Here is a 115,343-nt window from a genome sequence, read left to right on the forward strand (position 1 = left end):
GTGGTGCAGGTGACTCCCCGACGAGTACCTGGGCGAGGTAACGCCCCGGCCAGCCCAGCGCCTCGGACACAGCGGTCAGCGTCTGCGGACGACGGCGGCGCGGATTCAGGTTGTGCTGCAGCTCGCGGACCGTCGTGATCGACACCTGAGCGCGAGAGGCCAGCTCCATCTGGGTCATGCGCAGGGCGGCGAGCCGATCGTGGATCGCCGTGGCAACAGCGTCCCAGTCCTCATCGGTCACAGCAGTCTCCACCACGACGCCAGCGTACGGCTCGTAAGTACCAATATCGAGCCCGATCGCCGACAACTGTGCCACCAGTGTCGGCACCGATCGTTGCTAGCATCAATATTGATGGTTATTGGCACCAGTTTGGAGGGAACCATGGAGCAGCAGCTCGCGGCCGAGAGGCCGCGCTTCTACAGCGTCGCCGAGGTCGCCCGGATGTTCGGGATGTCCTCGATGACGCTCTACCGGGCGATCGCCGACGGCAGCTTCCCGGCGATCAGAGTCCGCGGGCGTCTGATCGTCCCGGCCCGCGCGGTCGAGGGGATGGCGGAGGCCGCGGTCGTGGAGGGCACCGTCGTCGACGCCGCACGGTGGGTACAGGGGGCCTCCCGATGAGTACCCAGATCCCGGGCTCCGACGCCCAACTCGACGCCCTTCTGCGACGGCGCGACACCGCACTCGCCGACGTGTTGGCCGCGGATCGCGACCGGCGGCTCGCTCTCGTCTTCGCCGAAGAAGCGGAGTTCTGGTCGTCGCTCTACCGGCGCAGCCGCTCGCGCGTGGCATGGCGAGGTGCGCTCGCCGCGGAGGCGTGGGCACGCCACAACGCCGCGATCTGGCGGGAGCGGGCTGATGCCTCCGCTCGCGGACTCGACGGCACCGATCCGGGTGGACGGCTGGAGGTGGCGACATGGGCAGCGTCGGGCTCCTGATCCTCTTCGCCGTCGTCGGTGCCTTGATCTGTGCCAAGGCGCACTCGGCCGCTGGAGCCATCACCTTCGCCGTACTCGCCGTGGTCCTGCTCGTGACCACCCCGGTCGGGGACGGGCTCCCCGACGCGGTCAGCAGCTTCATGTCGGCGTTCGACGACGCCGCCACCCCCGCTCTCAACCGTGAACCAGACACCGGCCGCTGAGCCGCGGCCGGACAGTTATCAGAGGAAGGACCATGTCGTGACCCGGACGGACACGAACCACGACGGCGGGGGAGAACGACGGCAGCGAACCCGTGACTGGCGAGCGAGGGCCGCCTGCACGCATGTCGATCCCGAGATCTTCTTCCCGACCGCCGGACGCGGCCCCCATCAGGACCGGCAGATCGCACGAGCGCGCGCCGTCTGCACCCGATGCCCGGTACGCGAGGACTGTTTGCGGTTCGCCCGGGCCTGGCTCCCGTACGGCATCGCGGCCGGGATGACGGCAGGTGAGCGACAGCGCGTACTACGGAAGGAGAGTCACCGGGACGAGCCACGACGACCAGCTCACGCGCGGAGCGCGGTCATCGCGGCAGGGCGAGACGCGCTCCGGTCGGGCGCGAGCGTCCGGGAGGTCGCCGACCGGTTCAACGTGTCCGAGAGAACCGTCGAGCGATGGTCATCGCGCAACCGTGCCGATGACCGAGCCCAGTGCCCGCGGGGTGTCCGATGAGATCCGGCGACCAGGTGGCGGCGCGGCGGGAGGCCCGGTCCCGAATCCGTCAGCTGACCGAGCACGTGGCCGAGACGATATTCGGTGGGGCGGTCGTCGAGGTCCCGATTCCGGGGTTCACGGTGTTCGCCGACCGTCGCCTCGCCGACCCCATGACCGGCTTGCGCGCCGCGGAGCTGTTGCGTCGTGTCCTTGCTGCGGAAGTGGACGAGTACGCGCGCGCCTGTCGAGGGGTCGGCCGGACCTGGGATGAGGTCGGCGAGGCGTTGGGCGTGCCCGCTGGGCAGGATCGCCCGGTCGTGACATTCGAGTGGATCGTCGATGGGCGCCCGCCCGGCCCCGACGAGGACATCCTGCTCGCCGCGCCACCGTCGGCGTCCTGGTGGCGGTGCACGTCCTGTCATCAGCCCGTCCGGGATTCCGGGCCCTACGACGCCGACCCGGACGACAGCGAGGACGGTCACGCCGAGGACTGTGCACGCCACCGGTCCGACATCGCCGCCTTCCGCGCCCGTGTCGGGTGGGAGTCGAGATGACCGCGACGGCCCTCGGCATGGTTGTCCTCGTCGGCCTCGCCGCCGGGTTCTGGCATGCTGGCCGGCGGGCGCCCGCGGCGATGTTCGGCGGGGTCGCCCTGTTTCCTGGCACGACCGTCGCGCAGGAGATGTCTACGATCCTGCCCTGGCCGGCCACGGCCGCAGGCGGGTGCGTTGTGGCCGTACTCGTCTGGCACCGGTGGGTGAGAACGTCCGCGACCGTGACCCGCTGGTCGGCGCGTTCCCGCCGCAAGGCCGGTGTGGCCTCGACGTTCGACATTGCTCGGCTCGCATCCGGCCCGGCGATGCGGCGTCGAGCCAGGTCGGTTCGGCCCTCCACGTACGGCGAGACCTCGCGGTGGACACGCTGGTCGCTGCCCGTGGCCGAGGTGGCGGTCCGGCTGTGCCGCACCGGCCTGGTTCAGGTGTGGTCCTCGGTCGAGGATGTCGTGATCGTCTTCGGCGGCCCACGCGCGGGCAAGACCGGCTGGCTGGCCGGCCGCGTCATCGACGCACCCGGTGCCGTCCTGGTGACGAGCACCCGCACCGACCTGTACGAGCTCACCCGCGGGCTCCGGACCGGGCGCGGCCCGGTCTACGTGTTCAACGCGGTCGGCCTCGGCGGCCTCGAGTCGACCATCACGTTCGACCCGTTGACCGGATGCGCAGACCCGACGACCGCGGTGGAGCGCGCGGCGGACCTGCTTGCCGCCGCGAACCGGCGGGCCGTGGGCGATCGGGAGTTCTGGGAGGCCCAGGCCCGGCGCGTTCTCGCGGCATTGCTGCACGCGGCCGCACTGGGAAACCGGAGCATGGTCGAGGTCCAGGGATGGGTCGCGAACCCGGCCGAGGCCGAACGGGACGTCCTGATGCTGCTCCGCCGCAGCCGCGACCCGGCGTTCTCCCAGGACGCCGCCCAGTTCGTGTCCACCAACGACCGGACCCGGTCGTCGATCACGAGCTCGATCATGCCGGCGCTCGGCTGGCTCGCCTCCCCGGCGGCAGCCGCTGCGGCGGCTCCTGGCTCTGGCTTCGACGTCGCGCGGCTGCTGGACGACCAGGCGACGGTCTACCTGCTCGGTGGCGAGGAATCCCAGGCCGCGCCGCTCGTGTGCGCGCTGACCGGGCATGTCGCCCGCGAGGCCCGGCGGCTCGCTGCCGACAGGCCCGGGGGACGCCTGGATCCGCCGATGCGCCTCGCCCTGGACGAGGCGGCGTTGATCTGCCCGGTACCGCTGGAGAAGTGGACCGCCGACATGGGCGGGCGCGGCGTGACGATCGTGTGCGCGTTCCAATCCCGGGCCCAGCTGCTCGCACGCTACGGCGAGCACGACGCGGCTACGATCCTCAACAACACCGGAGCGGTGATGCTCTTCGGCGGCACCCGGGACCGCGACGACCTGCAGTTCTGGTCCACACTCACCGGCGACCGCGATGAACGCATCACCACCACGGACCTGCACGGCCGCGTCGCCTCGAAGACCGTCCGCCGAGTGCCGGTCCTGCCCCCGGCACAGATCGCGAACCTCCCGGTGGGGAAGGTCGTCGTAATCCGCCGCGGGATGGCCCCGGTGATCGGGCGCGCCCAGATGGCGTGGCACCGCCGTGACGTCCGCCGCCAGGCCCGGGCCCGGTGCCGGATCGAGCACCGGGCCGCCCGTCCCCGCTGGTGGTCCGTCCTCGCACTGCGCCGCGACGAGCGCCTCGAATGGCTCCTGACCCGGCTCGCGCGGCGCTGGCCCGGTCGCTTCGGCCGGGCTACCGGCCGGGTCCGGGATGCGAATGCGATGTTCCGGCAGCTCCGCGATATCCAGCACGGCCTGCCGACAACCGGCGACGGCATCGCGCCCGGGGGCGACGATCGGCCGGACCGGTGGGGCCGATGAAGAACCCCAATGACCACGGACGCTTCGCGACGGCCGCTGAGCTCGCGAACCTGGCGGCCGAGCTGAACCAGTGCACGCGCCGCGTCGATGAGGCCGCCGGCCAGGTGGCCGAGCTCGCCCGGCGTTTCGCCGGGCTCAGCACCACGGTCGCCGGACTTCTGGCACGGCCCGGCGAGCTGCCGCCGCCGTCGTGGCTGATGGCGCCGATGGATCGCGAGTGGGTGGCCGACTGCCTCGACGAGCTCGGCGGCTGGATGCGGGCGGTCTACCTCCGCTACACCGACGCTGCCCAGTCATTGCCGGACTGCTGGTGCTTCCACGCCGATGTCGTCGAGGAACTGCTCTGGCTGATGCACGCCTGGGCCAACGCCTACCAGGGCGGGCGGGCATCGGTGCAGCTGGTCGGGGACTGGCACGAACGTCTCCGCCCGGGGGTCGTGCGCCGCATCCGCACCTACGCCGGCACCTGCTCGTCGGAGGCACACCTCGTCCGGGAAGGGTGGCGTCAGGTCGCCACGGGCGCCCCAACGCTCCCCGCCGAGTGTGACCTTGGTGCGGTCGCCGCCTGGTGGGCGGGCGACCGGGCGCACTCGGCTCCGGAACCCACCGCAGCGCGCGCGGGCGGGATGGGCGATGTGCTCGACGGCCGGGGCGAGGTGCGGTGAGCCGAGATACCAGACTGTCTCCGCGCGGTCGGTGTGCGACAGCCGCGGGCATCTGGATCCCTGGGCTGGCGGTCGCGACGGGTGCGGCCGTCGCGACGGCCCACGGGCTGTTCGAGGTCGCCGTCGCAGCGCGAGTTCCGGCAGGCCTCGCGTGGATCTATCCGCTTATCACCGACGGGCTCGCCATGGTCGCCTACACCGCCACAGCGCGACTTCGTGGATCCGCCGCCCGGTACGCATGGGGCGTCGTGATCGGCGCCGCCGGACTGTCGGGCCTGGCGCAGGCCGCCTACCTCGCCTCCGATGCGGCGCTGACCGAGGGCGGGGCGATCGCGATCAGCCCGGCCTTGCGGTTCGGTGTCGGCGCCTGGCCGGCAATCGCGGCGGCCGTCGTCGCACACCTGCTCTACTTGCTCGCCGGATCCCGCCCGGTTGTCGACCGGCGCCCGCTGAACGGCAGGAGCCCAACTCCGAGCCACTTGTCCGGCACTGTTCAACCCCCGCTGACCGCTGGTGATGGAGGAACCGGCGACTCGAACACCGATCTGAACACCTCGCGGACGGCTGTACCCGCACGGACGACGCCGGCGTCCGCCGCAGCGAGGGTTGTGCCCGACGCGTCACCTCGGGACCGAGCCTGGGTGGCAGCTCTCCGCTACGCCGGTCGGCACGGCCGCTGGCCGACCGTCTCCAGCCTGGAAGCGGCCGCAAAGGTCTCCCGCGGCACTGCCGCGACCGTCCTGAAGACCCTGCGCGAGCAGCCACCGCAGGTACTCGACGCGACCCACGCCGCCGAGGACGAGCCCCGCGATGACGTCTGATCACCGCATCCCGAGCCACGATGACGCCGGCACCGCCCCGACTGCGAAGCAGACACCATCCGCGATCGACTACTCCGAACGACGGACACGGACGTCAAGATCAAGAGCTGCACACCTTGGCATCACGATCAGACGGCACGGCCCGGCCTCCGGCCGGCTCCGGCGTGGCCACACGGTTTCGGCCAGCGATGCCGGATGTCAAGCAGTGGTGCGGAGGCGGTCTTGGTGCTGAAGGTTGTCAACGGCTACAGCCCGGAGTACCTGCTCAAGGAGGTCGCGGCCGGGCGGGAGAACTACTACACGGGCGCGGTCGCCGAGGGTGAGCCCCCGGGACGCTGGTGGGGCGCCGGCGCGGAGAAGCTCGGTCTGACTGGGCTCGTCGACGCTCAGGACATGCGCGCCCTGTACGGGCGGTTCCTCGATCCCCGCGCCGACGGGTTCCGGGACCCGCAGCGGTGGGACGAGGTCGCGACGCTGGGTCCGGTGGGGCGGCGGTACGTATCCGAGGACGAGTTGTACGCCTCCGCGCTAGAGCAGGAGCCGTACGCCTCGGCTGAACGCCGCGCTGAACTCCGTACGGCGGCGGGTAAGCGGGCTCGGCACAACGTGGCGTTCCTGGATGCGACGTTCAGCGTCCAGAAGTCGGTGACCCTGTTGCACACCGCGTTCGAGGCCGAGGAGGTCGCGGCCCGCCGGCGGGGCGACGAGGAGACCGCGGCGGCGTGGGGCGAGTTCCGGGTGGCGGTCGAGGACGCGATCTGGGCGGGCAACAACGCCGCGCTGGCCTACCTGGCCGACAAGGCGGGGTACTCGCGGGTCGGGCACCACGGCGGGGCGGCCGGGCGGTGGGTCGATGCCCACGACTGGGTCGTCGGCTCGTTCTTCCAGCACGACTCCCGCGACCGGGACCCGCAGCTGCACGTGCACAACACGATCCTCAACCGGGTCGAAGGCCCGGACGGGCAGTGGCGCACGCTCGATTCGCGGGCGGTGCACCGGTGGCGGACCGGGGCCGGGGCGGTCGGGGAGCGGACGTGTGAGGAGCGGATCGTGGCCACGATCGGCACGCTGTTCGCGACCCGCCCCGACGGGAAAGCCCGCGAGATCGTCGGCGTGCCGGCGGAGGCGATGGCGTTGATCTCGAACCGGCGCCGCGCGGTCACCGCGAAGGCCCAGCAGCTGGTCGAGGCGTTCGAGCAGCGCTATGGCCGGGCTCCGAACGGCTACGAGCACGAGCGTCTGTGCCAGCAGGCCACGCTGGTCACCCGCAAACCCAAGTCACAGGTGGGGGAGACCCGCGAGGACCTGATGGAGCGGATCGGGGCCCGGATGCGGGCTGACATCGACGGTGGCCTGGCCGCCATCGCCGATGCCGCGCTGCGCGCCCGCCAGGAACATCGGGCGCCCGCGGCGTTCGACCCGCAGGCCGTCATCGAGCTGGCACTCGAGGAGGTCAAGACGCGAAAGCCGGTCTGGACGCGCTCGGACCTCACCCGAGCGGTCAACAACGCGTTGCCGGACTACCTTGGTGTCCCGGACGGCCGGGACGTCGCCGTGCTGCTGGACCAGCTCACCGACGCCGCCCTGGAGTACGCGGTCCCGGTGGAGGCCGAACGACCGGGCCATGAGCTGCTACCCGACGACCTACGCCTCGCTGATGGCCGATCCGCGTACCTGGCTCCGGGCGGGAAGCTGTATGCGACACCGGACCAGCTGCACACCGAGCGGATCCTGCTCGCTTCGACCACGGCCCGGGACGGCGCCGCCCGCACTCCGCGTCAGGCCGACCGCTTCCTTGCGGACCTGCGGGCGTCCGGAATCGAACTCGGGGTGGATCAGGCCGCGGCAGTGCGCGGGATTCTCACCTCCGGGGCCCGGGTGGAGACCCTGGTCGGCCCGGCCGGCACCGGGAAGTCCTTCGTCGTCGGCGTGCTCGCCCGCGGGTGGACCGCCCCGGCTGGCGTGGACACCTCGCCCGGCCGGGCGCCGCGGGTGTTCGGACTCGCGACCAGCCAGATCGCCACCGAGGTGCTCGCAGGGGAAGGCCTCACCGCCCGCAACGTCGCCTCGTGGTTGGGTGTGCAAGACCGCCTGCACCCCGGCGCGGCCGAGCAAACCAACCACCCGAGCGACGAGCGGTGGCGGCTGCGCGAGGGCGACCTCGTCGTCGTCGACGAGTCGGCCATGACCAACACCGATGACCTCGCCGCCATTCACGCCCGCGTCGAGGCGGCCGGGGCCAAGCTGCTGCTCGTGGGTGATCACCGCCAGCTCGCCGCGATCGGCGCCGGCGGCGGGATGGACCTGCTCGCCGCGTCCGGGAACCGCTACGAGCTCGCCGAGGCACGCCGGTTCACCGCACCGTGGGAGCGGGCGGCCAGCCTGCGGCTGCGCGACTGCGACGAGTCGGTGCTGCGCGACTATCACCGGCAGGGCCGGATCCTCGACGCCGGGACCGTCGAGGAGGCCGAGGCCTCCGCGGCACGCGCGTGGCTGGCCGACACCCTCGACGGGCACCGCAGCCTGCTGCTGGTCGGCACCAACGAGCAGGCCGACCGGCTGTCCGCCCAGCTGCGGGGCGAGCTGGTCCGGCTCGGGCTCGTCGCTGAGCACGGGGTCTGGCTGGGCCGCCAGGGCGTCCCGGCCGGGGTCGGCGACCTCCTCCAGGCCCGCCGCAACGACTGGGACCTCGCCGGGCTCGCGGGGAACCGCCGCGGCCCGATGAACCGCGAGACCTTCCGCATCACCGCTGTTTCCGACGACGGCTCGGTCGAGGTCACCACCGACACCCGCCGGGATGGCCCGGGGGAGCGACTGGTCTTGCCCGCCGCCTACGTCGAACGCGACCTGGCCCTGGGCTACGCCGGCACCGTGCACGCCGCCCAGGGCGCGACCGTCGACACCACTCACGCGGTGATCAGCCCGACCACCGGTCCTGCCGCGCTCTACGTGGCCATGTCGCGGGGGCGACACGCCAACACCGCCCACGTCACCACCCGCACCGCCCCCGACGACCCTGCCGACGGCTCACCCCACCGCCACGAGCTGCGCCGCGACCCGGTCGCCGTGCTCGCGACCATCCTCGACACCGCCGACCACACCACACCACGCGCGGCGACACAGGTCGCCGAGGACTCCGCCGCGGCCGCCGCCAGCACACGGACCGCGGCCGAGCTGCTCGCCGACGCCGCCACCTTCGCCGCGACCGAACGCACCGCGGCCACCCTGGACCGCCTGGCCACCGACGGTGCCCTGACCGGCGAGCAGCGCGACCGGCTCGCGGCCGAAGACGGGGCCGCCACCCTGACCCGGGTGCTGCGCCGGGCCGAGCTCGCCGGCCTGAACCCCGACACCGTCCTCACCGACGCCGTGCAGCGAGGCCCGCTGACCGGCTCCCGGAACCTGACCAACGTGCTCTACAGCCGCATCCGCGACGCCCACCGGTTCGACCCGGTCGGCGAAACCTGGGCCGACTACGTGCCCCGCACCGACAATTCCCAGTGGCGCGCCTACCTCAACAGCCTGGCCCTCGCCGCCGACGCCCGCACCGTCGAACTCGGCGAGCAGACAGCCCTCAACCCGCCCGGGTGGGCCACCGCGGCACTGGGGCCCGTTCCCGACGATCTGCTCGCCCGTGCGGAATGGTGCCGCGACGCCGGGCGGGTCGCTGCCTACCGCGAGCTGCGCGGGCACGACGACCCGACCGAAGCCCTCGGACCGGCACCGAAGCCGGGGCAGGTCGAGCAGTTCGCCGCCTACCGCGCGGCCTGGCGGACCCTCGGCCGGCCGGAGATCGAGCGCGAGCAACTCGAACTGTCGACCGGGCAGCTGCGCATGCGGGTCCGCGCCTACGAGCGCGAGCTGGCCGCCGCACCCCGCTACGTCGCCAACGAGCTCGCCGGCACCCGCCAGGCCGCGGCCGACCACACCCGCACCGCCGCGCTACGGCGCGCACAGGCCGACGCCGCCACTGACCCCGACGAACGGGCCCAGCTCCTCGACGACGCCACCCGTGCGACATCACTCGCTGCATTGCTGGCAGCCCGCGCCGAGCAGCTCCAAGAGATCGACGACGCCCGCGGCCACTGGCTCGTCCACACCGCTCAGACCCGAGTTCAGGCCGACCTGTCGCGGGCTGAACTGTCTGCACGTGGCGCCGAGGGCGAGCCTGATGATCGTGTCACCGCAGCCGAGTGGCTGGCCGCACACGACGCGGCCATCACCGAAGAAGAACGGCACCGCGAGATCACCGAGGACGACATCCTATCCGAAACGCCTGCTCAACGATGCGCGCTCGACGATGAGGTGACCGCCGACGAGCAGACGGCCACGAATCGCACGGACATCCGGGAGATGGCCGACTCCCGCGGCCCACAGGTGCGAGAGGACGCCGTCCGGGTCCCGGACACCGACGAGACGGCCGACCACCTCGACTACGCCGGCCGGGTACTGGAGGAGATCCGCTATCGGGAATCGGCCGAGAAACTAGACGCGGAACGGGCCATAGAGCTCGCTCGGTGGCACGACGAGCGCCGCGGGGACAACGCAGTCAGGGACGACCACGTCGACGAGGCTGCAGGACTGCGCGGATGACCCGGCTCGGGCCGCGGCCCGTGGACGATCAGAGCGGACGCGGACCGGAGTTCCGCCACGCCCAGCGCAAAGTTGCCTGTATGCCCTCGCACCAACCGGGACGCGATGTGAGAAGCAGTGGCTGCCGTTCCGGCAACAACTCCGCGGCCAGGAACTCGGCCTCGATCAACTCCTCGTACGCCCGAGTCCGCTTGCCCGACACAGGAGCCGCGGCGGGGCGACGTCGCCCATCCGGCGCCGTGTAGTCAGCGGTCGCGAGCCATTGACAGGTGGCCAGCACCCCGGCGGCGTACCAGCCATCGGTCTGGCGTGAAGTCGGTCCACCAGCCCGATCGCGCGCGGCCCGCCACACCTCGAGGAACTCCTCGGGCGGCACGCGCAGATTCGCACGCGGAATGCGCGTACTCCTCTCGGCGGTCGAGTCCATGTCAGCAGAGTCCCACACTGGAGCCGTCTCCAGACCAGCGATGCAGAGATCCCGAGTGCTCAACGGAAGGCCAGGGGCGCCACTCTCAGTCGCGGGGTCCATATTCGCGATGCCGTGGGATCGGCATCGGCCGTCGCCGAGGGGTAGCTGGACTCGATCCGCTGGAGCACGGACGGGCAGCCGGATCCGCCCCAGTCCGCAGCCTGACGGGCCCGCAAGCACGCCCTGCTTCCGCAGGCCAGGGCATGGCGTCTTGTCCGGCAATCAAGGGGTCCGCGTTGATGTCGGCGGCTCGGTGAGCCGTTCCGGTGGGTCGTTGTCCGGGCGGAGCCATCGCAGCCCGGCGGCGTCGGTGAAGGTGAAGGTGATGCGGTCGATCCCCGGGACGATCACGGCCTTGTTGTTCTCGTCGATGTAGGCCAGCGGCACCTTGAAGGTGTCCCCGGGTGTGACGACGCGCCCGATTCTCGGCCCATCGTCGTACGGCCCGAAGTCGACTCGCCAGCGCTGTTGCCCCTCGCGCCCGACGATGTGGAGGTCGACCACTTCGACATCGAACACCGGCGCAGGGCTGCTGTTGTGGATCTTGACGAGGACGAGCGTGTCTTCCCATGCGGCGTCCGAGTAATCCGCCTCGACGGTGATCAGCCGGGCTTGTGCGGCGTCGCGGTCGGTCTGTTCCTCGCGCCGCCACTTGCGGTCGCGCCAGCCGAGCCAGACCGCCACACCCACCGCAGCGGCGGTGAACAGCGCGCCCGCGGCCTGGCCGATGGCGGCGATCCAGTCGGCGACGTGGGGGGCGTCGGCGGCAGAGACCATGTGATCAGTGAACCAGGGACGGCCAGGGTCACTAGATCGGTACGCTCCCGACCATGGACCCCGACTCGTGGGCCGCGACCGCCGCAGTCGCCGCGTGGGCCGGGTTCGTTGCGACCGCTGGTGCCGGGTTCTTTACCTTCCGACAGGCGAGGACAGCGCGCGAGGCGCTGAGGGAGACCAAGCAGGCCCGCCAGATCGCCAGCGACCAGGCGCGGAGCGCCCGCGAGTCCGCGACTTCAGCGAGCAAGGCCGCCGAGGCGGCGCTCTGGCAGGCGAGGAACGCCGAGATGCAGACGCAGCTCGCGCGGGCGGAGTACGACCGTGCCGACCGGCCTCGGTTCGAGATCACGGCGGAGCCGGTGCGCGACGACTGGGATGTCGTCCGCGCGCGGGTCGTCGAGTCCCCGGGGATGCTGTCGGTGACCGTGTACTGGATCGCCGAAGCAGTCATCCCGGACGGCGAGATCGCCGCGGACAGCAAGCTGAGCGTCGCGCCGCGGGCCGAGACGCATCGGCACGTGGCGAGGAACGGCGACGTCGCATTCGGCCTCGCCGTGCCGCCCGCGGCCGTCCGCGGCAAGATCCAGTTGACCGTGGCCTGCGCGGAGCAGGACGGCGGTCGCTCGTGGCCGCCTATCCCGGAGGTCGTGCGATGGGAGCGTCCGCCGGAGCCGTTCGCCTACTACACCGGTTGGCGCGGCCAGCGGCGCCGCCCGGGCCGAGCCCGGTGCAGCTCACCTTCCGGGTCCGCCTCGACTTCCCGCTCGGCCCGCTGTGCCTCGTCGTACGCCTGCTCCGCGGTGACCCGGTCCGGCCGGTCTCCGTCGAGCAGCTCGGCCTCGTTGCCGTCCTGCGAGACGAGCGCTTCGAACTCGTCCTCCGTGCGGTCCACGGTCGACAGGCACTCGGGGCACAGGATCGACGCGGACGGAGGGAGTGGTTGGCTGGCCAGCGCGACGTACCCGTCGCAGACCGCGCAGCGCAGCGCCCACCGCTTGCGTCCGCCCCGCGGCACGGACGCCGCGGTCGGCACGGCCTTGATCTCCAGCTCGCCGGGGCCGCCCGGTCTTGCCGGTGTAGAGCCGGGCGTCGGGATGGGCCCCGAAGAGGGCGGGCGACACCTCGTAGAGGTCGACTTCGAGCAGCTCACGGACGCCATCGCGCATGCGGTGCCGGGCGGCCTTGTAGCCGATGCTGAACGCCGCCTCCTCGCCGAAGAACTCGATGGTGGACAGCGCCTCCTTGCCTTCCTTCACCGCCGTGTTCAGCCGCACCGTGGCGATCAGCGCCCCGGCCTCACGGGGCCAGGGCCGCCCGGACCCGGTCCGCCGCGGCAGCCGGTGGTCACCGGGCATGAGTTCTTTGATCTCGACGACGCGCCCGATGGGGCAGTCCCACCGGTGCGGGTTGCGCACCCTCGAGACCGCACGACCCAGACCGTGAGACTGGCTGTCTCAGTCGGGCTTCGGACCGGTCTCGTCATCGGGTGGCGGGCCGGACGGGCGCCGATCGCCGAGCCGCGTGACATTCCCGGCCTGCTCGACGCCTCCGCTTCGCGTGCGGGACGGTTCGCGACCTGCTCACGTCGCCTCGCGGCGGCCCGGGCTCCGGGCTCGTCGAGCCGTTCGAGACGGGCGATCTCACCCCGGTAAGCCGCGAGCACGCTGTCGAGTAGTGCGGGGGCTCGGCTCGACGTCGGTGCCGCCGCCGTCGGCGACCTCCAGAGCGGCGAGGATCGCCGCGATCGCCCGCCCCTGGGCCGCGGTGATCGCGGCGTCGTACGCGGCCTCGCGGAGGCGCTGGCCCGGTGTCGGGCCGACCACCGTCGGCAGGTGGAGGGCGCGCCGTAGGGCGGCGAGCAGGCGGGCCAGGGGTCCACGTCGCCGCCGGGTGGTGGCCACGTCTGGGGGTCGTGCGGGGCCGTCGGCGACCGCCTCGGCGGCCGGCGCGGTCGAGGGTGTTCATGATCGGAATCGGCTCCAGAGATCTCGGATGCACCGCCCGCCCGGGGTGTGGTCACCGGGTCGCGGGCGGCGGTTGTGTGGTGGGGGAGTCGGGCCCGATCCGGTCGGGCCCGGAGCCGGTGTTGTGTGTGCGAATGTGTGTGCGCGACGCACACGAATCGACATCAACCGGCATCGATTGCTATTCGGTCGAACCGCCATTGTCGTGCAGGAATGTCAACGGCTTGCAATCGGTGGTGTCCCCGTGAGATCTCTGGGGGTCAAGGGGTCGCAGGTTCAAATCCTGTCGTCCCGGCAGGCAGAAGGGCCGGTATCCGTGAGCGTCGGATACCGGCCCTTCGTCATGTGACCTGCAGGTTTGTGGGTGTCCCGTGGTTCCCGGACGTCCCCCGCCCTCTCGCGTTCTCGATCTCGTATGGCTGTCCGGACCGGCGTGAGTGACTAACTGAGTGTCTACGGTTCAGCGACCGGGAAGATGTCGTCCATCGCGGTGGCACCGTGCTCCAGGACCGGCCGGATCTGCTGACGGTAGACGGCCTCGGTGATCGCGGTCCCGCTGTGGCCGACGAGCCGGGAGATGTGCTCCAGCGGAACGCCCGAGTCGGAGCGCAGCGAAGCCGTCCTCCTCTCCTGGGGCGCCCTTCACCGGACGCCGATAACGCGGTGGCTCATGAGGTCAGCCATCTACTACGTCGATTGCTTGGGCAGGGTGTTGCGGAGCCCGGGTGCACGAGGCTGTGTCGTGGCCGGCCACCGGGTCCGTGGCCATAGACAACGCCTTGCGGACTCGCGGAGCGTGCGTACGGCATAGGTATCGGGCCCTTGACCACAGCGGCGATCTTCACGAGGTCCTTGCCGTCGTGGCCTGCTGCGGGAGCCTGATCAGCATCAGGGCGACCAGGCTGAGTGCTGCGGCGACGGCGACGTACACCGAGGTGGACAGGCTCGTGCCGGTCGCGGCGTACAGCGCGACCATTGTGAACGGCGCCAGGCCGCCGCCGATGATGTTCGAGAACTGCGTGCCGAGTGACACTCCGGCGTACCGGATGTCGGGCGGGAACATGGCTGCCCAGATTGCCGTGCCGGGACCGAACATCAAGCCGACCGCGAGCTGCCCGACCGACGCGGCGAGGACGATCAACGCGAAGCTCCGCGTCTCGACGAGCGGGAACAACGCGAACATCCATACGCCGGCCAGCGCGGCACCGCCGCCGTAGACCTTCCGGTGGCCCACGAGGTCGGCCAGCCACGCACCGGCGACCGTCCCGACGCCAAAGGCGATCATGGACAGCATCACGGCGGTGAGCATGGTGCTCTTCGGCATGTCGAGCTCGCGCGTCCCGTAGTCGATCACGCCCGTCGCGATCACGTAGAACGTGATCGTCGCCGGCAGGTACCCGAACACGACGAGCAGCATCTGCTTCGGTGCGCGGAGCGTTCGGATCACCGAGGACTGCGCGCGACGCTCCTCGATCGCGGTCTCGGCCCGGTGGAACTCCTGGGAGTCCTCCACGTAGCGGTGCAGGAAGAACGCGACCGGGAACATCAGGACGGTCAGCAGGAACGGGATCCGCCACCCCCACGCGGCGAACTGCTCGGGGGTGGTCACGCTGCTGATGAACAGGAAGGCCAGCGTTCCGCCCACCATGCCGACCACGACACCGAGCTGGGGGATCGCCCCGTACAGCGCCCGCCGGTTCGGCGGGGCGTTCTCCAGGGCCAGGAGCGTCGCCCCGCCCCACTGGCCGCCGACCGAGATTCCCTGGAGCACCCGCATGAGCGTCAGCAGGACCGGCGCGGCCACCCCGATGACGGCGTAGGTGGGCAGCAGGCCGATCAGCAACGTGGAGACGGCCATCAGCATGATCGCCCCCAGCAGGGCGGGCTTGCGGCCGTGCTTGTCACCGAGGTGTCCGAAGATCGCGGCACCCAGTGGCCGGCCGGCGAACCCGACCGCGAACGTGGCGAACGCGGCGAGCACGCCGACGACCGGATCGACCGACGGGAAGAACTGGCTGTTGAGCGCCAGCGTCGCAGCCGTGCCGTAGATCAGGAAGTCGTAATACTCGATCGACTGCGCGGCGATGGTCGCGACCAGGACACGTCGGCCCCTGGTGCGTTGACGTCCTTGCGGTTCGGTCGCCGTAGTCGGCTCGGAGGATGTCGGCGTCGCCATTGAACGCCCCTTTCCGTGTCGGAGACGTGCCGCGATCCGCAGCAGGGCACGAGGGAAGGAAAAATCGGTCGCACTCGGAAGCCGGGAGCCAAAACGGTGGGGGCTCCCGGCACGCGGACCGAGGCTATGTCCGATGCCGGCGACATTCAATTCGGAGTTCCCGAATCGGCACTTCGCGACGCGTGAGTTGGAGATGACCGCGGACTGATCTAGCGTCGGTGGACGTGAATGAATCGACGTCGGCCCGCGACCTCCGTGGCCCTCTGGCCGGAATCCGGGTGGTCGAGCTCGGAGGCGTCGGTCCGACGCCGTTCTGCAGCATGCTGCTCGCCGATCTCGGAGCGGACGTCGTACGGATCGAGCGTCCTCCCGGCTACGACGGCGGCGCGCCGGTCGACCCGCGCTTCGACCTGCTCCACCGCAGCCGCCGTGCCGCGAGACTGGACCTCAAGAACCCGGACGCGGTCCAGGCCGTGCTGCGTCTCGTCGAGCAGGCCGACGCGCTCGTCGAGGGCTTCCGTCCCGGCGTCGCCGAGAAGCTCGGGCTGGGGCCCGACGAGTGCCGGGCGCTCAACCCGCGCCTGGTGTACGGCCGGATGACCGGGTGGGGGCAGGAGGGCCCGTTGGCGCAGGCGCCCGGGCACGACCTCAACTACATCTCACTGACCGGGGTCGTCCACTCGATCGGTGAGCGCGGCGGCCCGCCCGTCATCCCGTTGAACCTGGTCGGCGACTTCGGCGGCGGCGCGCTCTACCTGGCACTCGGCGTGGTCTCCGCGGTCCTCGAGGCCCGGCAGTCGGGCGAGGGCCAGGTCGTCGACGCCGCCATGGTCGACGGGTCCGCCTCGCTGATGACCGCGATGTACGGGTTCCGGGCCGCCGGGTACTGGACCGACCGGCGGGGCACGAATCGCCTCGACTCCGGGGCGCCCTGGTACCACGTCTACGAGACGCGCGACGGTGGCTGGATCGGCATCGGGGCCAACGAGGCCCGGTTCTGGCGGAACACCCTGAGATTCCTCGGACTCGCCGAGGACGAGATGCCCGACCAGCACGACCAGCGGCATTGGCCCGAGGTCACCGAACGGCTGGCAGCGGTGTTCCGCACCCGCGACCGCGACGAGTGGTGCGCGCTCGCCGAGCGGCAGGACCTGTGCCTGGCCCCGGTGCTGTCCATGGCCGAGGCGCCCCAGCACCCGCACCTGCGTGCCCGCGAGACGTTCGTCGAGGTCCACGGCGTCGTCCAGCCGGCTCCGGCGCCCCGGTTCAGCCGGACTCCCGGTGCGATCGGCGACCCGCCGGCCGAGCCGGGCAGGCACACCGACGAGGTGCTCGGCGACTGGGGCTTCTCGCCGGAGGACCTCGCGTCGTTGCGTGCCGCGGGCGCAACCGTATGAGACGCACTTCGAGGCGGGCGAACCCCCGTTTCGAGAACGGTCAATTGTTTGTCCGGATCAACGAGATTAGGGTCGAAGTCACTCGCGGCACCGACGGGCCGGCGTCGATCGATATGAGCACAGGAGCGCGAATTCATGTCCGAGAACTTCCTCGACGATTCCCAGTCCGACTGGCTCGCCACCGTGAACGACTTCATGGACAAGGAGGTCACGGTCGAGTACGTCCGTAACTGTGACTTCCATCGTGAGTACCCCTACGAGGCGTACGAGAAGATCGCCAAGCAGGGCTGGCTCGGCATCATGATCCCGGAGGAGAACGGCGGATCCGGGGGTGACATCTTCGACTACTCGCTGATGGCCGAGGGTCTCGGCAAGTTCGGGTTCGACTTCGCGTGCTCGGTGCTCGTGCCGACGTTCACCGCGATGAACATCGTCAAGTTCGGCTCGCCCGCCCAGCAGGAGCGTTACGTCAAGCCGTTCATCGACGGACGGATCCGCTTCTCGGTGTCGATCTCCGAGCCGGACGCCGGGTCGGACGCGGCGGCGACGAAGACGCACGCCCGCCGCGACGCGGGCGGCGACTGGATCGTCTCCGGCTCGAAGCTGTGGTGCAGTGGCGCCGCGGCCGACGACACGATCATCGCGATGCTCGTCCGTACCTCGGAGAACAAGCACAACGGCCTGTCCGTCCTGCTGATCCCGAACGACACCCCCGGGCTGGACATCCGCAAGCTGCCGACGCTGTCCCGGCACGCCACGGGCACGACCGAGATCTTCCTCGACGAGGTGCGGGTCCCGGCGGACGCGCTGCTCGGCGAGGAGGGGGACGGTTGGAAGATCATCACCGACCACCTGGAGCTGGAGCGCTGCGCCGTCGCAGCGGCGTACGTCGGGAACGCCCAGACCGCTGTCGACACCGCCAACCGCTACGCCCAGCAGCGGACCCAGTTCGGCAAGCCGATCTTCGACTTCCAGGTCCTGAAACACACGCTCGCCGACTGCCAGACGCAGGTGGACGCCGCCCGCCTGCTCTGCTATCGGGCGGCCCAGATCAAGGCCAGCGGCCGGCCGGCCGCGCGCGAGACGTCGATGGCGAAGCTCTACGGATCCGAGACGCTCAAGCGCTGCGCGCTGGAGGGCATGCAGATCCTGGGCGGCTACGCGAACCTGCCCGAGGCGGACATGGAGCGCTACCTGCGGGAGAGCGTCCAGTCCACGATCGGCGGCGGCACCTCACAGATCCAGCGCACGATCATCGCCAAGTCGATGCGTCTGCCGGCGTAGAACGACCACGAGGAGAAGGATCGATGGAGATCAACAACCGGGTCGACATGCCCTACGACGAGCTCGAGGTGGGGCAGGTCTTCCGCTCCGGCGGACGGACGATCACCGAGGCCGACGTGGTCAACTTCTGCGCGCTGACCGGAAACTGGATCGAGATCCACTCGAACAGGCACTACGCCGAGCAGACCCGCTTCGGCGAGCGTCTGGTACAGGGCTCGCTGACGTACTCCATCGTCACCGGCCTGATCCAGTTCGGGCCTGCCGTCCAGGCGAACTACGGTCTGGACAGGATGCGCTACACGAAGCCGGTGCACATCGACGACACGATCTACGCCACGGCTGAGGTGGTAGCGAAGAATGAGAAGGACGACAGCTACGGGGTCACGACGTTCCTGGTCAAGGCGCTCAACCAGGACGGGCACGTCGTGCAGCGTGGCGAGTGGAGCCTGCTCATGTTGCGCCGCCGCGAGGACCTGGCCGCCCTGCTCGGCGCGTCGCTGCCCACGGAGAAGCAGCCGGAGAAGGTGTGACCGCCGGGCGGCGCGCAGGCGGGGCGAGAATGGGCACCGAGCCGGTTGCGGCGATCGTCGGGATGGGCGACGCGTACGCGACGCGCGACGACCGCAAGGACCCGATGCAGCTGGCCGTCGAGGCCACGACGGCGGCGCTGGCCGACGCGGGCATCGGCAAGGACCGGATCGATGCGGTGTTCACCGGACGATCGCCGTGGGCGGACAAGCGCTCCCAGTGGAGCAACGTGTTCGTCTCGCACATGCAGATGCCGGTGACGCTGAGCAGCGAGATCACGCTGCACGGCGCCGGGCTGACGTCGACGATCGCCGTCGCCTCCCAGATGATCGCGGCCGGTCGCGCCGACTACGTGCTCTGCCTGCAGAGCGACGCGACCGAACTGTTCGTCGACGCGGTGGCGATGGGTGCCGAGGCCGACTCGGACCCGCAGTTCGAGGTGCCGTACGGGCCGACGATCCCGTCGCTCTACGCCCAGGCGGCGCACCGCTACTTCCACGAGTACGGCGTGAGCGAGCAGGACCTCGCCGACGTCGCCGTGGCCAACCAGCGATGGGGCGCGCACCACCCGCATGCCGCCAAGGCGCGCCATGGCGAGATCGACCGGGAGAAGGTCCTCTGCTCGCCGTACGTCGCGACCCCGCTGCGCCGGTGGATGTGCTCCACCTGGGGCGGCGGCACCGGTGGCGCGCTGATCGTGACCTCACCGGAGCGGGCCCGCGAAGCGCGTGACCCGATCCACGTGCTCGGCTACGGCTCGGCGTCCACACACGAGTACCTGACCGACCGGATGAACATGTCCCACGGCCGCTTCGCCGGCCTGGGCGAGTTCCCGAACCTGACCCACACCGCGTCCGTCGAGGCCGCCCGGCAGGCCTACGCGTCCTCCGGGCTGACTCCCGGCGACATCGACATGCTGCAGCTCTCGGTCAACTTCGCCCACATGGGACCGATCCTCATGGAGGACCTCGGCTTCGCGAAGAAGGGCCACGGCATCGACCCGTACCGGGAGGGTCGCACCGGAGTCGACGGCGACCTGCCGACCGACACGAACGGCGGCTGGCTCTCCTTCGGTCAGCCCGGCATCTCCTGCAACATGGACAGCCTCGTCGAGGCCGTCCGCCAGCTCCGCGGGACGGCGCTCGGGCTCACCCCGGCGCGACGTCCGCGCACCGTCCTGGTGCAGGGCGCCGGCGGCATGCTGGCGGCGGCCGGCGTGATGGTGCTGTCCGGCAGTGGAAACGAGCGGGGAGACGAGCGATGAGCGACTGGCCGCAGCCCTACCGGCTGCTCGACGCCGAACCCTACTGGACGGCGTGCAACGAGGAGCGGCTGACGTTCCAGCGGTGCGACCGGTGCTCCGACGCGATCTGGCCCGCACACTCGGTCTGCCCGCACTGCTCGTCGGGCGCGCTGACCTGGGAGGAGTCGATGGGCCGCGGCGTCGTCTGGTCGTTCAGCACGATCATGCGCGCGCCGACGCCGGTGTTCGCCGGGATCGCGCCGTACACCGTCGGCTTCGTCCGGCTCGACGAGGGCTACCACCTGTTCACCCAGATCGAGGCCGAGCCCGATGCGGTCGCGATCGACATGCCGGTCGAGGTCCGCTTCGTGCCGCGCGGCGAGCAGGTGCTTCCGGTGTTCGCGCCGAGAGGGAGCTGACATGGCCGGTCCGCTGGACGGAATCCGGGTCCTGGACCTGACGTCGAACTTCATGGGCCCGTACGCGTCCCTGCTGCTCGCGGACATGGGCGCGGACGTCGCGAAGGTGGAGTCCCCCGCCGGGGACACCACCCGCGGCGTCGGCCCCGCGCGGAACCCGGGCATGTCCGCGATCTTCCTGCACCTCAACCGGAACAAGCGCAGCCTGGTCCTCGACCTGAAGACGCCGGACGGCCGGGACGCGCTGCGTCGCATGGCCCGGGACGCGGACGTCCTGCTGCACAGCCTGCGTCCGGCCGCGATGTCCCGCCTCGGTGTGTCCTATGCCGACCTCGCCGGCGACAACCCGCGCCTCGTCTACTGCGGCTGCTTCGGGTTCGGCCAGGACGGCCCGTACGCCGGCAAGCCCGCCTACGACGACCTGATCCAGGCTGCCGTCGGGATGCCCGTCCTGCAGAGCCGGCGCTCCGGCGAGCCGGAGTACGTGGCCACCGCCGTCGCGGACCGGGTGGTCGGGATGGCGGCGTCGTCGGCGGTCGCCATGGCGCTGTTCCACCGCGAGCGCACCGGGCGGGGCCAGGAGGTCGAGGTCCCGATGTTCGAGACATTCGCGCACTTCACGATGGGCGACCACCTCTACGGGCACACGTTCGTCCCGCCGATCGGGACCTGGGGCTATGCGCGGATGATGAACGCCGACCGCCGTCCCTACCGAACGCTCGACGGCTACCTCGGGGTGAACGTCTACACCGACCGGCACTGGCGGCGCTTCTTCGACGCCGTCGGCCGGCCGGATCTCGCCGCCGACCCGCGGTTCGCCGACATCGCAGGCCGCACCGATCACATCGGGGAGCTCTACGCGTTCCTGGCCGAGGTGTTCACCACCCGATCGACGGCCGACTGGGTGACGCTCCTGACGGATGCGGACATTCCGGCCGTCGCCATGAACACGCCCGAGACGCTCCTCGAGGACCCGCACATGACCGAGGTCGGGTTCTTCGACGAGGTCGAGCACCCCACGGAGGGGCGGCTGCGGACGATCGGGATCCCGCAGCGGTGGAGCGAGACCGCTCCCGAGCTGCGCCACCCGGCCCCCCGGCTGGGCGAGCACTCGGCGGAGCTGTTGCGTGAGTACGGGTTCGCATCGAACGAGATCGAGACCCTGACACGGCACTGACCCGGCACCGACGCCGGATCGGACGGAGGAGAAGACCATGCAGGACCTGCCTCTCTCGGGAGTCGTGGTGGTGGAGCTGAGCGACAGCGCCTCGGCCCCGTTCGCCGGGAAGATCCTCGCCGAGCTCGGCGCCGAGGTCTGGAAGGTCGAGCGGCCCACCGGCGACTCTGCCCGCGGCTGGGGACCGAGCCAGTGGCGGGGGAGCAGCGCCGCGTTCCACGCACTCAACCGTGGACGTCACTACCTCGACCTCGACATCAAGGACCGCGACCAGCTCGCCATGCTGCACCGGCTGATCGCCGAGCGCGCCGACGTGTTCCTGCACAACCTGCGCCCGGGCTCGGCAGCCCGCTACGGGCTGGACGCCGACAGCCTGCGGGTGACCAAATCCGACCTCGTGCACTGCGAGATCGGCGCGTTCGGCGCCACGGGCCCGCTGAGCTCGCTGCCCGGCTACGACCCGCTGATGCAGGCCTTCTCCGGGATCATGGACATCACCGGGGAGGCCGACGGCGGTCCGGTGCGGGCCGGTGTCTCCATCGTGGACTTCGGCGCCGGGATGTGGGCGGTGATCGGAGTCCTCGCGGCGCTGCACCGCCGGCACGTCAAGCACGCGGGAGCCTCGGTGGACGCGTCGCTGCTCGAGACCGCGATCGCGTGGATGTCGGTCGGGATCGCGGGCTACCAGGCGGACGGGAACCCGGGCCGGCGGCACGGCTCCGGGGTCGCGTTCATCGTGCCGCACCGCGCGTACCCGACTGCCGATGGCGACCTGATCGTCAGCTGCGCCAACGACGCGCTGTTCGCCAAGCTCGCCGCGGCCCTGGACCGGCACGAGTGGGCGACCGATCCGCGGTTCGCGACGAACTCGGGGCGCCTGGACAATCGGGACGAGATCGACCGCCTGATCGGCGAGCGCCTGGCCACAGGCACCCGGGCGCAGTGGCAGGAACGCCTGCAGGCCGCCGGCATCCCGGTCGCGCCGGTGCAGACCACGGCCGAGCTCGTCGCGCACGAGCAGACCCGCGCCCTCGGCATCATCGGCGCGCCGCCCGACGACGACCTCGGCGTCGTCGGGCTGCCGCTCTCGTTCGACGGAACTCGTCCGCCGCCGCTGCACGGGGTGCGCGAGGTCGGGGCGGACAACGACCTGCTCGACGACGTCCTGCCTGCCCGCACCTGACGGTCGGAGCCTTGTCGCACGACGGTCGCTGGGCTTGAATTGCCGCACGACGTCGTGGGAGCCGTGAGTGGGTTCGTTCAACAGACTGCACCTGATCCGTCAGGTCGACCTCTTCACGCTGCAGCTGTTCCTGTCCGCGGTCGAGGAGCGCCAGATCGGCCTGGCCGCGATCCGGGAGAACGTCGCCGCCTCCACCGCCACGAAGCGGATCCACGACCTCGAGGGCATCGCCGGCATCGAGTTGCTCGAACGCACGCCGAAGGGGGTGGTGCCGACGCCGGCGGGGGAGGTGCTCGCCCGCCACGTCCGGACGATCTTCGGGAGTATCGAGGACATCCGGACCGAGATCGCGGCGTTCACCGAGGGGGTCCGGGGCGACCTGACCATCTCGTCGGCACGGTCGATCATCGCCCCGTTCCTCGCGCACGAGCTCGGTGAGTTCAACCGGCAGTTCCCGCTCGTCCGGCTCGTCGTGCACGAGATCGAGAACGCGGAGATCGTCCACCAGGTGGCCCGCGGGGAGGCCGATGTCGGCGTCTTCGCGTCCGCGCACGAGCTCGACCTGTCCGGCGTCGACGTCCGCCCGTACCGGCGGGACCGGATCGTCGCCGTCCTGCCGATCGGCCATCGCATGGCCGGTCGGGACCACGTCACGTTCGCCGATCTCCTCCCGGAGAACCTCATCGCGGTGGGCCCGATGGCGGGTGCCTTCCGGGCCGCCGCGCGCCGACTCGGTGAGGACTTCGAGCCGACGTTCAGCGTCCGCAGCGGGAGCGTCGCGCTCAGCCTGGTCCAGGCGGGGCTCGGAGTGACGGCACAGCCGGAGTGCCTGGTCAGTCGCGACTTCGCCGAACGGGTCCGGGTGCTCGAGCTCGCGGAGCCGTGGGCCGAACGCAAGATCTGCATCGCGACGGCCCGTGGACGCGGTCCGAGCCCGGCCGGCCAGGCGCTGATCGAGCAGCTTCTCGACCACCCCGCCGAGGACGACGCGACGTGACGTTTTCCTTCCCTCGAACTGCCGGTTCGTGGATGGTCAATTGATTCCGAGCAGTGTCGGGCGATAAATTCGCAACGGACCGCGTGCACATTTCTGGGTCCGAAACCCGGGATCTTTCCCGTGTCTGATTCGTGCCGGCAACAGCGAGAAAGGACTCGATTCGGCCGGCTTCGACGACATGTGCTCCGGCCGCAAACCTGCGCGGCGTGATTGCGCACGGCGCCTGATCCGGGACGACGACAGGACATGGAGACGACAACGATGTCAGCCACTTCTGCTCCCCGCGAGTCCGTCGACGTCGGGGACATCCGCGTCACCTACCTGCCCGACGGCGAGGCAGCGGTCGCCGCGACCGCGCTGTTCCCGACGAGCACCCCGGAGCTGTGGGACCTGCACCGGGACCTGTTCGACGCGGACGGGAAGCTGTTGCTGACCCTCGGCGCCTTCCTGATCCGTACGGGTGACCGCACCGTGCTCGTCGACCTCGGATTCGGCCCGGATTCCATGAGCTTCCCGGCCGCCGACGGCGAGTTCCGGTCCGGGCGGCTCCTGACCTCGCTGCGCGAGGAGGGGCTGGAGCCATCCGACGTCGACACCGTGTTCTACACCCACATGCACGTCGACCACGTCGGCTGGACCGGGACGAACGGGGCGTTGACGTTCCCGAACGCGCGCCACCTCGCCGGTGAGGGCGAGGTCGAGTTCTGGCGCACGCCGGACAACCCGCTGGCCGCGGTCGGTCCGCACCCGGAGGCGGTGCTCGGTCCGCTCGACGGGCGGATCGAGTCGATCGCCGACGGCGCCACCCTCGCGCCGGGCGTGTCGGTGGTCGCGACGCCGGGCCACACGCCGGGTCACTGCTCGCTCGTGGTGTCGTCCGGTTCCGCGCGGGCGATGATCCTCGGCGACGTGCTGCACTGCCCGGCGCAGCTCACCGACAACGACGTCTCCCTGGCTTTCGACCTCGACCCGGTCCTCGCGGCGAAGACCCGCGACCGGATCGCCGCCGAGCTCGAGGGCCGGCCCGAGACCCTGGCCGCGCAGGGGCATCTCACGGGATCCGTGTTCGGCCGGATCATGCGCGGCGAGTCGCGCCGCACGTGGTCGACGGCGGTGGCGACGTCGTGAAGACGACCGCGGCGCTGCTCTGGGACACGCCCGGCACCTGGGACGTGCGCGAGGTCGATCTCGACCCGCCCCGGGCGGGCGAGGTGCTGGTCAGGATCATGGCGACCGGGTTGTGCCATTCCGACGACCACTTCGCGCAGGGCGACATCCCGTTTCATTCCTACCCAGCCTGTGGCGGGCACGAGGGAGCGGGAATCGTCGAGGCCGTCGGCCCGGGCGTGACCCGGGTGGCGCCCGGCGACCACGTCGTCACGTCGTTCATCCCCGCCTGCGGCCGGTGCCGCAACTGCGTGACCGGGCGGCAGAACATCTGCGTCAACGGCGCACTGATCACCGTCGGGACGCAGCTGGACGGGACGTTCCGGATGCATGCCGACGGTCGGGGCGTCGCCCAGAACGCGTGCATCTCCACGTTCTCCGAGTGGACGGTGATGCCGGAGGTGTCGGCGACACCGATCCGCCGCGACGTGCCGTTCGAGGTCGCCGCGATCGTCGGCTGCGCGGTGCCGACCGGTTGGGGCTCGGCCGTGCGTGCCGCGGGCATCGACGCCGGGGACGTCGTCATCGTCATGGGCGTCGGCGGGATCGGGATCAACGCCGTCCAGGGAGCCCGCCACATCGGCAGCGGGCGCGTGATCGCCGTGGACCCGGTCGAGATGAAGCGGGAGCTCGCGCTCGAGCTCGGGGCCACGGACGCGGTCGCACACATCGGCGAGGCGGACGAGCTGGCGCGGAGTCTGACGAACGGGCAGGGCGCCGATTCGGCGATCGTCTGCGTCGGCGTCGTGACCGGCGAGCACGTCGCCGAGGCGTACGCGACGATCAAGGTCGGCGGCACGGTCGTCGTGACCAGTGCCGCGAACCACGCGCTCACCGGCATCCCGGTGCCGCTGCTCGACCTCGCCCTGCACGAGAAGCGCATCCAGGGAGCCCTCTACGGGATGGGTGGCCCGGCGCGGGAGATCCCGCTCATGCTCGACCTGTACAAGGCCGGGTCGCTCAAGCTCGATGAGCTGGTCACCCGGACCTACGACATCGAGCAGATCAACGAGGCCTATGCGGACATGCACAAGGGCCTGAACGTGCGCGGGGTCGTGAGCTTCGCCGAACGGCACGCGCGAGCATGATCGTCGAGTCCGAGACGCACGTCGTCGTCGGCACCTTCCGCCCGCATCCCGGATCCCCGCCGGGGAGGAGCCCGTGTGCATCGGCGGCCAAGGTCTGGCCGCGCTGTTCACCACTGCCTGAGCAGGCACGACAGGAGGGAGAGGACGACCATGCTCGTCCAGCCGGCGACGCCGCACTCCGCGGCGCACTGGAACGAGATCGAGGCGGCCGCACCGGCCGACGCCCGGCGGGTACAGGACGAGCGACTGCGTGAGCAGGTCGCGTACCTCGCCGAGCACAGCGCGTTCTACCGCGGCAAGATCGGCGCGGAGGCGCTGTCCGCGGTGCGTGACGTCGACGACCTGGCCAGTCTGCCGTTCACCGAGAAGCAGGAGCTGCGCGACAGCCTCGCGGCCGCGCCGCCGCTCGGGTACCACGTCGCCGCCGACCCGGCGGAGATCGTGCAGATCCAGGCCTCGTCCGGCACGACCGGCAGCCCGTCCTACGTCGGGCTCACGGTGGGCGACATCCGCACGTGGTGCGAGCTGGGGGCCCGGGCGTTGTACGCCAACGGGTTCCGGCCCGGTGATCGGATGCTGCACGGGTTCGGGATGAGCAAGGGGTTCGTCGGCGGCATCCCGGTCGTGCAGATCGCGCAGTACATGGGGATCGTGGACATCCCGGTCGGCGCCGAAGCCGGTGTGGAGCGGCTGCTGCGGGTGCAGGCCGACCAGCGTCCCGAGCTGCTGATCGGCACCCCGCATTTCCTGGCCTACCTGGCCGAGCAGGCGCCATCGGTGGTCGGCGTCCCTGCCCGCGAGCTGGGTGTGCGCGCGATGAGCGTCGGGGGAGAGCCCGGAGGCGGGCAGCCCGCGGTCCGGGAGAACCTGCAGTCGCTGTGGGGCGCGACGTCACGGGAGATGCTGGGCGGCACCGACATCGCGTGCACCTACTGGGGCGAGTGCGAGGCCGCGGACGGCATGCACTTCCTCTCGCCCGACCTCATGGTCGCCGAGCTGATCGACCCGGAGTCGGGAGAGCGGGTGGAACCGGTCGAGGGCGCCACCGGCGAGCTCGTCTACACCGCCCTGGCACGCCGGGCGTCGCCGCTGCTGCGCTTCCGCACCCGTGACCACGTCGTGGTCACGGGGACGGAATGCCCGTGCGGGCGCACCGGGTACAAGGTCCGGTGCGTCGGACGCACCGACGACATGCTGATCGTTCGCGGCATCAACGTGTTTCCGTCCGCGGTGAAGGACATCGTGCTCGGGCTGCGTCCGGAGGCGACGGGTGAGATGCGGATCCGGGCCGACTTCGAGGGGCACTCGACGCAGAAGCCGCTGCCGGTCGTCGTCGAGCACGCTGCGGGTCTGGCCCCGGACCGGCACGACGAGCTGCGGTGCACCATGGAGGACCGGGTGCGGTCCGCGCTCAACGTCAAGATCGCGGTCGAGCTCGTGCCCGAGGGCACGCTGAAGCGTCCGGACCACGTGAAGGTCGCGCTCGTCGAGCGGGTGTGAGGATCAGGTGATGACCGCGCGCGCTGCCGGGGGACGCCGCATCCTGGGAAGGAACTGTCCCTGCCACACGGGGCCGAGCCCTCCCACAGTTGAGGGCGTACGGCAGCGAACCCGCTGGTCGACGAGACCGGTGCGGCAACCACGAGGAGAGTGGACATGCCTTCCGACAACGCCGAGCGCGTGAACATCAAGGCGCTGGCCTGGGACATCGCGGCGGACACCTACTTCCCGCCGGACTTCGATCGCAACCGGACCTACGCCACGGTGATCTGCGCGCACCCGACCGGCAGCTGCAAGGAGCAGACTGCGGGCAACATCTACGCGGTGGAGCTGGCCCGGCAGGGATTCGTCGCGATCGCCTTCGATGCGAGCTTCCAGGGCGAGAGCGGTGGCCTGCCGCGGTTCACCGAGGACCCGGCCTTCCGGGTGCAGGACTTCAGCTACGTCATCGACTACCTGGTCACCCAGCCCTACGTCGACGAGAACCGGATCGGCGTGCTGGGTGTCTGCGGTGGAGGCGGATATGCGATCAACGCGACGATGACCGAGCGACGGATCAAGGCGCTCGGCGCCGTGACCCCCGGCAACGTCGGCCGGATGATGCGTGAGGGTTTCGTGAACTACGACCCGGTGGGTGCGCTGGAGGCGATCGCCGCGCAGCGCACCGCCGAGGCGCGCGGGCAGGACCCGGTGGTCAACGATCTGCTTCCGCCGTCGCCGCAGGCTGCCGAGGAGGCAGGGGTGACGGACATCGACGTGCGCGAGGCCACCGAGTACTACAAGACCGATCGCGGCCGTGCGGAGAACGGTGCGACCAGCTTCCTGTTCTCCCGCCAGGCGGCGCTGGCCGGCTGGGACGCCTTCGACCGGGCCGAGGTGCTGCTCACCCAACCGATGTGCGTCGTGGTCGGTGACCGGCCGGGCAGCTTCGGCGCCTACCGCAGCGGCTTCGAGATCTACGGGCGCGCGGCCTCGAAGGACAAGGAACTCGTGGTCGTCGACGGCGCGTCGCACTACGACCTCTACGACCGGCCCGAGGCCACGGGCACGGCGTTGGAACACCTGATCCCGTTCTACCGCAAGCACCTCTGACACCGATCCGCTGCATCCCGGTCCGGACGTCACCGGCCGGACGGGATGCGGCGGACGCGGGCCGGGGAGGATCGCGCTCGCCTCGACGACCAGCCTCGAATGTCATATATTGTGTGTCGTTCGCGGGCAGTGTCGTCGTGGCGAACCGGAACGCTGCGTTCCGGGACAGGAGGTGCCCATGGTTCGCGGCTCCACGGTGGCCCGACGAGCCCGAACCCCGGACGCGGTGCTTCCCCTCGGCGCCGACGTCGTCGCCCTGCTCCAGGAGCTCGCCCACGATGCGCGGGCCGCGCTCGACATCGACCCGGAACCGTTACCGGCGACCGTCACGTCGCGGACGGCGCTCCGGCTGCTGGACGAGCTGTGGGACGCGGCCTTCGCGGCGAGCGGGCGGACCACCGGCGCCGGCCCGGGGCGACGGGATCCCGCGCTGGAACTCCTCCACCGGATCCGGCAGGCCGAGTCGGCGGTGACCGACGCCCGGATGGCCGGCGGGCTCGACAGCCTCGACCGGATCTCGGTCGTGCTGGCGTCCGTGCGGGACGCGGCGTCGACGGACGACTTCTTCGACCGCGTGCCCGAGGCGGTGTGCGGGCTCGGCTACGACCGGGTCCTCGTCTCGCGGGTCGAGGATGCGACCTGGAAGCTGCACCGGATGTGCGTCACCCGGGATCCCCGGTGGGCGGAGGACATCGTCGAGGCCGGGCGGTCGCGGCCGCCCCGGCTGGACGGCCGGCTCGTCGAGACCGACGCCGCCCGCCACGTCCGCCCGTGCCTCGTGCTCGACGCGCAGAACAACCGCCGGGTGGACCGCAACATCGTGCGGGTCGGGCGATCCCGGTCGTACACCATCGCCCCGTTGCTCCGGCACGGTGATGTGGTCGGGCTCCTGCACGCCGATCGTTACTACCAGGGAACGGACGTCAGCTCGCTCGACCAGGCCCTGCTCGGGGTGACGGCCCAGGGCCTGAGCCAGATCCTCGGCCGGGTCGCGACCCTGGACGGGCTGGCGGCACTACAGGCCGGCGTCGAGCGGTTGATGGCGCCGCCCGGCCTTCCCCCGGGCCGCCCGGTCGTGCCGGCAGCCACCGCTGCGCCCGGCCGGCCGCCTGTGGTGCCGGGATCCCTGACCGACCGGGAGGCCGACGTGATGGAGCTGCTCGTGGCCGGGTACTCCAACCGGATCATCGCCCAGGCCCTGTCGATCGGTGAGGGCACCGTCAAGACGCACGTCACGCACATCCTGCGCAAGCTCGGCGTGGCGAGCCGAGCCGAGGCGATCGCGCTCCACCTGCGGCCACCGCACTGAGCCCTGCCTCCGACCAAGGTCGGAGAACACCTCTCACCGTTGGCAGACGCGTGCGGCGATGTCGGGCGACAGGGTGTGACCCACGCCAACGACGTCGCACACGAAGGAGCTGACGATGAGTGAACTCACACCGCTCGCGACCGGGCTGACGCACACCGAGGGAGTGCGCTGGCACGAGGGACGGGTCTGGTTCAGCGACATCTACACGCACGGGGTCTACTCGGTGGGGGAGGACGGCTCCGGCCTGCGGACCGAGGCCGAGGTGAAGGGCGAGCCGTCCGGCCTGGGCTGGCTCCCCGACGGACGCCTGCTCGCGTCCTCGATGCGGGACCGCCTGCTGGTCCGCCGGGAGCACGACGGCTCGCTGGTCACCCACGCCGACCTGACCGGGCTGACCGAGTTCCCGCTCAACGACATGACCGTCGGCGCCGACGGCACCGCGTGGGTGGGTACGTGGGGATTCGACGTGCTCTCGCTTGCACCCCGCAAGCCGGGCACCCTGATCCGGGTCGACCCGGACGGGACCGCGACCGTCGTCGCGGAGGCGATGGAGTTCCCGAACGGGGCGACGATCGTCGACGGGCGCACGCTGGTGATCGCGGAGTCGTTCGGCAACCGGCTCACCGCGTTCGACATCCAGACCAACGGGTCGCTCGCGAACCGTCGCGAGTGGGCGAGGTTCGGGCCCGCCCCGACCGAGACCGACACGGTGAAGGCCATGGGCCAGCTGACCGTCGGCGCGGACGGCATCTCGCACGTCGACGCCGAGGGTGCCATCTGGGTCGCCGACTTCGTCGACCGCCGGGCGGTCCGGGTCAAGGACGGCGCGATCGTCGACCAGGTCTCCACCGGCGACCTCAACTGCTACAGCTGCGCCCTCGGCGGCGCGGACGGCCGGAGCCTGTTCCTCGCCGCCACCCCCGCCGACTTCGACCCCGAGAAGCGTGCGGGCAACCCGGAGAGCGCCGTGTTCGCGGCCCGGGTCGACGTCCCGCTCGGCTGAACCGGACACCGGAACCGACACGAACCAACCAGGAGGACGACCGTGCTGACACGGGCTGCAGTGCTGCAGGAGGTCCCCGGCAGCTACCAGGCGACCGAGGTCGAGCTCGAGGACCCGAGGCCCGGGGAGATCCGGGTCAAGATGAAGGCCGCCGGGATGTGCCACTCCGACGACCACTTCGCCGTCGGGACCCAGCAGGTGCCGATCCTGCCGATCGTCGGTGGGCACGAGGGCGCCGGCATCGTCGACGCCCTGGGACCCGGCACGACCGGGTTCACCGAGGGCGACCACGTCGTGTTCTCGTTCCTGCCGGTGTGTGGCCGGTGCTGGTTCTGCTCCAAGGGGATGCAGAACCTGTGCCGGCTCGGCGCCTCGATCGGGACCGGGGCCCGGTTCACCGACCCGACGTCGTTCCGCATGTCGATGGACGGCAAGCCGGTCGGCCAGCTCGCCGGGCTCGGCGTGTTCAGCGAGTACGTCACGGTGCACGTCGAGTCCGCGATCAGGATCGACGAGTCGATCCCGTTCGACGTCGCCTGCCTGACCGGCTGCGGTGTCGGGACCGGCTGGGGCGCAGCGGTGAACTCCGCCGAGGTCCGCCCCGGGCAGGTCGTCATCGTCATGGGCATCGGCGGGATCGGGATCAACGCGGTGCAGGGCGCCGCCCACGCCGGCGCCGACGTCGTGATCGCCGTCGACCCGGTCCCGTTCAAGCGCGAGTCGGCGCTCAAGCTCGGTGCCACCCACGCGTTCGCCGACATCGCCGAGGCCGCGGACTTCGCCCGCTCGCTGACCGACGGCCAGGGAGCCGACTCGACGATCGTCACCGTCGGCATCCTGCGCAGCAAGCACGTCGGTCAGGCCCTGGAATCGGTCCGCAAGGCCGGCACCGTCGTCGTCACCGGTCTCGGGGACAGCGTGATCGCCGAGGGCGACATCAACCTGCACCAGCTCACGCTGTACCAGAAGCGACTGCAGGGGTCGCTCTTCGGCGCGAGCGCACCGCTCGCCGACATCCCGGCCCAGCTGGAGATGTACCGCAGGGGGACGCTCAAGCTGGAGGAGCTGATCACCACCCGGTACACGCTCGACCAGGTCCCGCAGGGATACGACGACATGAACGCCGGCAGGAACCTGCGCGGCGTCGTCGTCTTCGACTGACCCGTCCGCACCCCCCGCTGCCGGCGCCGTCGTGCACGGCGCCGGCAGCGCCGTACGCCCCCTCCGGAGAGAACCGTGGAGACCGCACCGACCTTCTTCATCAATGGCAGCTGGGTCCCGCCGAGCACCGACGCCACGATCGACCTCGTCTCGCCCGCGACCGAGGAGGTCTACGGGACCGCCGCGCTGGCGGCGGAGGCCGACGTGGACGCGGCGGTGACCGCCGCCCGGGCGGCGTTCGACCGCGGGCCGTGGCCGCGGATGCCGCTCGCCGACCGGATCGCGGCCCTCCAGGGGTTCCTCGAGGTCTACCGGCCGCGGCACGAGGAGCTCGCGGCGCTGGTGACCCGGGAGATGGGGTCTCCCATCAGCCTGTCCAGGGTCATGCACGCGACGGTCCCGCAGCTGATCGTCGAGGCCTTCCTGGACATGGCCCCGTCGTACCCGTTCCGGCAGGTCCGCCGGTCGGCGGTCGGCAACGCCCTGGTCACCCGGGAACCGGTCGGTGTGGTCGCCGCGGTCATCCCGTGGAACACGCCGCACTCGGTCGCGATGCTCAAGCTGATGCCGGCCCTGCTGGCCGGCTGCACGGTGGTCCTGAAGCCGGCCCAGGAGACCCCGCTCGACGCGGTCCTGCTCGCCGAGTGCGTCGAGGCCGCGGGGCTGCCGCCCGGGGTGGTCAACGTGCTCACCGCGGACCGGCAGGTGTCCGAACGGCTGGTGACCCACCCGGGCGTCGACAAGGTCAGCTTCACCGGATCGACCGCGGCTGGTCGGCGGATCGCGGCGCTGTGCGGGCACGACGTCCGCCGGGTGACCCTGGAGCTGGGCGGCAAGTCCGCGGCCGTCGTGCTCGACGACGCCGACATGGACACCGTCGTGCGGGCGGTCGGGGCGACCTCGATCCGCAACACCGGCCAGGCCTGCAGCAACAAGACCCGCCTGCTGGTGTCCCGGCGTCGGGCGGACGAGCTCGTCGAACGGGTGGCCGACCTGCTGTCGTCGCTGAGGGTCGGCGACCCGGCCGATCCGGCGACCGAGGTCGGGCCGCTGGTGTCGGCCCGCCAGCGGGAACGGGTGGAGGGCTACATCGAGACGGCCCGGGCCGAGGGGGCGAAACTGGTCGTCGGCGGCGGCCGGCCGGCCGGGTGCGACCGCGGATGGTTCGTCGAGCCCACGCTGTTCGCCGAGGTCACGCCCGCGATGACGATCGCCCGCGAGGAGATCTTCGGCCCTGTCCTGTCCGTGCTGGTCTACGACGACGAGGACCACGCCGTCGCTCTCGCCAACGACTCGTCCTACGGGCTGAACGGCTCGGTGTTCAGCACCGACACCGAGCGCGGGCTGGCGGTCGCGAGCCGCATCCGCACCGGCACCGTCGAGCTCAACGGACACCTGGTCGGCTTCCACGCGCCGATCGGCGGGTTCAAGTGCAGCGGTCTGGGGCGTGAGGCGGGGTGGGAGGGGTTCGATCCCTACACCGAGATCCGGTCGATCGGGGTACCACCCGACGTCGCCGACGTGCTGGAACGCGGCTGAGTCCGCGCCCCGGGTCGGGTCTGGACACGCCGCCCCTGAAAACTTAATATATTCCGTGTTCAACGCCGAGCAAGGATGCACGCGGTGCAGCGTGCGAGAGGGGACACCTGGATGTCGCAACCGGATTCGCCGGGGACGGGTACGTCGTTGCCGCCCATGAAGGCCAGGCGTGTGGGTCCCGCGGTGGTGATCGGCACGACCCTGGAGTGGTTCGACTTCTACCTGTACGCCTCCATGGCCGCCCTGGTCTTCGGGAAGGTCTTCTTCCCCTCGGACGACTCGGCGATCAGCACCCTGGCGGCGTTCGCGACCTTCGCCGTCGGGTTCCTGGCCCGCCCGCTCGGTGGCGTGCTCTTCGGCATCCTGGGTGACAAGATCGGGCGGAAGGCCGTCCTGTCGCTCAGCCTGCTCCTGATGGGTGTCGCGTCCGGGCTGATCGGCCTCCTGCCGTCGTACGCGTCGATCGGCGTGGCCGCCCCGGTCCTGCTCGTCGTCCTGCGGATCCTGCAGGGCTTCGGGGCGAGCGCGGAACTGGGCAGCGCCATCACCGTCGCCTACGAGCACGCGGACGAGAAGACCCGGGGACGCTACGCTGCGCTGCCCGCGCTCGGCGCCCAGATCGGGCTGCTGGCCGCCTCGCTGACAGTCACGGCCGTGACCAGTTTCGGGGACGAGTTCCTCTACACCTGGGGCTGGCGGATCCCGTTCGTCGCCAGCTTCGGGCTGGTCGCGATCGGGTACTGGATCCGTCGCTCGATGCCGGAGACGCCGGAGTTCGAACGGGTCGCCACCGAGGAGCGCACGCGCAAGAGCGCGCGGCTGTTCGCCGACCTGCTGCGGTCGGACTGGCGCGGGCTGGCGGTCGTGGCGGCGATCTACGGTGGCTACGCCGCGATCTCCTACACCTTTAAGACCTTCTCGCTGTCCTACCTCAGCGAATTCCAGGACGTCCCGGCGAACGTCGGGTCGTTCGGCATCACGCTGGCGAGCGCGGTGGCGATCGTGGTGGTCCCGATCCTCGGCCGGCTGTGCGACCGGTTCGACCTCCGCCGGATCATGCTGATCGGTGCGGTGGGCGTGCTCCTGCTGGCGTTCCCGATGTTCTGGATCCTCGACACCGGCCGGCCGGTCCTGATCTGGGGCCTGCTGATCGTCGGCACCGGCGTCCTCGCCCCGCTCATGATCGTCGCGGCGAGCCCGTACATGGCACAGCAGTTCCCGACCGACGTCCGGTCCTCGGGGCTCGGTGCCGGTCGCGAGATCAGCGGTGCCGCCGCGGGCGGGCTCGCCCCGCTGGCCGCGCTGACCATGGTCACCGTGTCGCCCGGGAACGCGACCTGGGGCGTGTCCCTGCTGCTCATGGGCTGCGCCGCTCTCGTCATCGTCGGGTTGTTCTTCGACCAGAAGCCACGCGTCGAGCAGCGGACGCGCGCGGCGGCCGACCCCGATGTCAACGTCGAGCCCCAGGCCTCCCGATAGCGGCGCCCGCATCCATCCACTCGAAGGAGTCGTCATGCCGGAACCCCTCGTCGACCAGCTCGCCGGGTTCGCGACGGCGGCGGACACCGCCGCGCTGCCCGCCGCCGTCGTCTCGGAGTCCAAGCGCATCCTGCTGGACTCGCTCGGGTGCGCCGTCGCCTCGCACGGTGAGCGCGGCGCGGACATCGCCGTGCGCTACGCGCAGGTCCTGGGTGGCCACGCCGACGAGGCGTCGATCATCGGGACGGACCTGCGCACCACGCAGCTCGGGGCCGCCTTCGCGAACGCGGAGCTGATCAACGCGCTCGACCAGGACGCCGTGCTGCCGCCCGGCCACGTCACCCCCTACGTGCTCCCCGGTGCGCTGGCGGCCGCCGAGGCCGGTGGGGTGCCGGGTGCGCGCCTGCTCGCCGCGATCGCGGTGTCCCACGAGATCTCCTACCGGATCGGGAAGGCCACCGACTACCTGCGCGACATGAAGGACGGCGTCGTCACGATCCCGCCGGTGATCGGCTACAGCAGCACGATCTTCGGCGCGGCGGCCGCGATCGGTGTCACCCGCGGGTACGAGCGGGAGACGGTGGCCGACGCGCTGGGCATCGCCGGCAGCACGGTGCCGGTCAACGCGCAGCGGGCGTGGATGATGCACGCCCCCGCCACGACGATCAAGTACCAGCTCGCCGGCGGGATGGCCTGGACCGCGTTGACCGCGGCGTCCCTGGCCGAGTTCGGCCACCGCGGGGACCGGCGGATCCTCGACGACGCCGAGTACGGCTTCCCGCGGTTCATCGGGACCAAGCGGTGGGTGCCCGAGCCGATCACCGACGGCCTCGGGAGCGACTGGCGGTTCACCGCCGAGCAGGCGTTCAAGCCCTACCCGCACTGCCGGGTCATGCACGGGATCTTCGACGCCCTGACCGAGATCGTGGACACCCACGACCTGAAGCCCGACGAGATCGAGTCGATCACCGCGTACGGGGAGAGCTTCGTCCAGCAGCCGACCTGGGTGAACACCGACGTCACCGAGGCGCGGGACGCCGAGTTCAGCATGACCCACGGTCTGGCCGTCGCCGCCCACCGGGTACCGCCGGGCAAGGACTGGCTCGCCCCCGAGCTGGTGCGCAGCGAGTCGGTGCTGGCGCTGATGAACCGGTCGCGGTTCGAGCCGCACCCGGACTTCACGGACGCGCTGTCCGGACACGTGTCCGCCCGGCCATCGCGGGTCGAGGTCACCGCGCACGGCGAGACCCACGTCGGCGAGCGGAACTTCCCGAAGGGGGTCTCCTCGCCCGACCCGTCGACGTACATGACCGACGACGAGCTGGCCGCGAAGTTCCGGCACAACGTCGCCGGGGTCCTGTCCGACGCGGACGCCGAGGCCGTGGTCGCCGCGGTCACCGACCTCGAGAACGTCGACGACGTGCGGGTGATCATGGAGCGGCTCCGGCCGGCGTAGCCGCCGGGTTGCCCCACCGCGACGGGCATCCATATATTGTGCGTCACATCGGCGGGTCGTGGACGTCCCGGACGGACGGCTCCCGGTGCGGGAGATCGTCGAGGTGGACACCATGCAGCGCACGCCGGCCGTCCAGGGCGGGGGTGAGGACACGGTCCTCACCCCCGCCCTGGGGTACGAACTGCTCGGCCTGCGCGCCGATGTGGGTGCCGCCCTCGGGCTCGACCTGGATCGGCTGCCGGTGGACCGCCTCTCCGGGGGCGTCGCCAAGCGCGAGCTCGGCCGGTTGTGGGGTGTGGTCCTGGACGAGTCGTTCCGGGCGGCCGACTCGGGCACGGTGAGCGGTCCGCGCCACGCCGAGCTGCTCCAGCTCCTCGGGCGGATCCGGAACCTCGAGACCGAGGTGAGCGAGTTCCGCGCCGGTCGCGCGCACCCGTCCTACGGCCGCATCGCCGCGGCACTGGCGTCGGTCCGTGAGGCGCGCACGGTCGACGACTTCCTGAGCCGCGTCCCGGAGGCGGGCTGCCGGCTGGGCTTCGACCGCGTCCTCGTCTCCCGAGTGACGGACTCGACGTGGAACCTCCACACCATGTGCGTGGTGCGTGATCCCCGCTGGGCCGAGGAGATCGTGGCCACCGGCCGGGCTGCCCCACCGGACCTGCACGGTGGGATCGTCGAGGGCGAGGTCGCCGAGCACGCCGAGGCGCGCCTGCTGCTGGACGCGCAGCGCAGCCACCGGGTGGACCGGGCGCTGATCGAGATCACGCGTTCGACGTCGTACGGGGTCGCGCCGCTGATCGTGCACGGTGAGGTCGCAGGCCTCCTGCACGGTGACCGCTACCACCAGGGCCGCGACGTCAACGCCACCGACCGGGCACTGCTGTCGCTGATGGCGGAGGGACTGGGTCACACGCTCGGCAGGCTCGCCATGGTCGAGGGCCTGGAGGCGCTGCGCGGGTGCGCCGACCGGCTCCTCACCCACGTCCCGCCCGGTCCCGCACCGGCCGGTCCCGCACCGACCGGCCCCGCGTCGCAGGGCAACCGGGTCCCGCTGCTCACCACCCGGGAGGCCGAGGTGATGGACCTGCTGGCGCACGGGCGGTCGAACCGCGTCATCGGCCGCGAGCTGCTCATCTCGGAGCGGACGGTCAAGTCCCACGTCACGCAGATCCTGCGCAAGCTCGGGGTGACCAGCCGCAGCGAGGCGATCGCGGCCTGGCTTCGCCGCGACGTCACCGGCTGAGCGGCGCGCCGACAGCGGTCCGGGTACGGCATGCACCGTGCCCGGTGGTCACGTGCCGCGACGACCCTGCCCGAAGGTCCGGGGTGGGCTCGTACCGACGTACGACGCGAACCGTCCGCCGCCCGTCCCAGGATGACCTCCGACACATCGCCGGATCGTTCGCGGTCCGGCGGATCCCGCGGGGAGCCGCCCGGCCGCGCCCCGCACGCACCGGACCGCGACGGCGCGACCGCGCACCCCAGGAGGCACGAGGTGACCGAGCAACGAGGCTCCACCGACTGGATGGTCGGCATCGACGTCGGAGGCACGTTCACCGACATCATCGGGCTCCACCGGACGACCGGTGAGATCCGGGACGGCAAGGTGCTCTCGACCCGGCAGCAGGAAGAGGGGGTCCTGCAGGCGCTCGCGGCGATCGACGTCGCCGTCGACGAGGTGGCCGAGATCGTGCACGGCCACACGGTCGGCATCAACGCGCTGCTGAGCCGGGCCGGCGCCCGGACCGCGCTGCTCGCGACCCGCGGGCATCGCGACCTGCTCGACATCGGGCGGATGCACCGCGAGTTCGGCAACCGGTTCTACGACCCGACCTGGCTGCGCCCGCACCAGGAACGCCCGGTGGTCGAGCGGGAGGACCGGATCGGCGTACCCGAGCGCATCCTGCACGATGGCGAGGTCCGGCTCGCGCTCGACGAGGACGCGGTGCGCGCCGCCGCTCGCGAGCTGGCCGGCCGGGAGATCGAGGCGGTCGGGATCTGCTTCATGAACTCCTACCGCAATCCCGAGCACGAGCAGCGCGCCGCGAAGATCCTCGCCGAGGAGCTCCCGGGCGCGTACGTCCAGACCTCCGCGCTGTACCCGGTCACGAAGGAACACGAGCGCACGACCACGGTCGCGCTCGACGCCTATGTCGGCCCGGCCGTCGTCGGCTACCTGAACCGCCTCGCTGACGCGCTCGCCGCGCAGAGGTTCACCGGCACGTTGTGGATCATGATGACGAACGGCGGGGTCGCTACCTACGAGGCCGCCGGCAAGGCGCCCGTCTTCCAGCTTGTGTCCGGGCCGGTCGGCGGGGTCACCGGCAGCATCGGCCTGGCACGCCAGTCCGCCCACCGCAACCTGCTCACGATGGACGTCGGCGGGACCAGCACCGACGTGGCGGCGATCCGGGACGCGCAGACCCCCCTGACCGACCTGTGGACCCTGGAGACCGGGCTGACCCTGACGATGCCGCTGGTCGACGTCGAGAGCGTCGGGTCGGGAGCCGGCAGCATCATCGGCCGCAACGCGCTCGGCAAGATCGCGGTCGGCCCCCGGTCGGCCGGGTCGGTCCCGGGCCCGGTCTGCTACGGGACCGGCGGCACCGAGCCGACGCTGACCGACGCCTGCCTGGTCCTCGGCGTGCTGCAGCCGGACCTGTTCGCGGACGGCCGGATCCGTCCGGACCTCGACGCGGCCCGCGCGGCGCTCGAGGAGGTCGGGGCGACCTGGGGGATGAGCGGGATCGAGCTCGCCGAGGCGGCCTACCAGGTGGCTTGCGAGGACATCGCGGCGAAGATCCGCACGATCTCGGTCTACCGCGGGCTCGACGTCCGGGAGTTCGCGCTGCTGCCGTTCGGGTCGGCCGGGCCGATGCTCGCCGACCAGGTGGGGCAGATCCTCGGCGTGGAGACGGTCGTCGTGCCCGCCACGCCCGGTCAGTTCTCCGCACTGGGCCTGCTGCAGAGCGACCTGCGCGCGACGACGGCACAGTCGGTGATGACCCCGCTGCTCCCCGGTTCCGCCGCGGAGATCGAGTCCGGGTTCGCCGGCCTGGAGTCGCGGCTGACCGAGGAGCTGACCGGGCAGGGCGTCGACATCGCCGGGCTGAGCTTCGACCGGGCCCTGTTCGGGATGTATCGCGGTCAGACCTGGGACAACCGGCTGCCCCTCGGGGCCGGCCGGATCACCGAGGAGACCCTGCCGCGGATCGTCGCCGACTTCCATGCCTTCTACCAGGACTCCTACGGCTTCTCGGCCCCGGAGATCCCGGTGGTCGCCTCCACCCTCGAGGTCACCGCGGTGATCCCGCGCCCGCACCGGGTGCCGTCCGTGGCCCCGGAGCCGGGCGGGTCGCTGCTGGCGCACCGCACGCTGCGGGTGCCCGGCGCGGGGGAGAGCGTCGAGGTCCCGGTCCACGTCCGGGAACGGCTCGACCCCGGCGAGCGGGTGCCCGGCCCCGCGATCGTGGCCGAGCGGTTCGCCACGACCGTCGTCCTCCCCGGGCGGTGCGCGCGCGTCGACGACGACGGCCTCCTGATCATCGAGAACCAGCGCTGAGGAGAGACCATGACCATCTCGGCCGAGATCCCCTCCGCACCCGCGGAGTTCGAGCTCGACATCCTGCGCTACGGCCTCATCGAGGTCGCCCGCGAGATGAACGACGCCCTCATGCGCAGCGCATTCTCCCCGGTCTGCCGGGACATCCTGGACTGCACGACGGCGATCCACGCCCGCGGTGACGACGGGTGGGAGACCGTCGCCCAATGGGAGGGCTGCATGCAGCACGCCTTCACCTCACCGCACATCGTCAACTTCGTGATGGACGAGTTCGACCTCGACGCCCTGCAGGCCGGGGACGTCATCTTCGTCAACGACCCGTGGCGCGGGACCATCCACCAGTCCGACGTCAACCTGCTGCGCCCCGTGTTCGTGGACGGCCGGATCGAGTTCATGCTGCACTCGACCTCGCACCTGGTCGACCTCGGTGGACCGATCCCCGGGGGCTTCTCCAACGGGACGCAGACGGCGTTCGAGGAGCAGATCAAGCTGCCGCCGTCGCTGCTCTACGCGAACGACGTACCGGTCCGTCCGCTGTTCAACTTCATCCTCGAGAACAACCGGGTCCCGCAGCTGGTCCTCGGTGACCTGCGCGCCCTGCACGGCTGCCTCGTCGTCGGCGAGCGTCAGCTGCAGTCGCTCATCGAGCGGGGCGGCATCGAGAAGGTGAAGGCCGCGGGCCGGTACGCGGTCGAGGCCACCGAGCAGAGCATGCGCCGCGGGATCGCGGACATCCCGGACGGGGACTACACCGTCGAGGACTTCCTCGACGAGGACGGCGTCACCGACGAGCCGATCCCCGTGCGGGTCACCGTCAAGGTCCGCGGAGACAGCATGGAGATCGACTTCTCCGGGTCCGGGCGACAGCCGCTGGGCAACTGCGGCACCGCGTGGTGCGAGGCGGTCCGCTGCATCGAGGCCGTGAAGCTGATGGTCGACCCGGCGACCCCGGTGAACAGCGGCACCCTGCGCCCGATCGAGACGCTGCTGCCGCAGGGCAGCGTCGTGTGCGTGCTGCCCCCGTCCAGCTGCTCCAACCACGCCGACATCGGTTCGCGCTGCATCAACGCGGTCGCGAGCGCGCTCAGCGATGCCATCGGGGACCGCTCGATCGCCTGCGACACCGGGACCGCGCTGGTCGTCAGCGTCGGCGGGATCGACACCCGCCGCGGGCACGAGGGCAACCCGTGGGGCGCGTTCGCGCTCGCCGGCGGCGGGTGGGGCGGGACCTGGAAGTCCGACGGCGTCTCGTTCTGCGTGACGCCGATCGGCAACTGCCGCACGTCGGTCCAGGAGCACGTCGAGATCGAGAGCCCCCTGATCGTCGCGCAGCACGAGATGCTCCTCGACACCGCGGGCGCGGGCGAGTACCGGGGTGGTCTCGGCTCGGTCTACACCCTCACGGCGCAGTCCGACACCGTCGTCACCATCACCTGCGACCGGATCCGGGTCGGCGCGCCCGGCGCCGCCGGAGCCGGCCCCGGATCGCCCGCGTTCGGCTGGTACATCGCCGGCTTCGACCTCGCCCGGCACGGCGACCCGCTGGACCTGCGGGGGGCGGAGCCGCTGTTCGGCATGTTCGACGACGACGGCCGTCCCGACCCCAACGACGGCGGCTTCTGCCGGGGCGCACGCTACGACACCGGCAAGTTCTCGGGCATGGTGCTGAAGGCCGGGGACGCCGTCCGGTTCGTCATCGGCGGCGGGGGCGGCTGGGGCGATCCGCTCCGGCGCGATCCCGACCTCCTGGAGAGCGACCTCCGCAACGGCCTGTACAGCCCGGAGTTCCTCGCGCTGGCCTTCGGCGCCGTCGTCGTCGACGGCCGGATCGACCGCGACGCCACGGCGGCGCGCCGCGCCGAGCTCACGCGCCGCCGCGACGCCGGTCAGTGGTCCGTGCCGATCGCCGCACCCGTCAACTGGACTCTCTAGAGAGGGGAACCCCATGTCCGTCGACCGGCTGCTCTTCCCACGCCCCGACACCGACCGGGTCTCGGTGGAACGTGTCCCGGTGGGGGAGACCTGCCCGCACTGCGCGAGCACGCACGTCGCCCGGTACCCGGTGGCCAACCACCTCGGACCGCGGATGGTCGTGAAGTGCCAGGACTGCTTCACCCACCTGTCGGTCACGCGTCCCGCACCCGAGGACCACTGGCCCGCATGGCGGTCACCGACGCGTGACTGGGCGCCGTCCCGGCTGGGCTGACCGACCGTCACGACCACAGGAGGAGGACACCATGTCGGTTCCCGCGACGCCGCTGGGCCGGCTGTACGCCCGGACCCACGCCGAGCACGCGGACCGCGCGGCCGTCCGCGACGACCGCCGGGAGCTGACCTTCGGCGAGCTCGGCACCCGCTCCCGGCGGCTCGCGCAGGCGTTCCGGCGGGCCGGGGCCGGACCGGGGGAGCGGATCGCACTGCTCTCGCCGAACTGCTGCGAGTGGGTCGAGGTCGAGCACGCCGCGGCACTCGGCGGGCTTCTCCGGGTCGGTCTGCTCCCGCGGCTGCACACCGCGGAGCTCGCCCACATCACCGCCGACAGCGAGCCCGCCGTCGTCGTGGTGGACGGCGAGTGGCTCGCCGTCCACGGACGGGGCTGGATCCCCGACAGCGTCGCGCAGGTCGTCGTCCTCGGCCCGACGGACGTACCCGCCGGGTGCGTGCCGTTCGAGGAGTTCGTCGCCGCGGGCACCGACGACGAGCTCCCGCTGCCGGAGGCCGATGCCGACGCGTGGCTGCTGTACACGTCGGGCTCGACGGGCCACCCGAAGGGCGTCCGCACCACCCACGCCAGCATCGGGGCGCTGATCCGCAACGCCCTCGACGCGCTTCCCCCGATCGGCCCCGGTGACACCGCGTTGCACACGGCTCCGGTCAGCCACTTCAGCGGGGGGATCGCGGCCGTCCTCACCGCGGCCGGCGGCCTCAACGTGCTCCACCGGGCGTTCGAGCCCGCGCGGGTCGCCGACCTCGCCGAGCAGGGGGAGATCACCGTGCTCCCGCTCGTCCCGACGATGATCACCATGCTGCTGGAGGAGCTCGACCGGCGGGGCACGCCGTCCGGCCGGGTCGGCGACGTCCGCCTGCTGCCGTACGCCGGCTCCGCGATCCGGCCCGACCGGGCCGAGCGGGCACGCGCCTGGTTCGGCGAGGCGATGCAGCAGGTCTACGGCGCGAGCGAGGCGATGCTGCCGATCACCACCCTGCGACCGGGGGACCACGTTCCGACCGTGAACGAGCGAGGTCTGCCACGTCTGGCGTCCGCCGGACGGGTCACCCGGCACGTCGAACTGGAGATCGTCGACGAGCAGCGGCACCCGCTGCCGCCCGGCTCGGACGGGGAGATCCGGACCCGGGGCGAACACGTCGGACCCGGCTACTGGCGCCAGCCGGAGGCCACCGCCGAGACTTTCTCCGACGGCTGGGCACACACCGGCGACGTCGGCTACCTCGACGAGAACGGCTACCTGTTCATCCTCGACCGCCGCAAGGACATGATCATCACCGGCGGGTTCAACGTGTATCCCAGCGAGATCGAGAACGTCGTCTCCTCGATACCGGGTGTCCACGAGGTCGCCGTGGTCGGCGCCCCCAGCGACCGCTGGGGGGAGGAGGTCACCGCGTTCGTCGTGCTCGCGGACGGCACCGGGTCCGACGTGGAACGGATCATCCGGCACTGCCGGGAACACCTCGGCGGCTACAAGGTGCCGAAATCGGTCGTCGTCGTCGACGAACTACCCAAGACCGGAACAGGAAAGATCCAGAAGCAGGTCCTGCGTGCCGATCTGTGGCGCGGCCGGGACCGCCGGGTCTGACAACCGACGGAAACACCGGTCGGGGCACACCGTGTCCGACCGACCGGCCAAGTGGAGGATGCGTTGAGTCACCACAAGGTACCCACCCCGAAGGACCGGAACCTGTTCTTCGCGTGGAGTACGTACACCACCGACTACGACACCTACGCCCGCTGGTACGACGAGGAACACATCCCGCAGGTGATGGACGCGCCGGGAATGGTCGGTGCACAGCGGTTCCTGATCGCGGACACCAAGCCTCTCCCCGGGGTGGAGTCCCTCGACTTCGGACATCTCGCGATGTACGAGCTCGACGGTTCGGCCCAGGGCTTCCGCGACGAGGTCAAGCGCAATCTGATGTCGCAGGAGATGGTGCTGCCGGACTTCATGGAGCAGCCATTCCGGGCGCTGTTCCTCTCCGCGGTGAGCGAGCCGTTCCACACCGAGGCCCTGGCGCAGGTGGAGGACCTCGACGACCGGCAGATGTTCTTCGCGTGGAGCCGGCACACCACCGACGACGCGACGTTCGCACGGTGGTACGACGAGGAACACATCCCGCAGATCCTCTCGGCACCGGGGATGCTGCGCGCGCAGCGGTTCGCGGTGTCCGGCGTGAAGCCGCTGCCCGGCGTGGTGACCCCGGACCTGGGCCACCTGGCGATCTACGAGACCACCGGTGGCCTCGAGGGTTTCCGTGCGGAGGTGAAGCGGCAGCTGATGTCGGGGGAGATGGTGCTGCCGGACTTCATGGTCAGCCCGTTCGCCACGATGTTCCTCACGGCGGTCAGCCCGTTCTTCCTGGCCGCGGACGTGCAGTGACGGTCGTGCGGACGGACGTCGCCGGGGTGCCGGTCCCGCATCTCGGGTCCGCCTACGTCGGGGGTGACTGGGTGTCCGCCACCGGGCCCACCCGGCCGGTGGTCTCGCCGGCGTCCGGACGCGTCGTGACGGAGGCGGTGTTGCCGTCCGTGGACGAGGCACGGGCGGCGCTCGATCGTGCGAGCGGTCCCGAGGGCCGGGCCTGGTCGGCCACCGAGGTGTCCCGACGGGTTGCGGTGTGCCGCCGGTTCTGTGACGCGCTGGAACGGCGGTTCGACGACATGGGAGCGGTCTGGGCGGTCGAGGCGGGCATGCCGGTCCGCTACAGCAGGACGCTGCACCGCTTCGGCGCGGCCGGCGCGTGGCGCGCAGCCCTCGACTCGGCCGAGGACGCGCTGCGCGACGAGCGACGTGACTCGCCGCTGGGGGAGGTGCTCGTCCGCCGGGAGCCGGCCGGCGTGGTCGCGGCCGTCATGGCGTTCAACGGCCCGCTCGTGACCGTCGCGTCGAAGGTCGTCCCGGCTCTGCTGGCCGGGTGTCCGGTCGTGGTCAAGGCGGCCCCCGAGTCGCAGCTCGTCATGCGCCTGGTCGCCGAGTGCGCCGCGGACGCCGGCGTCCCCGCCGGCGCCCTGAGCATCCTCTGCAGTGAGGTCGACGTCGCCCGTGAGATCACCGCGGACCCCCGCGTCGCCCTGGTCTCGCTGACCGGTGGTCGCGCCGCCGCGCAGGAGATCATCGATGCGACCCGGCAGCGGTTCGCCCGCACCCATCTCGAGCTGGGCGGCAAGTCGGCCGCCCTGGTGCTCGACGATGCACCGGTCGATGCCGTGCTGCGTTCCCTCGTCCCGGGGGCCACCGGAGGTGCCGGTCAGGTGTGCGCGCTGCTGTCCCGGATCCTGGTGCCGGAGAGCCGGCACGACGAGCTCGTCGCCGCACTCGGCACCGCCTGGGAGAGCCTGCCGATGGGGGATCCGCTCGACCCCGCGACCGCGGTCGGGCCGCTGATCTCTGCGGCCGCTCGCGAGCGCACCGAGGGTTTCGTCGAGCGCGCGGTCGCGGACGGGGCCCGGATCGTGTGCGGCGGCCGCCGGCCTCCCGGCCTCGACGCAGGCTACTTCCTCGAGCCCACCCTGCTCTCCGGCGCCTCTCCGGACTCGGAGATCGTGCGCCGCGAGGTCTTCGGCCCGGTCACGGTCGTGCAGTCGTTCCGCGATCTCGAGGAGGGGATCCGGCTGGCCGAGGACACTGAGTACGGCCTCGCCGCCACGGTGTACACCCGCGACCGGGATCTGGCGATGGACGTGGCCGGCCGGCTCACCGTCGGCTCGGTCGCGATCAACACCTTCGGCCCGACCGTGACGGCACCGTTCGGCGGCCGGAAGTGCTCCGGATGGGGACGCGAGGGCGGCCCGGAGGGCATCCGGGAGTTCACCGAGCTCAAGCAGATCGTCACCGGACCCTGAGCCGCCGCCCTCGACCACCCTGCTGTCCGTACCCGACGAAAGGCGACTCCACGATGTACACCCCCCGACGTCCGAGACCGGAGCGCGCGCTGATCACCGGCGCCGCGGGCGGGGTCGGCTCGGCGACCGCCCGGCGCCTCGTTGCGGACGGAGCCCGCGTCGCGCTCACCGACATCGACCAGGACCGGGTCCGTGCGCTGGCCGCCGAGATCGGCTCCGCCGCCGTCGTACTCCCGGCGGACGGCACCGACTCCGACGGCGTCGCGGCCGTCGTCGAGGGCGCGGTCGGTGAGCTGGGCGGTCTGGACACCGTCGTCGCGGCCCAGGGCGCCGCGGTCGGCGGGGGCGTTGACCCGCGCCACACCGAGTCGTGGAACCGCGCCCTGGACGTGAACCTCCACGGGACCTTCCACGTGGCCGGGTCGGCGCTGCCGCACCTGGTCGAGGCGTCCGGCTCGCTGGTCCTCCTGGCCTCGACCGCCGGCCTCATCGCCGGGCCGCCCGGAGCCGCGGGATACACGGCCGCGAAGGCCGCGGTGATCGGACTGACCCGCTGGCTGGCGCGGGACTACGGCCCGCGCGGGGTGCGGGTGAACGCCGTGTGCCCGGGGTTCGTCCGTACCCCGCTCGCCCAGGGCTCCATGGCCTACCTGGCGAAGCGGGAGGGCATCACCGCCGACGAGGCGTTCGCGCTGAGCGCCCGGCACGTGCCCCTGCGCCGGGTCGCGGAGCCGGAGGAGATCGCGGCCTGTTGTGCGTTCCTGGCGTCCGGAGACGCCTCGATGGTGACCGGCCACGTCCTGGTCGCCGACGGAGGGGGCGCCGCGGTGGACGCCTCGACGGTGGCCTTCGACCCACCTCCGGTGCCCTGACGGTGCCTCATCGGCCGGGAGTGGCCGGACCGTCCGCTCCCCGGCGAGGTCCGGCCGGATCCTGCGCGATCCGGGTGAGGAAGTCGACCAGGTGCTCGGTGAACACCCCGTTGTCGTCGCCGGTGACCATGTGTCCGGCCTCGACCACCTCGACGCGGAGATGGGGAACGAGCTCGCGCAGCTCGGCCACGGCCGCGTCGGTCACGACCTCTGACCGTGCACCACGGACGAGCATCGTCGGGATCGTGAGCGCACGGGCGGCCGCGACCAGCCGGGCCTCCTCCCGGTCGCGGTCGGCCTCCTCGCGACAGGTGAGGAACCGCGGGTCCCAGTGCCAGTACCAGCGACCGTCGGCACGCAGGCGGAGGTTCCTGCGCAGGCCCTCCGGCGAGCGCGGCCGGGGCCGGTCCGGGGCGAGAGCGGCGACGGTGTCCGCGGCCTCCTCCAGCGAGGCGAAGCCGGCGCCGCCGCCGGACAGGAACGCCGCGATCCGGCCACGCCCCTCGGGGGCCGTCCGGGGCACGACGTCCACCAGGACCAGCCCCGCAGCCAGGCCGGGGCACCGACCCAGCGCGGTGAGCGCGGCGATCCCGCCGAGCGAGGCACCGACGACGACCGGGCGGCCGCCGAGCGCGGTGATCAACGCGCGCAGGTCGGCGGCGTAGTCCTCCACCGCGTAGTCGCCGGCCGGGGCCCAGTCGCTGTCCCCGTGGCCGCGGAGGTCGACGGCCACCGCCGCCCAGCCGGCGGCGGCGAGCCGTTCGGCGGCGCGTCGCCACGCGTGGCGGGTCTGCCCGCCCCCGTGCAGAAGGACCACGGTCCCGGAGGCGTCGCCCGCCGCCGGGACCCAACGGTCGCCGGTGAGCCGGACCCCGGCTCCCGGCAGGGTGAGAGCCTCCCGCCGGATGCCCGTCGCGTGCCCGGTACGGTCGTCAGACCCGTTCTCCGTGGTCCTGGATTCCATTCGAGAAGAATATATGATGCGTGAGCAACAGGGAACGGTTGCCAGCCGGGTCACGGGCGGACCCGGTACTCCGCCAGCCCGCGCACCCAGAACGACGGCAGCCACTCGACCTCGTCGGACACCGGGCGCAGGTTCGGGAACCGCTCGAGTGCCATCCCGAGGGCGTGCCCGCACATGAGCTTGCCGAGCACCGCGCCCAGGCAGTAGTGCGGTCCCATGCCGAGGGCGAGGTGCCGGCTGACGTTGGGCCGGTTCAGGACGAACCGGTCGGGGTCGTCGAACACCGTCTCGTCGCGGCAGGCCGAGGCGATGTAGGACAGGACCATCGAATCGGCCGGGATGGTCGTCCCGTGCAGTTCGATGTCCCGGGTCGCGGTGCGGCTGAGGAACCGCACGGGGGACATGTGCCGGAACGTCTCGTCGATCACGGCGGCCCGTGACTCCTCGTCGCCCCGGGCGGCGGCCATGGCCTCGGGGTTCCGGAAGCACTCGTACAGCGCCGAGCTGATCAGGTGCGACGGCGTCTCGGCGCCGCCGAACTGCAGGATGAAGATCAGGCTGAGGACCTCGTCCGCGGTAAGGACCTGCTGGTCCTCCTCGGCCTGGACGAGCACGCTGACCAGGTCCTCGGCCGGCCTGCGGCGGCGCTCGGCGATCAGCTCGGTGAAGTACGCGCGCACCTCGGTGACGCTCGTCCGGATCTTGGCCAGTTCCGCCTCGGGCAGCACGCTGCGGCTCGCCGAGCGGATGAGGTCCGCGGTCCACCGTTTGAACTCGTTGCGGGCGATGACCGGGTCCGCGCCGAGGATCTGCGCGGTGACGTTCACCGGCACGTTCGCGGCGTACTCGGAGACGAAGTCGAACTCGCCGCCCCGGGCCTCGATCTCGTCGAGCAGCTCGGTGATCAGCGCGCGGATGCCGGGTTCCATCGCGCGGGTCACGCCCGGTGTGAACGCACGGTTGGCGAGCCGGCGCAGCCGCGCGTGGTCCGGCGGGTCGGTGCTGATGATGGAGGGCACCTCGGGGACGGGATCGAACTCGCCGAGCGCGTTGATGATCCAGTCCTTCGACGAGTACAGGTCCGGCCGCTTGAGGGTCTCCACGACGTCGGGGTAGCGGAAGATCGCCCACACCCCGAGCGACTCGATGTGGTGCACCGGGGCGTCGCGCCGCATGGCCCGGTAGTAACCGAAGGGGTTCTGCTGGTAGTCGGGGGACAGCGGATCGAACCGGAGCGTGGTGGTCATGCGCGTCTCCTGTGGTGGGGCGGCGGTCGGGGTCGGGCCGACCGTACGAGCGCGAGACCTGCGTCACTATCCCGTCGGTGCACGATGCGATCCCGTTCGCGCCGATACCGGGGCCGTCTCATATATGATGCGGACCACGGTTCGGACAGCGCGCGGCACGACGGGGTGCAGGGAGGTTCGATGCCTGATGACACCGCCGAAGGGGCGGATCGGCTCAGCATCCGCACGGGCGATCTCGACGTCGCCCGTGCCCACACCTGCCGGGCCTTCAGCGAGCACGACGTGGTGCTCACCGGTGGCCGGACCCTCGACTTCCGGCTCGACCTCGCCCCGACCCAGCGCCTGACGATCGCGCGCATGGCCTACGGAGTGGCCGCCTCCGTGGAGGGACCGCCGATGCGGAGCTGCTACCACGTCAACCTCCCGATCACCGGGACGAGCACCGTCGCGCAGCGCGGGGTGCGCCGGAGCTTCGAGGGAGGAGCGGCCGGCGTCGTCTTCGCCCCGGACGCCCCGCTGATGGTGCGGATGAGTGCGGAGTCGTGGCAGTACCACGTCAAGATCCCGAAGGAGCTCCTCGAGGCACACGCGGCCACGCTGCTCGGGATGCGGTCGGGCTCCGATCCGGGGTTCGATCTCACGTTCGGCACCCGGGAGGCCGCGCGCCGGGACCTCGCCGCGACCGTCGGGCGCCTGTACGACGAGTTCACCGCGCCCGGCGGGCTCTCCTCCGTGCCGGCCGCGTGCCGCCAGGCCGAGTCCGCCCTGATGACCTACCTGCTGACCACGTTGCCGAGCCGGATCTCCGGGGCGATGACCGCGGGTTCCGTGACACCCCGGCGCACCCGGATCCGGGAGATCCTCGACCGGATCGACGCGGCGCCGGACGCCTCCCTGACCGTGGCCGACTTGGCGTCCGAGGCCGGCCTGAGCGTCCGCGCCCTGCAGGCGGGGTTCCGGGACACGGTCGGCATGTCGCCCACCGCCTACCTGAGGGCCAGCCGCCTGGACCGGGTCCATGCCGACCTGCTCGCGGGCGCCTCGGTGACGGACGCGGCGACCCGCTGGGGCTTCTACCACCTGGGCCGGCTCGCCCGTCGCTACCGCGACCGCTTCGGCGTCGTCCCGTCGGACACCGCCCGCCGGGCATCGTCCTCCTGAGGACCGGCCGCGTGCCAGGGACAGATCCCTCCCTGGGACGTGTGTCATATATCGTGCATGGTTCGTCGCGTGCCGGTGGTCATCGTGTCCTCCGGCCCGCCGGCGCCGGCGGTTCCCGACGAGTCCAACGGAGGACGTCGTGACTGCGAAAACCACCGAGGATCTGGCCCGCCACTGGCTCCGGGCGCTGGAGGACGTGGACCTTTTCTACGAGTTCTGCGATCCCGGCTGCCGGGTCTGGCACAGTGCCGACAACGCGTGGATGTCCCTCGACGACGCGATCCGGGCCGTGCACGACCGTGGAGGGCTGCCGGAGTTCACCGGAAGCCGCTACACCCTCACCGAGACCGGCTTCGTCGTGCAGACCTCCGGCCGGCTGGAGCCGCCGGGAGTCACCGTCCACCTCGTCCAGATCGCGACCGTCGAGAACGGCCGGGTCGTGCGGGCCGAGGAGTACATCGGCCCCGAGATGGACATCGCGGTCTGACCCCGGCCGACCCCGTCTCGTCACGCATCCCCGCAACCCCGCATCTCCAGGGAGAAGCCCATGTCCGGAATATCGGACCGCTCGATCATCGTCACCGGCGGCGCCAGCGGGATCGGTGAGGCCGCGGCGCGGCTGTTCGCCGCGAACGGCGCCCGGGTCACCATCGCGGACGTCAGCACCGGCGCGGGTGAGGAGCTCGCCCGCGAGCTCACCGGGAAGGGCCTGACGGCCCAGTTCGTGACGGCGGACGTCACCGACGAGGAGCAGGTCGCGGCCATGGTCGCGGCCGCGGAGGAGGCCTACGGCCGGCTCGACGGTGCCTTCAACAACGCCGGCGTGCCGAACCACGGCAAGGACCTCGCGGACCTGACCCGGGCCGAGTTCGACCGGGTCTTCGCGATCAACGTGACCGGGCCGTTCCTGTGCATGAAGCACGAGATCCCGGCCCTGCTGCGGGCCGGCGGCGGCTCGATCGTCAACACGGCCTCGGTGGGCTCGTTCATCTACATCCCGAAGGCCGCCGAGTACACCGCGTCCAAGCACGCGCTGGCCGGGCTCACGAAGGCCGCGGCCGCCGAGTACGGCGAACACGGCATCCGGGTCAACGCGATCGGCCCGTCCACGTCGAAGACGCCGATGTACATGGAGTACCTCAAGCTGAACCCGGCGTACGAGGAGACCGTCGCGGCGACGCACGCGTTGCGGCGGGGCAGCGAGCCGGTCGAGCAGGCCGAGGCCGCGATGTGGCTGCTGTCCGACGCGGCCTCCTACGTCACGGGGGTGACCCTGGCCGTCGACGGCGGCTACACCCTCTACTGACCGTGCGGCCCGCGGCCGGTCACGCCGGGGCCGGGCCGACCCCCCAGCGCTGCAGCGCCTCCTCGATCGTCGAGGCGTCCCGGGTGGCGTGGGGGGTCCGGCTCAGCCGCGGAGCGGGGGCCGGCTGCGGGCCGTCCACCGCGTCGAGCAGGGTGCCGCGCTCGCGCAGGTGCGGGTCCTCGACGGCCTCCGCCATGGACAGCACGGGCGTGACACAGGCGTCGAGACGGTCGAAGATCTCCGTCCACTCGGCCCGGGTCCGCTCGGCGAACCGGTCGGCGATCCGCTGCTTCACCTCCGGCCACCGGTCGCGGTCCCACTGGTCGGGCAGCGTGGCCGGATCGATGCCGAGACCCTCGAGCAGCCGGGACCAGAACTGGGGTTCGATGCTGCCGACCGCCATGTACTGCCCGTCCGCGGTGGTGTAGACGTCGTAGAACGGCGCCCCGGTGTCGAGCTCGTTGCGGCCGGGTTCGCCCGGCCACCGGCCCTGGGCCTGCCGGCTCCAGATGCCGGTCATCAAGAGGCTGACCCCGTCGACCATCGCGGCGTCGACGACCTGGCCCCGGCCGGACCGCTCCCGGTCGTGCAGCGCCGTGAGGATGCCGAAGGCGAGCAGCAGGCCGCCCCCGCCGTAGTCGGCGACGACGTTCAGCGGCGGGACCGGGCGCTCGCCGTGGCGGGCGAAGGACCGGAGCGCACCGGTGAGCGAGAGGTAGTTGATGTCGTGCCCGGCTTCCCACGCACGCGGGCCGTCCTGCCCCCAGCCGGTCATCCGTCCGTAGACCAGCCGCTCGTTGGCCGCCAGGCACGGCTCCGGCCCCAGCCCGAGTTTCTCCATGACCCCGGGGCGGAAGCCCTCGATGAGCACGTCGGCCCGTTCGATCAGCTCCTTCGCGCGGTCGAGGTCGTCGGTGGACTTCAGGTCGAGGTTCAGCAATGGGCGGCCGCGGGTAAGCGCGCCGCCGTCGACCGGTGGGCGGGGCCGATCCACCCGGATGACGTCGGCACCCGCGTCGGCCAGCAGCATCGCCGCGAAGGGCCCCGGCCCCAGGCCGACGAACTCGACCACCCTGGTGCCGCTCAGCGGGCCTGACCGATCCATCTCACACTCCGTCCGACGGGCACCTGCGCCCGAGATCCGAGAACGTCGACCGCGTCGATCGACTGCTGTCACACGCCGCCCCGTGCGTCGTCGCGCGGCCACGCTCCGGGGCGTCGGGCGATGCGCCTCTCCGGTGGACGGTCGCCCGACCACCGGGTTCGCACCTCGGCAGTATAATATATTCCGTTTCCGCGCGGTCAGCTCCTGCGCGCGGTCGCCGACGGGAGCTCGCCGAAGCGGTCGCGGTACCAGGTGGCGAACCGTCCGGGGTGGAAGAAGCCCCAGCGCGCCGCGACCTCGCTGACCGGCCGGCCGGTGCCCGAACCGAGCTCGAGGTGGACCCGGTCGAGCCGGGCCGTGCGCACGTACGCGGTGGGGGACATGCCCGCCACCTCCCGGAATCCCGCCTGCAGGGCCCGGACGCCGATCCCGGCGACGGCGGCGAGGTCGGCGGTGCTCAGCTGGAGGTCGGGGTGCATGTCGACGTGGTCCATGGCCTCCCGGACCCGGGAGCGCGTGGTGTGCGCCGGACGGCCGTGCAGCGCCGGGGAGATCCGGCTGGGCACGGTCATCAGGAGCTGGGTCATCAGCGCGGACTCCATCTCCTGCCGCGCCGCCGGCATCGTGGCCAGCCCGCCGGGACGTTCGAGCTCGGCGTAGAGGAACCCGGCGGTGGCGAGCAGCGCCCGGCCGGGGCCACCGGCCAGGTCGAAGGTCAGGGCGGGGTCGAGGCCGCCGTCGAGCGGATGGCCGGCCAGCCGCGCCGCGTGCGCCTCGAGCAGTTCCTTCGGCAGCTTCACCACGTACTGGGTGGCGTCGGGGCTCCACCGCACGGTCAGGGGCGCGTCCGGCCGGAAGAGGACTCCGGTCTCGCAGGCTGCCACCGTCGAGCGGATCCCGCGCTGACCGGCCGTGCTCCAGCCGGTCACCGGCAGGTTGACGTGGTAGCACAGCCGCATCGGGGGTCCGTCGATCACCACGTCGGCGCCGTACCGGAGCCGGCCCAGGGTCACACGGCCGGACGGCGCGAGATCGAGGCGGAAGTCCAGCGATCGACCGTCGCGCATCCGCATCTCGTGCCGCGCGAAGGTCCTGCTGATCTCTTCGCGGGCGGCGTCCGGATCGGTGGTCCGGATGGCCACGGAGTGCCCGGATGCCGGCTCCTGTCCGTGTCGTCCCATGTCCCCACCTGTCGTCATCGATCGCTCAAGACATTATGCGCCATATATTCTTGCCGCTCCAGCCCTGGGATCTGCGGTTTGCGTACGGCCTCGTGCGTTCGCGGGCTGTCCGTCGGTGTGCTGCGGCCCTACCGTCCCGCTCCAGTGGCGTGCAGGCGTCTTCCTCGCAGGGACCGACAGTGGAGTCGTACCGACATGAGCAGTGACACGCGCAGCGACACCCGGGACGGCACGGACCCGGCCGACCGGCCGCTGTTCCTCGAACGCGAACCCGTCGACGGCAGCTGCCCCCGGTGCGGGGCGGCGGACCTGCGCCGCTACCCGGTGAACTCCGAGGGCGGCTGGTTCGACGTCGTCAAGTGCCAGGCCTGCCTGCACTCGGTCAGGCGCGAACCCGGACCACGCCTCGGGCCGATCCAGCTCCTCTCCGACCTGCTGTGACGAAGGGATCGACGATGATCGCAGTCGACGTGGGCGGCACCTTCACCGACGTGGTCGCGCTCCGGGACGGAGCCATCCGGACGACCAAGGTGTCCACCGACTACACCGACGTGACCCAGGCCGTGCTCGACGGCGCCCGGACCCTCGGGGTCGAGGACGCCCGGGTGTTCAACCACGCCAGCACGCACGGGCTCAACGCGGTGATCACCCGCAACCTGCCGAAGATCGGGTTCCTGGCGACCGAGGGCCACCGGGACATCCTCGACATGGGGCGGGTGTGGCGGCCCGCGAGCGCGATCCTCGATCCGCGCTGGCGACGCAGCTTCGGTGATGCCGCGCGGCCGCTGGTGCCCCGCTACCTGCGTCGCGGGATCCGCGAGCGGATCACCGCCGACGGCCGGATCCTGTTCGGTCTGGACGAGGAGCAGGCCCGCGAGGAGCTGGAGGTGCTGCGCACCTGTGGCGTCACCGGCGTGGCCATCTGCCTGATCAACGCCTACCTGAACCCCGCGCACGAACGCCGGCTGCGCGAGCTCGTGCACGACGTGCTGGGCGACGTGCCGTGCTCCATCTCGTCCGACGTCTCCCCGCTGGCGAAGGAGTACACCCGCGCGTCGACCACGGTCGTCGACGCGCTGATGAAGCTGATCTACTCCGACTACACGGCGACCCTGGAAAAGGGGCTCGGCGAGCTCGGCTTCACCGGCCGGCTCAACTTCGCCGACTGCGCCGCCACCCTGGTGCCCGCCGAGCGCGCCATGGAGCAACCTTTCCGGATCGTGTTCTCCGGCCCGGCCGCGGGCACGGTCGCGAGCGCCCACTTCGGATCGCTGATCGGCGAGTCCCACCTGCTGTGTGCCGATGTCGGCGGCACGTCCTGTGACATCAGCGTCGTCACCGGCGGCACGCCCTTCGTCGACACGACCTTCGAACTGGAGCACGACCTCGTCGTCAACGCGTTGGCCAACGAGGTCACCGCGATCGGCGCCGGCGGCGGCAGCCTGGTGTCGATCGGCCAGACCGGCGAGATCCAGGTCGGACCCGGCAGCGCCGGCTCGAACCCGGGCCCGGCCTGCTACGGCCGGGGCGGCAGCCGGCCGACGACCACCGACACCTGCGTCCTGATCGGGATCCTCGACCCGCAGCGGTTCGCGGGCGGATCGGTGAACCTCGACGCCGGCCTCGCGCGTGCCGCGTTCGAGAGCCTGGACTCGGAGTTCACGTTCGCCCAGCGGGTGCGGTACGCCTACGAGATGGCGGTGCACACCATCGCCGAGGGCATCTTCAACGTGGCGATCAAGAACGGCGTCGACCCGCGTGACTTCACGCTGATGGCCTACGGGTCGGCCGGGCCGATGCTGCTGCCCGCGGCGATGGACGCGGTGCACTGCAAGCAGGTCGTCGTGCCCCCGAACCCGGGGCTGTTCTCGGCCCTCGGTCTGCTGTCGGCCGACCAGGTGTTCACCGCCAACCGCAGCGTCTACACGACCCTCGGCCCCGAGGTGGCCGACCGCATCGACGCGGTGTTCACCGAGATGGAGGAGCAGCTGCGCGAGCGGCTCGACCCGAACGCGCAGGTGACGCTGGAGCGCAGCTTCGACGGTCACCTGGCCGGGCAGAGCTGGGAGACACCGTTCGTTCCGGTGCCCGACGGCACCATCGACGCCGACGCGATCGCGGCCATGACCGCCGCGTTCCACGACACGTACCAGGAGCGCTCGGGCAACCGCTTCGAGTACCTGCCGGTGGAGGGCGTGACGTTCCGCGTGCGCGCCGTGCTCGACACCGAGAAGGTCACCTTCCCCGAGCTGCCCGAACGCGGGCCCGACGAGCCACTCGCTCCGGCTCGGACGGTCACCCTGCGCTACTTCGGCGAGCTCGGCGGCGACGACGAGGACGCCGGGCAGGAGGTGCCGGCCTACGACCGCACCGCGCTGCGGGCGGGCGACGTGATCGCCGGCCCGGCGATCGTCGACGAGGGACTGTCGACCACCCACATCGCAGCCGCGCAACGGCTCACCGTCGGCCGGTACGGCGAGCTGGTCATCCGGAGGAAGGCAGCATGAGCACCGACACCAGCGCGACCCGGATCCGCGACCTGTCCGACGACGATTTCCGCTCGGCCTACGACTGCGACCGGTTCACCGCGTCCGTCGTCGTCAACCGGCTCAAGTACGCCGTCGAGCACATGAGCACGGCGTTCCTGCGCGAGGCGTTCTCCCCGATCATCCGGGACTGGTACGACTTCGCGTGCACGATCAGCGGCCCGCCGGAGCAGGACCACCGGATGGCCGTGGTGAGCAACAGCCTCACCGTGTTCCTCGGGACGATGGCCGATGCCTGCCGGATCGCGGTCGAGGAGTTCGGCGCGGACAACCTGTCCCCGGGTGACGTGCTGATCTGCAACGACCCCTACCGCGGCGGGCGGCACGTCAACGACGTCCTGTTCGTGCGTCCCGTGTTCGTCGACGGCCGGATCGTGTCGTTCGTGAACATGTGCGCCCACCAGCTCGACATGGGTGGGACGGTGCCCGGGGGCTTCTCCGCGACCAAGCGATCCGTCTACGAGAACGGTCTCGTCATCCCGCCGATGCTGCTGTGGTCGGGCGACGAGCCGGTGCGCTCCACGTTCAGCCTCGTGTTCGACAACTCCCGGTTCGGCGGCCTGCTGCTGCCCGACTTCATGAGCACCCTGCACCAGCTCCAGCTCGGCGAGCGGCTGGTCCGGGAGAACATCGAGCGGTACGGTCTGCAGGCCTACCTCGGTGCGCTCGACTACTCCTGTGACACCTCGGCCGAGCTGATGCGCGAGGCGATCGCGCGGGTGCCGGACGGCGACTACCGGGGTCACGCCACGATCGACGCGGACGGACTCGACGACACGCTCGACTACACCGTGCGGGTCACGCTGCGCAAGCGCGGCCACGAGATCGAGGCGGATCTGTCGGGAACCTCGGCGCAGGCCCGCACCTGCATCAACTCCGGGGTGACCGACGCCAAGACCGCACTCGGCGTGGCACTGACGATGTTGCTGGACCCGGAGATCCCCTTCACGTCCGGGACCTGGCGGCACGTCGACCTCGTCGCCCCGCCGGGCACGGTGGTCACCGCGATGCCGCCCGAGGGTGCCCCGATGATGTTCTGGGAGACCTCCGGAGCGCTGATCGCGGCGATCTTCCGGGCGCTCAATCCGGTGCTCGGGGAGAACGCGGTGGGCGGTGACTACGGCTCGACCAACACGCACAACGCCAGTGGCGTCCGCGCGGACGGCACCCCGTGGACGAGCGCGACCCAGTGCGGTGGCGAGCACGGGCCGTGGGGTGCGACGAAGGAGGGCGACGGCGACAGCTACACGGTGCTGTTCAACCTGAACAACCTCGACCCGGCAACGGAGACGATCGAGCACGACTCACCCGTGGTCGTGCTGCGCAAGGAGCATGCGACCGACACCGGGGGAGCGGGCGCGCACCGCGGCGGTGCGGCCAACCTCAAGGACACGCTCTGGCTGACCGATGCCGAGCAGTACCTGTCCCCGTTCCGCACGAAGGACCCGAGCGGGGTCGGGGCGAACGGCGGCGCGGCCGGACCCAACGGCGCGATGTGGATCTTCCCGCCGCGCGACGGGGAGCTGCCGGACGCGCTGGTGGGCACCGCCGACGACGTCTACACGGCGAGCACCCCGGTCGCCGGTGTGCTGGACCCGCGGACGAAGGCGCTGGACGCGGAGAACGGTGTCTACCACTACTTCGCCAGCGAGAAGTGCTGGCGCACCACTGCCGGCTCGGTCCTGCGCTGCCTCACCAACGGTGGCGGCGGCTGGGGGGACCCGTTCGAGCGGGACGTGCAGAAGGTGCTCGCCGACGTGCGCGACGAGTACGTGAGCGTCGAGGGCGCGGCCCGCGACTACGGGGTCGTCGTGCTCGGCGACCCGCACCGTGACCCGGAGGGGCTGCGGTTCGACGAGGAGGCCACCGCGCGACTCCGGGCACGGCCTCGCGGCGGAACACCGTCCTGACCCGCTCCCCGGCCGGTCACCGGTTCGACGCGCGGCCGAACCGGTGACCGGGCAGCGCCGTCGGCCCGGATCGCACCGACGGACCGACGGCTGGCCGACGGCTTGATCTGATATATGATATGAAGAAACAGCAGAGTGCTGTGACGGGGAGGACCACAACGGTGACCTGGCAACCGAACGGCTCGGCGTTGTTCATCGGCGGCCGGTGGGTCGCCCCGCAGTCGGGGGAGACGCTCACCGTCACCTCGCCGTACACGGCGCAGCCGATCGCCACGGTACCGGCGGCCTCGACCGGCGACATGGACGCGGCCGTCGCGGCGGCCCGGCGCGCCTTCGACGGCGGGGACTGGTCCGGGACGTCGCTGGACGACCGGATGACGGTGCTGCGCCGGCTCTCGGATCTGCTGGGCGAGCGGCGCGACGAGATCGCCTCGGTGGTCACCGACGAGATGGGCTGCCCGATCACGCTGTCGCGGTCGATGCAGGCGGCGGGCCCGAAGGTCGTCCTCGACACCTTCCTGGAGCTGGCACCGGACTACCCGTGGGTGAGCCCGCGCGAGGCCGCCACCGGCCGGTCGGTGGTCTACCGCGAGCCGGTCGGCGTGGTGGCCGCGATCGTGCCGTGGAACGCGCCGCTGCTGATCTCGACCATCAAGCTGGCCCCGGCACTGCTGGCCGGCTGCACGGTGGTGCTCAAGCCGGCGCCGGAGACCCCGCTCGACGCGTACCTGCTGGCGGAGCTGCTCGCCGAGGCGGGCCTGCCGGACGGCGTGGTCAACGTCGTCCCGGCCGACCGTGAGGTCAGCGAGTACCTCGTGACCCACCCGGGCGTGGACAAGGTCGCCTTCACCGGGTCGACCGCCGCCGGGCGCCGGATCGCCGCGCTGTGCGGCCACGACCTGAAGCGGGTGACCCTGGAGCTCGGGGGCAAGTCCGCGGCGGTGCTGCTCGACGACGCCGACGTCGCGTCCGCCGCCGAGTCACTGCGGGTCGGCTCGTTCCGCAACAGCGGCCAGGTCTGCAGCCTCAAGACCCGGATCGTGGTGCCCCGCAGCCGGGAGTCCGAGTTCCTCGAGGCATTCGGCGCGGTCGTCGCCTCGATGCCGGTCGGGGACCCGGCCGATCCGGAGACCGAGATCGGGCCGCTGGTCAGCGCCCGCCAGCGGGATCGCGTCGAGGGCTACATCGCGGCCGGCCGCGACCAGGGCGCCCGGGTGGTGCTCGGCGGTGGACGCCCGGACGGCCCCGGCGACGGCTGGTTCGTGGAGCCGACGGTGTTCGCCGGTGTCGAGCGGTCCATGACGATTGCCCAGGAGGAGATCTTCGGGCCGGTCGTGAGCGTGCTGGCCTACGACGACGTCGAGGACGCCGTCGCCATCGCGAACGACTCGGAGTACGGGCTGAACGGGGCCGTCTTCACCGGCGACCCGGAACGGGGCCTGGCCGTCGCCCGCCGCATCCGGACCGGCACGGTGGAGATCAACGGCAGCCCGGTCGGGTTCCACGCCCCCATCGGGGGCTTCAAGGCCAGCGGGATCGGCCGGGAGGCCGGACCCGAGGGTTTCGACGCCTACGTCGAGATCAAGTCGGTCGGCCTGCCGCAGGCTTTCTCCCCGGCCGGCTGAGCCTCCTTACCCCGTCACCTCTACAAGGGAGTATCGCGTGACCGGAAAGCACCTCGAGGCCCAGGCCCGCGTCGTCGTCTCGGGCATTGACGAGAACGGGAGGTCGACGATCGTCTCGGACGGGAACACCACCACCCGGATCGCCGCACCCGGGTTCACGGTGATGGACACCTGGCAGGTCGACGGCCTCCCGGCCCGGGTCGACGCCCCCTCCACACTCACCGAGGAACCCGTCCTCGACCCGCCGGCGCACGGCCTGGTGGTCCGGCTGGCGAGCTTCCCGCCGGACAAGGAGTTCGACGCCGCCGCCTACGCGGAGTCCCTCGACGCCTTCCACGGTGGTGACGCGCACGAGGGCGTCGACGACAGCGCGCACGGCGGGCTGTGGCACGAGACCGACACCGTCGACGTCGTCACCGTGGTCACGGGCGAGCTGTACGCGGTCATGGAGACCGGGGAGACCCTGCTCCGGCCCGGCGACACCTTCGTCACCCGCGGCGTGAAGCACATCTGGAGCAACCGGACCGACGAGCCGGTGCTCGTGGTCGCGACGATGATGGCCGCGACCCGCTGATGTGCGGCGTCGCCTCGATCTGACCGCGATCTGGGCGGGTCGTACGAACCGCCCCGCCCCGGAGGACATATGGACGTCAAGAAGCTGCTCGACGCGCGCTGGAGCTGCCGGGCCTTCCTGCCCGACCAGGTCCCCGACGACGACCTGCGCGCGATGTTCGAGATCGCGCAGCGGACCGCGTCGTGGTGCAACACGCAGCCCTGGCAGGTCGTCGTGACCCGGGGCGAGGCGACCCGCCGGTTCGGCCGCAGCCTCACCGAGCACGCCCGCACCCACGACCCGAATCCGGACCTTCCGATGCCGGCCGGCTACTCCGGGGTGTACCGGGACCGTCGCCGGGAGGCGGGATTCGCCCTCTACGCGAGCCTCGGCATCGGCCGGGAGGACAAGGATCGACGCGAGGTCCAGCGGCTGCGCAACTTCGACTTCTTCGACGCCCCGCACGTTGCCGTGATCACCACCGACCGGGAGCAAGGCACCTACGGGGCGATCGACTGCGGCGGCTACGTCGCGAACCTGGTGCACGCGGCGACCTCGATGGGGATCGCCTCGATCCCGCAGGCGGCGATCGCGCTGCACTCCGACCACGTGCTCTCTTACCTGCGGCTTCCCGAGGACCGGCTCGTGGTCTGCGGGGTGTCGTTCGGCTACGCCGACACCGACCATCCGGTGAACGGCTTCCGGACGACCCGGGCCGACGCCGACGGCGCCGTCACGTTCCTGGACTGAGGGTCAGCCCGGCGGCGTCCCGGAGCCCGTGATCAGGTACGGGGGCGGACCCGGATCAGGAACCGGAGCTCGCCTTCCTGGGTGACGACGTCGTCCTGGTTGACGAGCCGGAACTCCCGCCGCACCACACCGGACGCCCCGTTGGTGCGCAGCCGGGTGTCGATCACCGTGGCGCGCACGTGGACCGTGTCCCCGAACCGGATCGGCGCCCGGAAGGTCCACCGGTCGACGCCGAGCAACGCGAGGGCCGAACCCTCGATCTCGCCCGTGCGGGACATCAGGCCCAGGCAGAACGACAGCCCGAGAAGCCCGTGCGCCACCCGTTCGCCGAACGGCCCCTCGGCGGCGGCGACGGCGTCGGTGTGCACCGGGTTGAAGTCACCGCTCCATGCCGCGAAGGCGACCACGTCGGCCTCGGTGACCGTGCGCGCTGGTGACGTCGTCACGGCCTCCGGCGACACCGAGGCGAAGTCCTCGAACCACATCGGCATGGTGCCCGTCCCCTCGTGGCTCCGTGCTCGCCGGGTGGGCCGGAGCCGATCATCCAGCACGGTGTTCAGCCGATCGACCGCCGTGAGGTCCCTCCACCGTCCAGCGTGACGATCGTGCCCGAGGTGTATCCGGATCGCGGGCTGGCCAGGAACACGAACATGTCGGCCACCTCCTCGGCGGTCGCCATCCGCGCGCCGGGGTAGTTCGCGATCATCCCCGCGATCTCGTCCTGGGGTTCGCCCCGGTCCGTGGTGCGCGTGCGTAGCACCCGGAAGATGCGTTCGGTGGCGACCGGACCGGGATTGACCCCCAGCACCCGGACCCCCATGTCCAGGCTCCGTCCGCCGACGGCCCGGGTGAACGCCATGAGGGCGGCGTTGCCGGTCGAGCCCGCGACGTAGTCGAAGTCGAGGTTCTCGCCGCTGGATCCGATGTTGTTGAGGATGACGCCGGACCGGCGGTCCCGCATCTGTGCGAGGAACGCTCTGGTCAGGTTGATGTAGCCGAAGACTTTGAGGTCCCAGCCTCGTCGCCAGGCCGACTCGTCGACCTGCCAGAGATCCCCGCCGGGGATGTCTCCCGCGTTGTTGACGAGCACGTCGATCTCGCCCGCGAACTCGACGACGTGCTCGACCGCATCCGGCGAGGCCAGGTCGAGGGCACGAAACTCGACCTGGGCACCGATCTCGGTGCGGAGGTCCCGGGCCACCCGGTCGAGGGCGTCCTCGGACCGGGCGACCAGCTTGAGCCGGGATCCCTCCGCGGCGAACGCGCGCGCCACGCATTCCCCGATGCCCCGGGATGCACCGGTGACGAGGACGGTGCGGCCCGCCAGTTCCAGGTCCATGGTCCCTCCGAGTCGGACTGTGCGTGCCGGCGCCGGGTAACGGTCAGACGGTTCCGCCACCGGCCGGCTCGGTCGCCCGGGCGGTGGCCTCCTGGCGACGGCCGAGCAGGTGGACGGCGACGAACGAGATGGCGCACGCGACGGTCATGTAGACGGCGACGCTGGTCCACCCGTACGAGGCATCGAGTGCTGTTGCGATCATCGGGGCGAACCCGCCGCCGATGACGGATGCGATCTGGATGCCGAGCGAGACGCCGGAGTACCGGACCTCGGTGCTGAACGCCTCGGAGAAGAATGCGGGCTGCACCCCGTACATCAGGCTGTGGACGAAGCCGAGCCCGACCACCAGCGCGAGGCTGATGATCCAGAACGAACCGGACTGCACGGCCGGGAACAGCACGAACCCGAAGGCCGCGGTGCCGGCCGCGCCGACCATCTGGATGCTCCGTCGGCCGTAGCGGTCGGACAGGGCTCCCGCGAGCGGGAGCCCGACGCACTGTGCGAGCGAGCCGATCAGGACGGCCGCGAGCAGGGTGGTCCGGGAGACGTCGGCGACCGTGGTCCCGTACGAGATCACGAACGTGACGAACATGTAGTACGTGACGTTGAGTCCGATGTAGGAGCCGACCGCGAGGGCGACCTCGCGCGGGTGGGTGCGCAGGACGGTGACGATCGGGGAGCGGGCGGGTTTCACCGGGGCCTCGGCGGTCGCGTTGCGGTCCTGCTGGAGCCGCTGGAAGGCCGGGGTGTCCTCGAGCTTGACGTGCACGTAGAGCGCCAGCGCGATCGGCGCGAGGCTGAGCAGGAACGGGATCCGCCAGGCCCACCCCATGAAGACCTCGTCGGAGACGACGGCGGTCACCAGGAGGAAGACGAGGTTGGCGAGCAGGATCCCACCTGGCGCACCGATCGAGGAGAAGCTGCCGAAGAAACCGCGCCGGCGGGCCGGCGCCGCTTCGGTGGCCAGCAGGACGACGCCGCCCATCTGCCCGCCGAGCGAGATCCCCTGCACGAACCGGAGGACGACGAGCAGGATCGGCGCCGCGATCCCCAGCGTGGCATAGGTCGGGAGCAACCCGATCGCCGTGGACACCACTCCCATGAGCACCAGCGCGACGACGAGGGTCTTCTTGCGCCCCACACTGTCGCCGAAGTGCCCGAAGACGACGCCGCCGAGCGGCCGGGCGAGGAACCCGACGCCGAAGGTCGCGAACGACAGCAGCAGCGCGGTCACCGCGCTCTGCTCCGGGAAGAACAGCGTCGGGAACACCAGCGCCGCGGCCGTGCCGTAGATGAAGAAGTCGTAGTACTCGATGCTCGCGGCGACGGCCGCGACCGAGGAGACGCGGAAGACGTCACGCTCGGAGGCGGCAGTGCCAGGGTGGGGGCTGCCCATGGCGTGCTCCTGTTCGGTGTGTGGTGGTGGGTCGCGGCGCGCGACGGGAGGCCGGTCGGGTCAGGAACGGGGGAGCCGGTCGGCCATGAGGTCCTCGCGACCGCGGCCGGTCACGAAGTCCGCGGACCCGCGAGCGCCCTGCACGAACGCCCCGCTCGCCACCCCGGGGAGGGCCCAGGGTTCGAGGACGGTGGACCCGCTCCAGTCGTGCACCATCTGTCGGTAGGCGATGCGCCAGTCGCCGCCCCGTCGCTCCACCCGGTCGACGTAGCGCCCGCAGAAGACGTCGGTGCGGTCGCTCCCGTTCGCCCGCTGGAAAGTCAGGACCGTCGCTTCGGAGAACGCCACGTCCCCGTCGACCTCGACGAGGTGGTTCGTCACGGCGTGCGTGGTCCAGGCCGTCCCCGCCAGTTTCGCGGCCACGATCCGATCGGCGAACTCGTGGGCGGGTGCGGCGTCGGCGCCGTGGTTGTCGTAGGCGTCCGGCCAGAACGCCTGCTTGACGAGCTCGACGTCGCAACGGTCGATCCCGCGGCAGTAGACGAGCAGGTTGTCGGCGACGGCCTGCGTGGCGGCCAGCACGTCGGGCCCGGGCTCGGTGGTCATGGCGCTCCTCGTCGAGGTCATGCATCCCAGCCCCGAGGAAGCTACAACTGGTATCAGAGTTTGTCCAGGTCTTGCGTGCAGCCAAAACTGGTATCAGAGTTGGGTCATCACGAACCGAGGACGGGGTGCATGACCGACAGGGGTGTCGCGCTCGTGACGGGCGCAGCCGGCGGGATCGGCCGCAGCGTCTGCCGCAGGTTGCGCGAGGACGGGTTCCGGATCGCGCTCACCGACGTCGACGAGCGGGCACTGGTCGCGTGCCGTGACGAGCTCGGGACCGGGGCGGAAGACCTGGGTGTGTTCGCGGCCGACCTGGCCGAGGAGCAGCAGATCGCGGACCTGCCGGGGCGGGTCGCCGCGGAGCTGGGCGGGATCGACGTGCTCGTGAACAACGCGGGGGTGCGGACGATCGCCCCGCTGCTCGAGATCGATCCGGCCGACTGGCGACGGACGCTCGACATCGACCTGACCGCGCCGTTCCTGCTCATCCGGGCCGTGCTGCCGGGGATGCTCGAACGGGGGCGGGGCAAGATCGTCAACATCTCCTCCATGGCCGGGCTGGCGGCCTTCGCCGACCGCGCCGCCTACGCCTCGGCGAAGGCCGGGCTGGGAATGCTGACCCGCTGCGTCGCGGTGGAGTACGGCCGGCGGGGCATCTGGTGCAACGCCGTCGCCCCCGGCGTCGTCGAGACCCCGATGACCAGCTCGTACTTCGACGGCGACGGGCCGATGGCCCGCATGATCCGGGAGTCCACGCCGGTCGGCCGGTGGGCGGTCCCGTCCGACATCGCCGGTCCCGTCGCGTTCCTGGCCGGGCCCGAGTCCGACTACCTCAACGGCGCGGTCGTTCCTGTGGAGGGCGGGTGGACCGCGGGGTACCCGGCCGCCCGGCTCTCACCGTGAGGACCGTCCCGAACCGGCCCGACCGGGCCACCGACCGACCAAGGAGGAGACCGGTGATGATTACGTCCACGTCACCCGGCGCGGGGCCGACGGTCGCGTCGGTGCTGCTCCGCGCGCACGCCGAGTTCGGCGACCTGCCCGCGGTCCGGCACCCCGACGGCCGAACGACCTCCTACCGGGAGCTCGGGGCGTCCGCCCGCCGCTGCGTCGGGGGCCTGCGCGCGCTCGGCGCCGCACCCGGTGACCGCGTGGTCGTGCTGACGAAGAACCGCCCGGAGTGCTTCGTCGTCGACCACGCCCTGGCGATCGGCGGCTTCGTCCGGGTCGCGCTCAGCTACCGCCTGCACCCGCGCGAGGTCGTCGACATCGTCCGGGACGCCGGCGCGCGGGTGGTCCTGGTCGACGGCGAGCGGGCCGCGGAGCTCTGCACCGCGCTGTCCGCGGCCGATCTCGACCCCGTCGTGGTCGAGTTCGACATGCCCGTCGCGGGCTCGGGGTCGGTCGGGTTCGGGTCGCTGCTCGAGGCGTCCGAGGCGGAGCCGGCCGACGTCCGGCCCGAGGACGTCGCCTGGATGCCCTACACCTCGGGGACGAGCGGACGACCGAAAGGGGTCGTACACACCCACCACAGCCTGCTGTCGATCATGCGGAACGTGCTGGTGGAGCTCCCGGGCCTCGCGAGCACCGACGTCGTCGCCCACACGGCGCCGCTGACCCACCTGAGCGGGTACGCCATGCTGGCCGGCTTCCTGCGGGGCGCGTCGCAGATCGCCCTGGACCGGTTCGACGCCGAGGAGCTCGTGGCGGTGGTCGAGCGACACCGGGTCACCGTGCTGCCACTGGTCCCCACCATGATCAACATGCTGCTCCCGGTGCTGGAGGCGGGAGGCCGGGACGTCTCGAGCGTGCACACCGTGCTCTACGGGGGATCGCCGATCGCCCCGGAACGGCTGGCCCGCGCCCTGCGCGCGTTCGGGCCGGTGTTCGTGCAGGGGTACGGGCTGACCGAGATGCCGTGGGCCTCCTGGCTGACCCGGCAGGACCACCTCGTGCGCGACGACGAGCGCGCAGCCGGGCTGCCCGACCGGCTCGGGTCGGCCGGCCGGGTCAGCCCGTTCGCCCAGCTGCGCCTGGTCGACGCCGACGGCGCGGTCGTGCCCGACGGGGAACCCGGCGAGATCCAGCTGCGCGGGGACGCCCGGATGGCGGGCTACTGGAACCTGCCGGACGAGACCGCCGCGACGGTCCTCGACGGCGGCTGGCTCGCCACCGGGGACATCGGGCGGATGATCGACGGCTTCCTGCACGTCGTGGACCGGAAGAAGGACATGATCGTCACCGGCGGGTTCAACGTGTATCCCACCGAGGTCGAGAACGCGATCTACGCCCTGCCCGGCGTCGCGGAGGTCGCGGTCGTCGGCGTCCCCGACGAGCGCTGGGGCGAGACCGTCCGCGCCGTCGTCGTCCGCCGGCCCGGCGCCGAGGTGGCGACGGAGGACATCGAGCAGGCCTGCACCGCGTCGATCGCCGCCTACAAGCGACCCCGCAGTGTCGAGTTCGTCGACGAGCTCCCCAGGACCGGGACCGGGAAGATCATGCGCCGCGCGGTGAAGGAGCGTTACTGGTCCGGCCACGACCGACTGGTGAACGGGTGAACCCGATGACCACGACCACGACATCGGAAGGCGACACCATGACCGTCCGGGCCGACTTCGCCCGCACCGTCCGGGCCGCCGCCGCGGACGCGAACGTGCCCACGCTGCTGATGGTGCTCGTCCAGCTCACCGGCGAGACGCGCTGGCTGGACGAACCGTACCGGCCGGTCCGCGGCCGGGGCCTCGACGAGAACGACACCGGCGGGCTCCCCGGGGCGGTCCAGGACGAGATCCGGGCGGCGGCAGCCGAGGCGATGATCGCCTGGCACCACGGCGACCCGATGCGGATCCCGCATCCGGACGAGGCCCTGCTGACCAGGATGCTGTCGGTCGCCATGGGGGAGGAGATCCCCGCCGAGTACGGCCCGATGATCGCCGACGACCTCCGCGTCATCATCGGTGGACAGGACCGGCTCCCGGACATGTCGACGCCCCCGCCCGGCTTCTCGGCCGTCGTCGTCGGCGCGGGGATCTCCGGCATCCTGGCCGCGCACCGGCTGCGTGAGGCGGGGGTGGCGTGCACGGTCCTCGAGGCGGACGAGCGCGTCGGCGGCACGTGGTGGCGCAACCGCTACCCGGGCTGCGGCGTCGACGTGCCCAGCCACCTCTACTCGTACTCCGGCATCGAGGCCGACTGGCCGCACTACTACGCCGACCGCGACCAGCTCCAGGCCTACCTCGAGCGGGTCACCGACGAGTGGGCCGTGCGAGACCTGATCCGGTTCTCCACCCGGGTCCGGTCCGCGACCTGGGACGACGATCAGCAGCAGTGGGCCGTGGAGACCGAGGGACCGGACGGCACCCGTGCGACGATGCGGGCGAACGTCCTGGTCAGCGGGGTCGGTGCGTTCGGCACCCCGAAGCTCCCCGACCTGCCCGGCCGGTCCGCGTTCGCCGGCCGGTCCTGCCACACCGCCGAGTGGCCGGAGGATCTCGACCTCGCCGGGAAGCGGGTCGGCGTCATCGGCAACGGCGCGAGCGCGATGCAGGTCGTCCCGGCGATCGCCGGCACCGCAGCCTCGCTGACGGTCTTCCAGCGTTCCGCACACTGGGTCGCGCCGTTCGAGAAGTTCCGGCAGGAGATCCCCGAGGCCGTCCGCTTCCTGCTCCGCGAGGTGCCGCTCTACCGGTTCTGGTACCGGCAGCGACTGGCTTGGGTCCTCAACGACACGCTCTACGAGTCCCTCCAGCGCGATCCCGACTGGCCGGACCCGGAGCGCTCGATCAACGCGATCAATGATGCGCACCGGCGGTACTTCACCCGCTACATCGAGCGGGAACTCGAGGGCCGGCCGGACCTGATCGAGAAGGTCGTCCCGGACTACCCGCCCTTCGGCAAGCGGATCCTGCTCGACAATGGCTGGTACCGGACCCTGCGACGCGACGACGTCGAGCTGGTGACCGAACCGATCGAGCAGATCCTGCCCGGCGGCGCGCGCCTGGTCTCGGGCCGGGAGGTCGAGTTCGACGTGCTGATCTTCGCCACCGGGTTCGACGTCGTCCGGTTCCTCGCCTCGTTCGAGGTGGTCGGCCGGGACGGCCGCACGCTACGCGAGGCCTGGGACGACGACGATGCGCAGGCCTACCTCGGGACCGTCGTGTCCGGGTTCCCGAACATGTTCTGCCTGTACGGGCCGAACACCCAGGCCGGCCACGGGGGCAGCCTGATCTTCTACCTGGAGTGCCAGATGCGCTACGTGCACAGCGTGCTGGACGGGATGTTCCGCACCGGTGCGGCCGTTGCGGAGGTCCGGTCCGAGGTCCAGGAGAAGTACAACGAGAGCGTCGCCGCGGCGCACGAGCGGATGATCTGGACCCATCCGGGCGTCACGACCTACTACCGCAACGCGAAGGGCCGCGTGGTGGTGAGCAACCCCTGGCGGGTCGTCGACTGGTGGTCGATGACCAGGCGGGCGGATCCGGCGGACTTCGACCTCCGGCCGGCGGCGAACGACGGGTCGGGGGTGCACCGGTGAACGACCGCTTCTCCAAGACGGTGGCGATGGTGAACGCGGCGGCGGGCGCGGGGATCGGGGGAGCGGTCGCCCGGCGCCTGCTCGGTGAGGGGGCGTCGGTGATCGTGACCGACATCAGCCCGCGGCGGCTCGAGCGGCTCCGCGCGGAACTCACGGCGACCGTCCCCGAGGAACGGGTGCTCGCCCGGGCGGTGGACGCTGCGGACGAGGCCGGCGTCACCGGGCTGTTCGCCGACGTCGACGCCGCGTTCGGCCGTCTCGACGTGCTCGTCAACAGCGTCGGGCTCAACCGGCTCGCCCCGTTCCCGGACACCGACCTGGACACCTGGAACCGGGTGATCGGGACCTCGCTCACCGCGCACTTCCTGCACGCCCGTGCAGCGTGGCCGTTGCTGCGGCGATCGGCGGCTCCGTCCGTCGTCAACGTCTCCTCGCTGGCCTCCGAGTCACCGGCCCCGTTCGGCGAGGTCGCCTACGCCGCCGCGAAGGCCGGTGTGCTGGGGCTGACCCGGGCGCTCGCCGCGGAAGGCAGTCGCGACGGGATCCGGGCGAACGCGGTCGTGCCCGGGCTGATCTGGAACGACAGTCTCACGAAGGCCGTCGACCCGGACTACGTGCAGGCCTACCGGGCGAGGCAACCCCTGGGGCGCGACGGTGACCCGGACGAGGTCGCCGACGTCATCCTGTTCCTCGCCTCGCCCGAGAGCAGGCATGTCACGGGACAGGCGATCCGGGTCGCGGCCTGAGCCGGCAGCCCCCGGGGCGCCCGCGCCTGCGTGTTCCGCGATGATCCGGTGCGTACAATCTGCCGTGCGCGCACGCACGCTCGGTGATGATCGGAGGGCCCGGCATGGCGGAGACCCAGCAGGTGGTCCGCCGCGGGCTGCTTCCCACCCACACCGCCCGGCGGATCCTGCGCGACTTCCACGAGCGCGGGCTCGAACCCGGTGACGGTCTCGCCGACGAGGCGACCCTGATCAAGCGGTACGAGGTCTCCCGCGGGACGTTGCGCGAGGCGCTGCGCCTGCTGACCTTCCTCGGTGCGGTCACGGTGAAGGCCGGCCCGAACGGCGGACCGCGCCTGGCCACGCCCGGGCCGGACGTGGTGGCCAGCGCCATGGGCATGGTGGTGCAGTTCCGCGGCGCGACCCTGCGGTCGGTGTTCGAGGCGCGGATCGCGGTGGAACCCGCGGTCGCCGCGCTCGCCGCCGCGCACCGCACCGAGCACGACCTCGTCCTGCTCGACGACTCCGTGGACGCTCTGCGCCGCGCGCAACGGGTCCGGGGCCCGGAGTACGCGGTGCACAGCGGCCGCTACCACCTCCGGGTGGCGGAGGCCGCGCACAACGACGTGCTCGCCACCATCGTCCCGGCGCTGGCCACGATGACCACGACCGTGCGGTGGCGTTTCCCCCGGGGCAGCCGCGCCGAGCTGACCCGGAGGATCGCCGAGGCCGTCGAGGCGATCCGCGGGCAGGACGAGGCCGCCGCGTCGACGACCACCCGGGCCATGATCGAGTGGTTGGTCGGGGAGATCGAAACCCAGCAGAGGACCGTGCTGGACAGTCCCATCCTCTGGCCCGATGTGGACGAGGTGCTCGCCGAGCAGCGTTCCGGCGGTCCGGCGGCCGAGCCCGCGGAGGCTCGCCCCAAGGTGGGCTAGCCGGCGACCCCGGGCCGCCAGCGCACGGTGGTGTCGTGCGAGACGCCGGCGGGTCCGCGGCCGTTCAGTCGCGGAACCGTGGCGGACGGCGGGCGGCGAACGCGGCCACACCCGCCCGTCCCTCGTCGTCGGTCGCGCTGGCGGCGATCGCCGCCGCCTCGGCGTCGAGATGCGAGTCCAGGTCACGGCACTCGGCGTCACCGATCAGCTGCTTGATCCGCCCGAGTGCACGGGTCGGCCCCTCGGCCAGCTGCCCGGCGATCCGCTCGGCCTCGGCGAGCACGTCCGGGTCCGGGACGACCATCGACACCAGCCCCCACTCGAGGGCCTGTGCCGCGTCGATCACGGTGTCGGTGAGCAGGACGTGCCGGGCCCGCCCGGCACCGATCAGGCGAGGCAGCAGCCAGCTCATCCCGCCGTCGGGGGAGAAGCCCAGCGCCGGGTAGGCCGGGCGGAGGCGGGTGGACGTTCCGGCCACCGCGACGTCGACCGCCAGCACCGCGCTCATGCCGGCGCCGGCGGCCCAACCCTGCACCGCCGCCACCACCGGGACCGGCGCGTTCCGCACGGCCCGCTGGAAGTCGTGGAACAGGTCGGCCAGCTGGTGGACGTGCCGTCCCACGTCTTCGGCCTGTGCAAAGCCCTGCACGTCGCCGCCGGTGCAGAAGTTCGAGCCGGTCCCGACCAGTAGCACCGCGCCGACCGACCCGTCGATCCCGCGCAGTTCCTCGGTCAACCGGCGCAGTGTGCTGGCCTGCAAGCTCGACCCGTTGTCCGCGGTGGTGAGCACGCAGCGCAGGACCAGGCCGCACAGCTCCGCACCATCGTGGACGACGGGCTGGGAAGGTTCGGGCATGACAACTCCTCGGCACCGGTGACGGGAACGCTCACGAGCCCCTCCGGGCGAGGCGGTCAGCACCCGACTGCCGGGGACGCATCGTGACGCGACACAGCGAACCACGATCGCGACGCGTCGTCATCGGGCCTGCCGGGCACATTCGGCCCCGCCACTGTGCCCACGTCACAACTCGGGCGGGCGGCCCGACGAGGTGGTGGAGGTGCCGATGCGCCAGGTCGAAACGATGCTGATGGAAGCTGCCTGTGGGCGGGCGGCCACGGCGAAGGGGTTCCACCCGACGACGTTGACCTCGTGGCGGCTGCTCGCCCGGCCGGGAGCAGCTGGCCTGATCATGAGCTTGACCGCCAGTAGCAGCTGGCGTGTCCCATCACAGTCATGCCGAGTCTCCCGAACCGGACCGGAACTGGCGTCCGTCCCGGTCGAAGGAGAACGCGTTGCCCGTCCTCGCAGAGCTCGTCGACGTCGTCATCGGCGTCGACACCCACGAGCACACCCACACCGCTGCCGTCGTCGCCGCGAGCACCGGCGCCGTCCTCGCACAAGCGACGGTCACGGCCGACCCTGAATTCAGAGGGATTTGACGATGTCTTCGACGCGGTCGCGCGCGTCGCCGAACAACATGTGGCTGTTCTCCTTGTAGAAGAGGGGGTTGGTGACGCCGGCGTAGCCGGTGGCCATGGAGCGTTTGAAGACGATGACGTCGGCGGCTTCCCAGACCTTCAGAACGGGCATGCCGGCGATGGGCGAACCGGGTTCGTCGGTCGCGGCCGGGTTGACGGTGTCGTTGGCGCCGATGACGAGGACGACGTCGGTGCCGGCGAAGTCGTCGTTGATCTCGTCCAGCTCCAGGACGATGTCGTAGGGCACCTTGGCCTCGGCGAGCAGGACGTTCATGTGGCCGGGCAGCCGGCCCGCGACGGGGTGGATGCCGAAGCGGACGTCGACGCCCTTGTCGCGGAGATGTCGGGTGAGTTCGGCGACGGGGTACTGGGCCTGGGCGACGGCCATGCCGTAGCCAGGAGTGATGATCACTCTGGTTGCGCCGGCCAGCAGGGCAGCCGCGCCCTCGGCGGTGACCTCCCGGTGGTCGCCGTAGTCCCTGGCCTCACCGGTGGGCGCCTCGATACCGAACCCGCCGGCGATGACGGCCACGAACGAGCGGTTCATCCCCTTGCACATGATGTAGGACAGGTAGGCACCTGAGGAACCGACCAGGGCACCGGTGATGATCAGCAGATCGTTGGCCAGCAGGAACCCGGAGGCCGCCGCCGCCCAGCCCGAGTAGCTGTTGAGCATCGACACCACCACCGGCATGTCGCCGCCACCGATGGAGGCGACGAGGTGCACACCGAACGCGAGTGCGATCACGGTGACGGCGACCAGCGCGACCGGCGTCGGCCGGACCACGAACCAGACGGTGAGGGCGACGAATGCGGCGACGGCGCCGAGATTGAGCACGTTCTTCCCGGGCAGCACGAGCGGGCGTGAGGAGAGCGTGCCGGCGAGCTTGCCCCAGGCGATGACGGACCCGGTGAAGGTGACGGAACCGATGAACACCCCGATCACGACCTCGGCCCGGTGGACGCCCACCAGTTCGGGGTCGAGCCCGCCGCCCCGGGCCTCGACCTCGAGGTAGCCGTTCCAGGCGACCAGCACCGCGGCGAGGCCGACGAAGCTGTGGAACAGCGCGATCAGCTCGGGCATGCCGGTCATCGGCACGCGGGCGGCACGGACCAGGCCGATCACCGCGCCGACCAGGACGGCGGCGATCAGCACACCGACGCCCAGCGCGTCGAGGCCGTGTCCGACGGCGAGAACGAGAGTGGCGATCAAGGCGATCGCCATGCCGGCGATGCCGAAGGTGTTGCCCGCCCTGGCGGTCTCGTGCCGGGAGAGTCCCGCGAGCGCAAGGATGAACAGCAGCGCGGAGACGAGGTAGGCGGCGGTGGCCGCGGACTGGGCAGTCACGGGATCAGCTCCGTCGGAACATGTCGAGCATGCGGCGAGTGACGGCGAAACCGCCGAAGACGTTGATCGTCGCCAGCAGCACCGCGACGGCGGCCACGACTGTGATCGCGGGGCCGTGCTGACCGATCTGCAGCAGGGCGCCGACGACGATGATCCCGGAGATCGCGTTGGTCACCGACATCAGCGGGGTGTGCAGTGCGTGGTGCACGTTCCCGATCACGTAGTAGCCGATCACGATGGCCAGCGCGAACACCACGAGGTGTTTGCTCAGCACCTGCGGCGAGACCGCGATGAGAGCGAACAGCACCGCGGCCGCGGCGGCGACGATGCCGAACCGCCGCCCGGGCGACAGCGGCGGTGTGGCTTCCTTCGCCGGCTCCGTGGCGGCTGCCGCGGGCGCGACCGCCGGGGCGGCCGACACCGACACCGGCGGTGGCGGCCAGGTCGATTCGCCGTCGCGCACGACGGTCATCGACCGCTGGACGGGGTCGTCGAGGTCGAGCACGACCTGTCCGTCCTTGCCCGGCGTAAGCAGCTTCATGAGGTTGACGAGGTTCGTGCCGTACAGCTGGCTGGCCTGGGTGGGCAGCCGGCCGGCCAGGGCGGTGTAACCGATGATCGTGACACCGTTGCCGGTCACGGTCTTCTCACCGGGCACGGTGCCCTCGACGTTGCCGCCGTTGGCCGCGGCCATGTCCACGATCACCGAACCGGGCCGCATCGCCGCCACCATCTCGGCCGTGATCAACTGCGGTGCCGGCCGTCCCGGAATCAGGGCGGTGGTGACGATGATGTCGACGTCCGCGCTCTGCTGGGCGTAGAGCTGCGCCTCGCGGATCTTGTAATCGTCGCCCATCTCCTTGGCGTAACCGGTTGTTGAGACCTCGACCTCCGGTGAGGTGATCGACAGGTACTCCCCGCCCAGCGACCTCACCTGGTCGGCGACGTCCGGCCGCGGATCGGTCGCCCGCACCACTGCCCCCAACGAGCCCGCCGCACCGATCGCCGCCAGCCCCGCGACACCGGCACCGACCACCAGCACCTTCGCCGGAGGCACTTTCCCGGCCGCGGTCACCTGACCGGTGAAGAACCGGCCGAACTCGTGCGCCGCCTCGATCACCGCCCGGTACCCGGCGATGTTGGCCATCGAGCTGAGCACGTCCAACGACTGCGCCCGCGAGATCCGGGGCACCGCGTCCATCGACAACGCCGTGATCGGCCGCCGTGCCAGCACCTCGACGATCTCCGGGTTCAGGGCGGGCGCCAACAGCGCGACCAGCATCGCCCCGGGCTTCATCCGCGCCAGCTCGACCTCGGCCGGTGCGTTGATCCCGAACACGACATCGGCCCGCCACGCGTCACCCACGCTCGCGCCCGCCTCAACGAACGCGCGGTCCGGGAAGTCCGACCGCTCTCCCGCCCCCGCCTCGACCAGCACCTCGTGCCCCAGCTTCCGCAGCTGGGTCACCGTCGCCGGGGTCGCGGCCACCCGGGTCTCACCCGGGCTCGACTCCCGCACCACACCGATGATCATTTGTCGGCACTCAGCCCGGGAGGTGGTCCGCGCCGACGTACATCGACTTGTACTCCAGGTAGTTGTCGAACCCCTCGGGACCGAGCTCGCGGCCGACGCCGCTGTCCTTCATGCCGCCGAACGGGGAACCGAGGTCGATGTTGTAGTAGTTGACGCCGATCGTGCCGGTGCGCACCCGGCGGGCGATGTCGAGGGCGCGGGCTTCGTCGGCCGACCACACCGATCCGGCGAGACCGTAGTTCGAGTCGTTCGCGATCCGGACGGCCTCGTCGTCGCCGCCGTCGTAGGGGATCACGGCCATGACCGGGCCGAACACCTCCTCGCGAGCGAGCTGGTCGCCGTTGTCGACGTCCGCGAAGACGGTCGGTTCCACGAACCAGCCCCGGTCCAGACCGGCCGGGCGACCACCGCCGGCGACCAGCCGTGCACCGGAGTTGCGGCCGATGTCGATGTAGCCCAACACCCGCTGCAGGTGCGTCTCGCTTGCCATCGGCCCGCAGGTCGTGGCGGGGTCGAGCGGGTCGCCCACGACGAGGTTGCCGGTGAACTGGGCGAGTGCGTCGACGACCTCGTCGTAGCGGGAGCGTGGCGCGAGGATCCGCGAGCTCGTGGTGCAGGTCTGGGCGTTGTTCATGAACGAGGCCGTGGGCAGGCCGGCGAGGAACACGTCCAGGTCGGCGTCGTCGCACACGATGGCCGCCGACTTGCCACCCAGCTCCAGGGTGCAGCGACGAATCAGCTCCCCGCACCTCGCCCCGATGGCACGCCCGGCGGCCGTCGACCCGGTGAATGCGATCTTGTCGATGAGCGGGTGCTCCACCAGTGCCGAGCCGGCCTCCCGGCCGGCCAGGACGATGTTGAGCACGCCCGGGGGCACGCCGGCCTCGGTGGCGGCGTCGCCGAACACGTAGGCGTCCAGGGCGGTCTCGGGCGAGGGCTTGAGCACGACCGTGCAGCCCGCCGCCAGCGCCGGCGCGATCTTGATCATCGCCAGGACCTGCGGGTAGTTCAACGGCGTGATCGCCCCGACCACACCGACCGGCTCCCGGCGCACGATCGTCGCCCCGGAGGCGCTCGGGCGAGCCACCTCCAGCGGCGTCTGCTCGATCACGTCGGCGTAGATGTTCAGGAGGGCGGCGGGCGCGGCCCCGTTGAACGCTCCGGACAGCGTGATCGGCATGCCGTTCTCGCGGCTGACCAGCGTCGACGTGCCGTCGGCCCGGGCGGCCAGTGCCTCGGCGAAGCGGCGCATCACCGCTGCGCGCTCGGCGGGCGTGGTGCGGCCCCACGGGCCCTCGTCGAGTGCACGGCGGGCGGCATTGACGGCGGCGTCGATATCGGCGTCGGTGCCCATCGCGGCGGTACCGAACAACTCCCCCGTCGCGGCCTCGAGCGCGCGGTGGGTCTCGCTGCCGCGAGGCTCCACCCACTCACCGTCGATGTAGAAGCGGGTGCGGTCCAGCTCGGTCCGCGACTCTGCGGCGAGACTCATGTGTGCAGCTCCTTTGATGTCGGATTCATCATTCGTCCGTGGTGTGGATCAGCGAGGTGGGCACCGACGCCGAGGGCACACCGAGCGCACGGTGGAAGCCGTCGGGGACGAGCAAGTGGTCGGGTTCCAGCTCGTGGACCGAGGACAGCCCCAGGCCCAGGAGGGCCGAGTCGATGCCGCTGCGCAGGATGTCCAGGACGTTCTCGACGCCGGCCTGGCCGTTGGCTGCCAGGCCCCACAGGTACGCCCGGCCGATCATCACCGCGCGGGCACCCAGCGCGAGCGCCTTCACCACGTCCGAGCCGCGCCGGATGCCCCCGTCGAGCAGCACCTCGACCTGGTCCCCGACGGCGGCCGCGACGGGGGCGACCATCCGGATCGCGGCGGGTGTCCCGTCGAGGTTGTTGCCGCCGTGGTTGGACACCGAGATCGCCGTGACCCCCGCGTCCACCGCCCGCCGGGCGTCGTCGACCCGGCACACGCCCTTCAACACGAACGGGCCCCCACCGAGCTGCTCCCACTGCTCGCGCATCCACGCCACGTCGTCCCACGACGGCGGCGGCGTGGTCATCCACTCGTAGTAGGCGGTGAAGAACGTCGGTGCCGCGCCACCGGGTGGGGCGAGGTTCGGTGCGGTCAGGTCGGGGATGCCCGCCCGGGCGAACCGGGCGGCCCACCGCGGACGGACCACGACCTGTGGCGCCATCCGGATCATCGTCCTGAGGTCGACCTTCTCCGGGATCTCCGGACTCCCCCAGTCCCGACCCATCGAGAACGACCAGTCCAGCGTGGCGATCAGGCCAACCGCACCGGCGGCCCTGGCCCGCTGCATCCGTTGGATCATCACATCCCGGGAGCCGGTCCAGTACATCTGGAACAGCGTCTGCGGGTTCGCCGCAACGGCTTCCTCGACGGACTTGCTCGCGAAGTTGCTCAGCGCCATCAGAGTGCCGCGGGCAGCGGCGGCCCGCGCGACGGCGACCTCTCCGTCCGGATGCACGGCCTGCACCCCCGTCGGGGAGATCATCACCGGAAGCGCGATCTCCTGTCCCAGCACGGTGGTCGTCATCGCTCGCTCGGCGCGGTGCCCCGCCACATGCGGGGCGAACCCGATCTCCCGGAACGCGGCCTCGTTATCCTCGACGGTCTGGCCGCGTTCGGAGCCCGCGACCAGGGCCCCGTACACGGGGGCCGGGAGGCACTTGCGCGCGCGGCGCTGCGCCACCGCGACCGACTCGAACCAGGGATTCTGCCGCCAGGGGTTCTGCAGCCAGTTCGGCTTGGGCACGACGGGTCCTTTCCGATCGGTACCGACAGGTCGTGCAGGAGGGTGCGGAGCTCAGGTCCGGTCGCGCACGTAGCGGCCGGGTGCCGGGTCGAGGACCGGGTGGGTGGTGGAACCCAGCTCGGCCGGAGCGGTGGTGCACTCGCCGGCGTGCGGGTCGAGCCAGGTCGTCCAGGCTTCCCACCAGCTGCCCTGCTGGCGGGTGGCGCCGGCCCACCACGCGTCCGGGTCGGGTCCGGGCGGGCCGCCGGTCCAGTAGTGCGCCTTCGGGTTGCCGGGCGGGTTGACCAGGCTGGCGATGTGCCCGGAGTAGCTGAGCACGAACGTGCTCTGGCCGCCGACGAGCTGGGTGGTGCGGTAGCAGCCCTTCCACGGGGTGAGGTGGTCGGTGACCGCGCCGGTCACGAAGGTGGGCACGGTGATGTCCTTGAGGTGCACCGGGCTGCCGAGCACGGTGAGCCCCCCGGGTGTGACCAGCAGGTTGTCCCGGAAGACGTCCAGGAACTGGCAGTGCAGCGCGCCGGGCAGGTTGGTTCCGTCGGCGTTCCAGGCCAGCACGTCGAACGCGGGCGGCTTGTCGCCCATGAGGTAGTTGTTGACCACGTAGTTGAACACCAGGTCGTCGGGGCGCATCCAGGTGAACGCCGCGCCCATCTGCCGGCTGGTGATGATCCCCGTCCGGCGCGACCGCTCCCGCGCCAGGCGCAGCAGCCCGGCGCTCTGGAACGCCGCGATCGGGGCCTGCTCGCCGAAGTCGAGCAGGGTGACCCCGTAGGACATGCTGCGCACCCGCCGGTCACCGGTGGCGGCGAGGTGGTTGAGCACGGTGGTGGCGATGATCCCGCCCGCGCAGAACCCGACGAGGTTCACGTCGTCGCTGCCGGTGATCTCGCGGACCGTGTCGATCGCGGACGACACCCGGGCGGCGTAGGTGTCGAGGTCCCAGTCGCCCTGCTCGGCGGTCGGGTTGCGCCAGCTGAGCAGGAACGTCTGCAGCTCCTGGCCGACCGCGTACTCGACGAAGCTGCGGCCCGGGCGCAAGTCCAGGAAGTAGTACCGCCCGATCGGCGGCGGCACGACCAGCACCGGCCGCCGGCGTACCCGTTCGGTGCTCGGCCGGTACTGGATCAGCTCGCCCACGGGTTCGCGGTCCACGACCGCGCCCGGTGTCGCCGCGAGGTCGCGGCCCACCTCGAACACCCCGCGCTCCACCATCGACGGCATCCCGCCGTTGTGCCGCACGTCGCCGGCGATGTTGCGCAGCCCGCGCAGCAGGCTCCGCCCTCCGGTGTCGAAGGCGCGTTTGAGCGCCGCCGGATTGGTGGGCAGGAAGTTCGTCGGGGCGAGGGCGCTGGTCAGGATGCCGGTGGCGAACCGGGCCTGCTCGACTCGGTGGGGGTCGGTGCCGCGCTCGGCCAGCGCGTCGGTCAGGTTGTCCACCGCACGCGTGGTGGCGAGGTAGCCGCGTCCGATCCGGTCGTAGACCGGGTTCTGCGACCACGCCGGGTCGGTGAACCGCCGGTCGCCCTTGGCCGGTGCGACCGAGGAGCGGCCCAGCGCGACCCGCACGAGCTCCCCGCCCAGTGCCGCGGCCTCGCGGGCGACGACCTGTCCCTGGCCCAGCGCCGCGGCCAGGCCACCGACCGCCTCCCCGAGCGACGGCATGCCGACCACCTCACCGCCGTCCGCGGTCGCGGCGGCGTCCGGGGGCGTGTCCGCGTTCCCGTCCCGATCGCCGTGAGGACGATCGCCCCGCCGCCGGCCGGCCATCACCGGCCGGCTTCGGCGTCGGCGTCGACCAGGCCGGCGTACTGCTCGCGCAGGTCGCGCTTGAGCACCTTGCCGCTGGGGTTCTTGGGAAGCGACTCCGCGAGGACGACGTACTTCGGGCGCTTGTACGGCGCGAGCGTGGCCCGGGCAAAGTCCCGCACGTCGTCGACCGACAGCGTGCTGCCGTCCCGGGGAACGACGGCCGCGGCCACGGCCTCGATCCAGTGCGGGTGGCTGATCCCGAACACGGCGACCTCCGCCACCCCGCCGAGCTCGTAGAGCGCCTCCTCGACCTCGCGGCTGGCGACGTTCTCGCCCCCGGTCTTGATCATGTCCTTCTTGCGGTCGACGATCGTGAGACAGCCGTCGGCGGTCATGACGCCGAGGTCACCGGAGTGGAACCAGCCGCCCGCGAACGCCTCCGCCGTCTTCGCCTCGTCCTGGTAGTAGCCAAGCATGGCGTGCGAGCTGCGGTGCACGATCTCGCCGACCTCGCCGGGCGCGACCGGGCGGTCGTCGTCGTCGACGATGACCGTCTCCACGTTCAGTGCGGGCCGGCCCGCACTGCCCGCCCGTTCCAGCTGCTCGTCCGGCCCCAGGATCGCGGCCACCGGTGCCAGCTCGGTCTGGCCGTAGAAGTTCCACAACGCCACGTCGGGAAGCCGCTCCTGGATCTCCCGGAGCACCTCGACCGGCATCGGCGATGCCCCGTAGTAGCCCTTCCGCAGCGAGGAGAGATCCGCGGTGTCGAAGTCGGGGTGACGCAGCAGCGAGATCCACACCGTCGGCGGGCAGAACAGCTTGGTCACCTTCTCCCGCTCGATCGTGGCCAGCAGGGTGGCGGGATCCGGGCCGGGCAGGATGACCGACGTCGCGCCGAGGTAGACGTCCGGGCCGAAGAAGCAGTCCAGCTGCGCGCAGTGGTACATCGGCAGCGAGTGCACCTCGACGTCGTCGGCGGACATCCCGCCGCCGACGATGCAGCTGACGTACTGGGAGATCAGCGATCGGGAGGTGAGGAGCACGCCCTTCGGCCGGGACTCGGTGCCGGAGGTGTACATCAGGCGGAGCGGGTCGTCGTCGTTCACGGCGACGTCCGGCGGCTCGACCGGTCCGGCGCCCCACCACGGATCGACGTCCTCCCAGCCCTCGGCCGCGCCGCAGCCGGACGGGGAGATCCGCCCGCGGACCCCGCCCGTGACACCCGCGGTGGCCAGCGCCTTCTCCGCGGTGGGCACCAGGGCGTCCTCGACGATCATGCCGCCGGCGCCGGAGTGAGTCAGGATGTAGGCGATCTCGTCGGCGCCCAGCATGAAGTTCACCGGCACCAGCACCACGCCGAGCTTCGCGGTCGCGTACACGAGCACGGCGTACTGCCAGCAGTTGTGCGACAGCACCGCGAGCCGGTCACCCTTGACCAGGCCGCGGTCGGTCAGCGCGTGCGCGCACCGGTTGACGGCGGTGTCGAACTCGGCGTAGGTCACCCGGAGATCCCCGGCCACGACGGCGAGCTTGCCGGGCGTGCGGCGGACGGTGCGGTTCAGCAGGTCACCGATGCCCTGGCGGCGGGCACGCGCGGCGAGGGCGGTCGTCTCGGGGGTGAAGGAGGTGTCCATGGCGCTCTCCGGCTTCGCTGACGGATGGAACGGCAGGCCCGGCCCCTCTGCGGGCCCGGGCCTGCCGGGTCTGGGACTACTCGAAGACGATCATTCCGCGGATGTTGCGGCCGGCGTGCATGTCCTCGTACGCCTTGGCCACCTGGTCGAGCGAGTACTCGGTGGTGACGAGCTCGTCCAACTTGAGCTGCCCCGCCTGGTACATGCGCAGCAGGCTCGGGATGTCCCGGCGCGGGTTGGACTCCCCGAACAGCGATCCCTGCAGCCGCTTCTGGAACAGGGTGAGCTCGCCGAGCGCGATCGGGGCGCCGACCGCGGTGATGTCCCCGAGCCCGGTCACGACGACGGTGCCCGCCTTGCGGATCGAGGCGAGGGCCTGCCCGATGTGGTCGCCCTGGAGCACACCGATGGTGACGATGGTCGCGTCGGCGCCCTGACCGTTGGTGAGCGACCGGGCGAAGTCGGCCGCCTCCTCGATCGTGGTGTAGAAGTGGGTGGCCCCGAACTGCTGGGCCCACTCCCGCTTCTGCTCCACCGGGTCGACCGCGATCACCGTGGTGGCGCCGGCGTGGGCGGCGCCCTGCAGGGCGTTGGCACCGATGCCGCCGATGCCCATCACGATGACGGTGTCGCCGGGCTGGACGTTGCCCGACCGCACCGCGGACCCCCAGCCGGTGGGGACCGCGCAGCCCAGCAGCGCGGCGGCCCGGAGCGGCAGCTCCTTGTCGATCTTGATGACCGACGCGGTCGAGGCAGTGGTGTACTCGCTGAAGGTGGAGATGCCGCACTGCTGGCCGACGGGCGTGCCGTCGTCGAGGTGCATCCGGAAGCTCGTCGGGTCCTCCGCACGTGCGCCGGTGAGCAGCGAGGCGCCGAGGTCGCAGAGGTTCGACAGGCCGCGGGCGCAGAACTCGCAGCGCCCGCAGGCGGGGAGGAAGGAGAACACGACGTGGTCGCCGACCTCGTACCCGGGGGTGTCCGGGCCGACGGCGGTGATCACGCCCGAGCCCTCGTGGCCACCCGCGTAGGGGAAGACGGCGACCGGGACGTCCCCGGTGGCCACGTGGTCGTCGGAGTGGCACAGGCCGGACGCGGCGATCTTGACCGTCACCTCGTTCTGACGCGGGTCGTCGAGTTCCACCTCGACGGTCTCGTACTTGCCGGGTGAGGAGCGGACGACGGAGGTGCGGGTGCGGATGGGCATGGCGGTGCCTCTCGGTCAGGCGGGCAGGGGGTTCTTGGTGAGGAACTCGGTGACGAGTCCGGCCACGTCGTCGGGGCGCTCCAGGGGCGCCGCGTGGCTCGCGCCCGGGCCGGCGAGCTGCTCGAACCGGGCACCGGGGATCCGGTCGGCGACCGCCCGGCCCTGCCGGGGCGGGGTGAGCAGGTCGGACTCGGCGGCGATCACCAGGGTCGGCACGGTGATCCGGTCGATCCGGTCGAGGGCGTCGTGGGCGACGTCGGCGTCCCACTGCTCGGCCGCGGTCGCCATCTGCTCCGGTGTGCTGGGGAACAGCGGGCCGAGCTGCTCGAGCATGGCGGGGAACTGCTCGGAGTTGAGCAGCTCGGGGGAGAAGGCGATCCCGAGGGCGGCGAGGGCGACGTCCCGGTGCCCGGTCCGCCACGGGTGTCCGAGCGCGGTGAACACCGAGGCCTGGTACACGTCGGTCCGGCCCCAGGTGCCGACCAGGGCGAGGTCGGCGACCCGCTCCGGGTGGTTCAGCGCCAGCTCCTGGGCGACGGTGCTGCCCAGCGAGTAGCCCAGCACATGCGCCCGGTCGATCCCGAGCTCGCCCAGCAGCGCGGCCAGGTCGTCGGCGAGCGAGGCCATGCTGATCGGGCCCTCGCCGCGGGTGGAATCGCCGACACCGCGGTGGTCGTAGGTGATCACCCGGAAGCTCGCCGCCAGTGTCGGCAGCATCGGCGCCCAGAGCCGGTGGGACTGGGTCGTGCCGCAGACCAGTACGAGCGGCTCGCCCGAGCCGTACTCGCTGACCTGCAGGTTCACGCCGTCCGGCAGCGTGACCGTCCGGTCGGTGGGGGTGGGGGTCGTCATGTCCGATCAACTCACCATCTGGAATCCGTCGTAACCGTTCGCGGCGACCTCGTCGCACCGCTGCCGGTAGGGGCCGACCCCACCGAGGTAGGGCATGAAGATCCGCGGCTTGCCGGGCACGTTCGCGCCCACGTACCAGGAGTTCGCCCGGGGCAGCAGGGTCGAGTCGGCGACCTCGTTGACGTGCGCGACCCACTCCTCCTCGGCCTTCGGCTCGGCCTCGATGAGCCGCACACCGTCGGCGCGCGCCCGCTCGATCGCGTCGGCGATCCAGTCCACGTGCTGCTCGATGGACACGACCATGTTGCTGAACACCGAGGGGCTCCCGGGACCGGTGACCAGGAACATGTTCGGGAACCCGGCGATGGCCAGGCCCAGGTAGGTGCGCGGTCCCGCGGCCCACACCTCGGAGAGCGTCAGCTCGTCGTGGCCCCGGATGTCCATGGCGAGCAGCGCCCCGGTCATCGCGTCGAAGCCAGTGGCGAAGACGATGGCGTCGACCGCGTACTCGGTGTCGCCGGCCCGGATCCCGTCGGGCGTGACCCGCTCGACCGGGGCCTCCCGCAGGTCCACCAGCGTCACGTTGTCCCGGTTGTAGGTCTCGAAGTAGTCGGTGTCGACGCAGATGCGCTTGCCGCCGAACGGGTAGCTGGTGGGGGTCAGCTTCGCGGCCACCTCCGGGTCGGTGACCTTCTCCCGGATCTTCGCGCTGAAGAACTCGGCGGCCGTCGCGTTCGCCTTCTCGTCGACCAGCACGTCGGCGAACGCGCCGTACATGGCGAGCCCGCCCAGTCGCCAGCGCTCCTCGTAGACGGCCCGGCGCTGCTCGGGCGTCGACTCGTTCGCGAGCAGGCCGGTGTCCGGCACGGTCAGCCCGGTGAACGTGTCCTTCGCGAACGCGCGCTTCTCGGCGAACCGCTCGGTGCCGTCGCGCTGCTCCTCCGGGCTCAGCGGGTGGTTGCCGGCAGGCACGCTGTGGTTCGGGGTGCGCTGGAAGACGTACAGGTGCTCGGCCTGCTCGGCGATCAGCGGGATCGACTGGATGCCGGACGAGCCGGTGCCGAAGACCGCCACCCGCTTGCCGGTGAAGTCCACGCCCTCCTCCGGCCACGAGCTGGTGTGGTAGGTCGGACCGGCGAACTCCTCCAGTCCCTCGAAGGACGGGGTCCGCGGCACGGACAGGCAGCCGGTGGCCATCACGACGTAGGTCGCGGTGACGGCGGGGCCGTTGTCGGTCTCGACCACCCAGTGCCGGGCGTCGTCGTCGAACCTCGCCCCGGTGACCCGCGTGTTCAGCTGGATGTCGCGGCGCAGGTCGAACCGGTCGGCGACGTGGTTGAGGTAGGCGAGCAGCTCCTGCTGGGCCGGGTAGCGCTCGCTCCAGGTCCAGTCACGCAGCAGTTCCTCGGAGAACGAGTACTGGTAGTCGACGCTCTCCACGTCGCAGCGGGCACCCGGATAACGGTTCCAGTACCAGGTTCCGCCGACGCCGCCCCCGGCCTCGAAAACGCGCACCGACAGTCCCTGCTGGCGCAGGCGGTGCAGCATGTACATTCCGCCGAATCCGGCGCCGACCACGACGGCGTCGTACGAACCGGACTGCGGCTGAGGGTGATCGGACATGACAACTCCTCGACTCTGAGGCACAGTGATCACGAGCCACACGGTCGCAACCCTCCGGCGGATCGGATATCCGCAGGTCCAGGGCTTGCTGTTGGCTGATTCACAGTCAACCGCCTGGCCGGGCATCCGTCATCGGGCCAGCCGGGCAACTTGTGGCCGGTCCGTTGGTCTGCCGGCACAAATCGGCGATCTGGCTGTTCGCCACCGGCGTGCGACCGCTTATCGTCGCCACCGAAATCCTCCGCCGAAAGGGGCGACGATGCCGATATCCGTGCGCGATGCCGAGCCCACTGGTGCCATCCGGGAAAAGACAGAACATCTTCGGATGTGGGGTCTGGACGTCCACGTGTCCGTGCGTGCCGGCCATCCCGGGACCACCCCGCTCCTGCTGCTGATGGGGATCGGCGGCAACACCGGGATGTGGGAGCCTCTGCGCGGCCTGCTGGGCCGCGACCGGACGACGATCGCGTTCGACGTGCCCGGCACCGGACGGTCGTCCCCGACGGCGGTGCCGCTCCCGCTGCCGGTGGTCGGCCGCATCGCCACGCGCGTGCTCGACCACGTCAGCGTCGGCCGGGCGGACCTGCTCGGAGTCTCCTGGGGCGGCCTGCTCGCCCAGCAGGTCGCGCTGGTCTCCCGGGCACGGGTGCGCCGATCGGTGCTGGCGAACACCAACTTCGGCGTGACCAGCATCCCGCCCACCCCGTCGGCGCTGCGGACGCTGCTGTCCGGCCGTCGCTACCGCGACCCCGCCTCGTTCGCCGAGGCCCTGGTGCAGCTCGGCGGCGGGACGGCGACGGACGACCTGCGCGCGCACGTCGAGGCACGGTTCGCGCACCCGCCCACCCGGCGGGGCTACCTGTACCAGGCACTGGCGAGCGTGACCTGGACGAGCCTGCACGCGCTGCCGCTGCTGCGGACGCCGACCCTGCTGCTGGCCGGCGAGCACGACCAGGCCATCCCGCTGGCCAACGCCCGCATCATGCGACGTCTCATCCCCGGTGCCGAGCTGACGGTCGTTCCCGGCGGCGGGCATCTCATGCTGTTCGAGCGCGCCGCCGACCTCGCTCCGGTGATCACCGGCTTCCTCGACCGCGACGGATGATGCGCGACCGCCGCCGCCGGCCGCCGGTCAAGTGGTCGGCGGCGGGTACAGCACGGCGGCGCCCAGCCAGTGGCAGGTCTGCAACGCCAGCTCCAGGTCGACCCGGCGCTCCCGGATGCTGTGTCCCAGCATCTGTTCCGCGCGGCGGATCCGGTACTGCACGGTGTTCTTGTGGCAGCCCAGCCGTTCGGCGGCCGCGTTCAGGCTCCCGCCGGTGTCGAGGAACGCGATGATGCTCTCCCGGAGCCGGCCGTGTGCCTCGTCGTCCACGGCCAGGTCACCGAGTTCCTCCCGCACCCATTCGCGGGCCCGGTCGAGGTCCTGGCAGACGAAGCTGACCCCGGCCACCGACGCGTACGGGGTGACGGTCGCCGCTCCACCGCCCGCCGCCAGCGCGACGGACTGCGCGGTCGCGGCCCGGCGGTGGGTCCGCGCGAAGCCGTCGATCCCGGGGGCCGGGTCGCCTACCGCGCCACGCAGTGTCGTGCCGGCATCGACCAGGAGGGGGTTCAGCACGTCGGCACCGTTCCCGTGGCGGCCCGGCGGCAGCGTCAGCCAGGCCCACACCGTCGCCTGGTCGCGCGCCACGACCAGCGGCGGCTCGTGACACCCGAGCAGGCCGGCGTACCGGCCGACCAGGCGCTGCAGCTGCAGCAGTCCGGAGCCGTCCGGGCTCGCGCCGTCCCAGACGATCACTCCGAGGTGCCGGCCGGTCAACCGGTATCCCAGGGCCGCCTCCACCTGGGTCCGGTCACCGACGCGCCCGGCGAGCAGGTCCTCGATCCGCTCCGCGCGCACCGCGTCCTGCTGCCGCAGCCACCGCTGCCGCTCGACCTCGTAGCTCGACGCGACCCGCTCGCAGATGTGGTCGACGTAGGCGTTGAGCAGCGTGCTCGCCGTGGTCATGCGCCGGGCGAGCTCGTCGGTCGAGCCGCTGTCCCCGGCCAGCTCCTCGATGCTGAACTCCAGCACCCGTGCGGTGCACAGGTGGTAGGCCCGCCACAGGACGCTCAGCGGGATGCCCCGCTGGGCGAGCTGCAACGCCCACTGCAGCGCGCCCGCGGGCGGATCGACGAGCCGGACGTCGACCGGTTGCTCCCACAGGTGCTGGATCGCCGACACGTTCGACTCGATGCTGGCCCGCAGTCTGCCGACGACCTGCTCGTCACCGTCCTGCAGCTCGGTGATCTGGACCAGCAGCATGGCGACCATGTCGTCGACCAGCTCGGGACCGTGCCGGGCGAGGGCGTGGGCCAGCGGCGTCAGGTCCACGGTCCTCATCGACGTCGCCCCCGGAAGCCTTCGTTGCGGGCACCATGGCACCGGGACCACAGTGTCCGCAACGTGCGCAGGTGGATCACCCCGGCGAAGGGGGCTCCGTGGGGAGAACCGACCCGATCCGCTGCGGGGGAGTGATTCCTCCCTGCCGCAGCCCGGCGGGGGCGTCCAGGATGGGGCCATGAGTGGCCGTCATAGCGAGCTGGGGGAGTTCCTCAAGGTGCGTCGGGCCGAGATCGGCCCGCGCGAGGCGGGGCTACCCGACGTCGGCACACGCCGCGTGCCCGGCCTGCGCCGGGAAGAGGTCGCGTTGCTGGCGGCGATCAGCACTGACTACTACACGCGGATCGAGCAGGGCCGGATCCGCGCGTCGGAGCCGGTGCTCGAGGCCATCGCCCGGGTGCTGCAGCTCGACGAGGACCACCGCGGATACCTGTTCGAGCTGGCGGGCAAGGACCCTGCGCCCCCGCGCCGGCGGACGGCGCAACGCGTGCAGCCACAGCTGCGGCGGCTGCTCGACGACCTCACGACCACGCCGGCGGTCGTCCTCGGCCGGCGGATGGACGTGCTGGAGTGGAACCGGATGGCCGCGGCCCTGATCATCGACTTCGGAGGGATCCCGGTGCGGCACCGCAACTTCGTCCGGCTGGCGTTCCTGGAGCCGTCCGTGCGTGCGCTCTACCCGCAGTGGGACGACGTCGGGCACATGTGCGTGGCCCAGCTGCGAAGGGAGGCCGCACACGCCCCGGAGGACCCGCGGCTGGCCGAACTCGTCGGCGAGCTGTCGGTGCGCGACGAGGACTTCCGCCGCTGGTGGGGGACCCATCATGTGGCGACCCGCAGCGTCGGCACCAAGTTGTACCGTCACCCGGACGCCGGTGATCTGACACTGGACTGGGACACCCTGACGTGCACCACGGACCCCGAGCAGCAGCTGGTCGTCTGGACCGCGGAGCCCGGAAGCCGGTCCGAGGAGGGGCTGCGCTTCCTGGCGTCCTGGACGGCGGCCGACCGGGACCGCGTCGGGGAGACCACCTCGGGTCAGTGAGGCTCCCGGGTGGGCGGGGGCGGTGGGGTGAAGACCGGAACGGCCGCACCGGCCGGACCGGGAGCGTCCGGCCGCACGCGTGTCACCCCGCCGGTGAGCGCGTTGCGCACGAGCCGCTCGGCCGTGGCCACGGTCTCCTCGAGCCCGCCCCGCTCGGGTTTCCACCACTCCGGTGCCCAGTTCACCGCGCCCATCAGGAACATCCGGGCCCCGTGCGGGTCGAGCCCGGGGTCGAGCTCCCCGGCCTCGTGGGCAGCCATGATCAGGCTCCGCCAGAGATCGCCGTAGGCGCGGTGCTCCCGCAGCTGCCGTGCCCGCACGTCCGGGGGGAGTTGCGCCATGGTCCGCATCGCCGCCGCGGTGTAGGCGGACTCCTTGAGGACCATCTCGAGGTGGCCGCCGAACGCGGCGCAGATCCGGTCCATGGCCGTCGCGTCCGCCGGTAGTGCGGCCAGCTTGGCCCGCACGCGTTCCTCGGCCAGCCGTCCGCCGATGAGGACCACTTCCTCCAGGATCGCCTCGCGCGAGTCGAAATAGTAGTAGACGGCCGGAACACGGAGGTCCGCGGCCGCCGCGATCTCCGCCAGCCGGGTACCGGCGAACCCGTCCCGGCTGAGGATCTCCGCGGCGGCGTCGAGGATGCGGCGCCGGGTCTTCTCCGACTTGCGCTCCCGGCGGGCGCCATTCCCGGACGGTTCCGGCGTGGTGTTCACGGAGCCACCTTTCACGACGGTGTCGCGGACGGCCCGGCGCGGTCCGCGCCGGGGCGTCCAGTCTGACGGAGGGGTGGGGGTCGACGACCACCACGGGCCGTGTCCGGATCGACGGCCGGTGAGAGCGATTCTAACAGTCACTCGAGAGTCCTTGCGCAAATTTCGAGCGACTGCTAGAAAATAGGTCATCAGCGGCGGGTGGTGCAGTCCGGTGCACCACCCGGCCCGGTCGGAGCGGCGTGCCCGCCCGCCAGAGATACATCATGCACGATCGAACCCGGTTGCGGATGTCCAGGCGGAGAGCGCCGGACGCCGACAGCTCGTCCGGCCCGGAGCGGTCCGGACCCGTCCGAAGGGAAGTGCGCCGTGGCGCCCCAGCTCCGAACGCCCCTCTGTGACCTGCTCGGGATCGAGGTTCCGATCATGCAGGCGGGGATGGGCGGTGTCGCCTACGGCCGGCTGGCCGCGGCCGTCTCGAACGCGGGTGGACTCGGCTCGATCGGTGGGATCGACATCCCGCTGGAGGAGGTCGACGCCGAGATCCGGCTGTTCCGGTCGCTCAGCGACGGCCCGCTCTGCGTGGATCTCGGGTTCCCGGCCAACGCCCCGCAGGGGCTCGACGACGTCGAGGTCCCGCCGCTACCGGGTCCGCTGCGACAGCTCAAGCGCGAGCTCGACGAGCACGGCGTCGAGCTCGCCCCGACCCACGACCAGGCCATCAGCCTGGCCGACAACAAACGCAAGCTCGAGATCTCGCTCGACCACGGGGTCGAGGTGATCGCCTGCGGGCTCGGCACCCCGCGCTGGGTGGTCGACCTGTGCCACGAGCGGGGCGCGAAGGTGATGAGCATCGTCGGGCAGGCCAAGCACGCCCGCAGCGCCATCCGGAACGGCACCGACGTCGTCATCGTCCAGGGCACCGAGGGTGGCGGGCACAGCGGTGACGTCGGGCTGATCACGCTGCTTGCCGAGGTGCTGGAGTTCGCGACCGTACCGGTGGTGGCGGCCGGTGGGCTGGTGAAGGGCGATCAGATCGCGGCCTGCCTCACGATGGGCGCCCAGGGCGCCTGGGTCGGCACCCGGTTCCTGGCCAGCACCGAGGCCGGCTCGGAAGACGTCTTCAAGGAGGCCGTCGTCGACGCGGAGTACGACTCGACGCTCCGGTCGTTGCTGTTCGACGGCCTGTACGTCCGGATGCTGCGCAACCGGTTCACTGAGGTCTGGGAAGGCCACGAGGACGAGCTCAGCCCCTACCCCGTCCAGCGGGTACTCACGATGCCGTTCAAGTACGCCGCGATGAAGGCGAACCTCAAGTCGCACATGAGCCTGCCCTCCGGGGCGGGCGCCGGGATGATCATCGACATCCCGGGGGCCGCCGAGATCCTCGAGCGCCTGGTCACGGAGACCGTGGAGGCGCTCCGGTCGGTCGGCAAGACGGTCCAGTTCGGTTGAGCCGGACGCATCGGAGGGGAGAGACGACGATGGGGCCGCTCGAAGGTGTGCGGGTCGTGGAGCTCGGGTCGATCGGCCCCGGCCCGTGGTGCGCCATGATGCTCAGCGACATGGGCGCGGAGGTGATCCGTGTCGATCGTCCTGCCGACGTCGACGGCGGAGCCGGCCGGCCCTACGACTTCGTCCATCGCCGGGGGCGCCGCTCGATCGGGGTCGACCTGAAGCATCCGGGCGGCGCCGAGGTCGTGCTGCGGCTGGTCGAGCGCGCGGACGTGCTGATCGAGGGCAACCGCCCAGGAGTGGCCGAGCGGCTCGGTGTCGGGCCCGACGCCTGCCTGGAACGCAATCCTCGCCTCGTCTACGGCCGGATGACCGGCTGGGGCCAGGACGGGCCGCTGGCCCAGGTTCCCGGGCACGACATCAACTACCTGGCGCTGTCCGGGCTGCTGCACGCGATCGGGCCGGCCGACCGTCCGGTGCCACCGTTGAACCTGGTCGGCGACTACGGCGGTGGTGGGATGCTGCTGGCGTTCGGCGTCGTCTGTGCGGTGCTGGAGGCGGCCCGGTCCGGGCAGGGGCAGGTGGTCGACGCCGCGATGGTCGACGGTGCCTCGTTGCTCGGGTCGATGTTCCACGGCCTGGCGCAGGTCGGCGGCTGGCACGATCGCCGGGAGGCGAACCGCCTCGACGGCGGGGCACCGTTCTACGGAACCTACGAGACCGCCGACGGCCGCTGGCTCGCCGTCGCGGCGAACGAGCCGCAGTTCTACGCGGTCTTCGTCGAGGCGCTCGGGCTGTCGCTCGACGCACTGCCGCCGCAGATGGACGAGACCTCGTGGCCGGGGACCCGGGAGCGGTTCGCCCGGATCCTCCGTGGCCGGACCCGTGACGAGTGGGTCGAGCACTTCCGCGGTCGCGAGACGTGCGTGTCACCCGTCCTCACGCTGTCCGAGGCGCTGCACCACGAGCACAACGTCGACCGCGCCGCGTTCGTCCCGGTCGACGGCGTGCTGCAGGCCGCCCCCGCGCCGCGGTTCGGACGGACCCCGGGCGCCGTCGCCGGTGGGGCGGCGCGACCGGGCGAGCACACCGACGCCGTGCTCGCCGACTGGGGCTTCGTCCCCACCGAGATCGACCGACTCGGCCGGGCGGGAGCGGTCGTCCGGCTCGAGAACGCAGCCACCGGCTGAACCGACGCACGAAGCGAAGCGTGAGGAGACCGCGATGGCGCGGGACAGGCACACGACGACCACGGTCGACCAGCCCGGATCGTCCGGCACCACCGAGGCGCGCGAGTTGCGGGTCCCACACTCGGACGACGTGTTCGTCGGGGGCAGGTGGAGGGCCTCGTCCGGGGGCCGTCACACCACCGTCGTCTCACCGGCGACCGGGGAGGCCGTCGCGGACGTCCTGGCGCCGACGCCCGAGGACGCCACCGCCGCGGTGGACGCCGCCGTGGCGGCCGCGAACGGACCGTGGCCCACGACGGCGGTCGAGGACCGGGTGGCGGTGTGCCGCCGCTTCACCGGGCTCCTCGAGGAACGGCTCGACGAGATCGGGCGGACCTGGGCCCTGGAGTCCGGCATCCCGGTCCGCTGGGGGCGCACCCTGCACCGGTTCGCGGCCAGGGTGGCCTGGCGCACGGCCCTGGACGCCGCGCCGGCAGCCCTGGCCGCCGAGTGCCGATCGACCCCGGTCGGCGAGGTCGTGATCGAACGAGTCCCGGTCGGGCCGGTGCTGGCGGTCATGCCCTACAACGGGCCGTTGGCCACCCTCGGCAGCAAGGTCGTCCCGGCACTCCTGGCGGGGGCCCCCGTCGTGGTCAAGGCCGCGCCGGAGTCCGCACTGACGATGCGCGTGGTCGCCGAGTGCGCCGAGGCCGCCGGTTTCCCGGACGGCGTGCTGAGCATCCTCGCCGCGGACGTCGACGTCTCGCGGCACCTGGTACGGGACCCGCGCATCGAGCTGATCTCCTTCACCGGCGGACCCCGCACGGCGGCGGAGATCCTGCGGGAGACCGCCGACCGGTTGCCCCGCACGGTCTTCGAGCTCGGCGGCAAGTCGCCCGCGGTGCTGCTCGACGACGTGGACCTCGAGCGGGTCCTCCGCCCGCTGGTGGCCGGATCGATGAGCGGGTCCGGGCAGGTCTGCGCGACGCTGTCCCGGATCGTGGTGCCGGCACACCGGCACGACGAGATCGTCCACGCCCTCGCTGCGGCCTACCGCGGTCTGCGGATCGGAGACCCGTCGGACCCCGCCACGGAGCACGGCCCGCTGGTGAACCGGGCCGCGCTGGAGCGGGCGGCCGGGTTCGTGGACGCCGCGCGCGCCCGCGGCGCGCGGGTGGTGACGGGCGGTCGCCGCCCGGCGGGTTTCGACGCCGGCTGGTACTACGAGCCGACCCTGATCACCGGGGTCGGTGAGGACGACCCGCTGGTGCAGGACGAGGTCTTCGGGCCGGTCATCGTCGTCCAGCCGCACGCGGGTGTCGACGACGCGGTGCGGATCGCGAACGGCACCGCGTACGGCCTGGCCGCGAGCGTGTTCGGCACGGATACCGACCGCGCCCGTGCGGTGGCCCGCCGCGTCCGCGCCGGCTCGGTCGCGGTCAACACCTTCGGTCCGACGATGTCGGCGCCCTTCGGCGGGGTGAAGCGTTCGGGTTGGGGCCGCGAGTGCGGTCCGGAAGGCATCCGGGAGTTCACCGAGGTCAAGCAGGTTCAGCTGGGCTGAGCAGGCCCACCACCACATACGACGGACGACCGCAGGAGGACGACGAGCATGGCCGTACAGACCGCACTGGTGACCGGCGGGGCGAGCGGCATGGGCCGGGCGACCGTCGCCCGGCTCCTCGACCGCGGTTTCGACGTGGTGATCGCCGACCTGAACGAGGAGGTCGCGGACACGGCGCTCACCGAGCTCGCGCAGGACGGGGCGGGCGAGCGCGTGTCGTTCGTCCGCACCGACGTCAGCAGCGAGCCCGACTTCGAGGCCGCGATCGCGCGGGCCGTGGAGCGGCACGGGACGCTCGACGTCCTGGTCAACGCGGCCGGTGTCGGTGGGGCGTTCGGTCCGTTGACCGACATCGAGGTCGAGGACTGGGACTACACGTTCGACGTCCTGCTCCGGAGCGTGTTCATCGGGCTCAAGCATGCCGGGCGGGTCATGCGGGCGCAGGGCACCGGTGGCGCCATAGTGAACTTCGGGTCGATCGGCGCCCAGGCGGCGGGTGTCGGCCTGCAGCCGTACTCGGTCGCGAAGGCCGGCGTCGAGCACCTGACCCGGATGGCGGCCTACGAGTACGCGCCGGACAACATCCGGGTCAACGCGGTGTCGCCGGGCATCATCACGACGCCGCTGATCGGCCTCACCGAGGCCGACCTGCAGCCACTGCTCGGAACGGTGCAGCCGCTCCCGGTGGCCGGTGTTCCGGACCACGTCGCCGGCGTGGTGGCGTTCCTCGTCGGCGAGGACGCCCGCTTCATCACCGGCGAGGTCGTCACCGTCGACGGCGGGATCATGGCCGCCGGGCCGCAGCTGCGCGACCTCGTGAACAACAACCCCGCGCTGCGCGGCTACGTAGGCGTCAACCGGGGCAGTACCGGGGTCAAGGCGACCATCCACAAGAAGCTCGACGTGGCGGAGGGGTCCCGGTGAGCGCGTCGTCGATCGCCGAGCGCCGGGCCGATCTGGAGCGCGAGTTCGGGCCGTGGCGCCCGGTGACGACCGACGAGAACTTCGAGCGGGCCGCCGCCCGATTCGGGCCGCGCCCGTACCTCATCGCGGGGGACCGGAGCTTCACCTACGACGACGTCCTGGCGCGCACGCACCGGTACGCCGACGGCCTCGCCGCCCTCGGCGTCCGGCCGGGCGACCACGTGGCCGTGCTGATGGCGAACTACCCGGAGTACGCCCCGCTGAAGTTCGCGATCTCGCGGGCCGGGGCCGTGGCGATCCCGCTGAACTACCTGTACCGGACCCACGAGCTGGGCTACGTCCTGGAGCAGTCCTGCGTCCGCGTGCTGATCACCATGACCTCGTACCGGGACCTCGACTACCTCGCCATGCTCGACGAGCTCGCTCCCGGCTGGGAGGGTGAGGGCCCCACCGGTCTCGGCGAGCTGCAGCGTGTGATCACGTTCGCCCCGGACGGAAGGCAGGAGGGACGCGAGGGCGTCCTGGATCTCGACGGGCTGGAGTGCATCGGCCGGGAGAGCCCCGGTGCCACCACCGGCGGACTCCGCGGACCCGACGACGTCTCCGACATCATGTACACGTCGGGGACGACCGGCCAGCCGAAGGGCGTGCAGCTCACCCACGACGCTCTCCTGCGTCAGTCCTACGGGTCGGCCTACTGCCGCGCACTGCCCGACGGCAACCGCGTCGTCTACGCACTGCCCTGCTACCACATGTTCGCCTACGAGCAGGGCGTCACCGCGACGACGTTCGTCGGCGGGGCGATGCTGCCCCAGCCGCGGTTCGACCCGCGCGAGTACCTGGAGGCGATCGAACACCACCGCGTCACCGACGTTCTCGCAGTACCGACCATGAGCGTCGCACTCGTCGAACACCCGGACCGGGAGCGGTTCGACCTGAGTCCGCTGACCCGGATGCTCTCGGCCGCCGCGGTGGCGCCGACCTGGCTGTGGGGCCGGATCCGGGACGATCTCGGAGTCACCGAGCTCACCACGGCCTACGGCATGACCGAGGTCGGCGGTGCGACCGTCATGACCTCGCCGGACGACCCGCTGGAGGTGCCCGCGACCACGGTCGGCCGACCGAAGCCAGCCGGGGCCGCGGGACTGCCCGACCGGGACGGCCGGATCGTCGAGTACCGGCTGCTGGACCCGGTGACCGGCGAGGAGGTGGGCCCGGGCGAGGTCGGTGAACTGGTGTCCCGCGGGCCGACGACCATGGTCGGCTACTGGAACCGCCCGGACGCCACCGCCGAGGTGCTGCGCGGGGAGTGGATGCACTCCGGCGACCTCGGCCGGTTCACCCCGGACGGTTCCCTGGTCGTCACCGGTCGCTCCAAGGACCTGTTCAAGAGCGGCGGCGAGCTGGTCATGCCCAAGGAGGTCGAGGATCTCCTGACCGCCCAGCCCGGGGTCAGCCAGGCCTTCGTCGTCGGCGTGCCCGACGACCGCTGGGGCGAGGCCGGAGCCGCGTTCCTGGTCCCCGAGCCCGGTGCGACGCTCGACCCGGGGACCCTGCTCGAAATCTGCCGGGCGCACCTGGCCCGGTTCAAGGTGCCCCGGCACGTGTTCGTCGTCGACGGTGACCAGATCCCGCAGACCCCCACCGGCAAGGTCCGCAAGTTCGAGCTCGTTCCGAAGGCCCAGGAACTGCTCGGCCCGGACGGAGCAGCGCAGGTACGCACCCTGCACACCGTCGACCGCTGATCGCCGCAACTTCAAAGGAGAAGTCCATGGCCATCGCCCATCCCCGTCCCACCGAGCCGACCGTGTCCGTGCACCGGGAACCCGTCGACGGCACCTGCCGCCGCTGCAGCGCCGCCGAGCTGCAGGCCTACCCGGTGCTGACCGAGGGCGGCTGGTTCGACGTCGTGAAGTGCGCGAACTGCCTGCACGACGTGAGCCGGACGCCCGGGCCGCTGCTCGGGCCGATCGAACTGCTGGCCGACCGGATCTGAGGAGCAGACCAGTGGCAGACGAGAACGCCATGATCGGAGTCGATGTCGGCGGCACCTTCACCGACATCGTGTCCATCACCGACGGACGGATCGAGACCGTGAAGGTCGCGACCGACGTCGTCGAGACGTACAAGGGGGTGCTGGCAGGAGCCGAGGAGGTCGGCGTCGCGGACGCCGCGGTGTTCAACCACGCCAGCACCCACGGCCTCAACGCGATCATCACGCGGCGGGTGCCGAAGGTCGCGTTCCTGACCACCGAGGGGCACCGGGACATGCTGGACATGGCCCGCGCCTGGCGCCCGCCGGAGGCCAACACCGATCCCCGCTGGCACCGCAGCTTCGGTGACGTCACCGCGCCGGTCGTGCCGCGCTACCTGCGCCGGGGCATCCGGGAGCGGATCGGCGCCGACGGCTCGACGGTCATCGAGCTCGACGAGGCCCAGGCTCGCAAGGAGCTGCGGGTCCTGGCCCGGTGCGCGGTCGACGGGGTCGCGATCTGCCTGATGAACTCCTACGTGGACGGCCGACACGAACGGCGGCTGCGCGAGCTGGTGGCCGAGGAGCTCGGCGACGTGGCGGTCTCGGTCTCCAGCGAGGTCTCGCCGCTGGCGCGCGAGTACCCGCGGGCCTCGACGACGGTCGTCGACGTGCTGATGAAGCGGATCTACGGGCCGTACACCCGGGAGCTGGCGTCCGGCCTTGAGGGGCTCGGGTTCACCGGTGACCTGAACTTCGCCGACTGCGCGGCCATGCTGGCGCCGGTCGACGTCGCGATGCAGCGGCCGTCGCGGATCGTGTTCTCCGGACCGGCCGCCGGCACGGTGGCGTGCGCGCACCTGGGAACGCTGATCGACGAGCCGAACCTGCTCTGCGCCGACATCGGGGGCACCTCGACCGACATCAGCATCGTCACGGGGGGCAAGCCGTTCGTCAGCACGACGTTCGAGCTCGAGCACGACCTGATCGTGAACACGCTGTCGAACGAGATCGTCAGCGTCGGGGCCGGCGGCGGCAGCATCGTCAGCATCACCCCGACCGGTGAGGTGAAGGTCGGGCCGGAGAGCGCCGGCGCCGACCCCGGCCCGGCCTGCTACGGCCGCGGCGGCGAGGTGCCGACGACCACCGACACGTTCCTCATGCTGGGCGTGCTCGACCCCGACCGGTTCGCCGCCGGGCGGGCGCGGCTCGACGTCGACCTGGCACGGGCGGCGTTCGACAAGCTGGAGACGCAGACGAGCCTGAGCGAGCGGGTCCGGTTCGCCTACCGGATGGCGCTCAACAACGTCGCCGAGGGCATCGTCGACGTGCTCGTCAAGAACGGCGTCGACCCGCGCGACCACGCGCTGGTCGCCTACGGTGCGGCGGGCCCGATGATGCTCCCGGCCCTGCTCGAGCAGCTGCACGTCAAGAGCGTGATCGTCCCGCCGCACCCGGGCCTGTTCTCCGCGCTGGGGCTGGTGAGCGCCGACCAGGTGCACGCCGACAGCCGTACCTCCTACTCCGTCCTCACGCCGGACTCCGCCGGTGACATCGACGCGATCTACGCCGAGATGGAGGAGTCGATGCGCCGCTCGCTCGGTGCCGACGCCGACCGGGTGACCTTCACGCGGACGTTCGACGGCCAGCTCATGGGGCAGGTCTGGGAGACGCCGTTCGTCGACGTGCCGGGCGGGACGATCACGCCGGAAGCCGTCCAGACGATGATCACGAACTTCCACGACGCCTACGAGCAGCGCTCGGGCAACCGGTTCGAGGCCATGCCGGTGCAGGGCGTCACCTACCGGCTCACCGCCGTCGTGCCGACCGCCAAGGTCGACTACCCGCGTCCGGTGCAGCGGCCGGCGGACCAGCCGCTGCGCCCGTCCGGCTCGATCACGGTGCGGCACCTCGAGGACCACGATCTGCCCGCCGCCGAGTACGAGCGCGACGCCCTGATGCTCGGTGACGTCATCGAGGGCCCGGCCGTCGTCCGGGAAGCCATGTCGACCACGTTCGTCCCGCCGGGTCTGGTCGCGCGGGTCGGCACGGTCGGCGAACTCGTCATCACCCGCGCCGCCGAAGGAGCCGACGCATGACCACGATCGCACCCGAGCCGCTGCTGCGTGACCTGCCCGACGACGTCTTCGCCGAGCGCTACGACTGCGACCGGTTCACCGCATCGGTGCTGTCCAACCGGCTTCGCTACGCCGCCCAGCACGTGACCACCGGGCTGCTGCACCGGGCCTTCTCGCCGATCATCGCGCTCTGCTACGACTTCGCGGCCTGCGTGTGCGGACCGCCGGAGCAGGACTACGCGATGAGCGCGGTGACCAACGGCCTGTCGATCTTCCTCGGCACCATGTCTGCCGGGGTCAAGGTCGCGGTCGAGGAGTACGGGCCGGAGAACCTGCAGCCCGGTGACCTGCTGGTCTGCAACGACGTCTACCGGATGGGCAACCACTACAACGACGTCTGCTTCATCCGGCCGGTGTTCCACGAGGGCCGGATCGCGAGCTTCATCGCGCTGCGGGCCCACCAGCTCGACGTCGGCGGTGTCGCGCCCGGCGGGTTCTCGGCCTCGAAGCACAACATCTACGAGGACGGCCTGTCGATCAGCCCGCGGCTGCTCTACCGGGCCGGGAAGCCGGTCCGCGAGACGTTCTCACTGATCTTCGACAACGTGCGGATGGCGGAGATGATGCTCCCCGACTTCCACACGATGCAGGGCTGCTGCACCCTCGGCGAGCAGCTGATCCAGGAGATCATCTCCCGGTACGGGATCGAGGCCTACCTCGGCAGCCTGCGGTACAGCTGCGACGCCTCGGCCGAGAGCATGCGCCGCGCGTTCGCCGCGCTGCCCGACGGCGACTGGAGCGGCAGCGGTTCGCTGGACGCCGACGGGGTCGACGCCAGCGAGGAGTACACCGTCACCCTGACCCTCAAGAAGCGAGGGGAGAAGGTGGAGGTCGACTTCAGCGGCTCCTCGCGGCAGGCGCGCACCTGCATCAACGCCGGGGCACTCGACGCCAAGACCGCCGTCGGGGTTGCACTGAAGATGCTGCTCTCCCCGGAGAGCGAGTTCACCTCCGGCACGTTCCGCGGCGTCGACCTGGTCCTCCCTCCCGGCTCCATGGTCAGCGCGCTTCCGCCGGACGGCGCGGTGTTCTGCTACTACGAGGTGTCCGCGCTCATCAACACCGTGCTGTTCAAGGCACTCGGGTCGGTGCTCGGCGAGGCGGCGCTGGGTGGGGACTTCGGGGCCGCCTACGTGCACAACGCCAGCGGTGTGCACCCGGACGGCACGCCGTGGTTCTGCGCCGCGCTCGCGGGCGGCGAGCACGGGCCGCGCGGCGGTTCCAGCGCCGGTGACGGCGACGGGTTCTCCTGCAGTTACGTGTTCAACCTGATGTCGCCATCGTCGGAGTCGCTGGAGGCAGACTTCCCGTTGCGGATCATGCGTCGGGAGTTCGTCCCGGACACCGCCGGGCCCGGACTGAACCGGGGCGGGGCCTCCGTCGCCAAGGACGTCCTCTACACCGGTCCCGGGCAGCACCAGGCGATCCCGCTGCGGTTCCGGCACGCGGCCGGGGTCGGGGTCGACGGCGGCCGGGACGGCGCCCTGGGCGGAGTCTGGATCTTCGGTCGGGACGGCGCGCCCACCACCGGCGCCGACACCTTCATCGGGGTCGGTGAGCAGGACTACGCCGCCGCCACGGCGGTCGCGGGAACGCTGGACCCGGAGACCAAGGCCCCCGATCCGCAGGGGGAGTACTTCTACTACGCGCGCGAGGCCGTCTGGAACTCCGCGGCCGGTTCGACCTGGCGCTACCTCACCAACGGCGGCGGCGGGTGGGGTGACCCGTTCGCGCGCGATCCCGAGCGGGTCAAGCGCGACGTCCGCGACGAGTACGTGACGATCGAGGGCGCGGAGCGGGAGTTCGGCGTCGTGATCACCGGGGACCCGCACAACGATCCGGAGGGGCTGCAGGTCGACGTCGCCGCGACCGAGGCGCTCCGCGCGAAGCGCCGCGATGGCTGAGACGGCCCGCGGGTCGATCCTCGGGACCCGCGTGCGGCGGGTCGAGGACCTGGAGCTGATCACCGGGGCGTCGACGTTCGTCGGCAACCTGGCCGTCGACGGCCTGCTCCACGCCGTGTTCGTCCGCTCCCCGCTGGCCCACGGCCAGGTGCTCGGCATCGACACCGCTGCGGCGGTGTCGATGCCGGGCGTGGTGGCGGTGTTCACGGCTGCGGATCTCGACCTTCCCGCCCACCACTTCCACCGCTTCATGGTGCTGAACCCGGCGATGGCCCGACCGCCGCTGGCGGTCGACCGGGTCCGGTTCGCCGGCGAGGCGGTGGCGGTGGTCGTCGCCGAGTCGCGGGCCGCGGCGGTGGACGCCGCCGAGCTGGTGGAGGTCGACTACGACCCGCTTCGGGTCGTCGTGGACCCGGAGCAGGCCCTGGAGCCCGACTCCGAGCCGCAGTTCCCGGAGCACGGTTCGAACCTCGCTGCCGGTCTCCGCGCCGCCGACGGGCCGGACCCGCTCGCGGGTGCCGACGTCGTCGTCCGCGCCCGGATGGTGAACCAGCGGCTCGCCGTCGTGCCGATGGAGGGGGACGCGATCGTCGCCGACCCGTCCGGTGACGAGGCCCACGAGCTGGTGGTACACCTCGCCACCCAGCAGCCGCACGGCGTCCGCGACCAGCTGTGCGAGGTACTCGGACTCGAGCGAGAGCGGGTCCGTCTGATCGCGCCGCACGTCGGCGGCGGGTTCGGCGCGAAGGCCGGGCTGCTCGCCGAGCACACGGTCGTGATCGGCGCGGCACGCGCGCTGGGCTGTCCGGTCGCCTGGGTGCAGACGCGGTCGGAGAACATGGTGTCGATGCCCCACGGCCGCGGCCAGGTCGCGTACTACGAGCTCGGGTTGACCAGGTCCGGGCGGATCACCGGGCTGCGGGCCCGGGTCGTCGGCGACGCCGGCGCCTACGCCGGATTCGGCGGTGCGCTGCCGATCCATCTCACGTACCTGATGGCATCCGGGGTCTACGACATCCCGGTGGTCGCCTACGACGCCGCGGCCGCGGTGACCAACACGACCCCGACGGGTGCGTTCCGCGGTGCCGGGCGGCCCGAGGCGGCCGCCCACCTGGAACGGATCATGGACATGGCCGCCGTCGAGCTCGGGATCGACCCGGTCGAGCTCCGTCGCCGCAACCTGCTCGCTCCGACGGTGTTCCCGCACACGACCCCGACCGGGGCGATCTACGACAGCGGCGACTACGACAAGCCGCTCCGGGAGGCGTTGCGCCTGGCCGGCTACGACCGGCTCCGCGCGGAACAGCGCACCCGGCGGGAGAACGGCGACACCGTGCAGCTCGGTGTCGGCGTCGCGGTCTACGTGGAGATCACCGCGGTCGGAGCGCCCTCCGAGTACGGCTCGGTGCATGTGCACCCGGACGGATCGGCGACGGTCTCGGCCGGGACCTCCGCTCACGGGCAGGGGCACGCCACGTCGTTCGGCATGATCGTCTCGGACACACTAGGCATCCCGCTGGACCGGATCAGCTTCGTGCAGTCGGACACCGCGGCCGTTCCCCGCGGTGGCGGTACGGGCGGGTCACGCTCCCTGCAGCTCGGTGGTAGTGCCGTGTCGGGGGCGGCGCACGCCGTGCTGGAGCAGGCCCGCCGGCATGCGGCGACGATTCTCGAGGCGGCCGTCGACGACATCGAGCTCACCGCGGACGGTGCGTTCGGTGTGTCCGGGGTGCCGTCGGCGACGGTGACCTGGTTGCAGGTCGCCGCCACGGCGGCCGAGGCGGGGGAGGAGCTCGTCGCGGGCATCGACGTGACCCAGGACGGCTCCACCTACCCGTTCGGTGCCCACGTGGCGGTCGTCGAGGTGGACACCGACACGGGCCGGGTCACCCCGCTGCAGCACGTCGCCGTCGACGACTGCGGCCGCGTCCTGAACCCGCTGCTGGTCGAGGGGCAGCAGCACGGCGGACTCGCCCAGGGCATCGCCCAGGCGTTGTGGGAGGAGGTCCGCTACGACGAGGAGGGGCAACCGGTCACCTCGACCCTGGCCGACTACCGGATACCGAGCGCCGCGGACCTGTTCGGGTTCGACACCGCGACGACCGAGACCCCGACGCCACTCAACCCGCTGGGTGCCAAGGGGATCGGCGAGTCGGCGACGATCGGCTCCACGCCCGCCGTGCAGAACGCGGTGGTGGATGCGTTGGGCCACCTCGGTGTACGGCACATCGACCTGCCGTGCACCCCGGAGCGGGTGTGGCGGGCCGTCCAGGACGCCCGAGCCGGGTGCCTCGCCGATCCCTGGCGGGAGCCGCCCGCCGCGTTCGCGGACCTGCCGGTTCGCGGAAGCTGAGCGTGCCGCCACGAGTACCGGGCCCTGGCGGACTGGCGCTCCAGGGCGCAGGGTGGCCGCTCCAAGGTTGCTCGAGCTCGCCATCCAACGGTAGATTAAGTAAAATATTTAATACTTGGAGGTAGCGGATGCCGACGAGCGTGCGGGAGGCCAGAGAGGCGCTGCGGGTCGAGGCCGGCCGGCTCTTCATCGGTGGTGAGTGGGTCGACTGGGACGGACCGAGGTTCGACCAGCTGCACCCGTCCGACAACACCGCCGTGGCGAGCATTGTGGAGGCCGGCGCCCGAGGCGTGGATGCTGCGGTGGGCGCTGCTCGCTCCGCGTTCGACGACGGCCCGTGGCCGCGGATGCCGGCGCAGGACCGGAAGCGCGTCCTGCAGCAGTTCATCGAGCGCATCTTCGAGCTCGAGGACGAGCTGGCGGAGCTGCAGACGCTCGACAACGGGATCCCCATCTCGTTCGGTCGCGGCTCACGGGTGTCCGGCCGGGCGGCGGCCAATGTCTTCGACCACTACGCCGGCTGGGCCGACAAGATCAACGGCGAGACCTACCCGCAGTTCACGAGCGCCTCGAACATGCACTACATGTCGTACCGGGAGCCGGTCGGCGTGGTAGGTGTGATCCTGCCGTTCAACGGGCCGATGCTGACGTTCGCGACGAAGGTCGGTGCGGCGCTGGCGTGCGGTTGCACGGTCGTCGTGAAACCGTCGGAGTACACCAACCTGGCCGTCACGAGGCTGGCGGAGATCATCGCCGACAGTGACCTCCCGCCCGGTGTGTTCAACCTCGTCACCGGGGCCGGCGAGGCGGGCGCTGCGCTCGCGACACATCCTGGTGTGGACAAGGTGACGTTCACCGGCAGCAGCGCGGTGGGGGAGTCGATCGTGGCTGCGAGCGGCTCGAACATGAAGCGGCTGTCCCTGGAGCTCGGTGGCAAGAGCGCCGCGCTGGTCTTCCCGGACACGCGGAGCGTGGAGCGGACGGCGTCGACGCTGATGGGGCTGTGCTCCACCTTCCTGTCCGGGCAGATCTGCTCGACCCCGAGCCGCGCGGTCGTGCACCGGTCGATCGTGGACGAGTTCGTCCATCATGCCACCAACCAGGTCAAGCAGATGCGGTTCGGGGACCCCTTCGATCCCGCCACGACGTCCGCGCCGTTGATCTCCCGCCGGCAGCAGCGACGCGTCCTCGACTACATCGAGAGCGGCGTCGCGGAGGGTGCGACGCTCGCGTTCGGCGGCGACGCTCCCGGCGGTGACCTCGCGGACGGCAACTGGGTCAACCCGGCCCTGTTCACCGACGTGACGGCCGACATGCGCGTCGTGCGTGAGGAGATCTTCGGCCCGGTCCTCTGCGTCATCCCGTTCGACACCGAGGAGGAGGCGATCCGCATCGCGAACGACAGCGAGTACGGTCTGGCGGGGTGCGTGTTCTCCACCGACGTCACGCGTGCGTTCCGGGTCGCGCGTGCGATCCGGAGCGGCTCCATCGGGATCAACGGCTACGCGAGCGTCCCGAACGCGCCGATGGGTGGGGTGAAGCGGTCGGGTGTCGGTCGCGAAGGTGGCTGGGAGTCCATCGAGGCGTTCACCGAGCTGAAGACCATCAACATCAACTTCGACGCATAGCGGATCCCGGCTGACGGCCGGGGGCGCGTTCTCGGTACCGGCTCCCGGGCGGGCGGCGACGCCTGCCCGCGTCGGCTGCCCGGGCCGCAGCGCATCACCATGCTGCCACCGACACCGAGGGCCGTCCGGTGACCGCCGTGACCGTCCTGCATCGATCAGGACGTGATGCGGTTCCGCGTGACGAAGCGGAGCGGCGGGGTGACGTCCTCGTCGCTGTCGTGGAGGTCGACGTCGGTCGTGTCTCGACCTGTCGGGCGAGGAAGGCGCCGGGTCAGGAAGACTTCTGCTCGGTGTACATGTCGAAGTTACCTCCGAAGAACGCCCCGCGGCCGACCGGCTTCGCCCTGGTCACCGCGCAGAACATCACGGCGGGCTCGTCGCCGGTGGCCCGCCAGCTGTGCACGACACCGCGATCGATCACGATGTCGCCCTCGCTCAGCGAGACCGGGCCGGTCTCGAGCTCGAGCGTGACCTCGCCCTTGATCACGATCACGTAGTCGATGCTGTCCGTGGCGTGCCAGGCGGAGGGCTGGCCCGGAACAGCGGTGAACATGAGCAGGAAGCTGGAGGCGTTGAACGCGTCGGTCGTGAACGGCTCGGCTCGCTCGTCGTTGCGGCTGTTGTCCACCGGGAAGTCATCGGTCCGCCACAGAACGACCGGGTCTCCGTCAGCTCCGGGCACCTGCTCCACCGGGGAGTCGGAGATGACGCAGGACTTCTCTTCGTTGTTGATTCCGGTGACGACGCGGCGGTTCTTGAAAGACATTGCACTCCTCTTTCAGGTGATTGCGGACTGATCTTCGACCCTGGTCGGGGCGCCCGTCGGCGACGAGCCGACTCGGACTGCGACCGTCCGTTCCGGATGGTGTGCGCTGACGCCCTAGTCGTGGAGGATCACTCCGCGAATGATCTTGCCGTCGATCATGTCCTGGTAGCCCTCGTTGACGTCTTCGAGGCGGTAGGTCCTGGTTCGCAGCTCGTCGAGCTTGAGGATTCCTGCGTCGTAGAGCCGGAGCAGTTTGACGATGTCGTAGTGCGGGTTGAGGGTGCCGAACATCGAGCCCTTGATGGTTTTCTCGTACTTCGTCATGACTGCGCCCGATACGTGGATCGTCAGGTCCTCGGGGGCGCCGAGACCGGTCACCACGACCGTGCCGCCCTTGCCGACCACGTCGAACGCGTCCTGGACGACCTTCTCGCGAACGACGCCGACGGTGACCAGGGCCTGGTCCGCGCCCTGGCCCCAGGTGATCTCGTTGACCTTCTCGGCAGCCTCCACCGGGTCGGTGAACGCGTGGGTGGCGCCCAGCTTCAGCGCGGTCTCCCGCTTGAACTCGACCGGGTCCACGACGACGACGTACTTCGCGCCGGCGTGCGCGGCGCCCTGTACCGCGTTGATCCCGATCCCGCCGACCCCGTAGACGACCACGGTGTCCCCGACATGGACCGCACCGGCCGACGTCGCCGTGCCCCATCCGGTGGGCACCCCGCAGCCGACCAGGACCGCGGACTCCAGCGGCAGCCAGTCGTCGATCTTGATCACCGACTGCTGCTGCACCGTCGCGTACCGGGAGAAAGTGCCGAGCATCGCGATGCTGCCGTATCCACGACCGTCGTCGTCGGTGTACCGGAACTTCCCGTCCGGGAACGTCCCGTCCATCGAGTTCGCGCCCCAGTCACAGAGGCTGGTACGGCCGGTCGCGCAATACCGGCACGCACCGCATGCCGGCATGAAACTGCACACGACGTGGTCGCCGGGTGCGAGACGGGTGACCCCTGGCCCGACGGCCTCGATGACGCCGGCGCCCTCGTGGCCCACGACGATCGGTTTGCGACCACCGAGCACCGGTGTCCTCCCGTCCTTGACACCGTCGATCATGTGGAAGTCCGAGTGACACAACCCGGACGCCACGAATCGGATCTGGACCTCGTTCAGCCCGGGATCGGCAACGTTGAGTTCCCGCAGCGCGAATTCGGCACCGCCCTGGTCGACCACCGCAGCAAGGGTTCTCTTCATGAGCGATTCCTTCGTCATCGATACCGTGACCTGGGCGCGGCGGCGACCGCCACCCGGCTGCCGGCGTCACCACCAGCGGTCCCGCCGGACCGAAGATCGACCACCACACCGGGTGAGCGTCTGCGAGGCATCGCGTTCGGTGTGAGTTTTCTAGCAGGTGCTCGAAAGCTGCGCAACGCTCTGCCCTACGTGGAGTCGAGAGAGAGGGGGAGGGAAGTGTCCCTGCCGTCCGTCAGCCGGGGGGCGGAGAGTGGACGTCGGAGCGGGGTGGACCCCGGATCGATGCGACAGGAGAACGACGGACATGCAGACGACGGACGTGACCTTCCCCAGCGCGGGTCTCGCTCTGGCAGGGATCCTCTTCACCCCCGACGAGGCGGTGCCCGGCCGGATGCCCGCGATTGTGGTCTCCCACCCGGGTGGCGGCGTGAAGGAGCAGACCGCGAGCATCTACGCGCGGCGGCTGGCCGAGGCCGGATACGCCGCGCTGGTGTTCGACGCCGCGTACCAGGGCGAGAGCGAAGGTGCGCCACGCGGGCTGGAGAATCCCTTCCAGCGTTCCGAGGACGTGCGCGCGGCGGTCACCTACCTCACCACCCGTGACGACGTCGACCCCGAGCGGATCGGAGCGCTCGGTATCTGCGCCTCCGGTGGCTACGTGCCGTTTGCCGCGCAGACCGATCACCGGATGAAAGCGGTCGCCACGGTCAGCGCCGTGGACATTCGCAGCCTGCTCGTGGAGGGCCTCGGCCGGACGCAGGGGCCCGAGGTGCTGCAGGGCCTGCTCGAACAGGCCGGTGCGCTGCGGACCGCGGAGGCCGGCGGTGCGGCCCCGGCCGTCCTGAACTGGGCTCCGGAGGGCCCGGAGGGGTTGGAGGAGGCGCCGACGCTGTACCGGGAGGCGCAGGACTACTACCGGACCCCTCGGGGCGGACACGAACGGTCGACCAACGAGTGGCCGCTGCGCAGCATCGACCAGATCGCGCAGTTCGATCCGTACGCGATGATCGATCTGATCGCTCCGCGGCCGCTGCTGATGATCGTCGGGTCTGATGCGGACACCGCATACTTCAGCCGGGAAGCGGTCGAGAAGGCGGCCGAGCCGAAGGAACTGTTCGAGATCGACGGTGCCACCCACGTCTCGCTGTACGACCGCGACGAGCACGTGACCCCGGCGGTGGCCAAGCTGACCGACTTCTTCGGCAAGCACCTCGCCGGCTGACGGCCCCGATGGCGGGGCGGCGCCTGCTCCCCAGCAGGCGCCGCCGCTTTCGCAGGGTGGCGACGCGTCGCCGTCCGATCGTGCGAGGGTCGATGGCGGCGGCGCTGTCGACGAGAGCCACCATCTGGACCGTTCCGAGGACTCCTCGCTGATCGACGAGGTTCGTCCGCCCCACGGCGATACCGTCGGTCTCGGTGCGTTCCTCGGCGATCAGCCCGATCCCGCTGCCGGGCTCGGGTAGCCGCGTGATCCCCGAGCGTGAGGTCGGCGTTGATGAAGTGCAGCCCCTCGCTTCCCCAGTTCACCACCAGGTTCGAGGTGTCGGCGGCCGTCGCGAGCTGCTGGAACGGCGTGGGGGCCTCATCCTCGACGAGCGGTTCGGGCAGCTGCCAGACAATCTTCCTCGCCGCGTTCTGGTGCGGGCCCGGATCGTCGGTCCAGCCGACGTCCGAGCTGTAGTACAGCCGCGGCTCGGCGGTCGCCGGCCGAAGATCGGGTACCGGCGGCAGGACCGTGTGCCGAGGACTCCACACCTGACCGGGGGCCGGGGCGCCGTCGACGGCCAGCAACAACGCCGACGCCCGGGCAATGACGTCGTCGTCCCGGACGAACATGGCGTCGACCAGCCGCAGCCGTCGTCCGCAGCGGATCACTGTTGCCGTGGTGCTCGCGAGCGCCGCGCGGGCCGGGCGGAAGAGATCGAGCGTCCATCGAGCGGGACGGAAACGGTTCGCGTCCGGCCAGGTCGTGGGCGTCCGTTCCGCGGCACGCGCGAGCACGCCGCTGACCGCGGCCTGTCGAGCGCACTCGACCTGGCCGTCCCGGTGTCGACCGACCCGACCGGGTCGGCGGTAATCGTGCCTGCGTCCGCAGACTTCAGCCGGGACGCCGTCGAAGCGCTGTGCTGCGACCAGCTCGCCTCGTACAAGCGCCCCCGGCACTACATGGTTCGCGACGAGCCGCTGCCCCGCAACGCCAATGCGAAGATCCTCAAGCGGGAGCTGCGGCCGTGGCTGGTCGCCGAGCTCGAGATCGGCAGCGGTGATGCTGCGCCGTGCGACGGCGCGTCAGCTGAATTGTGGACCGACGTCGGCCGGGGCGCGGCCGGGCACGCTCACCGGCACGAACCCGCTCAGTTCGGTGTGGTCGGGACGTCCGGCCGACGGACCGAGATGCACGCCAAGGTCTCGGTCCGTCCGGATGAGGAGTGACCGAGAGCCCGGAACGGATCCGGTCGCCGTCGGGTCGAGGGCGACCGCGCGGCTGAGACGGACGCGCTCGCGCCGGGGCGCGCCGTCCGAGCGGACTCGTCACCGCGTGCCGGTGAGCTCGGCGACCGGGATGACCTCGGAGGCGGCGACCAGGTCCCCGACGGCGCCGGCCGGGCAGAGCTCGAGCGGGCAGTCGCCGCGAACCGAGCGGCGGACCCAGCCGCGCGGGAACCCAATGTCGCGGTGGGCTGCAGGTCGGCGACGTCCCAGCCCGCGGCGCGCATCGCGGTGATCGTCGTCGTGAGGTCGTCGCACTCCATGGCCAGCATCTGTTGTCCGTGTCCCAGTGTCTCGCCGAGCACGTGGAGAGGACCGCCGTCGACGGTCTCGATCAGTTCGAAATAGACCCTGTCGCCCGCGGTGATGAAGGAGTTGCGCACGCCGAGCTCGGGGATCGTCATGACGCGCACAGTGGTGGTTCCGACCAGTGCGGCGTAGGAGGCACACCTGTCTCCAGATGCGGCACCGGTATGGCCACGTGGCTGAGCCGAGCTGTCATGAGATCTCCGATCGATCGGTCCTCGTGTCGGCCGTGGCAATGGCGCCTGGTCACGACATCGGTCAATTTATTATACTAGTTTGAGTTGTCCGACCACGGTGATGCCGGCCGGTCCCGGCGGCGGAACCAGCCCGAGGGGTGAGCGCATGCGCAGATTCGTCGTGACCGGAGGCGCCAGTGGCATCGGCCGTGCCACAGTGCTGGCGATGATCGACCGAGGGTGGTCCGTCGGTGTCATCGACCTGAACGAGCACGCGCTGGCCGCCCTCGCCGAGGAGCGCGCCGAGGCCACTGCCGAGGGCAGGCTGGTGACCAGTCGCGCCGACGTCTCCGCCGAGCCGGAGATGCAGGACGCCGTCGAGTCCTTCGCAGGGGGCTTCGGCGGCCTCGACGGCATCGTCAACAACGCCGGCGTCGGCGGAGCGTTCGGGCCGGTCGTCGACCTGCGCGTCGAGGACTGGGACGCCACGTTCGCGGTGCTGACCCGAGGGGTGTTCCTCGGCATCAAGCACACCGCGCGGATCCTGATTCGGCAGGGGGGCGGCGGGTCCATCGTGAACGTCGGGTCCGCCGCGGGCATGGTGGGCGACGCCGGCCCCCAGGCGTACTCGGCGGCGAAGGCGGCGGTCGTGCACATGGGACGGGTCTTCGCCGCCGAGCTCGCACCGCACCGGATCAGTGTCAATACCGTCAACCCGGGGCTGATCGAGACTCCGCTCAACCCGACCAGTGGCTCGCGGCCGGAGTCGATGTTCGCCACGGCACAGCCGTGGCCCGAGGTGGGGCGGCCCGAGCATCTCGCGCAGGCCATCCTGTTCTTCGCATCGGAGGAGACCGGGTTCATCACCGGCGAGGCGCTCTGCATCGACGGCGGACTGACCTCCGTCGGGGCACGGCTGGGCACGGTGACCGGCACCAACTCGCTCGGGTTCGGTGTGGTCGGGATGAACCACGGGACGACCGGCAGGAAGCCCGAGGTGCACGGCGAGGCCTCGGCTCCGCCGGGCGAGGTGTGACCGGGGCGTCCGCGCCTCGTCCACCGGTCGTCGCGGGAGGTCGCTCCCGCGCCGGTGTCGACTGACCGGCGCGGGGAGCGACCGGTACTACGCGTTCGCCGCCTCGACGTCGCGGGTGTCGTTCGCCACGCGCATGGACCGCTGCAGCAGCATCGAGCACACGACCGCCAGCCCCATCGGGATCAGCACTCCCAGGAACATGGCGTTGGGGGAGACCAGCGTGACGACGTAGCCACCGATGATCGGCGCGACGATGGCGCCGACCCGCCCCATCCCGAGCATCGTGCCGTAGCCCGACGCCCGTCCGGCGGCCGGGTACACGGTGCCCGAGGCCCCCGCGTAGGCCGACAGGGCGACGAACAGGCCGGCGCTCATCACGACCGCCATGCCCAGGGCGAAGAATCCCTGCAGGACGAGCGCGAACCCGACGAGCGCGACCATGGCGATCGCGACCGACACCCAGGACAGGAACGCCGCAGGCCGGCGCAGTCCCAGGTACCCGAAGAGCAGCGCACCCGCCATCGTGCCGACGCTGACCATGACTCCGGCGAGGGCGCCCGCGCCCTTGTCGCCGCTGGCGTTGCTGATGAGCTGCGGGGTCCACGAGCCGATGAAGTAGAACGCCGCGGTGAGGAAGGTGTAGCCGGTCCACAGGTACAGCGTCTGCGCGCGGTACCGGCGGCCGAGCAGCCGTACCTTCTCCGAGCCGGTCGCCTCCGAGGGAGCCCTGGCCGGCTCCTCCTCGAGGTGCATGCGCCCGGCGAGCGCCCGGTACTTCTCCTGCGAGGCGGCGTCCGGCTTCTTCTGCAGGAACATCACCGACTCCGGCATGAAGACGATGCAGACGACGAGCAGCAGTCCGCTGAGCAGGGTCCCCAGCCAGAAGAACCCCTGCCACGCGCCACCGAACAGGCCGAGCACGGCCGTCCCGAACGTTCCCGCGACGAAGCTCCCCACGGGATAGCCGAACATCACCATGCCGACCGCCATGCTCCGCTTGGACGCCGGCGCCATCTCCTGGCAGGTGACGATGCAGACCGTGCCGATCACGCCGACCGCCAGGCCGGTGAAGAACCGCGAGGTGAGCAGGACCCCGAAGTTCGGCGCCAGCGCCGACCCGAGCAGCCCCGCGGTGTTCAGGAGGAGGCCGGCGATGAACACGGGGCGCCGGCCGTAGATGTCGGCGAACCGCGCCAGGAACATGGCTCCCACGCCCAGGCCGACGAGTGCCGAGCTCAGCAGGTAGCCCTTATCCACCGGTGAGGCCAGTTCGGCGGGAAGGTACGGCAGCGCGTAGCCCATGATGAACACGTCGTAGCCGTCCAGCGCGTTCACCGCGACGCAGAACAAGATCGTTGCGAGTTGGTATGGCGTTGTCTTCACGTACGCACCCACGCCTTCGTGTGTGTCGTCGGATCTTCCGGCCGGTTCACCGACGCCGGTCCGTGTCCCGTCGTCGCAGCGTCCGGAGCGTGAAGCCGGCCCGTGGGTCGGCTGCCGAGGGATGCGAGAGGACATCGACGCGGTAAAGTTTGTGTATGATGCACGATCCATAGAGCACGAGCAAGGCTAGCGGCCGGTGCAACGGTCGAGGTGCGCGCCATCGTGACCAGGAGGAGTGGGTCGCACACGGTGCGTGCCCCTCGGTGGCGGGCGATTGGTGACGGTGCTCTGTCATGTCGCCGGCCGGACGAGCGGCGCTGGGCAGATCGGCGGTTGCGCGCACCTCATGCATTTAATATTTTGCATCGCGCGACGCTCGTCGCGGGTGGGCAGCGGGACCGAAGGTGGTGCACGGCATGCGAGGATCGATTCTCGGGACCCGGGTTCGCAGGGTGGAGGACGCCGACCTGATCACCGGCGCCTCGTCGTTCGTGGGCAACCTGCAGCTCGAGGGCCTCCTGCATGCCGTGTTCGTCCGGTCGCCGCTGGCGCACGGGCGGATCACCGGCATCGACGTGGCGGCCGCGGCATCGGCGCCGGGGGTGGTCGCCGTGTTCACCGCCGCGGATCTGGACCTGCCGGCGCACCACGGCTACATGGTCGTGAACCCGCAGCTGCCGCGGCCGCCGCTGGCCACGGACCGGGTGCGGTTCGTCGGCGAGCCGGTGGCGCTCGTCGTCGCGGAGTCGAAGGCGGCCGCCGTCGACGCGGCCGAACTGGTGGAGGTCGACTACGACCCGTTGCCCGCCGTCGTCGACCCGGAGGCGGCGCTCGAGCAGGGCGCCGAGCTGCAGTTCCCGGAGCTCGGCACGAACCTGGTGGCCGGGGCGCGCTCGGCACCCGAGCCGGACCCGCTCGCCGACGCGGAGCTCGTGGTTCGGGCGCGAATGGTCAACCAGCGGATCGCGGTCGTGCCGATGGAGGGCAACGCCGTCGTCGCCGACCCGACCGGGGACGGGGAGCACGAGCTGGTCGTGCACATCTCCACGCAGATGCCGCACGGCGTCCGCGCCCAGCTGTGCGACGTGTTCGGGCTGCCCGCGGAGAAGGTGCGGGTGATCGCGCCGCACGTCGGAGGCGGGTTCGGGGGCAAGCCGGCGATCACCGCCGAGCACACCGCGACCGTCGGTGCCGCGCGTGCCCTGGGCCGGCCGGTCGCGTGGGTGGAGACACGGTCGGAGAACCTCGTGTCGATGCCGCACGGGCGGGGCCAGGTCGGCTACTACGAGCTGGGCCTGACGCGGCAGGGGAAGATCACCGGGTTGCGGGCCAGGGTGCTCGGCGACGCCGGCGGCTGGGCCGGTTTCGGCGGGGTGCTGCCGATCTACATGACCTACCTGATGGCGCCCGGGGTGTACGACGTCCCGGTGGTCGGATACGACGCCGCGGCGGTGGTCACCAACACCACGCCGATGGGCGCGTTCCGCGGCGCGGGCCGGCCGGAGGCCGCCGCCCACCTGGAACGGATCATGGACATCGCGGCCGCGGAGCTGGACATGGACCCGGTGGAGCTCCGCAGGCGCAACCTCCTGGACCCGGCGTCCTTCCCGTTCACGACGCGGACGGGCGCGGTGTACGACAGCGGCGACTACGACCTGCCGCTGACCGAGGCGCTGCGCCTGGCCGGCTACGAGAAGCTGCGGGAGGAACAGGCCACCCGCCGCGCGAACGGCGACCCGGTGCAACTCGGTATCGGTGTGGGCGTCTACGTCGAGGTCACCTCGCCCGGCGGCGGATCCGAGTTCGGCTCGGTGCAGGTGTACCCGGACGGTTCGGCGACGGTGTCGGCCGGGACCTCCGCGCACGGTCAGGGGCACGCGACGGCGTTCGCGATGCTCGTCTCCGACACGCTCGGCATCCCGCTGGACAAGATCAGCTACGTGCAGTCCGACACGGCCGTGGTGCCGCGCGGTGGCGGCACCGGCGGCTCGAAATCCCTGCAGCTGGGCGGTAGCGCCGTCTCGGCGGCCGCCACCGACGTGCTGGAGCAGGCCCGCCGGCAGGCCGCGGCGCTGCTGGAGGCCGCGGTCGACGACATCGAGCTCACCGAGGACGGGCGCTTCGGCGTGGCCGGGGTGCCGAGCGCCGCGGTCACGTGGGTGCAGGTTGCCGCCGCCGCGCAGGAGGCGGGGAAGGAGCTGGCCGCCGGCCTGGACGTCGCCCAGGGCGGGGCGACCTTCCCGTTCGGCGCGCACGTGTCGGTGGTCGAGGTGGACACCGAGACCGGTCGGGTGACCCCGCGCCAGCACGTCGCGGTCGACGACTGCGGGCGGATCCTGAACCCGCTGCTCGTGGAGGGCCAGCAGCACGGTGGTCTGGCCCAGGGCATCGCGCAGGCGCTGTACGAGGAGGTCGTGTACGACCCCGAGGGGCAGCCGCTGACCGCGACCCTGGCCGACTACCGGATGCCCAGCGCGGCGGACCTGTTCGACTTCGAGACCGCCACGACCGAGACCCCGACGGCGCTGAACGCGCTCGGCGCGAAGGGAATCGGGGAGTCGGCCACGATCGGCTCGACCCCGGCCGTGCAGAACGCCGTGGTCGACGCGCTGAGCCACCTCGGTGTGAGGCACATCGACCTGCCGTGCACCCCGGAACGGGTGTGGCGGGCGGTGCAGGACGCCCGCGCCGGTCGGCTGCCCGACCTGTGGAGCGAGCCGCCGCCCGCGGTGTTCGACGACCTGCCGATCCGTGGGGGTGCCGAGCCGGAGGACGCCGGCGGGATCTGACCGTGCCGTTGTCGTGCCGGAGGGCGGCCCGGCGCGGTGGCCCGGTCACGAGGTCAGCGCGACGAGGACGAAGCCGAGCGGCGGCGCCACCAGCACCATCGTGACGCAGTAGCGGAGGAGCTGCCGCTGGAACGCGGCCCGGTCGTCGACCTCCGCGCTGGCCAGCACCAGGACGCCGTTGCTCGAGAACGGGCTGATGTCGACGACGATCGTGCAGAACGCGAGGGCCGCGACGACGGCGAGCGTGCTCACGCCGCCGGTGGCGAGCAGCGGGCCCGCCAGGGGGAGCACGACCCCGAGGGTGCCGATCGACGAGCCGACGGCGGAGAGCGCGGCGACCGTGCAGCAGAGGACGAAGGCGGTCAGCAGGGGACTGCCGAGGCCGGCGGCCGCGTTCCCGAGCAACTCCAGGGTGCCGTTCTGCTCGAGCACGCCCATGAAGGTGAGCATCCCGCACACCAGAAGGACCGCGGGCCAGGCGATCCCGTCGGTCGCCGTCCGGTGGCGCTGCGGTGCGACGAGCAGGAGGACGGTGGCGATGCACAGCGATCCGACCCCGACGTCGACGCCGAACCCTGCGGTGCCGACCAGCAGCCCGACGAGACCGAGGAGCGTGAGCCCCTGCAGCGCGTCGACGCGGGTGCGGGCCGTCCCGGCGCCGGCCTGCAGGGGGTCGCCGGCACCGGCCGGTGCCGTTCGCACCGGTGGGTCGCCCCCGTCCCCGTCGTCGACCCGGT

General features: G+C 71.4%; 96 protein-coding genes and 1 pseudogene (2 of these 97 running past the window's edge). 66 read left to right on the forward strand and 31 right to left on the reverse strand.

Annotation, left to right across the window (positions count from 1 at the left end):
* Window positions 1–328, reverse strand: the 5' portion of a protein-coding gene (locus tag H7X46_RS11490; protein ID WP_186359389.1) for an XRE family transcriptional regulator. It extends 110 nt beyond the left edge of the window; only the first 328 of its 438 coding nucleotides appear in the window; its start codon is at window positions 326–328; its stop codon lies off the left edge, out of view.
* Window positions 329–382: 54 nt separating this feature from the next.
* Between H7X46_RS11490 and H7X46_RS11495 the strand changes: the two genes are divergently transcribed.
* From H7X46_RS11495 to mobF, 9 genes are all read left to right on the forward strand, one after another.
* Window positions 383–622 (forward strand): helix-turn-helix domain-containing protein, encoded by a 240-nt coding sequence (locus tag H7X46_RS11495; RefSeq protein ID WP_186359390.1) that lies wholly within the window; start codon window positions 383–385, stop codon window positions 620–622.
* Window positions 619–939 carry a hypothetical protein gene (locus H7X46_RS11500; protein ID WP_186359391.1) on the forward strand — a complete coding sequence of 107 codons (321 nt, stop codon included), beginning with the start codon at window positions 619–621 and terminating at the stop codon, window positions 937–939. The genes H7X46_RS11495 and H7X46_RS11500 overlap by 4 nt, the downstream gene beginning before the upstream one ends.
* Window positions 918–1,142, forward strand: a complete 225-nt coding sequence (locus tag H7X46_RS11505) for a hypothetical protein (RefSeq protein ID WP_186359392.1) — start codon at window positions 918–920, stop codon at window positions 1,140–1,142. The genes H7X46_RS11500 and H7X46_RS11505 overlap by 22 nt, the downstream gene beginning before the upstream one ends.
* A 37-nt stretch (window positions 1,143–1,179) precedes the next feature.
* Window positions 1,180–1,653: a WhiB family transcriptional regulator gene (locus H7X46_RS30610; RefSeq protein WP_186359393.1), complete on the forward strand. Its 474-nt coding sequence runs from the start codon at window positions 1,180–1,182 to the stop codon at window positions 1,651–1,653.
* 14 nt (window positions 1,654–1,667) lie between these two features.
* Complete coding sequence (locus tag H7X46_RS11515; protein ID WP_186359394.1) at window positions 1,668–2,189, forward strand: hypothetical protein; 522 nt, start codon at window positions 1,668–1,670, stop codon at window positions 2,187–2,189.
* Entirely contained in the window at window positions 2,186–4,075 is a 1,890-nt protein-coding gene (locus H7X46_RS11520) for a type IV secretory system conjugative DNA transfer family protein (RefSeq protein ID WP_255426122.1), read from the forward strand. Before H7X46_RS11515 ends, H7X46_RS11520 begins: the two co-directional genes overlap by 4 nt.
* Entirely contained in the window at window positions 4,072–4,740 is a 669-nt protein-coding gene (locus H7X46_RS11525; RefSeq protein ID WP_186359395.1) for a hypothetical protein, read from the forward strand. Before H7X46_RS11520 ends, H7X46_RS11525 begins: the two co-directional genes overlap by 4 nt.
* Window positions 4,737–5,561, forward strand: a complete 825-nt coding sequence (locus H7X46_RS11530; RefSeq protein ID WP_186359396.1) for a hypothetical protein — start codon at window positions 4,737–4,739, stop codon at window positions 5,559–5,561. Before H7X46_RS11525 ends, H7X46_RS11530 begins: the two co-directional genes overlap by 4 nt.
* Window positions 5,562–5,786: 225 nt before the next feature.
* Window positions 5,787–10,154 carry a MobF family relaxase gene (mobF, locus tag H7X46_RS11535; protein WP_370589063.1) on the forward strand — a complete coding sequence of 1,456 codons (4,368 nt, stop codon included), beginning with the start codon at window positions 5,787–5,789 and terminating at the stop codon, window positions 10,152–10,154.
* A 28-nt stretch (window positions 10,155–10,182) separates the two neighbouring features.
* Here mobF and H7X46_RS11540 read toward each other — a convergent pair whose 3' ends face one another.
* A complete protein-coding gene (locus tag H7X46_RS11540) occupies window positions 10,183–10,581 on the reverse strand; it encodes a hypothetical protein (protein WP_186359398.1) in 399 nt (132 codons plus the stop codon).
* A gap of 264 nt (window positions 10,582–10,845) precedes the next feature.
* Window positions 10,846–11,400 carry a hypothetical protein gene (locus H7X46_RS11545; RefSeq protein WP_186359399.1) on the reverse strand — a complete coding sequence of 185 codons (555 nt, stop codon included), beginning with the start codon at window positions 11,398–11,400 and terminating at the stop codon, window positions 10,846–10,848.
* A 53-nt stretch (window positions 11,401–11,453) separates the two neighbouring features.
* Here H7X46_RS11545 and H7X46_RS11550 point away from each other — a divergent pair, with 53 nt between their 5' ends.
* Window positions 11,454–13,052 carry a hypothetical protein gene (locus tag H7X46_RS11550; RefSeq protein WP_186359400.1) on the forward strand — a complete coding sequence of 533 codons (1,599 nt, stop codon included), beginning with the start codon at window positions 11,454–11,456 and terminating at the stop codon, window positions 13,050–13,052.
* On the opposite strand, the gene H7X46_RS11555 is transcribed toward H7X46_RS11550, so the two are convergent.
* Complete coding sequence (locus tag H7X46_RS11555; protein WP_186359401.1) at window positions 13,041–13,301, reverse strand: hypothetical protein; 261 nt, start codon at window positions 13,299–13,301, stop codon at window positions 13,041–13,043. The two genes, H7X46_RS11550 and H7X46_RS11555, sit on opposite strands and share 12 nt — an antisense overlap.
* A 904-nt stretch (window positions 13,302–14,205) precedes the next feature.
* Window positions 14,206–15,540 (reverse strand): MFS transporter, encoded by a 1,335-nt coding sequence (locus H7X46_RS11560; RefSeq protein ID WP_186359402.1) that lies wholly within the window; start codon window positions 15,538–15,540, stop codon window positions 14,206–14,208.
* 224 nt (window positions 15,541–15,764) lie between these two features.
* Between H7X46_RS11560 and H7X46_RS11565 the strand changes: the two genes are divergently transcribed.
* The 26 genes from H7X46_RS11565 to H7X46_RS11690 all read left to right on the forward strand — a co-directional run bounded on the left by H7X46_RS11565 (window position 15,765) and on the right by H7X46_RS11690 (window position 47,072).
* Entirely contained in the window at window positions 15,765–16,937 is a 1,173-nt protein-coding gene (locus H7X46_RS11565; protein WP_186359403.1) for a CaiB/BaiF CoA-transferase family protein, read from the forward strand.
* 135 nt (window positions 16,938–17,072) lie between these two features.
* Window positions 17,073–18,221, forward strand: a complete 1,149-nt coding sequence (locus H7X46_RS11570) for an acyl-CoA dehydrogenase family protein (protein ID WP_186359404.1) — start codon at window positions 17,073–17,075, stop codon at window positions 18,219–18,221.
* A gap of 23 nt (window positions 18,222–18,244) precedes the next feature.
* On the forward strand, window positions 18,245–18,751 hold the full coding sequence (locus H7X46_RS11575) for a MaoC/PaaZ C-terminal domain-containing protein (protein ID WP_186359405.1): 507 nt from the start codon (window positions 18,245–18,247) through the stop codon (window positions 18,749–18,751).
* A gap of 29 nt (window positions 18,752–18,780) precedes the next feature.
* A complete protein-coding gene (locus H7X46_RS11580; RefSeq protein WP_186359406.1) occupies window positions 18,781–20,013 on the forward strand; it encodes a thiolase family protein in 1,233 nt (410 codons plus the stop codon).
* Window positions 20,010–20,411 carry a Zn-ribbon domain-containing OB-fold protein gene (locus tag H7X46_RS11585; protein WP_186359407.1) on the forward strand — a complete coding sequence of 134 codons (402 nt, stop codon included), beginning with the start codon at window positions 20,010–20,012 and terminating at the stop codon, window positions 20,409–20,411. The genes H7X46_RS11580 and H7X46_RS11585 overlap by 4 nt, the downstream gene beginning before the upstream one ends.
* 1 nt (window position 20,412) lies before the next feature.
* On the forward strand, window positions 20,413–21,588 hold the full coding sequence (locus H7X46_RS11590; protein ID WP_186359408.1) for a CaiB/BaiF CoA-transferase family protein: 1,176 nt from the start codon (window positions 20,413–20,415) through the stop codon (window positions 21,586–21,588).
* A gap of 37 nt (window positions 21,589–21,625) precedes the next feature.
* On the forward strand, window positions 21,626–22,771 hold the full coding sequence (locus tag H7X46_RS11595; protein WP_186359409.1) for a CaiB/BaiF CoA-transferase family protein: 1,146 nt from the start codon (window positions 21,626–21,628) through the stop codon (window positions 22,769–22,771).
* A 67-nt stretch (window positions 22,772–22,838) separates the two neighbouring features.
* Window positions 22,839–23,768 (forward strand): LysR family transcriptional regulator, encoded by a 930-nt coding sequence (locus H7X46_RS11600; protein WP_186359410.1) that lies wholly within the window; start codon window positions 22,839–22,841, stop codon window positions 23,766–23,768.
* A gap of 261 nt (window positions 23,769–24,029) precedes the next feature.
* A complete protein-coding gene (locus H7X46_RS11605) occupies window positions 24,030–24,896 on the forward strand; it encodes an MBL fold metallo-hydrolase (protein WP_186359411.1) in 867 nt (288 codons plus the stop codon).
* Window positions 24,893–26,023: an NDMA-dependent alcohol dehydrogenase gene (locus tag H7X46_RS11610; RefSeq protein WP_186359412.1), complete on the forward strand. Its 1,131-nt coding sequence runs from the start codon at window positions 24,893–24,895 to the stop codon at window positions 26,021–26,023. Before H7X46_RS11605 ends, H7X46_RS11610 begins: the two co-directional genes overlap by 4 nt.
* Before the next feature lie 150 nt (window positions 26,024–26,173).
* Entirely contained in the window at window positions 26,174–27,523 is a 1,350-nt protein-coding gene (locus H7X46_RS11615; RefSeq protein WP_186359413.1) for a phenylacetate--CoA ligase family protein, read from the forward strand.
* 156 nt (window positions 27,524–27,679) lie between these two features.
* Window positions 27,680–28,615, forward strand: a complete 936-nt coding sequence (locus tag H7X46_RS11620) for an alpha/beta hydrolase (RefSeq protein ID WP_186359414.1) — start codon at window positions 27,680–27,682, stop codon at window positions 28,613–28,615.
* A gap of 178 nt (window positions 28,616–28,793) precedes the next feature.
* A complete protein-coding gene (locus tag H7X46_RS11625; protein WP_186359415.1) occupies window positions 28,794–29,924 on the forward strand; it encodes a LuxR C-terminal-related transcriptional regulator in 1,131 nt (376 codons plus the stop codon).
* Window positions 29,925–30,039: 115 nt separating this feature from the next.
* Window positions 30,040–30,927 (forward strand): SMP-30/gluconolactonase/LRE family protein, encoded by an 888-nt coding sequence (locus H7X46_RS11630; RefSeq protein WP_186359416.1) that lies wholly within the window; start codon window positions 30,040–30,042, stop codon window positions 30,925–30,927.
* Between the two features lie 42 nt (window positions 30,928–30,969).
* A complete protein-coding gene (locus tag H7X46_RS11635) occupies window positions 30,970–32,088 on the forward strand; it encodes an NDMA-dependent alcohol dehydrogenase (protein WP_186359417.1) in 1,119 nt (372 codons plus the stop codon).
* A 75-nt stretch (window positions 32,089–32,163) separates the two neighbouring features.
* Entirely contained in the window at window positions 32,164–33,627 is a 1,464-nt protein-coding gene (locus tag H7X46_RS11640; RefSeq protein ID WP_186359418.1) for an aldehyde dehydrogenase, read from the forward strand.
* A 156-nt stretch (window positions 33,628–33,783) separates the two neighbouring features.
* Entirely contained in the window at window positions 33,784–35,106 is a 1,323-nt protein-coding gene (locus H7X46_RS11645) for an MFS transporter (protein WP_222131275.1), read from the forward strand.
* A gap of 34 nt (window positions 35,107–35,140) precedes the next feature.
* Window positions 35,141–36,562 (forward strand): MmgE/PrpD family protein, encoded by a 1,422-nt coding sequence (locus tag H7X46_RS11650; RefSeq protein WP_186359420.1) that lies wholly within the window; start codon window positions 35,141–35,143, stop codon window positions 36,560–36,562.
* A 58-nt stretch (window positions 36,563–36,620) separates the two neighbouring features.
* On the forward strand, window positions 36,621–37,805 hold the full coding sequence (locus tag H7X46_RS30615) for a LuxR C-terminal-related transcriptional regulator (protein ID WP_186359421.1): 1,185 nt from the start codon (window positions 36,621–36,623) through the stop codon (window positions 37,803–37,805).
* A 252-nt stretch (window positions 37,806–38,057) separates the two neighbouring features.
* The gene (locus H7X46_RS11660; protein ID WP_370588713.1) at window positions 38,058–40,124 is read left to right on the forward strand and encodes a hydantoinase/oxoprolinase family protein; all 2,067 of its coding nucleotides are present in this window, start codon (window positions 38,058–38,060) and stop codon (window positions 40,122–40,124) included.
* 9 nt (window positions 40,125–40,133) lie between these two features.
* Window positions 40,134–42,056 (forward strand): hydantoinase B/oxoprolinase family protein, encoded by a 1,923-nt coding sequence (locus H7X46_RS11665; protein ID WP_186359422.1) that lies wholly within the window; start codon window positions 40,134–40,136, stop codon window positions 42,054–42,056.
* 13 nt (window positions 42,057–42,069) lie between these two features.
* Entirely contained in the window at window positions 42,070–42,330 is a 261-nt protein-coding gene (locus H7X46_RS11670) for a hypothetical protein (protein WP_186359423.1), read from the forward strand.
* Window positions 42,331–42,361: 31 nt separating this feature from the next.
* On the forward strand, window positions 42,362–43,939 hold the full coding sequence (locus tag H7X46_RS11675; RefSeq protein WP_186359424.1) for a class I adenylate-forming enzyme family protein: 1,578 nt from the start codon (window positions 42,362–42,364) through the stop codon (window positions 43,937–43,939).
* 63 nt (window positions 43,940–44,002) lie between these two features.
* Window positions 44,003–44,737, forward strand: coding sequence for a hypothetical protein (locus H7X46_RS11680; RefSeq protein ID WP_186359425.1), 735 nt, complete (start codon window positions 44,003–44,005; stop codon window positions 44,735–44,737).
* 5 nt (window positions 44,738–44,742) lie between these two features.
* On the forward strand, window positions 44,743–46,200 hold the full coding sequence (locus H7X46_RS11685) for an aldehyde dehydrogenase family protein (RefSeq protein ID WP_186359426.1): 1,458 nt from the start codon (window positions 44,743–44,745) through the stop codon (window positions 46,198–46,200).
* A gap of 53 nt (window positions 46,201–46,253) precedes the next feature.
* Window positions 46,254–47,072 (forward strand): SDR family NAD(P)-dependent oxidoreductase, encoded by an 819-nt coding sequence (locus H7X46_RS11690; RefSeq protein WP_186359427.1) that lies wholly within the window; start codon window positions 46,254–46,256, stop codon window positions 47,070–47,072.
* Between the two features lie 7 nt (window positions 47,073–47,079).
* Here H7X46_RS11690 and H7X46_RS11695 read toward each other — a convergent pair whose 3' ends face one another.
* Together H7X46_RS11695 and H7X46_RS11700 are read right to left on the reverse strand one after the other, a co-directional pair.
* The gene (locus H7X46_RS11695) at window positions 47,080–48,036 is read right to left on the reverse strand and encodes an alpha/beta fold hydrolase (RefSeq protein WP_186359428.1); all 957 of its coding nucleotides are present in this window, start codon (window positions 48,034–48,036) and stop codon (window positions 47,080–47,082) included.
* 50 nt (window positions 48,037–48,086) lie between these two features.
* The gene (locus tag H7X46_RS11700) at window positions 48,087–49,283 is read right to left on the reverse strand and encodes a cytochrome P450 (protein ID WP_186359429.1); all 1,197 of its coding nucleotides are present in this window, start codon (window positions 49,281–49,283) and stop codon (window positions 48,087–48,089) included.
* A 180-nt stretch (window positions 49,284–49,463) separates the two neighbouring features.
* Here H7X46_RS11700 and H7X46_RS11705 point away from each other — a divergent pair, with 180 nt between their 5' ends.
* The 3 genes from H7X46_RS11705 (at window position 49,464) to H7X46_RS11715 (ending at window position 51,750) form a co-directional block, all read left to right on the forward strand.
* Window positions 49,464–50,444, forward strand: a complete 981-nt coding sequence (locus tag H7X46_RS11705; protein ID WP_186359430.1) for an AraC family transcriptional regulator — start codon at window positions 49,464–49,466, stop codon at window positions 50,442–50,444.
* 139 nt (window positions 50,445–50,583) lie between these two features.
* Window positions 50,584–50,931 carry a hypothetical protein gene (locus tag H7X46_RS11710; protein ID WP_186359431.1) on the forward strand — a complete coding sequence of 116 codons (348 nt, stop codon included), beginning with the start codon at window positions 50,584–50,586 and terminating at the stop codon, window positions 50,929–50,931.
* Window positions 50,932–50,991: 60 nt separating this feature from the next.
* Window positions 50,992–51,750 carry an SDR family NAD(P)-dependent oxidoreductase gene (locus H7X46_RS11715; RefSeq protein WP_186359432.1) on the forward strand — a complete coding sequence of 253 codons (759 nt, stop codon included), beginning with the start codon at window positions 50,992–50,994 and terminating at the stop codon, window positions 51,748–51,750.
* A gap of 19 nt (window positions 51,751–51,769) precedes the next feature.
* On the opposite strand, the gene H7X46_RS11720 is transcribed toward H7X46_RS11715, so the two are convergent.
* Entirely contained in the window at window positions 51,770–52,855 is a 1,086-nt protein-coding gene (locus tag H7X46_RS11720; protein ID WP_186359433.1) for a CaiB/BaiF CoA-transferase family protein, read from the reverse strand.
* Window positions 52,856–53,052: 197 nt separating this feature from the next.
* Window positions 53,053–54,036, reverse strand: coding sequence for an AraC family transcriptional regulator (locus H7X46_RS11725; RefSeq protein ID WP_222131276.1), 984 nt, complete (start codon window positions 54,034–54,036; stop codon window positions 53,053–53,055).
* 195 nt (window positions 54,037–54,231) lie between these two features.
* Between H7X46_RS11725 and H7X46_RS11730 the strand changes: the two genes are divergently transcribed.
* The 6 genes from H7X46_RS11730 to H7X46_RS11755 all read left to right on the forward strand — a co-directional run bounded on the left by H7X46_RS11730 (window position 54,232) and on the right by H7X46_RS11755 (window position 61,420).
* Window positions 54,232–54,477 (forward strand): hypothetical protein, encoded by a 246-nt coding sequence (locus H7X46_RS11730; RefSeq protein WP_186359435.1) that lies wholly within the window; start codon window positions 54,232–54,234, stop codon window positions 54,475–54,477.
* Window positions 54,478–54,491: 14 nt separating this feature from the next.
* Entirely contained in the window at window positions 54,492–56,543 is a 2,052-nt protein-coding gene (locus tag H7X46_RS11735) for a hydantoinase/oxoprolinase family protein (protein ID WP_186359436.1), read from the forward strand.
* Window positions 56,540–58,492 (forward strand): hydantoinase B/oxoprolinase family protein, encoded by a 1,953-nt coding sequence (locus tag H7X46_RS11740; protein WP_186359437.1) that lies wholly within the window; start codon window positions 56,540–56,542, stop codon window positions 58,490–58,492. Before H7X46_RS11735 ends, H7X46_RS11740 begins: the two co-directional genes overlap by 4 nt.
* 161 nt (window positions 58,493–58,653) lie before the next feature.
* Complete coding sequence (locus H7X46_RS11745) at window positions 58,654–60,117, forward strand: aldehyde dehydrogenase (protein ID WP_370588714.1); 1,464 nt, start codon at window positions 58,654–58,656, stop codon at window positions 60,115–60,117.
* A 37-nt stretch (window positions 60,118–60,154) separates the two neighbouring features.
* On the forward strand, window positions 60,155–60,691 hold the full coding sequence (locus tag H7X46_RS11750; RefSeq protein WP_186359439.1) for a cupin domain-containing protein: 537 nt from the start codon (window positions 60,155–60,157) through the stop codon (window positions 60,689–60,691).
* Window positions 60,692–60,760: 69 nt separating this feature from the next.
* Window positions 60,761–61,420 (forward strand): nitroreductase, encoded by a 660-nt coding sequence (locus H7X46_RS11755; protein ID WP_186359440.1) that lies wholly within the window; start codon window positions 60,761–60,763, stop codon window positions 61,418–61,420.
* A gap of 32 nt (window positions 61,421–61,452) precedes the next feature.
* Here the strand turns inward: H7X46_RS11755 and H7X46_RS11760 are convergent, their stop codons facing one another.
* The 4 genes from H7X46_RS11760 to H7X46_RS11775 all read right to left on the reverse strand — a co-directional run bounded on the left by H7X46_RS11760 (window position 61,453) and on the right by H7X46_RS11775 (window position 64,761).
* The gene (locus H7X46_RS11760; RefSeq protein ID WP_186359441.1) at window positions 61,453–61,911 is read right to left on the reverse strand and encodes a MaoC/PaaZ C-terminal domain-containing protein; all 459 of its coding nucleotides are present in this window, start codon (window positions 61,909–61,911) and stop codon (window positions 61,453–61,455) included.
* Between the two features lie 65 nt (window positions 61,912–61,976).
* Window positions 61,977–62,759 (reverse strand): SDR family oxidoreductase, encoded by a 783-nt coding sequence (locus H7X46_RS11765; protein ID WP_186359442.1) that lies wholly within the window; start codon window positions 62,757–62,759, stop codon window positions 61,977–61,979.
* Window positions 62,760–62,802: 43 nt separating this feature from the next.
* On the reverse strand, window positions 62,803–64,155 hold the full coding sequence (locus tag H7X46_RS11770; RefSeq protein WP_186359443.1) for an MFS transporter: 1,353 nt from the start codon (window positions 64,153–64,155) through the stop codon (window positions 62,803–62,805).
* Between the two features lie 60 nt (window positions 64,156–64,215).
* A complete protein-coding gene (locus H7X46_RS11775; RefSeq protein WP_186359444.1) occupies window positions 64,216–64,761 on the reverse strand; it encodes a nuclear transport factor 2 family protein in 546 nt (181 codons plus the stop codon).
* 129 nt (window positions 64,762–64,890) lie between these two features.
* Here H7X46_RS11775 and H7X46_RS11780 point away from each other — a divergent pair, with 129 nt between their 5' ends.
* The 5 genes from H7X46_RS11780 to H7X46_RS11800 all read left to right on the forward strand — a co-directional run bounded on the left by H7X46_RS11780 (window position 64,891) and on the right by H7X46_RS11800 (window position 70,958).
* Entirely contained in the window at window positions 64,891–65,664 is a 774-nt protein-coding gene (locus tag H7X46_RS11780; RefSeq protein ID WP_186359445.1) for an SDR family NAD(P)-dependent oxidoreductase, read from the forward strand.
* Window positions 65,665–65,720: 56 nt separating this feature from the next.
* Window positions 65,721–67,319, forward strand: coding sequence for a class I adenylate-forming enzyme family protein (locus H7X46_RS11785; RefSeq protein ID WP_255426514.1), 1,599 nt, complete (start codon window positions 65,721–65,723; stop codon window positions 67,317–67,319).
* Window positions 67,320–67,324: 5 nt separating this feature from the next.
* Window positions 67,325–69,295: an NAD(P)/FAD-dependent oxidoreductase gene (locus tag H7X46_RS11790; RefSeq protein WP_255426124.1), complete on the forward strand. Its 1,971-nt coding sequence runs from the start codon at window positions 67,325–67,327 to the stop codon at window positions 69,293–69,295.
* Complete coding sequence (locus tag H7X46_RS11795; protein WP_186359447.1) at window positions 69,292–70,041, forward strand: SDR family oxidoreductase; 750 nt, start codon at window positions 69,292–69,294, stop codon at window positions 70,039–70,041. The genes H7X46_RS11790 and H7X46_RS11795 overlap by 4 nt, the downstream gene beginning before the upstream one ends.
* Window positions 70,042–70,145: 104 nt before the next feature.
* Window positions 70,146–70,958, forward strand: a complete 813-nt coding sequence (locus H7X46_RS11800) for a FadR/GntR family transcriptional regulator (RefSeq protein WP_186359448.1) — start codon at window positions 70,146–70,148, stop codon at window positions 70,956–70,958.
* A gap of 64 nt (window positions 70,959–71,022) precedes the next feature.
* Here the strand turns inward: H7X46_RS11800 and H7X46_RS11805 are convergent, their stop codons facing one another.
* Window positions 71,023–71,814 carry an enoyl-CoA hydratase-related protein gene (locus H7X46_RS11805; RefSeq protein ID WP_186359449.1) on the reverse strand — a complete coding sequence of 264 codons (792 nt, stop codon included), beginning with the start codon at window positions 71,812–71,814 and terminating at the stop codon, window positions 71,023–71,025.
* 437 nt (window positions 71,815–72,251) lie between these two features.
* On the opposite strand from H7X46_RS11805, the gene H7X46_RS11810 reads away from it, so the two are divergent.
* Window positions 72,252–72,398, forward strand: a complete 147-nt coding sequence (locus tag H7X46_RS11810; RefSeq protein ID WP_222131277.1) for a hypothetical protein — start codon at window positions 72,252–72,254, stop codon at window positions 72,396–72,398.
* Here the strand turns inward: H7X46_RS11810 and pntB are convergent.
* From pntB to H7X46_RS11855, 9 genes are all read right to left on the reverse strand, one after another.
* Entirely contained in the window at window positions 72,385–73,785 is a 1,401-nt protein-coding gene (pntB, locus tag H7X46_RS11815) for a Re/Si-specific NAD(P)(+) transhydrogenase subunit beta (RefSeq protein WP_186359450.1), read from the reverse strand. The genes H7X46_RS11810 and pntB overlap by 14 nt on opposite strands.
* 4 nt (window positions 73,786–73,789) lie before the next feature.
* Window positions 73,790–75,319 (reverse strand): Re/Si-specific NAD(P)(+) transhydrogenase subunit alpha, encoded by a 1,530-nt coding sequence (locus H7X46_RS11820; RefSeq protein WP_186359451.1) that lies wholly within the window; start codon window positions 75,317–75,319, stop codon window positions 73,790–73,792.
* Between the two features lie 10 nt (window positions 75,320–75,329).
* Window positions 75,330–76,811, reverse strand: coding sequence for an aldehyde dehydrogenase (locus tag H7X46_RS11825; protein ID WP_186359452.1), 1,482 nt, complete (start codon window positions 76,809–76,811; stop codon window positions 75,330–75,332).
* Between the two features lie 28 nt (window positions 76,812–76,839).
* A complete protein-coding gene (gene mftD, locus H7X46_RS11830) occupies window positions 76,840–78,099 on the reverse strand; it encodes a pre-mycofactocin synthase MftD (RefSeq protein WP_186359453.1) in 1,260 nt (419 codons plus the stop codon).
* Between the two features lie 51 nt (window positions 78,100–78,150).
* Window positions 78,151–79,761, reverse strand: a complete 1,611-nt coding sequence (locus H7X46_RS11835) for an alpha/beta hydrolase (protein ID WP_222131278.1) — start codon at window positions 79,759–79,761, stop codon at window positions 78,151–78,153.
* Window positions 79,762–79,865: 104 nt separating this feature from the next.
* Window positions 79,866–81,482, reverse strand: a complete 1,617-nt coding sequence (locus H7X46_RS11840) for an acyl-CoA synthetase (RefSeq protein ID WP_186359455.1) — start codon at window positions 81,480–81,482, stop codon at window positions 79,866–79,868.
* A gap of 76 nt (window positions 81,483–81,558) precedes the next feature.
* Complete coding sequence (locus H7X46_RS11845; protein WP_186359456.1) at window positions 81,559–82,686, reverse strand: NDMA-dependent alcohol dehydrogenase; 1,128 nt, start codon at window positions 82,684–82,686, stop codon at window positions 81,559–81,561.
* 15 nt (window positions 82,687–82,701) lie between these two features.
* Window positions 82,702–83,538, reverse strand: coding sequence for an alpha/beta fold hydrolase (locus H7X46_RS11850; protein ID WP_186359457.1), 837 nt, complete (start codon window positions 83,536–83,538; stop codon window positions 82,702–82,704).
* Between the two features lie 6 nt (window positions 83,539–83,544).
* On the reverse strand, window positions 83,545–85,161 hold the full coding sequence (locus H7X46_RS11855; RefSeq protein WP_186359458.1) for an NAD(P)/FAD-dependent oxidoreductase: 1,617 nt from the start codon (window positions 85,159–85,161) through the stop codon (window positions 83,545–83,547).
* A 325-nt stretch (window positions 85,162–85,486) separates the two neighbouring features.
* Between H7X46_RS11855 and H7X46_RS11860 the strand changes: the two genes are divergently transcribed.
* A complete protein-coding gene (locus H7X46_RS11860) occupies window positions 85,487–86,266 on the forward strand; it encodes an alpha/beta fold hydrolase (protein WP_186359459.1) in 780 nt (259 codons plus the stop codon).
* A gap of 27 nt (window positions 86,267–86,293) precedes the next feature.
* Here the strand turns inward: H7X46_RS11860 and H7X46_RS11865 are convergent, their stop codons facing one another.
* On the reverse strand, window positions 86,294–87,547 hold the full coding sequence (locus H7X46_RS11865) for a CdaR family transcriptional regulator (protein WP_186359460.1): 1,254 nt from the start codon (window positions 87,545–87,547) through the stop codon (window positions 86,294–86,296).
* Window positions 87,548–87,725: 178 nt separating this feature from the next.
* On the opposite strand from H7X46_RS11865, the gene H7X46_RS11870 reads away from it, so the two are divergent.
* Window positions 87,726–88,592, forward strand: a complete 867-nt coding sequence (locus H7X46_RS11870) for a helix-turn-helix domain-containing protein (RefSeq protein ID WP_186359461.1) — start codon at window positions 87,726–87,728, stop codon at window positions 88,590–88,592.
* Here the strand turns inward: H7X46_RS11870 and H7X46_RS11875 are convergent.
* Complete coding sequence (locus tag H7X46_RS11875) at window positions 88,586–89,305, reverse strand: TetR/AcrR family transcriptional regulator (RefSeq protein WP_370588715.1); 720 nt, start codon at window positions 89,303–89,305, stop codon at window positions 88,586–88,588. The two genes, H7X46_RS11870 and H7X46_RS11875, sit on opposite strands and share 7 nt — an antisense overlap.
* Before the next feature lie 366 nt (window positions 89,306–89,671).
* On the opposite strand from H7X46_RS11875, the gene H7X46_RS11880 reads away from it, so the two are divergent.
* The 10 genes from H7X46_RS11880 to H7X46_RS11925 all read left to right on the forward strand — a co-directional run bounded on the left by H7X46_RS11880 (window position 89,672) and on the right by H7X46_RS11925 (window position 104,409).
* Window positions 89,672–90,757 (forward strand): nitronate monooxygenase, encoded by a 1,086-nt coding sequence (locus tag H7X46_RS11880; RefSeq protein ID WP_186359463.1) that lies wholly within the window; start codon window positions 89,672–89,674, stop codon window positions 90,755–90,757.
* Between the two features lie 29 nt (window positions 90,758–90,786).
* A complete protein-coding gene (locus H7X46_RS11885) occupies window positions 90,787–91,947 on the forward strand; it encodes a CaiB/BaiF CoA-transferase family protein (protein ID WP_186359464.1) in 1,161 nt (386 codons plus the stop codon).
* Between the two features lie 34 nt (window positions 91,948–91,981).
* The gene (locus H7X46_RS11890; protein ID WP_186359465.1) at window positions 91,982–93,490 is read left to right on the forward strand and encodes an aldehyde dehydrogenase family protein; all 1,509 of its coding nucleotides are present in this window, start codon (window positions 91,982–91,984) and stop codon (window positions 93,488–93,490) included.
* A gap of 48 nt (window positions 93,491–93,538) precedes the next feature.
* A complete protein-coding gene (locus H7X46_RS11895) occupies window positions 93,539–94,414 on the forward strand; it encodes an SDR family NAD(P)-dependent oxidoreductase (RefSeq protein ID WP_186359466.1) in 876 nt (291 codons plus the stop codon).
* Window positions 94,411–96,159: an AMP-binding protein gene (locus H7X46_RS11900; protein WP_186359467.1), complete on the forward strand. Its 1,749-nt coding sequence runs from the start codon at window positions 94,411–94,413 to the stop codon at window positions 96,157–96,159. Before H7X46_RS11895 ends, H7X46_RS11900 begins: the two co-directional genes overlap by 4 nt.
* A 26-nt stretch (window positions 96,160–96,185) precedes the next feature.
* Window positions 96,186–96,410 carry a hypothetical protein gene (locus H7X46_RS11905; protein WP_186359468.1) on the forward strand — a complete coding sequence of 75 codons (225 nt, stop codon included), beginning with the start codon at window positions 96,186–96,188 and terminating at the stop codon, window positions 96,408–96,410.
* An 11-nt stretch (window positions 96,411–96,421) separates the two neighbouring features.
* Complete coding sequence (locus tag H7X46_RS11910; protein WP_370588716.1) at window positions 96,422–98,485, forward strand: hydantoinase/oxoprolinase family protein; 2,064 nt, start codon at window positions 96,422–96,424, stop codon at window positions 98,483–98,485.
* Window positions 98,482–100,428, forward strand: coding sequence for a hydantoinase B/oxoprolinase family protein (locus H7X46_RS11915; RefSeq protein ID WP_186359469.1), 1,947 nt, complete (start codon window positions 98,482–98,484; stop codon window positions 100,426–100,428). Before H7X46_RS11910 ends, H7X46_RS11915 begins: the two co-directional genes overlap by 4 nt.
* Window positions 100,421–102,781: a xanthine dehydrogenase family protein molybdopterin-binding subunit gene (locus H7X46_RS11920; protein WP_186359470.1), complete on the forward strand. Its 2,361-nt coding sequence runs from the start codon at window positions 100,421–100,423 to the stop codon at window positions 102,779–102,781. Before H7X46_RS11915 ends, H7X46_RS11920 begins: the two co-directional genes overlap by 8 nt.
* A 128-nt stretch (window positions 102,782–102,909) precedes the next feature.
* Window positions 102,910–104,409: an aldehyde dehydrogenase gene (locus tag H7X46_RS11925; RefSeq protein ID WP_186359471.1), complete on the forward strand. Its 1,500-nt coding sequence runs from the start codon at window positions 102,910–102,912 to the stop codon at window positions 104,407–104,409.
* Between the two features lie 271 nt (window positions 104,410–104,680).
* Here the strand turns inward: H7X46_RS11925 and H7X46_RS11930 are convergent, their stop codons facing one another.
* Complete coding sequence (locus tag H7X46_RS11930; protein ID WP_186359472.1) at window positions 104,681–105,175, reverse strand: cupin domain-containing protein; 495 nt, start codon at window positions 105,173–105,175, stop codon at window positions 104,681–104,683.
* Window positions 105,176–105,289: 114 nt separating this feature from the next.
* Window positions 105,290–106,426 (reverse strand): NDMA-dependent alcohol dehydrogenase, encoded by a 1,137-nt coding sequence (locus H7X46_RS11935; protein WP_186359473.1) that lies wholly within the window; start codon window positions 106,424–106,426, stop codon window positions 105,290–105,292.
* 250 nt (window positions 106,427–106,676) lie between these two features.
* Here H7X46_RS11935 and H7X46_RS11940 point away from each other — a divergent pair, with 250 nt between their 5' ends.
* Window positions 106,677–107,648 (forward strand): alpha/beta hydrolase, encoded by a 972-nt coding sequence (locus tag H7X46_RS11940; RefSeq protein ID WP_370588717.1) that lies wholly within the window; start codon window positions 106,677–106,679, stop codon window positions 107,646–107,648.
* A 629-nt stretch (window positions 107,649–108,277) separates the two neighbouring features.
* Here H7X46_RS11940 and H7X46_RS30620 read toward each other — a convergent pair.
* Together H7X46_RS30620 and H7X46_RS30625 are read right to left on the reverse strand one after the other, a co-directional pair.
* Window positions 108,278–108,589, reverse strand: a pseudogene (locus H7X46_RS30620) (hypothetical protein); the annotation flags it as partial.
* Between the two features lie 191 nt (window positions 108,590–108,780).
* Complete coding sequence (locus H7X46_RS30625; protein WP_370588718.1) at window positions 108,781–109,320, reverse strand: hypothetical protein; 540 nt, start codon at window positions 109,318–109,320, stop codon at window positions 108,781–108,783.
* 244 nt (window positions 109,321–109,564) lie between these two features.
* Between H7X46_RS30625 and H7X46_RS11955 the strand changes: the two genes are divergently transcribed.
* A complete protein-coding gene (locus H7X46_RS11955; RefSeq protein ID WP_255426126.1) occupies window positions 109,565–110,434 on the forward strand; it encodes an SDR family NAD(P)-dependent oxidoreductase in 870 nt (289 codons plus the stop codon).
* Between the two features lie 87 nt (window positions 110,435–110,521).
* On the opposite strand, the gene H7X46_RS11960 is transcribed toward H7X46_RS11955, so the two are convergent.
* On the reverse strand, window positions 110,522–111,817 hold the full coding sequence (locus tag H7X46_RS11960; protein ID WP_222131279.1) for an MFS transporter: 1,296 nt from the start codon (window positions 111,815–111,817) through the stop codon (window positions 110,522–110,524).
* A 416-nt stretch (window positions 111,818–112,233) separates the two neighbouring features.
* On the opposite strand from H7X46_RS11960, the gene H7X46_RS11965 reads away from it, so the two are divergent.
* Entirely contained in the window at window positions 112,234–114,606 is a 2,373-nt protein-coding gene (locus H7X46_RS11965) for a xanthine dehydrogenase family protein molybdopterin-binding subunit (RefSeq protein WP_186359479.1), read from the forward strand.
* Between the two features lie 45 nt (window positions 114,607–114,651).
* Here H7X46_RS11965 and H7X46_RS11970 read toward each other — a convergent pair whose 3' ends face one another.
* Window positions 114,652–115,343, reverse strand: the 3' portion of a protein-coding gene (locus H7X46_RS11970) for an SLC13 family permease (protein WP_186359480.1). Its footprint extends 601 nt past the window's final position; the window shows 692 of its 1,293 coding nt (coding positions 602–1,293); its start codon lies off the right edge, out of view; its stop codon occupies window positions 114,652–114,654.

This window comes from Pseudonocardia sp. C8 (assembly GCF_014267175.1).
Classification (GTDB): domain Bacteria; phylum Actinomycetota; class Actinomycetes; order Mycobacteriales; family Pseudonocardiaceae; genus Pseudonocardia.

Excerpts from the sequence above, each read along its gene's own strand:
- H7X46_RS11775 (WP_186359444.1), bottom strand. The coding sequence starts at position 64,761 with ATGACCACCGAGCCCGGGCCCGACGTGCTGGCCGCCACGCAGGCCGTC.
- H7X46_RS11595 (WP_186359409.1), top strand. The coding sequence starts at position 21,626 with ATGCAGGACCTGCCTCTCTCGGGAGTCGTGGTGGTGGAGCTGAGCGAC.
- H7X46_RS11865 (WP_186359460.1), bottom strand. The coding sequence starts at position 87,547 with ATGAGGACCGTGGACCTGACGCCGCTGGCCCACGCCCTCGCCCGGCAC.
- H7X46_RS11665 (WP_186359422.1), top strand. The coding sequence starts at position 40,134 with ATGACCATCTCGGCCGAGATCCCCTCCGCACCCGCGGAGTTCGAGCTC.
- H7X46_RS11860 (WP_186359459.1), top strand. The coding sequence starts at position 85,487 with ATGTGGGGTCTGGACGTCCACGTGTCCGTGCGTGCCGGCCATCCCGGG.
- H7X46_RS11820 (WP_186359451.1), bottom strand. The coding sequence starts at position 75,319 with ATGATCATCGGTGTGGTGCGGGAGTCGAGCCCGGGTGAGACCCGGGTG.
- H7X46_RS11725 (WP_222131276.1), bottom strand. The coding sequence starts at position 54,036 with ATGGGACGACACGGACAGGAGCCGGCATCCGGGCACTCCGTGGCCATC.
- H7X46_RS11730 (WP_186359435.1), top strand. The coding sequence starts at position 54,232 with ATGAGCAGTGACACGCGCAGCGACACCCGGGACGGCACGGACCCGGCC.
- H7X46_RS11765 (WP_186359442.1), bottom strand. The coding sequence starts at position 62,759 with ATGGACCTGGAACTGGCGGGCCGCACCGTCCTCGTCACCGGTGCATCC.
- H7X46_RS11545 (WP_186359399.1), bottom strand. The coding sequence starts at position 11,400 with ATGGTCTCTGCCGCCGACGCCCCCCACGTCGCCGACTGGATCGCCGCC.
- H7X46_RS11575 (WP_186359405.1), top strand. The coding sequence starts at position 18,245 with ATGGAGATCAACAACCGGGTCGACATGCCCTACGACGAGCTCGAGGTG.
- H7X46_RS11615 (WP_186359413.1), top strand. The coding sequence starts at position 26,174 with ATGCTCGTCCAGCCGGCGACGCCGCACTCCGCGGCGCACTGGAACGAG.
- H7X46_RS11850 (WP_186359457.1), bottom strand. The coding sequence starts at position 83,538 with ATGACGACCCCCACCCCCACCGACCGGACGGTCACGCTGCCGGACGGC.
- H7X46_RS30625 (WP_370588718.1), bottom strand. The coding sequence starts at position 109,320 with ATGACGATCCCCGAGCTCGGCGTGCGCAACTCCTTCATCACCGCGGGC.
- H7X46_RS11825 (WP_186359452.1), bottom strand. The coding sequence starts at position 76,811 with ATGAGTCTCGCCGCAGAGTCGCGGACCGAGCTGGACCGCACCCGCTTC.
- H7X46_RS11525 (WP_186359395.1), top strand. The coding sequence starts at position 4,072 with ATGAAGAACCCCAATGACCACGGACGCTTCGCGACGGCCGCTGAGCTC.
- H7X46_RS11935 (WP_186359473.1), bottom strand. The coding sequence starts at position 106,426 with ATGAAGAGAACCCTTGCTGCGGTGGTCGACCAGGGCGGTGCCGAATTC.
- H7X46_RS11625 (WP_186359415.1), top strand. The coding sequence starts at position 28,794 with ATGGTTCGCGGCTCCACGGTGGCCCGACGAGCCCGAACCCCGGACGCG.
- H7X46_RS11805 (WP_186359449.1), bottom strand. The coding sequence starts at position 71,814 with ATGCCCGAACCTTCCCAGCCCGTCGTCCACGATGGTGCGGAGCTGTGC.
- H7X46_RS11895 (WP_186359466.1), top strand. The coding sequence starts at position 93,539 with ATGGCCGTACAGACCGCACTGGTGACCGGCGGGGCGAGCGGCATGGGC.
- H7X46_RS11560 (WP_186359402.1), bottom strand. The coding sequence starts at position 15,540 with ATGGCGACGCCGACATCCTCCGAGCCGACTACGGCGACCGAACCGCAA.
- H7X46_RS11790 (WP_255426124.1), top strand. The coding sequence starts at position 67,325 with ATGACCACGACCACGACATCGGAAGGCGACACCATGACCGTCCGGGCC.
- H7X46_RS11740 (WP_186359437.1), top strand. The coding sequence starts at position 56,540 with ATGAGCACCGACACCAGCGCGACCCGGATCCGCGACCTGTCCGACGAC.
- H7X46_RS11605 (WP_186359411.1), top strand. The coding sequence starts at position 24,030 with ATGTCAGCCACTTCTGCTCCCCGCGAGTCCGTCGACGTCGGGGACATC.
- H7X46_RS11800 (WP_186359448.1), top strand. The coding sequence starts at position 70,146 with ATGGCGGAGACCCAGCAGGTGGTCCGCCGCGGGCTGCTTCCCACCCAC.
- H7X46_RS11905 (WP_186359468.1), top strand. The coding sequence starts at position 96,186 with ATGGCCATCGCCCATCCCCGTCCCACCGAGCCGACCGTGTCCGTGCAC.
- H7X46_RS11580 (WP_186359406.1), top strand. The coding sequence starts at position 18,781 with ATGGGCACCGAGCCGGTTGCGGCGATCGTCGGGATGGGCGACGCGTAC.
- H7X46_RS11695 (WP_186359428.1), bottom strand. The coding sequence starts at position 48,036 with ATGGAATCCAGGACCACGGAGAACGGGTCTGACGACCGTACCGGGCAC.
- H7X46_RS11585 (WP_186359407.1), top strand. The coding sequence starts at position 20,010 with ATGAGCGACTGGCCGCAGCCCTACCGGCTGCTCGACGCCGAACCCTAC.
- H7X46_RS11670 (WP_186359423.1), top strand. The coding sequence starts at position 42,070 with ATGTCCGTCGACCGGCTGCTCTTCCCACGCCCCGACACCGACCGGGTC.
- H7X46_RS11870 (WP_186359461.1), top strand. The coding sequence starts at position 87,726 with ATGAGTGGCCGTCATAGCGAGCTGGGGGAGTTCCTCAAGGTGCGTCGG.
- H7X46_RS11785 (WP_255426514.1), top strand. The coding sequence starts at position 65,721 with ATGATTACGTCCACGTCACCCGGCGCGGGGCCGACGGTCGCGTCGGTG.
- H7X46_RS11890 (WP_186359465.1), top strand. The coding sequence starts at position 91,982 with ATGGCGCGGGACAGGCACACGACGACCACGGTCGACCAGCCCGGATCG.
- H7X46_RS11915 (WP_186359469.1), top strand. The coding sequence starts at position 98,482 with ATGACCACGATCGCACCCGAGCCGCTGCTGCGTGACCTGCCCGACGAC.
- H7X46_RS11650 (WP_186359420.1), top strand. The coding sequence starts at position 35,141 with ATGCCGGAACCCCTCGTCGACCAGCTCGCCGGGTTCGCGACGGCGGCG.
- H7X46_RS11835 (WP_222131278.1), bottom strand. The coding sequence starts at position 79,761 with ATGCCGTCGCTCGGGGAGGCGGTCGGTGGCCTGGCCGCGGCGCTGGGC.
- H7X46_RS11930 (WP_186359472.1), bottom strand. The coding sequence starts at position 105,175 with ATGTCTTTCAAGAACCGCCGCGTCGTCACCGGAATCAACAACGAAGAG.
- H7X46_RS11495 (WP_186359390.1), top strand. The coding sequence starts at position 383 with ATGGAGCAGCAGCTCGCGGCCGAGAGGCCGCGCTTCTACAGCGTCGCC.
- H7X46_RS11770 (WP_186359443.1), bottom strand. The coding sequence starts at position 64,155 with ATGGGCAGCCCCCACCCTGGCACTGCCGCCTCCGAGCGTGACGTCTTC.
- H7X46_RS11570 (WP_186359404.1), top strand. The coding sequence starts at position 17,073 with ATGTCCGAGAACTTCCTCGACGATTCCCAGTCCGACTGGCTCGCCACC.
- H7X46_RS11690 (WP_186359427.1), top strand. The coding sequence starts at position 46,254 with ATGTACACCCCCCGACGTCCGAGACCGGAGCGCGCGCTGATCACCGGC.
- H7X46_RS11715 (WP_186359432.1), top strand. The coding sequence starts at position 50,992 with ATGTCCGGAATATCGGACCGCTCGATCATCGTCACCGGCGGCGCCAGC.
- H7X46_RS11845 (WP_186359456.1), bottom strand. The coding sequence starts at position 82,686 with ATGCCCATCCGCACCCGCACCTCCGTCGTCCGCTCCTCACCCGGCAAG.
- H7X46_RS11760 (WP_186359441.1), bottom strand. The coding sequence starts at position 61,911 with ATGCCGATGTGGTTCGAGGACTTCGCCTCGGTGTCGCCGGAGGCCGTG.
- H7X46_RS11505 (WP_186359392.1), top strand. The coding sequence starts at position 918 with ATGGGCAGCGTCGGGCTCCTGATCCTCTTCGCCGTCGTCGGTGCCTTG.
- H7X46_RS11955 (WP_255426126.1), top strand. The coding sequence starts at position 109,565 with ATGCGCAGATTCGTCGTGACCGGAGGCGCCAGTGGCATCGGCCGTGCC.
- H7X46_RS11500 (WP_186359391.1), top strand. The coding sequence starts at position 619 with ATGAGTACCCAGATCCCGGGCTCCGACGCCCAACTCGACGCCCTTCTG.
- H7X46_RS11755 (WP_186359440.1), top strand. The coding sequence starts at position 60,761 with ATGGACGTCAAGAAGCTGCTCGACGCGCGCTGGAGCTGCCGGGCCTTC.
- H7X46_RS11855 (WP_186359458.1), bottom strand. The coding sequence starts at position 85,161 with ATGTCCGATCACCCTCAGCCGCAGTCCGGTTCGTACGACGCCGTCGTG.
- H7X46_RS11720 (WP_186359433.1), bottom strand. The coding sequence starts at position 52,855 with ATGGATCGGTCAGGCCCGCTGAGCGGCACCAGGGTGGTCGAGTTCGTC.
- H7X46_RS11630 (WP_186359416.1), top strand. The coding sequence starts at position 30,040 with ATGAGTGAACTCACACCGCTCGCGACCGGGCTGACGCACACCGAGGGA.
- H7X46_RS11735 (WP_186359436.1), top strand. The coding sequence starts at position 54,492 with ATGATCGCAGTCGACGTGGGCGGCACCTTCACCGACGTGGTCGCGCTC.
- H7X46_RS11925 (WP_186359471.1), top strand. The coding sequence starts at position 102,910 with ATGCCGACGAGCGTGCGGGAGGCCAGAGAGGCGCTGCGGGTCGAGGCC.
- H7X46_RS11885 (WP_186359464.1), top strand. The coding sequence starts at position 90,787 with ATGGGGCCGCTCGAAGGTGTGCGGGTCGTGGAGCTCGGGTCGATCGGC.
- H7X46_RS11705 (WP_186359430.1), top strand. The coding sequence starts at position 49,464 with ATGCCTGATGACACCGCCGAAGGGGCGGATCGGCTCAGCATCCGCACG.
- H7X46_RS11540 (WP_186359398.1), bottom strand. The coding sequence starts at position 10,581 with ATGGACTCGACCGCCGAGAGGAGTACGCGCATTCCGCGTGCGAATCTG.
- H7X46_RS11700 (WP_186359429.1), bottom strand. The coding sequence starts at position 49,283 with ATGACCACCACGCTCCGGTTCGATCCGCTGTCCCCCGACTACCAGCAG.
- H7X46_RS11840 (WP_186359455.1), bottom strand. The coding sequence starts at position 81,482 with ATGGACACCTCCTTCACCCCCGAGACGACCGCCCTCGCCGCGCGTGCC.
- H7X46_RS11920 (WP_186359470.1), top strand. The coding sequence starts at position 100,421 with ATGGCTGAGACGGCCCGCGGGTCGATCCTCGGGACCCGCGTGCGGCGG.
- H7X46_RS11590 (WP_186359408.1), top strand. The coding sequence starts at position 20,413 with ATGGCCGGTCCGCTGGACGGAATCCGGGTCCTGGACCTGACGTCGAAC.
- H7X46_RS11550 (WP_186359400.1), top strand. The coding sequence starts at position 11,454 with ATGGACCCCGACTCGTGGGCCGCGACCGCCGCAGTCGCCGCGTGGGCC.
- H7X46_RS11645 (WP_222131275.1), top strand. The coding sequence starts at position 33,784 with ATGAAGGCCAGGCGTGTGGGTCCCGCGGTGGTGATCGGCACGACCCTG.
- H7X46_RS11965 (WP_186359479.1), top strand. The coding sequence starts at position 112,234 with ATGCGAGGATCGATTCTCGGGACCCGGGTTCGCAGGGTGGAGGACGCC.
- H7X46_RS11675 (WP_186359424.1), top strand. The coding sequence starts at position 42,362 with ATGTCGGTTCCCGCGACGCCGCTGGGCCGGCTGTACGCCCGGACCCAC.
- H7X46_RS11620 (WP_186359414.1), top strand. The coding sequence starts at position 27,680 with ATGCCTTCCGACAACGCCGAGCGCGTGAACATCAAGGCGCTGGCCTGG.
- H7X46_RS11520 (WP_255426122.1), top strand. The coding sequence starts at position 2,186 with ATGACCGCGACGGCCCTCGGCATGGTTGTCCTCGTCGGCCTCGCCGCC.
- H7X46_RS11780 (WP_186359445.1), top strand. The coding sequence starts at position 64,891 with ATGACCGACAGGGGTGTCGCGCTCGTGACGGGCGCAGCCGGCGGGATC.